This window comes from Streptomyces johnsoniae, from assembly GCF_031845565.1.
Classification (GTDB): Bacteria; Actinomycetota; Actinomycetes; order Streptomycetales; family Streptomycetaceae; genus Streptomyces; species Streptomyces johnsoniae.
Window position 1 is genome coordinate 115,344 of the sequence record NZ_JAVREV010000008.1, and the last position, 115,343, is coordinate 230,686.

53 protein-coding genes and 1 pseudogene (2 of these 54 cut by a window edge) are annotated in these 115,343 nt (G+C 71.6%); 29 read left to right on the forward strand and 25 right to left on the reverse strand.

All coding sequences use genetic code 11. The features are described from left to right. Together RM779_RS16240 and RM779_RS16245 are read right to left on the reverse strand one after the other, a co-directional pair. On the reverse strand, window positions 1–20,908 hold the 5' portion of the coding sequence (locus tag RM779_RS16240) for a type I polyketide synthase (RefSeq protein WP_311618406.1). The gene continues 6,416 nt to the left of window position 1, outside the view; the window shows 20,908 of its 27,324 coding nt (coding positions 1–20,908); the start codon lies at window positions 20,906–20,908; its stop codon lies off the left edge, out of view. A 7-nt stretch (window positions 20,909–20,915) separates the two neighbouring features. Continuing rightward, window positions 20,916–21,851: a proline iminopeptidase-family hydrolase gene (locus RM779_RS16245; protein WP_311618407.1), complete on the reverse strand. Its 936-nt coding sequence runs from the start codon at window positions 21,849–21,851 to the stop codon at window positions 20,916–20,918. Window positions 21,852–24,178: 2,327 nt separating this feature from the next. On the opposite strand from RM779_RS16245, the gene RM779_RS16250 reads away from it, so the two are divergent. The 3 genes from RM779_RS16250 (at window position 24,179) to RM779_RS16260 (ending at window position 54,937) form a co-directional block, all read left to right on the forward strand. Then, window positions 24,179–27,028 (forward strand): ATP-binding protein, encoded by a 2,850-nt coding sequence (locus RM779_RS16250; protein ID WP_311618408.1) that lies wholly within the window; start codon window positions 24,179–24,181, stop codon window positions 27,026–27,028. Window positions 27,029–27,270: 242 nt separating this feature from the next. Further along, window positions 27,271–41,202: a type I polyketide synthase gene (locus tag RM779_RS16255; protein WP_311618409.1), complete on the forward strand. Its 13,932-nt coding sequence runs from the start codon at window positions 27,271–27,273 to the stop codon at window positions 41,200–41,202. 31 nt (window positions 41,203–41,233) lie between these two features. Further along, complete coding sequence (locus RM779_RS16260) at window positions 41,234–54,937, forward strand: SDR family NAD(P)-dependent oxidoreductase (protein WP_311618410.1); 13,704 nt, start codon at window positions 41,234–41,236, stop codon at window positions 54,935–54,937. Here RM779_RS16260 and thiO read toward each other — a convergent pair. Genes thiO through RM779_RS16290 form a run of 5 tightly spaced genes read right to left on the reverse strand, consistent with a single transcriptional unit; the run spans window position 54,900 to window position 71,035 of the window. Continuing rightward, the gene (thiO, locus tag RM779_RS16265; RefSeq protein ID WP_311618411.1) at window positions 54,900–56,093 is read right to left on the reverse strand and encodes a glycine oxidase ThiO; all 1,194 of its coding nucleotides are present in this window, start codon (window positions 56,091–56,093) and stop codon (window positions 54,900–54,902) included. The two genes, RM779_RS16260 and thiO, sit on opposite strands and share 38 nt — an antisense overlap. Then, on the reverse strand, window positions 56,090–58,180 hold the full coding sequence (locus RM779_RS33720; RefSeq protein WP_394813307.1) for a type I polyketide synthase: 2,091 nt from the start codon (window positions 58,178–58,180) through the stop codon (window positions 56,090–56,092). The genes thiO and RM779_RS33720 overlap by 4 nt, the downstream gene beginning before the upstream one ends. Window positions 58,181–58,214: 34 nt before the next feature. Continuing rightward, on the reverse strand, window positions 58,215–58,778 hold the full coding sequence (locus RM779_RS16280; protein WP_311618412.1) for an FcoT family thioesterase: 564 nt from the start codon (window positions 58,776–58,778) through the stop codon (window positions 58,215–58,217). Beyond that, window positions 58,775–69,388, reverse strand: a complete 10,614-nt coding sequence (locus tag RM779_RS16285) for a type I polyketide synthase (protein ID WP_311618413.1) — start codon at window positions 69,386–69,388, stop codon at window positions 58,775–58,777. Before RM779_RS16285 ends, RM779_RS16280 begins: the two co-directional genes overlap by 4 nt. Before the next feature lie 45 nt (window positions 69,389–69,433). Beyond that, the gene (locus tag RM779_RS16290; RefSeq protein ID WP_311618414.1) at window positions 69,434–71,035 is read right to left on the reverse strand and encodes an AMP-binding protein; all 1,602 of its coding nucleotides are present in this window, start codon (window positions 71,033–71,035) and stop codon (window positions 69,434–69,436) included. A gap of 231 nt (window positions 71,036–71,266) precedes the next feature. On the opposite strand from RM779_RS16290, the gene RM779_RS16295 reads away from it, so the two are divergent. Further along, the gene (locus RM779_RS16295; RefSeq protein WP_311618415.1) at window positions 71,267–72,208 is read left to right on the forward strand and encodes an ACP S-malonyltransferase; all 942 of its coding nucleotides are present in this window, start codon (window positions 71,267–71,269) and stop codon (window positions 72,206–72,208) included. A 29-nt stretch (window positions 72,209–72,237) separates the two neighbouring features. On the opposite strand, the gene RM779_RS16300 is transcribed toward RM779_RS16295, so the two are convergent. Continuing rightward, complete coding sequence (locus RM779_RS16300) at window positions 72,238–72,474, reverse strand: acyl carrier protein (RefSeq protein WP_311618416.1); 237 nt, start codon at window positions 72,472–72,474, stop codon at window positions 72,238–72,240. Window positions 72,475–72,594: 120 nt separating this feature from the next. Between RM779_RS16300 and RM779_RS16305 the strand changes: the two genes are divergently transcribed. The 9 genes and pseudogenes from RM779_RS16305 (at window position 72,595) to RM779_RS16340 (ending at window position 80,957) form a co-directional block, all read left to right on the forward strand. Further along, complete coding sequence (locus RM779_RS16305) at window positions 72,595–74,127, forward strand: amino acid adenylation domain-containing protein (RefSeq protein ID WP_311618417.1); 1,533 nt, start codon at window positions 72,595–72,597, stop codon at window positions 74,125–74,127. Window positions 74,128–74,447: 320 nt separating this feature from the next. After that, window positions 74,448–74,762 carry a hypothetical protein gene (locus RM779_RS16310; RefSeq protein ID WP_311618418.1) on the forward strand — a complete coding sequence of 105 codons (315 nt, stop codon included), beginning with the start codon at window positions 74,448–74,450 and terminating at the stop codon, window positions 74,760–74,762. Further along, window positions 74,759–75,580: a class II aldolase/adducin family protein gene (locus RM779_RS16315; protein ID WP_311618419.1), complete on the forward strand. Its 822-nt coding sequence runs from the start codon at window positions 74,759–74,761 to the stop codon at window positions 75,578–75,580. Before RM779_RS16310 ends, RM779_RS16315 begins: the two co-directional genes overlap by 4 nt. A gap of 354 nt (window positions 75,581–75,934) precedes the next feature. Then, window positions 75,935–76,864 (forward strand): ABC transporter ATP-binding protein, encoded by a 930-nt coding sequence (locus RM779_RS16320; protein WP_311618420.1) that lies wholly within the window; start codon window positions 75,935–75,937, stop codon window positions 76,862–76,864. A gap of 53 nt (window positions 76,865–76,917) precedes the next feature. Then, window positions 76,918–77,736 carry an ABC transporter permease gene (locus tag RM779_RS16325; protein WP_311618421.1) on the forward strand — a complete coding sequence of 273 codons (819 nt, stop codon included), beginning with the start codon at window positions 76,918–76,920 and terminating at the stop codon, window positions 77,734–77,736. Between the two features lie 25 nt (window positions 77,737–77,761). After that, window positions 77,762–79,009 carry a sensor histidine kinase gene (locus RM779_RS16330; RefSeq protein WP_311618422.1) on the forward strand — a complete coding sequence of 416 codons (1,248 nt, stop codon included), beginning with the start codon at window positions 77,762–77,764 and terminating at the stop codon, window positions 79,007–79,009. A gap of 278 nt (window positions 79,010–79,287) precedes the next feature. Next, window positions 79,288–79,614, forward strand: a complete 327-nt coding sequence (locus RM779_RS33725; protein ID WP_394813308.1) for an alanine--tRNA ligase-related protein — start codon at window positions 79,288–79,290, stop codon at window positions 79,612–79,614. A 14-nt stretch (window positions 79,615–79,628) separates the two neighbouring features. Beyond that, window positions 79,629–80,018 (forward strand): annotated as a pseudogene (locus RM779_RS33730) (alanine--tRNA ligase-related protein); the annotation flags it as partial. Window positions 80,019–80,129: 111 nt separating this feature from the next. Further along, on the forward strand, window positions 80,130–80,957 hold the full coding sequence (locus RM779_RS16340) for a DUF1206 domain-containing protein (protein WP_311618572.1): 828 nt from the start codon (window positions 80,130–80,132) through the stop codon (window positions 80,955–80,957). A gap of 18 nt (window positions 80,958–80,975) precedes the next feature. Here the strand turns inward: RM779_RS16340 and RM779_RS16345 are convergent, their stop codons facing one another. From RM779_RS16345 to RM779_RS16365, 5 genes are all read right to left on the reverse strand, one after another. Beyond that, a complete protein-coding gene (locus tag RM779_RS16345) occupies window positions 80,976–81,290 on the reverse strand; it encodes a 4a-hydroxytetrahydrobiopterin dehydratase (RefSeq protein ID WP_311618423.1) in 315 nt (104 codons plus the stop codon). A 34-nt stretch (window positions 81,291–81,324) separates the two neighbouring features. Further along, window positions 81,325–81,846 carry a flavoprotein gene (locus tag RM779_RS16350; RefSeq protein ID WP_311618424.1) on the reverse strand — a complete coding sequence of 174 codons (522 nt, stop codon included), beginning with the start codon at window positions 81,844–81,846 and terminating at the stop codon, window positions 81,325–81,327. A 306-nt stretch (window positions 81,847–82,152) separates the two neighbouring features. Next, entirely contained in the window at window positions 82,153–82,638 is a 486-nt protein-coding gene (locus RM779_RS16355; RefSeq protein WP_311618425.1) for a GNAT family N-acetyltransferase, read from the reverse strand. Beyond that, a complete protein-coding gene (locus tag RM779_RS16360) occupies window positions 82,629–83,918 on the reverse strand; it encodes a tetratricopeptide repeat protein (RefSeq protein ID WP_311618426.1) in 1,290 nt (429 codons plus the stop codon). The genes RM779_RS16355 and RM779_RS16360 overlap by 10 nt, the downstream gene beginning before the upstream one ends. A 328-nt stretch (window positions 83,919–84,246) precedes the next feature. Beyond that, the gene (locus RM779_RS16365; protein ID WP_311618427.1) at window positions 84,247–84,402 is read right to left on the reverse strand and encodes a hypothetical protein; all 156 of its coding nucleotides are present in this window, start codon (window positions 84,400–84,402) and stop codon (window positions 84,247–84,249) included. 95 nt (window positions 84,403–84,497) lie between these two features. Here RM779_RS16365 and RM779_RS16370 point away from each other — a divergent pair, with 95 nt between their 5' ends. The 3 genes from RM779_RS16370 (at window position 84,498) to rsgA (ending at window position 86,304) form a co-directional block, all read left to right on the forward strand. Continuing rightward, window positions 84,498–84,698, forward strand: coding sequence for a hypothetical protein (locus RM779_RS16370; RefSeq protein ID WP_311618428.1), 201 nt, complete (start codon window positions 84,498–84,500; stop codon window positions 84,696–84,698). After that, window positions 84,695–84,937, forward strand: a complete 243-nt coding sequence (locus RM779_RS16375; protein WP_311618429.1) for a hypothetical protein — start codon at window positions 84,695–84,697, stop codon at window positions 84,935–84,937. The genes RM779_RS16370 and RM779_RS16375 overlap by 4 nt, the downstream gene beginning before the upstream one ends. A 305-nt stretch (window positions 84,938–85,242) precedes the next feature. Further along, complete coding sequence (gene rsgA / locus RM779_RS16380) at window positions 85,243–86,304, forward strand: ribosome small subunit-dependent GTPase A (protein WP_394813315.1); 1,062 nt, start codon at window positions 85,243–85,245, stop codon at window positions 86,302–86,304. A gap of 80 nt (window positions 86,305–86,384) precedes the next feature. On the opposite strand, the gene RM779_RS16385 is transcribed toward rsgA, so the two are convergent. Further along, window positions 86,385–86,858: an SPW repeat protein gene (locus RM779_RS16385; protein ID WP_311618431.1), complete on the reverse strand. Its 474-nt coding sequence runs from the start codon at window positions 86,856–86,858 to the stop codon at window positions 86,385–86,387. A 324-nt stretch (window positions 86,859–87,182) separates the two neighbouring features. Between RM779_RS16385 and RM779_RS16390 the strand changes: the two genes are divergently transcribed. After that, on the forward strand, window positions 87,183–87,758 hold the full coding sequence (locus RM779_RS16390; RefSeq protein WP_311618432.1) for a TetR/AcrR family transcriptional regulator: 576 nt from the start codon (window positions 87,183–87,185) through the stop codon (window positions 87,756–87,758). 215 nt (window positions 87,759–87,973) lie between these two features. Continuing rightward, complete coding sequence (locus tag RM779_RS16395) at window positions 87,974–88,372, forward strand: DUF2795 domain-containing protein (protein WP_311618433.1); 399 nt, start codon at window positions 87,974–87,976, stop codon at window positions 88,370–88,372. Between the two features lie 66 nt (window positions 88,373–88,438). On the opposite strand, the gene RM779_RS16400 is transcribed toward RM779_RS16395, so the two are convergent. Both RM779_RS16400 and RM779_RS16405 read right to left on the reverse strand, forming a co-directional pair. After that, on the reverse strand, window positions 88,439–89,224 hold the full coding sequence (locus RM779_RS16400; protein WP_311618434.1) for a polysaccharide deacetylase family protein: 786 nt from the start codon (window positions 89,222–89,224) through the stop codon (window positions 88,439–88,441). Window positions 89,225–89,429: 205 nt separating this feature from the next. Beyond that, the gene (locus RM779_RS16405; protein WP_311618435.1) at window positions 89,430–90,323 is read right to left on the reverse strand and encodes a Gfo/Idh/MocA family protein; all 894 of its coding nucleotides are present in this window, start codon (window positions 90,321–90,323) and stop codon (window positions 89,430–89,432) included. A 238-nt stretch (window positions 90,324–90,561) separates the two neighbouring features. Here RM779_RS16405 and glnII point away from each other — a divergent pair, with 238 nt between their 5' ends. From glnII to RM779_RS16425, 4 genes are all read left to right on the forward strand, one after another. After that, window positions 90,562–91,584 (forward strand): glutamine synthetase, encoded by a 1,023-nt coding sequence (gene glnII, locus RM779_RS16410; RefSeq protein WP_077061855.1) that lies wholly within the window; start codon window positions 90,562–90,564, stop codon window positions 91,582–91,584. Between the two features lie 217 nt (window positions 91,585–91,801). Further along, entirely contained in the window at window positions 91,802–93,118 is a 1,317-nt protein-coding gene (locus RM779_RS16415; RefSeq protein ID WP_311618436.1) for a sensor histidine kinase, read from the forward strand. A 136-nt stretch (window positions 93,119–93,254) separates the two neighbouring features. Continuing rightward, window positions 93,255–94,316, forward strand: a complete 1,062-nt coding sequence (locus RM779_RS16420; protein WP_311618437.1) for a phosphatidylinositol-specific phospholipase C domain-containing protein — start codon at window positions 93,255–93,257, stop codon at window positions 94,314–94,316. A 36-nt stretch (window positions 94,317–94,352) separates the two neighbouring features. Then, window positions 94,353–95,000, forward strand: a complete 648-nt coding sequence (locus RM779_RS16425; RefSeq protein ID WP_077061852.1) for a LuxR C-terminal-related transcriptional regulator — start codon at window positions 94,353–94,355, stop codon at window positions 94,998–95,000. A 33-nt stretch (window positions 95,001–95,033) separates the two neighbouring features. On the opposite strand, the gene cutA is transcribed toward RM779_RS16425, so the two are convergent. Continuing rightward, window positions 95,034–95,384 carry a divalent-cation tolerance protein CutA gene (cutA, locus tag RM779_RS16430; protein ID WP_311618438.1) on the reverse strand — a complete coding sequence of 117 codons (351 nt, stop codon included), beginning with the start codon at window positions 95,382–95,384 and terminating at the stop codon, window positions 95,034–95,036. Window positions 95,385–95,514: 130 nt separating this feature from the next. Between cutA and RM779_RS16435 the strand changes: the two genes are divergently transcribed. Next, the gene (locus RM779_RS16435; protein WP_311618439.1) at window positions 95,515–97,416 is read left to right on the forward strand and encodes a hypothetical protein; all 1,902 of its coding nucleotides are present in this window, start codon (window positions 95,515–95,517) and stop codon (window positions 97,414–97,416) included. Window positions 97,417–97,495: 79 nt separating this feature from the next. Next, window positions 97,496–98,119: a hypothetical protein gene (locus RM779_RS16440; RefSeq protein WP_311618440.1), complete on the forward strand. Its 624-nt coding sequence runs from the start codon at window positions 97,496–97,498 to the stop codon at window positions 98,117–98,119. A 39-nt stretch (window positions 98,120–98,158) separates the two neighbouring features. Here RM779_RS16440 and RM779_RS16445 read toward each other — a convergent pair whose 3' ends face one another. The 6 genes from RM779_RS16445 to RM779_RS16470 form a co-directional block, all read right to left on the reverse strand. Continuing rightward, window positions 98,159–99,736 carry an alpha-amylase gene (locus tag RM779_RS16445; RefSeq protein WP_394813309.1) on the reverse strand — a complete coding sequence of 526 codons (1,578 nt, stop codon included), beginning with the start codon at window positions 99,734–99,736 and terminating at the stop codon, window positions 98,159–98,161. 347 nt (window positions 99,737–100,083) lie between these two features. After that, window positions 100,084–101,097, reverse strand: coding sequence for a LacI family DNA-binding transcriptional regulator (locus tag RM779_RS16450; protein ID WP_311618441.1), 1,014 nt, complete (start codon window positions 101,095–101,097; stop codon window positions 100,084–100,086). A gap of 63 nt (window positions 101,098–101,160) precedes the next feature. After that, window positions 101,161–102,831 carry a glycoside hydrolase family 13 protein gene (locus RM779_RS16455; protein ID WP_311618442.1) on the reverse strand — a complete coding sequence of 557 codons (1,671 nt, stop codon included), beginning with the start codon at window positions 102,829–102,831 and terminating at the stop codon, window positions 101,161–101,163. 66 nt (window positions 102,832–102,897) lie between these two features. Continuing rightward, complete coding sequence (locus tag RM779_RS16460; protein ID WP_311618443.1) at window positions 102,898–103,851, reverse strand: sugar ABC transporter permease; 954 nt, start codon at window positions 103,849–103,851, stop codon at window positions 102,898–102,900. Window positions 103,852–103,853: 2 nt separating this feature from the next. Next, complete coding sequence (locus tag RM779_RS16465) at window positions 103,854–104,888, reverse strand: carbohydrate ABC transporter permease (protein ID WP_394813310.1); 1,035 nt, start codon at window positions 104,886–104,888, stop codon at window positions 103,854–103,856. A gap of 96 nt (window positions 104,889–104,984) precedes the next feature. Then, window positions 104,985–106,235 (reverse strand): extracellular solute-binding protein, encoded by a 1,251-nt coding sequence (locus RM779_RS16470; protein ID WP_311618444.1) that lies wholly within the window; start codon window positions 106,233–106,235, stop codon window positions 104,985–104,987. A gap of 248 nt (window positions 106,236–106,483) precedes the next feature. Between RM779_RS16470 and RM779_RS16475 the strand changes: the two genes are divergently transcribed. Then, entirely contained in the window at window positions 106,484–107,512 is a 1,029-nt protein-coding gene (locus RM779_RS16475; RefSeq protein ID WP_311618445.1) for a LacI family DNA-binding transcriptional regulator, read from the forward strand. A gap of 146 nt (window positions 107,513–107,658) precedes the next feature. Next, window positions 107,659–108,510, forward strand: a complete 852-nt coding sequence (locus RM779_RS16480) for a phosphatase PAP2 family protein (RefSeq protein ID WP_394813311.1) — start codon at window positions 107,659–107,661, stop codon at window positions 108,508–108,510. On the opposite strand, the gene RM779_RS16485 is transcribed toward RM779_RS16480, so the two are convergent. Continuing rightward, window positions 108,498–111,488, reverse strand: coding sequence for a bifunctional [glutamine synthetase] adenylyltransferase/[glutamine synthetase]-adenylyl-L-tyrosine phosphorylase (locus RM779_RS16485; protein WP_311618447.1), 2,991 nt, complete (start codon window positions 111,486–111,488; stop codon window positions 108,498–108,500). The genes RM779_RS16480 and RM779_RS16485 overlap by 13 nt on opposite strands. A gap of 482 nt (window positions 111,489–111,970) precedes the next feature. Continuing rightward, window positions 111,971–113,332 carry a type I glutamate--ammonia ligase gene (gene glnA / locus RM779_RS16490; RefSeq protein WP_077061835.1) on the reverse strand — a complete coding sequence of 454 codons (1,362 nt, stop codon included), beginning with the start codon at window positions 113,330–113,332 and terminating at the stop codon, window positions 111,971–111,973. 413 nt (window positions 113,333–113,745) lie between these two features. On the opposite strand from glnA, the gene RM779_RS16495 reads away from it, so the two are divergent. The 3 genes in view from RM779_RS16495 to RM779_RS16505 are tightly spaced (each overlapping or abutting the next) and all read left to right on the forward strand, a layout consistent with a single transcriptional unit that may run on beyond the window. Then, a complete protein-coding gene (locus RM779_RS16495; protein ID WP_311618448.1) occupies window positions 113,746–114,162 on the forward strand; it encodes a DUF742 domain-containing protein in 417 nt (138 codons plus the stop codon). After that, window positions 114,143–114,745: a GTP-binding protein gene (locus tag RM779_RS16500; protein WP_311618449.1), complete on the forward strand. Its 603-nt coding sequence runs from the start codon at window positions 114,143–114,145 to the stop codon at window positions 114,743–114,745. Before RM779_RS16495 ends, RM779_RS16500 begins: the two co-directional genes overlap by 20 nt. Continuing rightward, window positions 114,742–115,343 carry the beginning of a cytochrome P450 family protein gene (locus tag RM779_RS16505; protein WP_311618450.1) on the forward strand. It continues 862 nt past the right edge of the window, so 602 of the gene's 1,464 nt are visible here — the first part of the coding sequence; its start codon is at window positions 114,742–114,744; the stop codon falls past the right edge of the window. Before RM779_RS16500 ends, RM779_RS16505 begins: the two co-directional genes overlap by 4 nt.

Genomic DNA, 115,343 nt, shown 5'->3' on the forward strand with positions numbered 1-115,343 from the left:
GCAACACCTCACCCAGCCTGCCACCGTCGATGTTCAACGCCGCGGCAAGCTCCTCCAAGTCACCCTGCTCAACAGCCGCCCAGAACTCGGCGTCACCCTCGGAAACCACCGCCTTTGCGGCCTGCTCCGTCTCGGGCCAGTAATGACGGTGCTGGAAGGCATAGGTGGGCAGCTCGACGGTCTCGCCACCGCCCAGCACACCGGCCCACTCCACCTCAACACCCCGGACCCAGGCCTCGGCGAACGAGGCCAGCAGACGCTCGGCACCACCGTTATCCCGCCGCAACGTACCGACCGTGACCGGGGAAGCCTCCTCCAGCGCATCACCTATCGCGCCGGTGAGCACCGGGTGCGGGGACGTCTCCACGAACACGCCGTGCCCGGACTCACCCAGCACCTGGATCGCGCGCTCGAACTCCACCGTCTCGCGCAGCGAAGCGAACCAGTAACCCGCGTCCATCTCCGGACCCGACAGCCACTCCCCGCTCATCGCCGACACCATCGGGATACGCGCCTCCCGCGGGGCAACGCCCTCCAGGACGTTGAGGATCTCCTCGCGCAGCTCGTCCACCTGGGGGCCGTGCGAGGCGTAGTCCACCGGAATCATCCGAGTCCGCACCGACTCACCACAGGACTCCTGCAACTCCCGCAGCGCATCCGGCTCACCCGACACCACCGACGCCGACGGCCCGTTCACCGCCGCGAGCGACAACCGCTCCCCGAACGGGGCGATGCGCTCGCGCACCGCGTCGGCCGGCTCCGCAACCGACAGCATCCCGCCACGCCCCGCCAGCGCCGTCAACGTCCGGCTGCGCAACGCCACGACCTTCGCCGCGTCCTCCAGCGACAGAATCCCCGCCACCGCAGCGGCCGCGATCTCACCCTGCGAGTGGCCGACCACGGCCCTGGGAACGACACCGGCCGCCTCCCACACCGCGGCGAGCGACACCATCACCGCCCACAACGCCGGCTGCACCACATCAGCGGCCTCGAAACCATGCCGCCCCGCCAGCACGTCCTCAAGCTCCCAGTCCACAAACGGAGCCAGAGCCACCGCACACTCCGCAAGCCTGGCCGCGAAGACCGGCGAGGACTCGGCCAACTCCCGGCCCATCCCCACCCACTGCGAACCCTGACCCGGGAACACGAACACCGTCTTGCCAAGACCGACCGGAGCGACCTCGCCGGTCACCACACCCGCCGCGGGCTGGTCGGTGGCCACCGCGGCCAGCCCCGCCAGCAGCACCTCACGCTCCGACCCCAGCACCACCGCACGATGCTCAAACACCGACCGCGTCAGGACCAGGGAGCGCGCCACATCACCCACGGCGACCTCCGGCCGCCCCACCACATGCTCCCGCAGCCGGCCCGCCTGACCAGCAAGCGCCGCAGCACTGCGACCCGACACCGCCCACGCCGGAACACCAGGCGACAGCACCGCGACAGGAGCCGCAACCGGCTCCTCCTCAACCAGCGCCACCGGGGCCTCAAGCGGCGCCTCTTCAATAATCACGTGCGCGTTCGTGCCACTGATACCGAACGCCGACACACCCGCCCGCCGCGGCCGGTCACCCGGCTGCCAGTTCCCATCGTCCTGGAGCAGTTGCACGTTCCCGGCCGACCAGTCCACGTGCGACGAGGGCGTTTCGGCGTGCAGCGTCTTCGGCACGACACCGTGCTGGAGCGCCAGCACCATCTTGATGACACCCGCGACACCGGCCGCCTGCTGCGCGTGACCGATGTTCGACTTGATCGAACCGATCCACAACGGGCGGTCCCCTTCGGGACGTTCCTGTCCGTAGGTTTCCAGCAGCGCCTGCGCCTCGATCGGGTCACCCAGCTCCGTGCCCGTACCGTGCGCCTCCACCACGTCAACGTCCGCCGCAGAGACCTGCGCGTTCGCCAGCGCGGCACGGATCACCCGACGCTGGGAAGGACCGTTCGGCGCGGACAAACCGTTCGACGCACCGTCCTGGTTGACCGCGCTGCCACGGATCACCGCAAGCACCTGGTGCCCGTTGCGCCGCGCGTCCGACAGCCGCTCCAGCATCAGCATGCCGACGCCCTCGGCCATGCCCATACCGTCCGCACCATCCGCGAACGCCTTGCACCGCCCGTCCGAGGACAGCGCCCGCAGCCGCGAGAAGGCCACGAACTCGTCCGGGTCGGCCATCAGCATCACGCCGCCGGCCAGCGCCATCGAGCACTCACCGCCGCGAAGGGCAGTCACCGCCTGGTGCATGGCGACCAAGGAGGAGGAGCAGGCCGTGTCGACCGACATGGCCGGGCCTGTCAGACCCAGCGTGTAGGAGATCCGGCCGGACAGGACGCTCAGCGCATTGCCCGTCATCAAGTGGGCCTGGGCATCCGCCTCGCCCGACACCGCGGCGATGTAGCCGGACGTGGCCCCGCCGACGAACACACCGGTGGCCGAACCACGGAGAGACGTCGGAGCCAGCCCGGCCCGTTCAATCGCCTCCCACGACGTCTCCAGCAGCAGCCGCTGCTGCGGGTCCATCGCCAACGCCTCACGCGGACTGATCCCGAAGAACCCGGCATCAAACTCCGCAGCCCCCGAAAGGAAACCACCCTCCACCACATACGTCGAACCCTCAGCATCCGGGTCCGGATCAAACAACGCCTCCGCATCCCAACCGCGATCCACCGGGAACCCCGAAATCGCATCCCCACCCGAAGCCAGCAACTCCCACAGTTCCTCAGGACTCCGCACCCCACCCGGATAACGGCACGCCATCCCCACAATCGCAATCGGCTCCGACGGCGCCTGTACAACAACAGAGACAGCCTTTTCGGAAGCCGTGCCCAGCAGCCGGGACAGAAGCTCCTCGGCCATCGCTGTCGGGTTCGGGTGGTCGAACACGGCCGTGGAAGGCAGTCGCACCCCGGCAGCGGTGTTCAGCTGGTTCCGCAGCTCCACCGCGGTCAGCGAATCGAAACCGACATCCCGGAACGCCCGCTCGGCCGGCATCTCGGCGATCGACTCGTATCCCAGCACGGTGGCCGCGTGGGAACGCACCAGCTCGATAACCGTCCGACGACGGTCAGCTGCGGGCATCCCGGCCAGCCGGGACGCGTACTCCCCACGTTCCGCGGTCTGCGACTCCGCAGAGCCCGCCGGGTCGGTCTCCTCGCGCGCCTCCGGGATCGTGTCCAGCAGCGGACGCGGACGAGCCGCACTGAACACCGGCGCGAACCGGTCCCACTCCACATCCGCAACCGCGATGAACGTCTCGTCATCCGCCAGGACCTGTCCCAAGGCGGACAGTGCGCGTTCGACGTCCAGGAAGTGCATGCCCTGCCGCCGAAGCCGGCTGGGCGTCACCCGGCCAGAGGACTGGTCCAGCACGGCGTCCACTTCGTCCCAGTCCCGGGTGTTCCACACGCCCCAGGCGATGGACGTGGCCGGCAGGCCACGGGCCCGCCGCTCCTCAGCCAACGCGTCCAGGAACGAGTTACCCGCCGCGTAGGCGCCATGGTCGTTACTGCCCCACGTCGCCGAAATCGACGAGAAGAACACGAACTCGTCGAGATCGAGAGCGGCCGTCGCCTCGTCCAGATGCACCGCCCCGAGCGCCTTCGCACCCAGCGCCGCGGACAGACCCTCGCGGTCGGTCTCCTCCACCCGCGCCAGGTAAGGCAGGTTCGCCGAGTGCAGCACGGTCGACAGGCCAGGACCGGACTCCTCGATCCACCTGACCAAGTCCGTCACCTGCCCCTCGACCCCCAGGTCGCAGCTGATGACCTCAACATCCGACCCCGCGTGCGCCACCGACGCGGCAAGCCCGGCCAGGCCCTCCGCGGACGGACCCGAACGCGAGGTGAGAACGACGCGCGGCGCGCCACGCTCAGCCAGCCACACACCGACACTGACACCGATCGAGCCGGTGCCGCCGGTCAGCAGCACCGTCCCCCGCGGCTGCCAGGCCTCACGGCCACCAGACCTCGGCTCGGCCCGCACCAGACGACGGAGGAACACACCCGAAGGCCGCAGCGCGACCTGGTCCTCACGACCGTCCGCCAGCACCGACACCAACCGGGCCGCGCTCTGGGCATCGAACTCCGCGGGCAGGTCGACCAAACCGCCCCAGAACTCCGGGCGTTCCAGGCCGACCGCACGGCCAAGGCCCCACACCTGCGCCTGCGCCGGGCTGGTCGTCGCCTCACCCGCACCCGTCTGCACCGCACCCCGCGTCACCACCCACACCGGAACCGACGCGCCGATCTCGTTGAACAGCCGGACCAAGTCCACCGTCGCCGCCGTGCCACGCGGCACCCACGGATACTCCGCATCCGGCGTCTCGTCCAGCGCCAGCAACGACACCACACCGCTCACGCCCGCCACCACAGACGCGTCCAACTCCTCAGGCCCGGCAACCGCAACCACCTCGGCACCATGCCCCGCCAACGCATCGGAGATCACCGACGCGTCCGGCGCCTCACCCACCAGCAGCCACGTCCCCGACAGCGAAGCAGCAACGCCGTCCCCGCCGGCCTGCTCCCAGGCGATCCGGTAACGCCAGTCATCCGCCGACCACGCCCGCTGCACCTCACGGACCTCCGGCCAGAACCGACGCCGCTGGAAGGCATACGTCGGCAGCTCGACGGACTCGCCCCCACCCAGGACAGCGGCCCACTCCACCTCAACACCGCCGACCCACGCCTCGGCGAACGAGGCCAGCAGACGCTCGGCACCACCGTTATCCCGCCGCAACGTACCGACCGTAACCGAGGCGATTTCCTCCAGCGTGCCGGAGATGGCCTGGATGAGCACCGGGTGCGGGGAGGTCTCCACGAACACGCCGTGCCCCGACTCACCCAACACCTGGACGGCGCGCTCGAACTCCACCGTTTCGCGCAGCGAAGCGAACCAGTAGCCCGCGTCCATCTCCGGACCCGACAGCCACTCCCCGCTCATCGCGGAGACCATCGGGATACGCGTCTCCCGCGGGGCGATGCCCTCCAGGACGTTGAGGATCTCCTCGCGCAGCTCGTCCACCTGGGGACCGTGCGAGGCGTAGTCCACCGGAATCATCCGGGTCCGCACCGACTCACCACAGGACTCCTGCAACTCCCGCAGCGCATCCGGCTCACCCGACACCACCGACGCCGACGGCCCGTTCACCGCCGCAAGCGACAACCGCTCCCCGAACGGGGCAATCCTGCGTCGCACCGCATCGGCCGACTCAGCAACCGACAGCATCCCGCCACGCCCGGCCAGCGCCGTCAACGTCCGGCTGCGCAGCGCCACGACCTTCGCCGCGTCCTCCAGCGACAGAATCCCCGCCACCGCAGCCGCCGCGATCTCACCCTGCGAGTGGCCGACCACGGCCCTGGGAACGACACCGGCCGCCTCCCACACCGCGGCGAGCGACACCATCACCGCCCACAACGCCGGCTGCACCACATCAGCAGCCTCGAAACCATGCCGCCCCGCCAGCACGTCCTCAAGCTCCCAGTCCACAAACGGAGCCAGAGCCACCGCACACTCCGCAAGCCTGGCCGCGAAGACCGGCGAGGACTCGGCCAACTCCCGGCCCATCCCCACCCACTGCGAACCCTGACCCGGGAACACGAACACCGTCGAACCGGTACCGGCCGGGGCGACCTCACCAGTCACCACACCCGCCGCGGGCTGGTCGGTGGCCACCGCGGCCAGCCCCGCCAGCAGCACCTCACGCTCCGACCCCAGCACCACCGCACGATGCTCAAACACCGACCGCGTCACGACCAAAGAGCGCGCCACATCCGACGCCGCCAACTCCGGCCGCCCGATCACATGTTCCCGCAGCCGGCCCGCCTGACCCGCAAGCGCCACCGCACTACGACCCGACACCACCCACGCCGGAACACCAGGCGACAACACCGGCAACCCCGGCTCGCCCTCGCCCTCCGGCGCGGGCTCCGGCGTGGGCTCCGCCGCTGCTTCCTCGTGCGGAGTCTCCTCCAGGATCACGTGCACGTTCGTGCCGCTGATACCGAACGCCGAGACACCTGCCCGGCGGGGCTGGTCGCCCGCGGGCCACTCCTGGTCTTCCCGGAGCAGTTGCACGTTCCCGGCCGACCAGTTCACGTGCGTGGACGGCGTCTCCGCATACAGCGTCTTCGGCAGGAGGCTGTGCTGGAGCGCGAGCACCATCTTGATGACACCCGCGACACCGGCCGCGCACTGCGTGTGGCCGATGTTGGACTTCACCGACCCCAGCCACAACGGGCGGTCCCCGTCGGGCCGTTCCTGCCCGTAGGTGGCCAGCAGGGCACCGGCCTCGATCGGGTCGCCCAGCGAGGTCCCGGTGCCGTGCGCCTCCACCACGTCAACATCCGCCGCGGAGACCTGCGCGTTCGCCAGCGCCGCACGGATCACCCGACGCTGCGAAGGACCATTCGGCGCGGACAAACCGTTCGACGCACCATCCTGGTTGATCGCGCTGCCACGGATCACCGCGAGCACCTGGTGCCCGTTGCGTCGGGCGTCCGACAGACGCTCCAGCATCAGCATGCCCGCGCCCTCGCCCCAGCCGATGCCGTCGGCCTCGTCCGAGAACGCCTTGCACCGGCCGCTGGAGGCCATACCGCCCTGCTCGGAAAACTCCATGAACGCGTCCGGCGAAGTCATGACCGCGACACCGCCGGCCAGCGCCATCGTGCACTCACCAGCCCGCAGCGACTGCACCGCCTGGTGCAAGGCGACCAGGGAGGAGGAGCAGGCCGTGTCCACCGTCATCGCCGGGCCTGTCAGGCCCAGCGTGTAGGAGATCCGGCCCGAGGCCACCGAGGAGATGGCGCCGGTGAGCCGGTAACCGTTCAGGCTCGCATCATCGATGGGCAAGCTGTTGTCGTAACCCGAGTTACTGGCGCCGATGAAGACACCGGTGGCCGAGCCGTGCAGCGAGGAGGGAGCCAGACCGGCCCGTTCGATCGCCTCCCAGGCGGTTTCCAGCAGCAGCCGCTGCTGCGGGTCCATCGCCAATGCCTCACGCGGGCTGATCCCGAAGAAGGCCGCGTCGAAATCGGCCACGTCATAGAGGAACCCGCCCTGCCGGGCATACGCCTGCCCCGCGCGGACCGCTGCGCCGCCGAACTCCTCCTCGAACGCGTCCCAGCCGCGGTCGGTCGGGAACCCGCCCACCGCATCCGTGCCCGCAACCAGCAAGTCCCAGAACTGCTCGGGACCGCGGACATCACCCGGGTAACGGCAGCCCATACCGACGATCGCGATCGGCTCGCCACCGGCCGCGGCCACCACCTGCACCGCGCCCTCGGACCCGGACTCGGCCGAGCCCACGAGTTCACCACGCAGGTATTCGGCGAGCACCGCGGCGTTCGGGTAGTCGAAGACCATCGTCGAAGGCAGCCGCACACCCGCCGCCGCCGCCAAGCGGTTCCGCAACTCGACCGCGCCAACCGAGTCGAAACCCAGATCCTTGAACGCCCGCTGCGGCAGCACATCCGCCGCCGCATCGTGCCCAAGCACGGCCGCCGCGTTACTGCGCACCAGATCCGTCAGTACCTGCCGCTGCTCACCCACCGGCATACCCGACAACCGCGCCACCAGCTCCGACGTGTCCGCCGAGACACTGGGCTCCGCCTCGGCCGCAAGAATCGCGCGGACCTCGGGCAGGGCCGACAGCAACGGGCTGGGGCGATGCAGGGTGTAGGTCGGCACGAACTGCACCCAGTCGAAACCGGCAACCGCGACCGCACCCTCGTCCGCATCCAGCACCTGACCCAGAGCCCGCATCCCGCGCTCCGCGTCAATGCCCGCCATCCCGAAGTCCGCCAAGCGCTCGCCTTCGGCGCTGGCGGCCATGCCGACGCCGGCCCACAGACCCCACGCCACCGAACTGGCCACCAGACCACGGCCCCGCCGACTGTCACACAGCGCATCGAGGTACGCGTTCGCCGCCGCGTAAGCGCTCAGCCCGCCACTGCCCCAGGTGGCAGCGCCGGAGGAATACAGCACGAACGCGTCCAGGTCCCGGTCCGCGGTCAGCTCATCCAGCACCGCCGCACCACCGGCCTTCGCCGACAGCATGGCCGACAGATCAGCCGCCTCAACCTGCTCAATCGGCATACGGTCACTGATTCCGGCGGCGTGCATGACCGACGACAGACCGACACCCGTGGCGTCCATCCAGGTCAGCAGCGCACCCGTCGCCTCACGGTCACCCGCGTCGGAAGCGACCACGTCCACCGCCGCACCCGAAGCAGCGATCGAAGCAGCCAGCCCCGCCACCCCGGCCGCCCCTGGGCCGGACCGGCTGGTCAGCACCACCCGCTCCGCACCACGCTCAGCCACCCAACCCGCCGTAATCGCACCCACACCACTCGTACCACCCGTCACCAGCACCGCACCCCCAGGCCGCCACTCCTCCCCCACCACAGGACGACCCGCACGCTCCAACCGCCGACCCAGTACCCCACCCGAACGCACCGCGACCTGATCCTCACCACCATTCGCGAGCACCCCGACCAGCCGCGCACCCACCCGCCCATCGAACTCCGCAGGCAGATCGATCAAGCCACCCCAGCGCCCGGCCAGCTCCAGCCCTGCCGTCACACCCAGACCCCACACCTGCGCCTGCACCACACTGGTCGGCACCTCACCCGCACCCACCGCGCCCCGCGTCAGCACCCACAACGGAGCCTCCACCCCAGCACCGCCCAGCGCCCGCACCAACTCCACCGTCGCCACCAGACCAGCCGCAACGATCTGATCACCGGCGAACACCGCATCATCCACCGCCAGCGTCGACACCACACCGGCCACACCCGCGACCACCGACGCATCGACCCCATCGGGACCGGCAACGGTGATCACCTCGGCACCACACCCGGACAGCGCCTCCGCAACAGCCTCGGCATCCGCCCCCTCACCCACCACCAGCCACGACCCCGACAACACCACACCCGACTCCACCACCGGAACCGGCACCCACGAAACCCGATAACGCCAATCAGCAACCGCTGAGTTGGCACGCTCACGACTGCGGTAATCGGCCAGCGCAGGCAACACCTCACCCAGCCTGCCACCGTCGATGTTCAACGCCGCGGCAAGCTCCTCCAAGTCACCCTGCTCAACAGCCGCCCAGAACTCGGCGTCACCCTCGGAAACCACCGCCTTTGCGGCCTGCTCCGTCTCGGGCCAGTAATGACGGCGCTGGAAGGCGTAGGTGGGCAGCTCGACGGTCTCGCCACCGCCCAGCACACCGGCCCACTCCACCTCAACACCCCGGACCCAGGCCTCGGCGAACGAGGCCAGCAGACGCTCGGCACCACCGTTATCCCGCCGCAACGTACCGACCGTAACCGGGGCATACTCCTCCAGCGCATCACCGATAGCGCCCGTAAGCACCGGATGCGGGGACGTCTCCACGAACACGCCGTGCCCCGACTCACCCAGCACCCGGATCGCGCGCTCGAACTCCACGGTCTCCCGCAGCGAAGCGAACCAGTAACCCGCGTCCATCTCCGGGCCGGTGATCATGTCACCGCTCATCGCGGAGACCATCGGGATACGCGTCTCCCGCGGGGCAATGCCCTCAAGAACGGTCAGGATCTCCTCGCGCAGCTCGTCCACCTGGGGGCCGTGCGAGGCGTAGTCCACCGGAATCATCCGGGTCCGCACCGACTCACCACAGGACTCCTGCAACTCCCGCAGCGCATCCGGCTCACCCGACACCACCGACGCCGACGGCCCGTTCACCGCCGCAAGCGACAACCGCGCCCCGAACGGGGCAATCCTGCGTCGCACCGCGTCGGCCGGCTCCGCAACCGACAGCATCCCGCCACGCCCCGCCAGCGCCGTCAACGTCCGGCTGCGCAGCGCCACGACCTTCGCCGCGTCCTCCAGCGACAGAATCCCCGCCACCGCAGCCGCCGCGATCTCACCCTGCGAATGCCCCACCACCGCATCCGGCACCACACCGGCCGCCTCCCACACCGCGGCCAGCGACACCATCACCGCCCACAACGCCGGCTGCACCACATCCGCAGCCTCAAACCCATGCCGCCCCGCCAGCACATCCCCCAACTCCCACTCCACAAACGGAGCCAGAGCCACCGCACACTCCGCAAGCCGCGCCGCGAACACCGGCGAGGACTCGGCCAACTCCCGGCCCATCCCCACCCACTGCGAACCCTGACCCGGGAACACAAACACCGTCTTGCCAAGACCGACCGGAGCGACCTCACCAGTGACCACACCCGCCGCGGGCTGGTCGGTGGCCACCGCGGCCAGCCCCGCCAGCAGCACCTCACGCTCCGACCCCAGCACCACCGCACGATGCTCAAACACCGAACGCGCCGCCACCAACGACCACGCCACATCAGACGCCGCCAACCCCGGCCGCCCGACCACATGCTCCCGCAACCGGCCCGCCTGACCAGCAAGCGCCACCGCACTACGACCCGACACCACCCACGCCGGAACACCAGACGACAGCACCGGCAACCCCGGCTCGCCCTCGCCCTCCGGCGCGGGCTCCGCCGCAGCCTCAAGCGGCGCTTCCTCCAGGATCACGTGCACGTTCGTGCCGCTGATACCGAACGCCGACACACCCGCCCGCCGCGGCCGGTCACCCGCCGACCACTCCCGCGCCTCCTGAAGCACCCGGACATCCCCCGAGGCCCAGTCCACATGCGACGAAGGGGTTTCGGCGTGCAGCGTCCTCGGCAGAACGCCGTGCCGCATCGCCAGCACCATCTTGATCACACCCGCGACACCGGCCGCCTGCTGCGCGTGACCGATGTTCGACTTGATCGAACCGATCCACAACGGGCGGTCCCCTTCGGGACGTTCCTGCCCGTAGGTCGCCAGCAGCGCCTGCGCCTCGATCGGGTCACCCAGCTCCGTGCCCGTGCCGTGCGCCTCCACCACGTCAACATCCGCCGCGGAGACCTGCGCGTTCGCCAGCGCCGCACGGATCACCCGACGCTGCGAAGGACCATTCGGCGCCGACAAACCGTTCGACGCACCATCCTGATTCACCGCACTGCCACGGATCACCGCGAGCACCTGATGCCCGTTACGCCGCGCGTCCGACAGACGCTCCAGCATGACCATGCCGACGCCCTCGGCCATGCCCATCCCGTCCGCACCATCCGCGAACGCCCTGCACCGCCCGTCCGAGGACAGCGCCCGCAGCCGCGAAAAGCCCACGAACTCGTCCGCATCGACCATCAGCATCACACCACCGGCCAGCGCCATCGAGCACTCACCGCCACGCAGCGCAGTCACCGCCTGGTGCATGGCGACCAGCGACGACGAACACGCCGTGTCCACGGACACCGCCGGACCCGTCAGGCCCAGCGTGTAGGAGATCCGGCCGGACAGAACGCTCAGCGCGTTACCCGTCACCAAGTGCGCCTGGGCATCCGCCTCGCCCGACACCGCGGCGATGTAGCCGGACGTGGCCGCACCGACGAACACACCGGTGGCCGAACCACGGAGAGACGTCGGAGCCAGCCCGGCCCGTTCAATCGCCTCCCACGACGTCTCCAGCAGCAGCCGCTGCTGCGGGTCCATCGCCAACGCCTCACGCGGACTGATCCCGAAGAACCCGGCATCAAACTCCGCAGCCCCCGAAAGGAAGCCGCCCTCCACCACATACGTCGAACCCTCAGCATCCGGGTCCGGATCAAACAACGCCTCCGCATCCCAACCGCGATCCACCGGGAACCCCGAAATCGCATCCCCACCCGAAGCCAGCAACTCCCACAGTTCCTCAGGACTCCGCACCCCACCCGGATAACGGCACGCCATCCCCACAATCGCAATCGGCTCCGACGGCGCCGCAGCAGCCACCGCCACCGCCGACTGCAGCCCCGCCGACTCAGCCCCGAACAGTTCGAAGAGGATCTCCTCGGCCAGGGCCGTCGGGTTCGGGTGGTCGAACACGGCCGTGGAAGGCAGCCGCACCCCGGCAGCGCTGTTCAGCCGGTTCCGCAGCTCCACCGCGGTCAACGAATCGAAACCGACATCCCGGAACGCCCGCTCGGCCGGTACCTCGACCGCAGCCTCGTGCCCCAGGACAGCAGTGGCGTGGGAACGCACCAGCTCGATGACCGTCCGACGACGCTCGGCCACCGGCATCCCGGCCAGCCGGGACGCGTACTCCCCACGCTCCGCGGCCCGCGACTCCGCCGAGCCCGCCGGGTCGGTCTCCTCGCGCGCCTCCGGGATCGTGTCCAGCAGCGGACGCGGACGAGCCGCGCGGAACACCGGCGCGAACTTCCGCCAATCGACGTCCGCAACCGCGATGAAGGTCTCGTCGTCCGCCAGGACCTGTCCCAAGGCGGTCAATGCCTGATCGGTGGCGAGGAAGTTCATGCCCTGCCGCCGTAGCCGACTGGGCGTCACCCGGCCAGCGCCCTGCTCCATCGTCGCCTCGACCGCGTCCCAGTCCGGGCTGTCCCACACGCCCCAGGCGATGGACGTGGCCGGCAGGCCACGGGCCCGCCGCTCCTCGGCCAGCGCATCAAGGAACGAGTTACCCGCCGCGTAGGCACCATGGTCGTTACTGCCCCACGTCGCCGAAATCGACGAGAAGAACACGAACTCGTCCAGGTCGAGAGCGGCCGTCGCCTCGTCCAAGTGCACCGCCCCGAGCGCCTTCGCACCCAGCGCCGCGGACAGACCCTCGCGCCCGGTCTCCTCCACCCGCGCCAGGTAAGGCAGGTTCGCCGAGTGCAGCACGGTCGACAGGCCAGGACCGGACTCCTCAAGCCAGGTCACCATCCCGGCCACCTGCTCACGCACACCCAGATCGCAGCTGATCACCTCAACATCCGACCCCGCGTTCGCCACCGACGCGGCAAGCTCCGCCACACCTCGCGCGGACGGACCCGAACGCGAGGTGAGAACGACGCGCGGCGCGCCACGCTCAGCCAGCCACACACCGACATGGCGACCGATCGAGCCGGTGCCGCCGGTCAGCAGCACCGTGCCACGCGGCTGCCAGTTCTGTCGGCCGGGCTTCGGCTCGGCCCGCACCAGACGACGGAGGAACACACCCGAGGGCCGCAGCGCGACCTGGTCCTCACGACCGTCCGCCAGCACCGACACCAACCGGGCCGCGCTCTGGGCATCGAACTCCGCCGGCAGGTCGACCAAACCGCCCCAGAACTCCGGGTGCTCCAGGCCGACCGCACGGCCAAGGCCCCATACCTGCGCCTGCGCCGGGCTGGTCGTCGCCTCACCCGCACCCGTCTGCACCGCACCCCGCGTCACCACCCACACCGGAACCGACGCGCCGATCTCGTTGAACAGCCGGACCAGGTCCACCGTCGCCGCCGTGCCACGCGGCACCCACGGATACTCCGCATCCGGCGTCTCGTCCAGCGCCAGCAACGACACCACACCACTCGCACCCGCCACCACGGACGCGTCCAACTCCTCAGGCCCGGCAACCGCAACCACCTCGGCACCATGCCCCGCCAGCACACCGGAGATCACCGACGCATCCGGCGCCTCACCCACCAGCAGCCACGTCCCCGACAGCGAAGCAGCAACGCCGCCTTCACCGGCCTGCTCCCAGGCGATCCGGTAACGCCAGTCATCCGCCGACCAGGCCGCCCGCTGCACCTCACGGACCTCGGGCCAGAACCGACGCCGCTGGAAGGCATACGTCGGCAGCTCGACGGACTCGCCCCCGCCCAGCACACCGGCCCACTCCACCTCAACACCCCGGACCCAGGCCTCGGCGAACGAGGCCAGCAGACGCTCGGCACCACCGTTATCCCGCCGCAACGTACCGACCGTAACCGGGGCATACTCCTCCAGCGCATCACCTATCGCGCCGGTGAGCACCGGATGCGGGGACGTCTCCACGAACACGCCGTGCCCCGACTCACCCAACACCCGGATCGCGCGCTCGAACTCCACCGTCTCGCGCAGCGAAGCGAACCAGTAACCCGCGTCCATCTCCGGACCCGACAGCCACTCCCCGCTCATCGCCGACACCATCGGGATACGCGCCTCCCGCGGGGCAACGCCCTCCAGAACGGTCAGGATCTCGTCACGCAGCTCGTCCACCTGGGGACCGTGCGAGGCGTAGTCCACCGGAATCATCCGAGTCCGCACCGACTCACCACAGGACTCCTGCAACTCCCGCAGCGCATCCGGCTCACCCGACACCACCGTCGCCGAGGGCCCGTTCACCGCCGCGAGCGACAGCCGTTCCCCGAACGGGGCGATGCGCTCGCGCACCGCGTCGGCCGGCTCGGCAACCGACAGCATCCCGCCACGCCCGGCCAGCGCCGTCAACGTCCGACTGCGCAACGCCACAACCTTCGCCGCGTCCTCCAGCGACAGAATCCCCGCCACCGCAGCCGCCGCGATCTCACCCTGCGAATGCCCCACCACCGCATCCGGCACCACACCAGCCGCCTCCCACACCGCGGCCAGCGACACCATCACCGCCCACAACGCCGGCTGCACCACATCAGCAGCCTCAAACCCATGCCGCCCCGCCAGCACATCCCCCAACTCCCACTCCACAAACGGAGCCAGAGCCACCGCACACTCCGCAAGCCGCGCCGCGAACACCGGCGAAACCTCCGCCAACTCCCGACCCATCCCCACCCACTGCGAACCCTGACCCGGGAACACAAACACCGTCTTCCCCACCCCAGCCGGAGCCACCTCACCGGACACGACACCGGCCCCGGGCTGGTCGGTGGCCACCGCGGCCAGCCCCGCCAGCAGCACCTCACGCTCCGACCCCAGCACCACCGCACGATGCTCAAACACCGAACGCGCCGCCACCAACGACCACGCCACATCCGACGCCGCCAACTCCGGCCGCCCGACCACATGCTCCCGCAGCCGGCCCGCCTGACCAGCAAGCGCCACCGCACTACGCCCCGACACCACCCACGCCGGAACACCAGGCGACAACACCGGCAACCCCGGCTCGCCCTCGCCCTCCGGCGCGGGCTCCGCCGCAGCCTCAAGCGGCGCCTCTTCAATAATCACGTGCGCGTTCGTGCCGCTGATACCGAACGCCGACACACCCGCCCGCCGCGGCCGGTCACCCGCCGACCACTCCCGCGCCTCCTGAAGCACCCGGACATCCCCCGAGGCCCAGTCCACATGCGACGAAGGGGTTTCGGCGTGCAGCGTCCTCGGCAGAACGCCGTGCCGCATCGCCAGCACCATCTTGATGACACCCGCCACGCCCGCGGCTTCCTGGGTGTGGCCGATGTTCGACTTCACCGACCCCAGCCACAACGGCTGCCCGTCGCGACGTTCCTGCCCGTAGGTCGCCAGCAGCGCCTGCGCCTCGATCGGGTCACCCAGTGCGGTGCCGGTGCCGTGCGCCTCCACCACATCAACATCCGCCGCGGAGACCTGCGCGTTCGCCAGCGCGGCACGGATCACCCGACGCTGCGAAGGACCATTCGGCGCCGACAAACCGTTCGACGCACCATCCTGGTTGACCGCGCTGCCGCGGATCACCGCAAGCACCTGGTGCCCGTTGCGCCGCGCGTCCGACAGACGCTCCAGCACCACCACACCCGCGCCCTCGCCCCAGCCGATGCCGTCCGCATCGTCCGAGAACGCCTTGCTCCGGCCGCTGGAGGCCATGCCGCCCTGCTGGGAGAAGTCCATGAAGGAATCCGGCAGGGCCATGATGGCGACGCCGCCGGCCAGCGCCATCGTGCACTCACCGCTGCGAAGGGCAGTCACCGCCTGGTGCAACGCGACGAGCGACGAGGAACACGCCGTGTCCACCGTCACCGCCGGGCCCGTCAGACCCAGCGTGTAGGAGATCCGGCCGGAGTGAACGGCCGTCACGTTGCCGGTGAGCCGGTAGCCGTCCAGGCTTTGATCGTCGTTGGGCAGAACGGAGGTATATCCCGAGTGGTTGGCGCCGATGAAGACACCGGTGGCCGAGCCGTGCAGCGAGGACGGCGCGAGGCCCGCTCGTTCGATCGCCTCCCATGAGGTCTCCAGCAGCAGCCGCTGCTGGGGGTCCATGGCCATCGCCTCGCGCGGGTTGATCCCGAAGAACCCGGCATCGAAGTCAGCCACGTCGTAGAGGAACCCGCCCTGCCGGGTGTAAGCCTCCCCGGCGCGGACCGCTGCGCCGCCGAACTCCTCCTCGAACGCGTCCCAGCCACGGTCGGTCGGGAACCCGCCCACCGCATCCGTGCCCGCAACCAGCAAGTCCCAGAACTGCTCGGGCCCGTGAACGTCGCCCGGGAAGCGGCAACCCATGCCGACGATCGCGATCGGCTCGCCCCCGGCCGCGGCCACCACCTGGACCGCGCCCTCGGACCCGACCGAACCGACGAGTTCGCCACGCAGGTATTCGGCGAGCGCGGCGGGGTTCGGGTAGTCGAAGATCATCGTCGAGGGCAGCCGCACCCCGGCCGCCGTCGACAAGCGGTTGCGCAGCTCGACCGCACTTGACGAATCGAAGCCCAGGTCCTTGAACGCCCGCTGCGGCAGCACATCCGCCGCCGCATCGTGCCCAAGCACCGCCGCGGCGTGGCCACGCACGAGGTCCGTCAGCGTCTCCCGCTGGTCGCCCACCGGCATGCCCGACAGCCGCGCGGCCAGTTCAGAGCCATTGGCGGAGGTACCGGGATCGGCTTCGGCCGCGAGGATCTCGCGGACCTCGGGCAGGGCCGACAGCAACGGGCTCGGACGGCGCAGGGTGTAGGTCGGCACGAACTGCGCCCAGTCGAAACCGGCAACCGCGACCGCACCCTCGTCCGCATCCAGCACCTGGCCCAGAGCCCGCATCCCGCGCTCCGCGTCAATGGCCTCCATCCCGAAGTCGGCCATCCGCTCGCCTCCGTCGCTGGCGGCCATGCCCACGCCGGCCCACAGGCCCCACGCCACCGAACTGGCCACCAGACCACGGCCCCGCCGACTGTCACACAGCGCATCGAGGTAGGCATTGGCCGCCGCGTAAGCGCTCAATCCGCCACTGCCCCAGGTGGCAGCGCCGGAAGAGAACAGCATGAACGCGTCCAGGTCCCGGTCCGCGGTCAGCTCATCCAGCACCGCCGCACCACCGGCCTTCGCCGACAGCAGCAACGACAGATCAGCCGCCTCAACCTCCTCCACACCCTTCCCGCTGCTCAGCCCCGCAGCATGCATCACCGACGACAGACCCACACCCGTGGCGTCCATCCACGCCAGCAGCGCACCCGTCGCCTCACGATCAGCCACATCAGAAGCGACCACGTCCACCGCCGCACCTGAAGCAGCGATCGAAGCAGCAAGCCCCGCCACCCCGGCCGCCCCTGGGCCGGACCGGCTGGTCAGCACCACCCGCTCCGCACCACGCTCAGCCACCCAACCCGCCGTAATCGCACCCACACCACTCGTACCACCCGTCACCAGCACCGCACCCCCAGGCCGCCACTCCTCCCCCACCACAGGACGACCCGCACGCTCCAACCGACGACCCAGTACCCCACCCGAACGCACCGCGACCTGATCCTCACCACCATTCGCGAGCACCCCGACCAGCCGCGCACCCACCCGCCCATCGAACTCCGCAGGCAGATCAACCAGACCACCCCAACGACTCCCCAGCTCCAGCCCCGCCGTCACACCCAGACCCCACACCTGCGCCTGCACCGCACTCACCACCGACTCACCCGCGCCCGCGCCCACCGCGCCCCGCGTCAGCACCCACAACGGAGCCTCCACCCCAGCACCGCCCAACGCCCGCACCAACTCCACCGTCGCCACCAGACCAGCCGCAACGATCTGATCACCGGCGAACACCGCATCATCCACCGCCAACGTCGACACCACACCGGCCACGCCCGCGACCACCGAGGCATCGACCCCATCGGGACCGGCGACGGTGATCACCTCGGCACCACACCCGGACAGCGCCTCCGCAACAGCCTCGGCATCCGCACCCTCACCCACCACCAGCCACGACCCCGACAACACCACACCCGACTCCACCACCGGAACCGGCACCCACGAAACCCGATAACGCCAATCAGCAACCTCCGCGTCCACCCGACTCCGCCGCCGGTAATCGGCCAGCGCAGGCAACACCTCTGCCAGGCTGCCACCGTCGACGTTCAGCGTCGCCGCAAGCTCATCCAAGTCACCCTGCTCGATGGCGGCCCAGAACTCCGCGTCGCCACCCTTCCGGGCTGCGTTCCCCGCAACGTGCTCCGCCTGCCGCCAGAAACGGCTCCGCTGGAAGGCGTAGGTGGGCAGCTCGACGGTCTCGCCACCGCCCAGCACACCGGCCCACTCCACCTCAACACCCCGGACCCAGGCTTCGGCGAACGAGGCCAGCAGACGCTCGGCACCACCGTTATCCCGCCGCAACGTGCCGACCGTGACCGGGGCATACTCCTCCAGCGCATCACCTATCGCGCCGGTGAGCACCGGGTGCGGGGAGGTCTCCACGAACACGCCGTGCCCGGACTCACCCAGCACCTGGATCGCGCGCTCGAACTCCACGGTCTCGCGCAGCGAAGCGAACCAGTAACCCGCGTCCATCTCCGGACCCGACAGCCACTCCCCGCTCATCGCGGAGACCATCGGGATACGCGTCTCGCCAGGAACGATCCCGTCCAGGACGTTGAGGATCTCGTCGCGCAGCTCGTCCACCTGGGGGCCGTGCGAGGCGTAGTCCACCGGAATCATCCGAGTCCGCACCGACTCACCACAGGACTCCTGCAACTCCCGCAGCGCATCCGGCTCACCCGACACCACCGTCGCCGAGGGCCCGTTCACCGCCGCGAGCGACAGCCGTTCCCCGAACGGGGCGATGCGCTCGCGCACCGCGTCGGCCGGCTCGGCAACCGACAGCATCCCGCCACGCCCAGCCAGCACCGTCAACGTCCGGCTGCGCAGCGCCACGACCTTCGCCGCATCCTCCAGCGACAGAATCCCCGCCACCGCAGCCGCCGCGATCTCACCCTGCGAATGCCCCACCACCGCATCCGGCACCACACCAGCCGCCTCCCACACCGCGGCCAGCGACACCATCACCGCCCACAACGCCGGCTGCACCACATCAGCAGCCTCGAAACCATGCCGCCCCGCCAGCACGTCCTCAAGCTCCCAGTCCACAAACGGAGCCAGAGCCACCGCACACTCCGCAAGCCTGGCCGCGAACACCGGCGAGGACTCGGCCAACTCCCGGCCCATCCCCACCCACTGCGAACCCTGACCCGGGAACACAAACACCGTCGAACCGGTGCCGACCGGGGCCACCTCACCAGTGACCACACCCGCCGCGGGCTGGTCGGTGGCCACCGCGGCCAGCCCCGCCAGCAGCACCTCACGCTCCGACCCCAGCACCACCGCACGATGCTCAAACACCGACCGCGCCGTCGCCAACGACCACGCCACATCAGACGCCGCCAACTCCGGCCGCCCCGCCACGTGTTCCCGCAGCCGGCCCGCCTGACCCGCAAGCGCCGCGGCACTGCGACCCGACACCGCCCACGCCGGAACACCAGGCGACAGCAACGGCAGAGACTCGGACGCCTCGGTGGCCACGGGCGGCGCGGTCGGCTCGGCGTGGTCCGCCGGGGCAGGCTCCGCCTGTTCGAGGATCACGTGGGCGTTGGTGCCGCTGACCCCGAACGAGGAGACCGCGGCACGGCGCAGACGGCCGGCGTCGGGCCAGGAACGGGCATCGGTGAGCAGGCGGACGTTTCCGGCGTCCCAGTCGACCTGCGGCGTCACTTCGTCCGCGTGCAGTGTCTTGGGCAGCATGCCGTGGTGGATGGCCTTGACCATCTTGATGACGCTGGCGACGCCCGCGGCGGCCTGGGTGTGGCCGATGTTCGACTTGATCGATCCCAGCCACAGCGGCTGGTCGTCGGCGCGGTTCTGACCGTACGTGGCGAGGAGCGCCTGGGCCTCGATCGGGTCGCCGAGGGTGGTGCCGGTGCCGTGGCCTTCCAGGGCGTCGATGTCGGCGGTCGTCAGCCCGGCGGCGTCGAGTGCCTGCTTGATGACGCGGCGCTGGGACGGGCCGCTGGGCGCGGTGAAGCCGTTGGAGGCGCCGTCCTGGTTGACCGCGCTGCCGCGGATCACCGCGAGCACCTGGTGCCCGTTGCGCCGGGCGTCCGACAGGCGCTCCAGCAGCAGGACGCCCGCGCCCTCGCCCCAGCCGGTGCCGTTGGCGTCGGCGGAGTACGAACGGCAGCGGCCGTCGGGCGAGAGGCCGCGCTGCTCGCTGAACTCGATGAACGTCTCGGGGGTGGCCATGATGCTGATGCCGCCGGCCAGCGCCAGCGTGCACTCGCCTGAGCGCAGGGACTGCGACGCCCACTGGAGTGCCACGAGCGATGAGGAGCAGGCGGTGTCGACTGTGACGGCGGGGCCTTCGAGGCCGAGCGTGTAGGCGACGCGTCCGGAGACAAGGCTGCCGTCGCTGCTGGTGATGCCGTAGTCGTGGTACATCGCGCCGGCGAAGACGCCGGTGCGGCTGCCGCGGAGCGTTGCCGGGTCGAGGCCGGCCCGTTCCATCGCCTCCCAGGTGATCTCCAGCAGGAGCCGCTGCTGGGGGTCCATGGTGGTGGCCTCGCGCGGGCTGATCCTGAAGAAGTCGGGGTCGAACAGCGCCGCGTCGTGCAGGAATCCGCCGTCGCGGACGTAGCTCTTGCCGGGCTTACCGGGCTCCGGGTCGTAGATGTCGTCCAGGTCCCAGCCACGGTCGGTGGGGAACGGGGTGATGGCGTCGCGGCCTTCGGTGACCAGGTCCCAGAGGTCCTCCGGGGAGGCGACGCCGCCGGGGTAGCGGCAGGCCATGCCGATAATCGCGATGGGTTCTGTCGTGGCGCTCGCGGTGGCACGCAGGCTCTGGTTGTCCCGCTTCAGCCGCTCGTTCTCGACGAGCGAGCCGCGCAGCGCCTCAATGATCTCCTCGACCTTGGCATCCACCGCCGTCTCAGCCTCCGCTCACTGTCGTGGTCTGCGCGCCGTTCGCGCCGATCGTGTCTAGAAATCCGCCGAGCACCTCGGTGAAGCGCTCGGGCTCCTCAAGGTGCGTGAGGTGGCTGGAGTCTTCGAAGATCTCCCAGCGGGCGTTCGGGATGAGTTCCTCGAAGGGCCGAACGGTCGCCGGGGTGGCCTCGTCGTGACGGCCGGAGATGATGAGCGTCGGCACGCTGATGTCGGGCAGGTAGTCGATCACCGACCAGTCGCGCAGGCTGCCGATGACGTGGAACTCGTTGGGGCCGTTCATGGCGCGGTAGACCGTCGGGTCGGTGAAAGTCTCCATGTAGGTGGCCGCGAGCTCGCGGGGGAGCGGGTCGATGCGGCAGACGTGGCGACTGTAGAAGATGAGCATGGCCTGCAGGTACTCGTCGCTGTCGGTGGTGCCCGCTGCCTCGTGGCGCCGCAACGTTTCGTCCACGCCCGGTGGCAGTTGGGCGCGCAGCACGTCCATCTCCTTGCGCCACAGCGGGTAGGAGGCGGGTGCGTTGGCGACGACCAGCCCGCGGAGTCCGGCGGGGCGGGCGGAGGCGTGCCAGGCGGCCAGCATCCCGCCCCATGACTGCCCGAACAGGACGTAGTTGTCGGCGATGTCGAGCCGGTTGAGGAGGTTGTCGAGCTCGTCGAGGAACAGCTCGGGCGTCCAGAAGCCGGGGTCGGCGTCGGGCAGGCGGGTGGAGCCCCCGTTGCCGAGTTGGTCGTAGTGGACGACGGGCCAGCCGCGTTCGGCGTAGCCGGCCAGGGGGAGCAGGTAGTCGTGGGTGCTGCCGGGGCCTCCGTGCACGACGACGAGCGCCGGGCGGCCCGCTCCCGGCCTTCCGGTGACGCGGTACCAGGTCGCGTACTCGCGGAAGGGAACGGTTCCCTTGGCTGTGGGCGTGGGCGCCATTTCTCCAACCATCTCTCGACCGTGTGCGGTCGGGTCGTTCTCGACTGCGGTTACGCGTCCCTGGCGCGGCATGAAAATGCCCCGGAGCGGCCCGTGGCCGGGCGCGTCCGGAGTCGGGAGCCTCAAGCCGCTCGTCGACGGTGCAGACGGTGCGAGGGGCCGTCTGTACTCGCTCCTTGCCGGGCGGGTGAGGGTACTCGGCCAGGGCGCTGGGCGTGCTCGACGTGCCTCGGCGGAGTTGGCGGCTCTGCCTGGCCGGTGCCGCATGGAGGATCGGGTCCTGGCCCGCCGGGTGGCCTTGCGGCGCTGTCGGGAGCCGCGTGGCGTGGCGGACCCGGAGGGCGGGAGTGGGGCCGCCTCCTCCGGGGCATGGGTCCGGCGGGCGGTGGTACCGGGCGAGGGGCGATGGTGCGGCCGGTGCGGCTGAGGGCCGATCGCTGCCGGAACGGCGGCACCGTGTGTGCGGGCGTGCGCTGCGGGCGCGTCTGCCGCGGGCGCGTCTGCTGTGGCCGGGGAGCGGTGGGCGTCCGCGGCGGCCACGGCGGTTGTCTCCGCGGTGTGCTCGCGGGCCGCGGGCAGCTTCCTGGCACTACTTTCGCGGTAGTCAAGAAGCTTGTCCTGGTTACCCACCAAAGTCACCCCGGGTTGAGAGGGCGCCGACGCGGCGACGCACGATTGCCGGGAACGCTACGCAGGGCCCAAATCCACCCCCAACCCCTGATCGCCCCTAACGTGTGCCGCCGGACCGCTGCGCCCACCGGCCCCCTTGGGCGGTTCGGTGGCGTCGGCTCGGTCGTCGGCTCGGTCGTCGGCTCGGTCGTCACCGCGGCCACGCCCGGTTACGCTACGGGAGCGGCTCGTGGCACCATGCCGGGCACGGCCGGATGCCGGGAGGAGGGCGGCGTCCGCGATGCCGTCGGGTTTGCCGGTTCCGTGTCGGGGCGGTTCCGGTTCTGCCGGCGGTCGTCGTGCGGTCGGGTGCCTGCCACCGGCCGGTGCCCGCGGACCGGTGGCCTCGTCGTGTCGGTCGCGGCGGCGCCGGGTGACGGCATGTTTTGCGGCGTATTCGCTATGCGGTCACCCCCTTACCGAGGGTCTTCGTTTGCAACATCGGCGGCATTCCAGGCGCTCGATGCAATCTCCAACTGCTGCGTGACAGGACGGCAACAATGGGAAACTGCGCTGACATTTAGCCGAGCCCTTCGCCCGTCCGTCCGCCCGGCGAGCAGACCCCGCACCGGCCGCGTTCGCCGGTAGCCCAATGGGCCAGTTCGGCCTGACACATCCGGCGATTCTTTGCAATCCGGTACCGCCCGTGGCGCCCGCCGGGGTACCGGCACATGCGGGCCGCCCGCGGTCACTCTTTCCCTGCGGAACGGTCACGAATATTCCGGCACCCCAGGTCATATCAGCCGGAACAGCGGCACGTGCGGACCGCCCGCAGTCAGTCATTCCCCCAGGGCGGTCACGGGCATTCGGGCTCCAGCCATAGCAGCCGGGACGCCGTTACATGCGGGCCGTCAACGGTCACCCTCCCTGCCGGAACGGTCATGGATATTCCGGCACCTCCGGTCATATCAGCCAGTACACCGGTGGATACGGGCCGAGCACGGTCAGCTTCAGCGGCGAAACGGTCAGTACACGGGCGGGGGTGGCCGTTTCGGGCGCGGCTGTCCGTTCGTTGCGGCGTGCGGGCCGAGCGGCGCGGATTCTGCCTGCACAGCGACGGATTGGGGCGCGGGCGGCGGGGAGCGGGGCGCGATCGACAGGCCGGCCGGGTGCCCGATCGGCCACCGAGCCGCTGTGACCGCGAGTGATCATATAGCGCCAATGAGTTTCCGGTGACCGGCCGTCGGCACGCTCTCGACAAGGCGTCATGTCGCGTATCGATACGGCTATCCGGGCCGTGGAGTGACGGGCACTGTTCGCCTCCGTACGGTCTCAGGCACCCATTATCATCCTCACAGGCGTCCCTCAAAATTGATCAACGACTCGCTTGCTCCAGACAATCGGAGGGCGAACTCTCGACCAACAGTCGCTGACACCCAAGCCGCCCAAGCAGCGCCTGAGGCGGGCTCTCGCCTGGGGTGAGACGACGCTCCAACACGCTCTCCCAGCGGGTGCTGGCCAGAATGCATTTGCCGCAGTAACATCTGGAACTTCCGGGGGGCGGTCCTTGTTTGTCCTGGCTCTGCGGGAATATTCTGCCGCCGAGCACTGCTCAACGACTACGACACCTCGAAGGACTAGGCCGACCTGTTTCCAGCCGCCGCTGGAAACGGCAGCTGCGTGATTGACATGCCGACAGGGGATTCTCAACAGTGTTGGTGGAGCGCACCCAAATACTCGAAAGACTCGATGACCTACTGGTTCAATCTGCTCGGGGCAGGGGCACCGTCGCCGCGGTGAGCGGCTCGACCGCGATGGGCAAGACGAGTGTGCTCGACGCCTTGGCGGACCAGGCCGCTTCGGCGGGCAGCGCAGTGCTCAGTGTGGTGAGTGCGCCGCATGAGCGTGACCTTCCCTTTGGCACGCTCACCCAGCTCCTGCAGGCGCTCGAAGCGCATCTGGCGGACATCGAGCCGCTGGGCGTCGACGTCACGGACGCGGTCCGGCTCATCGAGCCCACGCACGTGGCGGCCGCTCCAGCGCCACCCGTGGCCCACGACGGCCTCGTGGCAGTCGCCAGGCAGACACACCGGCTTGTCGCCAACCTGGCCGCCGCGCGCCCCCTGTTGATCACAGTGGACGACATCCAGCACACCGACGCGGCCACGCTCTTCTGTCTGCGGTACCTGGCACAACGCCTGACCCAGCTGCCCGTCACCCTGGTGTTCACGCGCGGCACCTCGGTCGAGGAGCAGCCGCCGCACATCCTGTACGACCTCCTGTACCAGACGAGCGTGCGCCGCTTCCACCTGGGCCCGCTCTCGCGTGAAGGCATAAGGGCGTTGGCCGCGGGCCGGTCCCCGTGCGTTCCCTCGGACGAGCTGGTCGGGGAGATCCACACGCTGAGTGTGGGGAACCCGCTGCTCGTTCAGGCGCTCATCGAGGAGCACCGGCTGCGTGCCGCGCCCGAAGCGACCGCGGATTCCGTCGTGCCGGCGGGCGACGGCCCTGCCGTCCAGCCCAGTTCGGAGGGAGGGCTGACGACCGGGCACATCTTCCAGCAGGCAGTCCTCGCGTGCCTGCACCGGCTCGGCCCGCGCGCCGTCCTGCTCGCGCAGTGCGTCGCGCTGCTGGACAAGGCGGCCACCCCGCTCCTGTTGAGCCGGTTGAGCGGCATCGACGCGGAGCTGGTCAGACGTTATCTGGGGCTGCTCACCGGCATCGGTGTGCTGGACGGTGTCCACTTCCGCCGCTCGGGCGTTCAGCAGGCGGTTCTCCGTGAGATGCCCCATGACGAGGCAACGGACCTGCGGCACCGCGTCGCTTCGCTGCTCCACCACGGCGGGGCGGCGCCCCAGACCGTGGCCGTGCATCTGCTCGCCGCCGGCCCGCTGCACGACGACTGGATGGTGCCGGTTTTACGAGAGGCCGGCCGTCAGGCTCTGGCCGAGGGCGACGTGGCGCAGGGCATCCGATGTCTGGAGCTGGCGCGCGAATGCTGCTCGGAGGATGCTGCGCGCCTCTCGGTGATGTCGCACTACGCCTTCGGCCAGTGGCAGGCGAGTCCCGCCGACTCCGCCCAGCACTTTCTCGCGCTCAAGGGCCCGGCTCTGGCAGGGATGTTGACGACGAGGGATGCGTTGCAGGTCGCCGAGGGCATGATGTTCCACCTCCACTTCGACGAAGCCCTGGAAGTCGTCGACCATCTCTACGACGGCAACGAGGACATGACGGCCGCGCTGCTCGGTATCCCGCTGCTGATGGCCTCGGAGTTCCCTGGCCTGCTGCACCGGCCGCGCCGCCCGTTCCCGACGACGACCGTCTCGTCGACGTCCACCTCGAAGCTGCGCGCGCGGCACGCGCTGGCCCGCGCCCTCGAACGGGGGGCGGACGAGTACGCCATCGCCCTGGCCGAGCAGGTGCTTCAGGGCACCCAGTCTCCGGCTCCCTGGCGGATGCACGCTCTGCACACGGCTCTGCTGGCCTTGTGCTACGCGGACAAGTTCGACGAAGCCCAGAAGTGGCACGAGGTCCTCGCGGCCGGCTCACGAAGATATGACGCACCGGTCTGGCAAGGAATGCTCGAATCCACCGGTGCGCTCATCTCGCTGCGGCGTGGCCAACTGGCCGACGCCGTGCGCCAGGCGGAGGCGGCATACGCCCTGCTGTCCGGCCTGACGTGGAACGTCAGCAGCACGCTCGCGCTGGCCATACTCGTGGAGGCCCACACCGCCATGGGTAACCATCAGGCCGTGACCAAGCACCTGGCGCACGAGCCGCCACCGGCGCTGTTCCTCACCCGCGCGGGGCTGCACTACCTGTACGCCCGCGGCCGCCACCACCTCGCGACGGGCAACATGTCCATGGCGCTGTCCGACTTCCTGGAGTGCGGCACGCTGATGCAGCGCTGGGACATCGACACGCCCGCCCTGGCGCCCTGGCGGTTGGGGGCGGCCGCGGCGTGGCTTCGGCTGGGCGAGCGGGACCGGGCGGCCCTGCTCGTCGAGAAGCAGGCCGCGACGCCCGACATCGGGCTCACACGGTCGCGTGGGATGGCCCTGCACGGTCTTGCCATGGTCCAGCCGACCGCCAAGCAGCCTCCCCTGCTGCTGGAGGCGTTCCGCCTGCTGGAGGCCAAGGGCGCGTGGTACGACGCCGCCGCCGTCCTGGTCGACCTCAGCCGCGCCTACCAGGAGCTGGGCGAGAAGGGCCGGGCACGGCGCACCGCGCGGAGGGCATGGCGCCTCGCCAAGAGCTGCGGGGCGGAAGCCATGTGCCAGGCACTGCTTCCGACGACCATGCCCCGCAGCGCCGAGACCAAGGAAAGTACCCGGTCCGGCGGCAGCGAACGCGCGGACCGGGGCACGTTCGAAGGGCTCAGTGAGTCGGAGCGGCGCGTCGCCATACTCGCCGCCCAGGGGTACGCCAACCGGGAGATCGCGGACAGGCTGTTCATCACGGTCAGCACCGTCGAACAGCACCTCACCCGCGTCTATCGCAAAATGGGCATCAGGAACCGCGACCAGCTCCTGGAGGGCATGCACGCCGTCAGCCTGGAGAGCGTCTGATCCGCCGCGGCCCGGCAAGGGCCGCCGTGCGCCTGTGCCCGCCGCCCGGCGGGCACAGGCGCACGATGCGTTCCGGGGTGGGCTCCGTTTGCCCACCCCACGGCCGAACCAACCAGGCGAAACACTGCTAGGGGGCTCTACGGGTAGCTGGGGACGGGCGGCGGGGCTGACGATCGTGCCTCAGATGAAACCGCACGCCCCAGGCGGTCTCGGAGCGCGCGATGAGGGAGGCACTCGCCAGCATGCCGAGTGATCGTGTCCAGAAAACTGATCCCATCGCCATCGTCGGTGTGTCGTGTCGCCTGCCCCAGGCGCCCGACGCCGGCGCCTTTTGGGCGTTGCTGCGCCAGGGGCGCAGCGCGATCACCGAGGTGCCGGAAGACCGTTGGAGTCCCGGCGAGGTCCTGCCCGATCTGCCGGAGCCGCAACGTGCCGGGCTGCGGTACGGCGGGTTCCTTGACCACGTGGACGGGTTCGACGCGGCGTTCTTCGGGATCTCGCCGCGCGAGGCCGTGGCGATCGACCCGCAGCAGCGGCTGTTCGCCGAGCTGGCCTGGGAGGCGCTGGAGGACGCGGGCATCGTCCCGGAGACGCTGCGCGGCACCGCGGCGTCCGTCTTCGTCGGCGCGATCGCCGGCGACTACGCGGCGCTGGCGCAGCGCGGCGGCGCCGTAACGCAGCACTCGCTGCCCGGGCTGAACCGCGGCGTCATCGCGAACCGGGTGTCGTACGCGCTTGGCCTGCGCGGCCCCAGCCTCACGGTCGATTCCGCACAGTCGTCGTCGCTGGTGGCGGTGCACCTGGCGCTGGAGAGCCTGCGCAAGGGCGAGACCGGCCTGGCCCTGGCCGGCGGTGTCGCGCTCAACCTCACGCCCGAAAGCGCCGAAGTCGCCGGGCGGTTCGGCGGGCTGTCGCCGGACGGACGCTGCTTCACCTTCGACGCGCGGGCCAACGGTTACGTGCGTGGCGAAGGCGGCGGGGTCGTCGTTCTGAAGCCCCTGGCGCACGCGGTGCGGGACGGGGACGCCGTCTACGGGGTCATCCTCGGCAGCGCGGTCAACAACGACGGTGACACCGAAGGGCTCACCGTGCCCAGCACCGAGGCCCAGGCTGCGGTGCTGCGTCAGGCGTGCGAGGACGCGGGCGTGGACCCGGCGCAGGTGCGCTACGTGGAGCTGCACGGCACGGGCACCCCGACGGGCGACCCGCTGGAGGCGGCGGGGGTGGGCGCCGTCTACGGCAGCGCGCGGCCCGCGGACTCGCCCGTCCTCGTCGGGTCGGCCAAGACGAACGTCGGGCACCTGGAGGGCGCGGCGGGGATCGTCGGGCTGATCAAGACGGCGCTGGGCATCAAGCACCGGGAGATCCCGGCAAGCCTCAACTACGAGACGCCCAACCCGCGCATCGACCCCGAGGCGCTGAACCTGCGCGTGCAGACCACGGCCCGACCGTGGCCGGAGTCCCAGCTGCTCGCCGGGGTCAGCTCCTTCGGTGTGGGCGGAACGAACTGCCACGTCGTCATCGCCGGGGCGCCCGAGCCGAACGAGTCCGGCCAGGACGCCGCGCCGCGGAGCGGGGAGGAGAACGGGGAGGAGAGCAGGGAGGAGATCCCGCTGTCCCCGTGGCCGGTGTCGGGACGCACGGCGGCGGCCCTGCGCGCACAGGCGGAGCGGCTACGCGAGTTGCCGACCGCCGACGCCGACACCGACGCCGACGCGTTGGACGTCGGCTGGTCGCTGGCCGGCACGCGCACGCACTTCGAACACCGCGCCGTCGCCCTCGGCCCCGATCACGCCGCACAGCTGGCGGCGCTGCGCACCGGGGCCGAGGTGCCGGGCCTGGTCACGGGCATCACGGGCGACCACGGGAAGGTCGCGCTGGTGTTCCCCGGGCAGGGTTCGCAGTGGGAGGGGATGGCGCGCGAACTGCTGCGCACCTCCGCGGTCTTCCGCACGTCGATCGAGGCGTGCCACGACGCGTTCGCCCCGTACCTCGACTGGTCGCTGCTGGACACGCTCACCGGCGAGCCCGGGGCACCGTCCCTCGAACGTGCGGACGTCGTCCAGCCCGCGCTGTTCGCGGTGATGGTCTCGCTCGTGCGGGTGTGGGAGTCGCTGGGCGTGCGGCCGGACGCGGTGATCGGGCACTCGCAGGGCGAAGTCGCCGCGGCACACGTCGCGGGAGCGCTCGGTCTTGAGGACGCGGCCCGGATCGTGGCGCTGCGCAGCCGGACGCTGCTGGCGCTGGCGGGCACCGGGGCCATGGTATCGGTGGCGCTGGCTGCCGACCGGGTCGCCGAGTACGTCGCCACCATCGGCGAAGGGCTGAGCGTCGCCGCGGTCAACGGGCCGAGCACCACCATCGTGGCCGGCGCCCCCGACGTCGTCGCGCGGCTGCTGGAACGCTGCGAGGCGGACGGTATCCGCGCGCGTACCGTTCCCGCGGTGGACTGGGCCTCGCACTCGCCGCACGTGGCAGCCATCCGGGATGAGTTGCTTGAGCAGCTCGCCGGGGTGACGCCGCGTTCCTCCGACATCGCGTTCTACTCGACCGTCACCGGGACCGCCATCGACACGGCCGGGCTGGACGCCGACTACTGGTACGCCAACCTGCGCCGACCGGTGCTGTTCGAGCCGACGCTCAGGAGGATGGCGGAAGACGGGTTCGGCACGTTCATCGAGTCGAGCCCGCACCCCGTTCTGACGCTCGGCCTGCGGGAAACCCTGCCGGACCGTCTGGTCGTGGGGTCGCTTCGCCGGAACGAGGCGCCGTGGCCGCTGCTCCTCGGGTCCCTGGCCGAGCTACACGTGCGCGGCGTGCCCGTCGACTGGTCCGCCGTGTTCGCGGGGCGGGCGCCGCGTCGCGTTCCGCTGCCCACCTACGCGTTCCAGCGCGAGCGCTACTGGCCGGAGGCAGCGGCCGGGTCCGTGCCCGGCGTGCAGGCAAGTGGCGCGCGGGCAAGTGGCGTGCGACAGGAGGAGGAACGCGCGGAGGAGACCGCGGACAGCGGGAGCGCGACGTGGCGGCAGCGGTTCGCGGCGCTGCCGGAGGAGGAGCGGAATCGCGAGGCGCTCGAGCTGGTACAGCTGCGGACAGCGATCGTTCTCGGCCACCTGAGCGCGGACTCGGTTGACACCGACCGGGCGTTCCGCGACCTGGGCATGGACTCGACACTGGCGGTTCAGCTCAAGGAGAAGCTGACCGATGTGACCGGGCTGGCCCTGCCGAACTCCGTCGTCTACGACCACCCGAGCCCGGCCCGGCTGGCCCAGCGGCTGTGTGAACTCGCACTGGGCGACGACTTCTTGCCGACCGCGTCCGCGCGGACGGCGGGGATGGCGGGGATGGCGGGGACGGCGCGGATGCCGGCCGCGAACGCCGACGAGCCGATCGCGATCGTCGGGATGGCCTGCCGCTTCCCCGGCGGCGCGAACACCCCGGAAGCCCTGTGGCGGCTGGTCGACGAGGGCACGGACACGATCAGCGCGTTCCCCGAGAACCGGGGCTGGGACCTGGACAGCCTGTACGACCCCGAGCCGGGCGTACGGGGCAAGACGTATACCCGGCACGGTGGTTTCCTGGACGAGGCCGCCGAGTTCGACCCAGAGTTCTTCGGTATCAGCCCCCGCGAAGCCATGGCCATGGACCCTCAGCAGCGGGTCCTGCTCCAGATCGCCTGGGAGACGTTCGAACGCGCCAGAATCAATCCGCAGCGGCTGCGCGGCAGCGACACCGGCGTGTTCGTGGGGGCCATGGCCCAGGAGTACGGCCCGCGCCTGCACGAAGGCGACGACGGGCTGGGCGGCTATCTGCTGACCGGCAGTACCGTCAGTGTCGCCTCGGGGCGTCTGGCGTACACGTTCGGTCTTGAGGGCCCGGCGGTGACGGTCGACACCGCGTGCTCCTCGTCGTTGGTCGCCCTGCATCAGGCGGCGCAGGCGCTGCACAGTGGTGAGTGTTCGCTGGCGCTGGCCGGTGGCGTCACCGTCATGGCGACGCCCGGGATGTTCGTGGAGTTCGGGCAGCAGCGCGGGCTGGCCCCCGATGGCCGGTGCAAGTCCTTCTCCGCCGCGGCCGACGGCGTGGCGTGGGCCGAGGGCGCGGGCATGGTCCTGCTGGAACGACTCTCCGACGCCCAGGCCAACGGGCACACGGTCCTGGCCGTCATCCGCGGCTCGGCCGTCAACCAGGACGGCGCGAGCAACGGCCTCACCGCCCCCAACGGCCCCTCCCAGCAACGCGTCATCAACGCCGCACTCGCCAACGCCGGCCTCGCCCCGGACGAGATCGACGCCGTAGAGGCCCACGGCACCGGCACCACCCTCGGCGACCCCATCGAGGCCCAGGCCCTGCTGGCCACCTACGGCCAGCACCGGCCCGAGGACCAGCCCCTGTGGCTCGGCTCCCTCAAATCCAACATCGGACACGCCCAGGCCGCCGCAGGCATCGGCGGGGTCATCAAAATGATCCAGGCCATGCGCCACGCCACCCTCCCCCAAACCCTCCACGCCGACGAGCCAAGCCCCCACATCGACTGGGACAGCGGCAACGTCCAACTCCTCACCCAGCCCCGCCCCTGGCCGGCCGGCGACCGGCCCCGCCGCGCCGCCGTCTCCTCCTTCGGCATCAGCGGCACCAACAGCCACCTCATCCTCGAACAGGCACCCGTCGGCCCCGAAGAGGCACACGAGCAGGAGATCCCCGGGGGAACGGTCATCCCCTGGATGCTCTCCGCCAGGAACGAACCCGCCCTGCGCGAACAAGCCCGGCAACTCCGCACCCACCTGGAACTGCACCCCGAACTGCGACCGGCCCAGACCGCCCACGCCCTGGCCACCCGCACCCTCTTCGACCACCGCGCCGTCATCGTCACCGACCAGCCCGAGGACATCGACCGCGCCCTCCACGCCCTCATCGAAAACCAGCCCTCCCCAAACCTCGTCCGCGGCACCCCACAACCCGGCAAGACCGCATTCCTCTTCACCGGCCAGGGCGCCCAACGCCCCGGCATGGGCCGCGGTCTGTACGACACCTACCCGGTCTTCCAGGCCGCGTTCGACGAAGTCTGCGCCGCTCTGGACCTCCACCTCGCAGCCGAACAGCCGCTCAAGGACATCGTCTTCAACGACGACCCCACCCTGCTGAACCAGACCCGCTACACCCAGGCCGCACTCTTCGCCCTGGAAACCGCGCTCTACCGCCTCGTCGAATCCTTCGGCATCACACCCGACTACCTCACCGGCCACTCCATCGGCGAACTCACCGCCGCCCACACCGCCGGCATCCTCACCCTCGACCACGCCGCCCAACTCGTCGCCGCCCGCGGCACCCTCATGCAAAACCTCCCCCCAACCGGCGCCATGATCTCCCTCCGCGCCCCCGAACACGATGTCCTGCCTTTGCTGGAGGGGCGCGAAGACCGGGTGGCCATCGCCGCCGTCAACGGGCCGGACTCCACCGTCATCTCCGGCGACGAACACACCGTCACCGACATCGCCACCACCCTGGCCGAACAGGGCGTGAAGACCCGCCGCCTCACCGTCTCCCACGCGTTCCACTCCCCCCACATGGACCCCATGCTGGAAGCCTTCGAACGCGTCGCCACCAGCCTGGACTACCACCCCCCCACCATCCCCATCGTCTCCAACCTCACCGGCGAACTCGCCGACCCCGACCACATCACCACCCCCCACTACTGGACCCGCCACGTCCGCGAAGCCGTCCGCTTCCACCACGGCATCCACACCCTCCACACCCACGGCGTCCGCCACTACCTCGAACTCGGACCCGACACCACCCTCACCACCATGGCCCAGGACACCCTCGACCAAGAGCCCCAGGCCACGTTCATCCCCACCCTCCACCGCGACCGCAACGAACACCACACCCTCCTCACCGCCCTCGCCACCACCCACACCCAGGGCCTGTCCGTCCGTTGGCCCCGTCTCGCGGGCCACGCGCCGCCCCCGCCTTCCGCGCCCGATCTGCCGACCTACCCCTTCCAACGCCAGCACTACTGGCTGGACACGTCGAGAAGCGGTGCGGATGCCGGCCACCTGGGCCTGACGGCGACCGGGCACCCGGTGCTGACCACGCTCGCCGAACTCCCCGACAACGGCGGGCACCTCTTCACCGGCCGCATCAGCGCCACCGACCCCGCCTGGGTAACCGAACACGCCGTCTTTGACGCACTCATCGTGCCCGGCGTCGCCTTCGTCGACCTCCTCCTCCACGCCGCCCACCACATCGGCTGCAACCAGATCGACGAACTCACCCACCACATCTTCCTCGCCGTCCCGGAACACGGAGCACTCCAACTCCGCGTCCTGATCGAAGCCGCGGACGACACCGGACGGCACTCCTTCTCCGTCTACTCCCGCAGCGAGGACGCCCCGGCCGAGGGCGAGTGGACCCTCCACGCCACCGGCGCACTCACCACCGAGGAGCTGACCCCCCCGGCAGCAGATGCCCTGCTTACCGGCGGCGTCTGGCCACCGGCCACGGCACAGCCCATCGACATCCAGGACTTCTACACCCGGATCATCGACGCGGGCTTCGGCTACGGGCCGCTGTTCCGCAGTCTGCGGGCGGCTTGGCAGGACGGCGACACGACGTGGGCGGAGGTGTCCCTCCCCGCCGACGCCGACCCCGGCGCCTACGGGATTCACCCGGGCCTGCTCGACTCCGCGCTTCAGCCGGGCGCTTTGGTCACCGCGCAGGAGGCGGCGCAGGACTCCATCCGTGTCCCGTTCTTCTGGAGCGGCGTGTCCCTGCACACGACAGCGGCAGTGTCCATCCGCGTGCGCCTCACCTGGATTGCGCCCGGGACGGCGTCCCTGGCCATCACCGACCCCACGGGCGCGCCGGTGATGACCATCGACTCCCTCGCCATGCGGGCAGTCGCACCGGAACAGCTCGCTGCCGCGCGCGCCGCCAACACCGGGGACCTCTACCAGATCAGCTGGACCCCCCTTCCGGCCGCCGAGGTCACCACATCCAGCACGATCGGCACCGCCTGGGCCGAACACCTCACGGCTCTGACCGGGACCGATGCGAGGACAGTGAGGCTCCCACTGGCCGAACCGGCCGAACCGGCCGATGGGAACGGCCAGGAGGACACCTCCGGTGCGGAAGTGATCGTCACCTGGTGCGTTTCCCCGGATGAAGCTGACCCGGTCACGGCCACTCACACTCTGACGCAACATGTGCTGCGCCTCGTTCAGTCGGTCGCGGATGAGGAGAACGATTCCCGGCTGGTCGTCCTGACCCGGGGCGCGGTCCCGGCCGGTGCGCAGCAGGAGCGGCCGGATCTCGCAGGCGCGTCGGTGTGGGGACTCATTCGCTCGGCACAGGCGGAACACCCGGACCGGTTCACCCTGATCGACCTCGACGACAACGAGTCCTCGCTCAAGGCCCTGCCCGCCGCCGTGGCCACCGCGCAGCCTCAACTGGCTGTCCGCAACGGCCAGTTCCTCACTCCACGCCTCGCCCCCGTCGATGCGTCCGCTGCCACGGCAGGCGCACCCGTCACGTTCGACCCGGACAAGACGGTCCTGATCACCGGCGGCACCGGCGCCCTGGGCACCCTCCTGGCCCAGCACCTGGTCACCCACCACGGCGTCAAACACCTGCTGCTCACCAGCCGCCGGGGCCCCACCCCCCGCAACAGCAACATTCTCACTGCCCTGGCCCAGCACGACGCCAAGGTCACCATCGCCGCCTGCGACGCCACCGACAGCGCCTCACTGGAATCCCTCCTGGCCTCCCTCCCCCAGGAGCACCCCCTCGGTGCCGTCATCCACTGCGCCGGCATCCTCGACGACGGCATCGCAACAGCTCTTACCCCTGAACGTTTCAGCAACGTCCTGCGTCCCAAGGCCGACGCCGCCTGGAACCTCCACGAACTCACCCGCGGCACCGACTTGGACGCCTTCGTCCTCTTCTCTTCCGCCGTCGGCACCATCGGCGCCCCGGGGCAGGCCAACTACGCCGCCGCGAACGCGTTCCTCGACGCCCTGGCCCACCACCGCCACTCTCAGCAGCTCCCCGCCCAGTCCCTGGCCTGGGGACTGTGGGCAGAGACCACCGGTGGCATGGCCGGCACGCTGGACGAGCAGGACCGCGCCCGCATGAACCGCAACGGGCTCCTGCCGATCTCGGCGGCACACGGGTTCGCCCACTTCGACTCGGCCCTCACCACGGACCATCCGGTGGTGCTCCCGGCCAAGTTCGACCTCGCGGCCCTGCGTACGCAGACCACGCCGCAGAACCCCATGTTCCGGGGACTGGTGCGCGCTCCGCGCCGCACCGTCACCACCCAGGCCGCCGCCCGTGCCGGTCAGGACGGCGACCAGCTGCGACAGTCGCTCGCCGGCCGCCCGGAGCCCGAGCAGCAGCGCGTCCTGCTCGACTTCCTGCGCGGTCACATCGCCACGGTCCTGGGTCACAGTTCCCCCGAGAGCATCGACCACAGCGCGTCGTTCAAGGAGCTGGGCTTCGACTCCCTCAGCTCGGTGGAGTTGCGCAATGCGCTCAACAAGGCGTCCGGGATGCGGCTGCCGTCCACGCTGCTGTTCGACTACCCCACCCCCACCGCGCTCGCGCACCACATCCGCACCGAGCTGGCCGACAGCGGGCAGAGCACCAACGCGCGCAAGACACCATCCGTCACCCGCAGCGCCACCGCAGACGCGAACGAGCCGATTGCGATCGTCGGGATGGCCTGCCGCTTCCCCGGCGGCGCCAACACCCCAGGCGACCTGTGGGACCTGGTGATGGAGGGACGAGACGCGGTAGGGGCGTTCCCGCAAGACCGGGGCTGGGACCTCGACAACCTCTTCGACTCCGACCCCGACGCCGCAGGCAAGAGCTACGCGCGCGAAGGCGGATTCCTCTACAACGCCGCCGAGTTCGACCCCGAATTCTTCGGCATCAGCCCCCGCGAAGCCCTCGCTCTCGACCCGCAGCAGCGCCTCCTCCTCGAAACCACCTGGGAAACAATCGAGAACGCCGGCATCGCACCCGCCACCCTGCGTGGCAGCGACACCGCCGTCTTCACCGGCGTCGTCACCCAGGAATACGCCTCCCTCACCCACCAGGGCAGCGAGCGCGTCGAGGGCTACCTCCTCACCGGCACCACCGCCAGCGTCGCCTCCGGACGACTCGCCTTCACCTTCGGCCTCGAAGGCCCAGCGGTGACGGTCGACACCGCATGCTCCTCGTCGTTGGTCGCCCTGCACATGGCCTGCCAGTCGCTGCGGAACGGCGAGTCCACCATGGCCCTGGCCGGTGGCGCCACGGTCATGGCCAATGCCGGTATGTTCCTGGAGTTCAGCCGCCAGCGCGGGCTGGCACTCGACAGCCGGTGCAAGTCCTTCTCCGCCGCGGCCGACGGCGTGGCGTGGGCCGAGGGCGCGGGCATGGTCCTGCTGGAACGACTCTCCGACGCCCAGGCCAACGGCCACCCCATCCTGGCCGTCATCCGCGGCTCGGCCGTCAACCAGGACGGCGCGAGCAACGGCCTCACCGCCCCCAACGGCCCCTCCCAGCAACGCGTCATCAACGCCGCACTCGCCAACGCCGGCCTCGCCCCGGACGAGATCGACGCCGTAGAGGCCCACGGCACCGGCACCACCCTCGGCGACCCGATCGAGGCCCAGGCTCTGCTGGCCACCTACGGCCAGCACCGGCCCGAGGACCAGCCCCTGTGGCTCGGCTCCCTCAAATCCAACATCGGACACGCCCAGGCCGCCGCAGGCATCGGCGGGGTCATCAAAATGATCCAGGCCATGCGCCACGCCACCCTCCCCCAAACCCTCCACGCCGACGAACCAAGCCCCCACATCGACTGGGACAGCGGCAACGTCCAACTCCTCACCCAGCCCCGCCCCTGGCCGGCCGGCGACCGGCCCCGCCGCGCCGCCGTCTCCTCCTTCGGCATCAGCGGCACCAACAGCCACCTCATCCTCGAACAAGCCCCACCCACCCAAGAAGAAGAGACCGAGGTGCCCGGGGGAACGGTCATCCCCTGGATGCTCTCCGCCAGGAACGAACCCGCCCTGCGCGAACAAGCCCGGCAGCTGCGCACCCACCTGGAACTGCACCCCGCTCTCAGCACCGCAGGCATCGCCCACGCCCTGGCCACCCGCACCCTCTTCGACCACCGCGCCGTCATCGTCACCGACCAGCCCGAGGACATCGACCGCGCCCTCCACGCCCTCATCGAAAACCAGCCCTCCCCAAACCTCGTCCGCGGCACCCCACAACCCGGCAAGACCGCATTCCTCTTCACCGGCCAGGGCGCCCAACGCCCCGGCATGGGCCGCGGTCTGTACGACACCTACCCGGTCTTCCAGGCCGCGTTCGACGAAGTCTGCGCCGCTCTGGACCTCCACCTCGCAGCCGAACAGCCGCTCAAGGACATCGTCTTCAACGACGACCCCACCCTGCTGAACCAGACCCGCTACACCCAGGCCGCACTCTTCGCCCTGGAAACCGCGCTCTACCGCCTCGTCGAATCCTTCGGCATCACACCCGACTACCTCACCGGCCACTCCATCGGCGAACTCACCGCCGCCCACACCGCCGGCATCCTCACCCTCGACCACGCCGCCCAACTCGTCGCCGCCCGCGGCACCCTCATGCAAAACCTCCCCCCAACCGGCGCCATGATCTCCCTCCGCACCCCCGAACACGATGTCCTGCCTTTGCTGGAGGGCAGGGAGGACCGGGTGGCCATCGCCGCCGTCAACGGGCCGGACTCCACCGTCATCTCCGGCGACGAACACACCGTCACCGACATCGCCACCACCCTGGCCGAACAGGGCGTGAAGACCCGCCGCCTCACCGTCTCCCACGCGTTCCACTCCCCCCACATGGACCCCATGCTGGAAGCCTTCGAACGCGTCGCCACCAGCCTGGACTACCACCCCCCCACCATCCCCATCGTCTCCAACCTCACCGGCGAACTCGCCGACCCCGACCACATCACCACCCCCCACTACTGGACCCGCCACGTCCGCGAAGCCGTCCGCTTCCACCACGGCATCCACACCCTCCACACCCACGGCGTCCGCCACTACCTCGAACTCGGACCCGACACCACCCTCACCACCATGGCCCAGGACACCCTCGACCAAGAGCCCCAGGCCACGTTCATCCCCACCCTCCACCGCGACCGCAACGAACACCACACCCTCCTCACCGCCCTCGCCACCACCCACACCCACGGCATCACCACCAACTGGCAAAACCTCACCACCGGACACCAGGCCCGGAAGACCGACCTCCCCACCTACCCCTTCCAACGCCAGCACTACTGGCTCCAGACAGCAAAAACCGTTGTCAAAGCCGCCAAGTCCGCCACCCATCCACTTCTCACGGCAGCCATCACGCTTCCCGGCGGGGAAGGCGCTGTGTTCACCGGCCAGGTCTCGTTCAAGGACCAGCCGTGGCTGAGTGATCACCTCGTCCACGGTACGGCCGTGCTGCCCGGCGTCGCCTTCGTCGATCTCCTCCTCCACGCGGGCGGCCATGTCGGTTGCCGGCAGATCGAAGAGCTGACGCACCACGCGTTCCTGGCAGTGCCGGAACAAGGTGCCCGTCAGCTCCGAATCACCGTGGGCGCCGCGGACGAGGCCGGACGGCGGCCGTTCTCCGTGTACTCGTCACCGACGAGTGAAGCGGGCGAGGAGACGGCCGAGTGGACCCGCCATGCCAGCGGATTCCTCACCGATGCCGCGCCGGAGACGGAGCCGTACGACCTGACGGCGTGGCCGCCCGTGGGAGGGGAACCCGTCGATGTCGAGGAGTTCTACCGCGGGTTCGTCGAGCGCGGATACGAGTACGGGCCGCTGTTCCGGGGCTTCCGGGCGGGCTGGCGGGTCGGCGACGCCATCTACGCCGAGATCGCGCTACCGGACGGCACGGACCCCGAGGCCTACGGGGTTCACCCCGCCCTCCTGGATTCGGCTCTGCACCCGCTGATGCTTTGGTACGGCTCGGGCCCCGTGCGGCTCCCCTTCTCCTGGAGCGGTGCCGCACTGCACGCTGTCGGACCGTCCCGGTTGCGGGTGCGGCTGACCCGCTCGGACCGGGATGTGCTGTCGCTGTCGGTGGCCGACCCCACAGGCGCTCCCGTCGTCACCATCACCGGGCTCGCCATGCGCGAGGTGGCGCCGGAGCACCTCACCGCTGCCCGCGCCCGGCAGAGCGACGACCTGTACGAGCTGAGCTGGATTTCCGTCCCCGCGCCCGCGCCTCAGGACACCGGCCGGTGGGCAGGACTCGGCGTGCCCGACGTGACCGCCGCCCTGCGCGAGGCCGGGGTCGACGCCGTGGATCACCCGGCCCACGCCAATGCAGGTGCGACGAGCGCAGCGGGGGCCGCCGCGCCACGAGTCGTGATGGCCGGTCCCGTGCTGTCCGATGACGGGGACCTGGTGGCGGACGCGCATACCGCAGCCACCGAGATATTGACGCTGGTTCAGGACTTCCTCGCCGACGGCGCCCTCACGGAGGCCCGGCTGCTGGTGCTGACCCGGGGCGCGGTGGCCGCGGAGGACGGCGAGCAGGTGCCGGACCCGGCCGCGGCCACGGCCTGGGGCCTGATCCGAACGGCGGAGTCGGAGCATCCCGGCCGGTTCGTGCTCATCGATGTCGACGGGTCGGACGCCTCCTACCGTGCGCTACCGGCGGCACTCGCGACAGGAGAGCCGCAGCTCGCGGTCCGCGCCGGTGAGCTGCGCGTTCCCCGGCTGGTGCGAGCGGCTCTGCACGCGCCGGAAGAGGGCGGCAGCGGGCACGCCGACGGCGCGAGCGCCGGGCTCGACCCCGACGGAACCGTGCTCATCACCGGTGGCACCGGCACCCTGGGCGGGCTGGTCGCCCGGCGCCTGGTGGAGCGGCACGGAACGCGGCACCTGCTGCTTGCCAGCCGGCGCGGCGCGGACGCGGACGGTGCCATCGAACTGGCCGCCGACCTCAAGGAACTCGGCGCTGACGTCACTATCGCGGTCTGTGACACCACGGACGCCGAGTCCGTGTCCGGCCTCCTGAAGTCGATCCCCGACGAGCATCCGCTGACGGGGGTCTTCCACACGGCAGGAGTGCTGGACGACACCACTGTCTCCTCGCTGACGCCGGAACGGCTGTCAGCAGTGCTGCGGCCCAAGGTCGACGCCGCATCTCACTTGCACACGCTGACGCAGGAACGGAACCTGGCAGCGTTCGTCCTCTTCTCCTCCGTGGCCGGAATTGTGGGCAACGCCGGGCAGGCCAACTACGCGGCGGCGAACACCTTCCTGGACGCGCTCGCCTGCCACCGCCGGGCGCAGGGGCTGCCGGCTCTCTCGCTGGCCTGGGGCTTGTGGCAGCAGACCAGCGGGATCACCGCGGCCCTCGACCCGGTCGGGCGTGCGCGGCTCGGCCGCGGAGGCATCGCCGCGCTGCCGACGGCACAGGCGCTCGATCTGCTCGACCTCGCGCTCGGCTCGGGTCAATCGGAACAACCGGCTCAAGGGGTCCTGGTGCCCGCCAGGCTCGATCTCGCACGGCTGGGCGACGGCGGCGCCCCGGTTCCCGCGGTCCTGCACAGGCTGGTCCGCCCCCGTACCCGGCAAGCCGCCCAGAGCGGCGGCGCATCCCCGGACTCGCTGCGGCAGCGGCTCGCCTCCGGCGACGAGGCCAAGCAGTTGGAGATACTTCTCTCCTACCTTCGCGGCCAGGTCGCAGCCATCCTCGGCCACGGCTCACCAGACGCCATCGACGCCGACCGCGGGTTCCTTGAGATGGGACTCGACTCGCTCACCTCTGTCGAGTTCCGTAACAGTCTCAACGAAGCCACCGGCCTCAGGCTGCCGCCCACCACGCTGTTCGATTACCCGACACCGACGCAGCTGGCGTCCATGCTGCGTTCCACGCTGGCTCCCGAACCCGCGCCTGCCGAGCTTCCACAGGCGCTGGCCGCCGAGTTGGACCGGTTGGAGAGCAATCTGGCCACCGTCGGCCCGGACGTCCGGGCCACGCTCACCACCCGCATCCAGGGGCTCCTGTCGAAGCTGAACGGCGCGGAAGGCGCTGAAGGAGAGCAGGGGCAGGGATCGGCCGTGAAGATCGACGCCGCAACGGACGACGAGATCTTCGACTTCATCGACAACGAGCTCGGGCTCTCATAACTCGGCAACCGAGGAAGGGCGTCGTCCTGATATGAACGAGGACAAGCTTCGCGACTACCTGAAGCGCGTGACCGCTGACCTTCAGCGAACCCGGCAGCGGCTCGCCGAAGTCGAGTCGCGGGATCACGAGCCGATCGCAGTCGTGGGCATGGCCTGCCGCTTCCCCGGTGGGGCCACGACGCCCGGGAAACTCTGGGAACTGGTCGCGGAGGGACGTGACGCGGTTGGGGCGTTCCCCGAGGACCGGGGCTGGGACCTCGACAACCTCTTCGATCCCGACCCCGACACCCCGGGGAAGAGCTACGCGCGCGAAGGCGGATTCCTCTACGACGCCGCCGAGTTCGACCCGGAGTTCTTCGGCATCAGCCCCCGCGAAGCCCTCGCTCTCGACCCACAGCAGCGCCTCCTCCTCGAAACCACCTGGGAAAGCATTGAAAGCGCCGGCCTGTCCCCGGGCGAGCTGCGCGGTAGCCGCACCGGTGTGTTCAGCGGAGTGTCGGGGCACGAGTACGCCTCGCTCATTCACCAGGGCGCGGACGATGTCGAGGGTTACCTGCTGACCGGCAACACCCTCAGTGTCGCCTCCGGGCGGGTCGCGTACACGCTGGGGCTCGAAGGCCCGGCGGTGACGGTCGACACCGCGTGCTCCTCGTCGTTGGTCGCCCTGCACATGGCCTGCCAGTCGCTGCGGAACGGTGAGTCCACCATGGCCCTGGCCGGTGGCGCCGCGGTGATGGCGACGCCCGGGATGTTCGTGGAGTTCAGCCGCCAGCGCGGGCTGGCACTCGATGGCCGGTGCAAGTCGTTCTCCGCGGCGGCGGACGGCGTGGCGTGGGCCGAGGGCGCGGGCATGGTCCTGCTGGAACGGCTGTCGGACGCCCAGGCCAACGGGCACACGATCCTGGCCGTCATCCGCGGCACCGCAGTCAACCAGGACGGCAAGAGCAGTCAACTGACCGCGCCCAACGGGCCTTCCCAACAGCGTGTCATCAACGCGGCGCTCGCCAACGCACGCCTGACGGCCGACCAGATCGACGCGGTCGAGGCGCATGGCACCGGCACCGCCTTGGGTGACCCGGTCGAGGCCCAGGCTCTGCTGGCCACCTACGGCCAGCACCGGCCCGAGGACCAGCCCCTGTGGCTCGGCTCCCTCAAATCCAACATCGGACACGCCCAGGCCGCCGCAGGCATCGGCGGGGTCATCAAAATGATCCAGGCCATGCGCCACGCCACCCTCCCCCAAACCCTGCACGCCGACGAACCAAGCCCCCACATCGACTGGGACAGCGGCAACGTCCAACTCCTCACCCAGCCCCGCCCCTGGCCGGCCGGCGACCGGCCCCGCCGCGCCGCCGTCTCCTCCTTCGGCATCAGCGGCACCAACAGCCACCTCATCCTCGAACAAGCCCCACCCACCCAAGAAGAAGAGACCGAGGTGCCCGGGGGAACGGTCATCCCCTGGATGCTCTCCGCCAGGAACGAACCCGCCCTGCGCGAACAAGCCCGGCAGCTGCGCACCCACCTGGAACTGCACCCCGAACTGCGACCGGCCCAGACCGCCCACGCCCTGGCCACCCGCACCCTCTTCGACCACCGCGCCGTCATCGTCACCGACCAGCCCGAGGACATCGACCGCGCCCTCCACGCCCTCATCGAAAACCAGCCCTCCCCAAACCTCGTCCGCGGCACCCCACAACCCGGCAAGACCGCATTCCTCTTCACCGGCCAGGGCGCCCAACGCCCCGGCATGGGCCGCGGTCTGTACGACACCTACCCGGTCTTCCAGGCCGCGTTCGACGAGGTCTGCACCGCCCTGGACCTCCACCTCGCAGCCGAACAGCCGCTCAAGGACATCGTCTTCAACGACGACCCCACCCTGCTGAACCAGACCCGCTACACCCAGGCCGCACTCTTCGCCCTGGAAACCGCGCTCTACCGCCTCGTCGAATCCTTCGGCATCACACCCGACTACCTCACCGGCCACTCCATCGGCGAACTCACCGCCGCCCACACCGCCGGCATCCTCACCCTCGACCACGCCGCCCAACTCGTCGCCGCCCGCGGCACCCTCATGCAAAACCTCCCCCCAACCGGCGCCATGATCTCCCTCCGCACCCCCGAACACGACATCCTCCCCCTGCTGGAGGGCAGGGAGGACCAGGTCGCCATCGCCGCCGTCAACGGCCCCACCTCCACCGTCATCTCCGGCGACGAACACACCGTCACCGACATCGCCACCACCCTGGCCGAACAGGGCGTGAAGACCCGCCGCCTCACCGTCTCCCACGCGTTCCACTCCCCCCACATGGACCCCATGCTGGAAGCCTTCGAACGCGTCGCCACCAGCCTGGACTACCACCCCCCCACCATCCCCATCGTCTCCAACCTCACCGGCGAACTCGCCGACCCCGACCACATCACCACCCCCCACTACTGGACCCGCCACGTCCGCGAAGCCGTCCGCTTCCACCACGGCATCCACACCCTCCACACCCACGGCGTCCGCCACTACCTCGAACTCGGACCCGACACCACCCTCACCACCATGGCCCAGGACACCCTCGACCAAGAGCCCCAGGCCACGTTCATCCCCACCCTCCACCGCGACCGCAACGAACACCACACCCTCCTCACCGCCCTCGCCACCACCCACACCCACGGCATCACCACCAACTGGCAAAACCTCACCACCGGACACCAGGCCCGGAAGACCGACCTCCCCACCTACCCCTTCCAACGCCAGCACTACTGGCTGGAAACCTCCAGAACGAGAAGCGGTGCGGACGCTGGCCACCTCGGTCTGACCGCCACCGGGCACCCGGTACTGACCACGCTCGCCGAACTCCCCGACAACGGCGGACACCTCTTCACCGGCCGCATCACCGCCACCGACCCCGCCTGGGTAACCGAACACGCCGTACACGACGCGCTCATCGTCCCCGGCGTCGCCTTCGTCGACCTCCTCCTCCACGCCGCCCACCACATCGGCTGCGACCACATCGACGAACTCACCCACCACATCTTCCTCGCCGTCCCGGAACACGGAGCACTCCAACTGCGCGTCCTGATCGAACCGGCGGACGAGTCAGGGCGGCGTGCGTTCACGGTCCACTCCCGCAGCGAGGACGCCCCGGCCGAGGGCGAGTGGACCCTCCATGCCGCCGGAGCACTCGCCACCCGGACACCGGACGCGCCGGACACGGACCCCATGCGCACCGGCGGCACCTGGCCGCCGCCCGCCGCGCAACCCATCGGCATCGAGGACTTCTACACCCGCATCACCAGCGCGGGCCTCGGCTACGGGCCGCAGTTCCGCAGGTTGAGCGCTGCGTGGCAGGACGGCGACACCATCTGGACCGAGGTGTCCCTCCCCACCGACGCCGACCCCGGCACCTACGGCATTCACCCAGGACTGCTCGACTCCGCCATCCAGCCGGGCGCACTGGTCACCGATCACGAAGCGGCGCGGGACTCCATTCGCATTCCCTTCGCCTGGAACGGCGCCTCCCTGCACGCGACTGGCGCCACCTCCCTGCGTGTCCGCCTCACCTGGACCACACCGGACACGGTGTCCGTGACCATCACCGATCCCGCGGGCGCACCGGTGATGACGATCGACTCCATCGCCATGCGGGCCGTCGCACCCGAACAACTCGCCACCGCGCGCGCCGCCGACACCGGGGAGCTGTACGAGGTCAACTGGGCCTCCCTCCCCGCGCCCAAGGACATCGCCCCGGGCACGACCAACGCCGCGTGGGTCGGCGTCACCGCCCCGGAGAACGAACACCTCGTCGCGGCGCTCCCCACCGACTACCTGCCGCTCGGTACCAGTGGGCAGGGTTCGACCGAGCCGGGGACGTTCGTCACGTGGTGTGTGTCGCGGGACGACGCCGACCCGGTGGAGGCCACGCACGCGCTGACGCAGGGCGTGCTGCGGCTGGTCCAGACGATCGTGGCGGACGAGGAGGCCGACTCCCGGCTGGTCGTCCTGACCCGGCACGCCGTCTCGACCAGCGCCGATGAGGAACGGGTCGACATGCCCGCCGCCTCGGCCTGGGGGCTGATCCGTTCCGTCCAGGCGGAGTACCCGGACCGGTTCACCCTCATCGACCTCGACGACAGCGATACCTCGCTACAGGCCCTGCCCGCCGCGATGGCCAGCGCGCGACCCCAACTCGCCATCCGCGACGGCCGGCTCCATACCCCCCGCCTCGCCCGCACCCAGCCGCCCTCGACGGCCGAACCGACGGCGTTCGACCCCGAGAAAACGGTGCTGATCAGCGGCGGCACCGGCGCCCTGGGCACCCTCCTGGCCCGCCACCTGGTCACCCACCACGGCGTCAAACACCTGCTGCTCACCGGTCGGCAGGGGCCCACCGCCCGCACCGGCAGCGTCGCCACCGACCTGGCCGCGCTCGGCGCCAACGTCACCATCGCCGTCTGCGACGCCACCGACAGCGCCTCACTGGGGTCTCTGCTCGCCGGCCTGCCACAAGAGCGCCCCCTCGGCGCCGTCGTGCACTGTGCCGGTGTCCTCCACGACGGCATCGCCGCCACTCTCGCCCCTCAGCACCTCACCGACGTTCTGCGTCCGAAGGCCGACGCCGCGTGGAATCTGCACAAACTCACCCGCGGCACCGACCTCGACGCGTTCGTTCTCTTCTCTTCCGCCGTCGGCACCATCGGCGCCCCGGGGCAGGCCAACTACGCCGCCGCGAACGCGTTCCTCGACGCCCTGGCCCACCACCGCCGCGCTCAGGGGCTGCCCGCGCACTCCCTGGCCTGGGGACTGTGGGACCAGGCGACGGGCGGTATGGCCGGCACGCTGGAGGAGCAGGACCGCGCCCGCATGAACCGCAACGGGCTCCTGCCGATCTCGGCGGCACACGGGTTCGCCCACTTCGACTCGGCCCTCGCCACGGACCATCCGGTGGTGCTCCCGGCCAAGTTCGACCTCGCGGCCCTGCGCACCCGGGCGACGCACACGCCGATGTTCCAGGGGCTCGTGCGCGCTCCGCGCCGCACCGTCGCCGCCCAGGCTGCCCGTGCCGGTCAGGGCGGCGACCAGCTGCGCCAATTGCTCGCCGACCACCCGGAACCCGAGCACCAGCGCATTCTGCTCGACTTCCTGCGCGGTCACATCGCGACCGTCCTCGGACACAGCTCCCCCGACAGCATCGCTGACACCACGTCCTTCAAGGAGCTGGGCTTCGACTCCCTCAGCTCCGTGGAGCTGCGGAACGCGCTCAACAAGGCGTCCGGGATGCGGCTGCCGTCCACGCTGCTGTTCGACTACCCCACCCCCACCACACTCGCCGATCACCTCCGCACCGAGCTGGCCGACGCCGGTCAGGCGCCTGCCACTCGTGGACCGGCCACCACCCTCCGCACGGCATCCGCGGTCGGCGCGAACGAGCCGATTGCGATCGTCGGGATGGCCTGCCGCTTCCCCGGCGGCGCGAACACCCCAGGCGACCTGTGGGACCTGGTGATGGAGGGACGCGACGCGGTAGGGGCGTTCCCGCAAGACCGGGGCTGGGACCTCGACAACCTCTTCGACTCCGACCCCGACGCCGCAGGCAAGAGCTACGCCCGCGAAGGCGGATTCCTCTACAACGCCGCCGAGTTCGACCCCGAATTCTTCGGCATCAGCCCCCGCGAAGCCCTCGCTCTCGACCCACAGCAACGCCTCCTCCTCGAAACCACCTGGGAAACAATCGAGAACGCCGGCATCGCACCCGCCACCCTGCGCGGCAGCGACACCGCCGTCTTCACCGGCGTCGTCACCCAGGAATACGCCTCCCTCACCCACCAGGGCAGCGAGCGCGTCGAGGGCTACCTCCTCACCGGCACCACCGCCAGCGTCGCCTCCGGACGACTCGCCTTCACCTTCGGCCTCGAAGGCCCAGCGGTGACGGTCGACACCGCATGCTCCTCCTCACTGGTGGCGATGCACCAGGCGACGCAGGCCCTCCGCAGTGGTGAGTGTTCGCTGGCGCTGGCCGGTGGCGCCACGGTCATGGCCAATGCCGGTATGTTCCTGGAGTTCAGCCGCCAGCGCGGGCTGGCACTCGACAGCCGGTGCAAGTCCTTCTCCGCGGCGGCCGACGGCGTGGCGTGGGCCGAGGGCGCGGGCATGGTCCTGCTGGAACGACTCTCCGACGCCCAGGCCAACGGCCACCCCATCCTGGCCGTCATCCGCGGCTCGGCCGTCAACCAGGACGGCGCGAGCAACGGCCTCACCGCCCCCAACGGCCCCTCCCAGCAACGCGTCATCAACGCCGCACTCGCCAACGCCGGCCTCGCCCCGGACGAGATCGACGCCGTAGAGGCCCACGGCACCGGCACCACCCTCGGCGACCCCATCGAGGCCCAGGCCCTGCTGGCCACCTACGGCCAGCACCGGCCCGAGGACCAGCCCCTGTGGCTCGGCTCCCTCAAATCCAACATCGGACACGCCCAGGCCGCCGCAGGCATCGGCGGGGTCATCAAAATGATCCAGGCCATGCGCCACGCCACCCTCCCCCAAACCCTCCACGCCGACGAACCAAGCCCCCACATCGACTGGGACAGCGGCAACGTCCAACTCCTCACCCAGCCCCGCCCCTGGCCGGCCGGCGACCGGCCCCGCCGCGCCGCCGTCTCCTCCTTCGGCATCAGCGGCACCAACAGCCACCTCATCCTCGAACAAGCCCCACCCACCCAAGAAGAAGAGACCGAGGTGCCCGGGGGAACGGTCATCCCCTGGATACTCTCCGCCAGGAACGAACCCGCCCTGCGCGAACAAGCCCGGCAGCTGCGCACCCACCTGGAACTGCACCCCGAACTGCGACCGGCCCAGACCGCCCACGCCCTGGCCACCCGCACCCTCTTCGACCACCGCGCCGTCATCGTCACCGACCAGCCCGAGGACATCGACCGCGCCCTCCACGCCCTCATCGAAAACCAGCCCTCCCCAAACCTCGTCCGCGGCACCCCACAACCCGGCAAGACCGCATTCCTCTTCACCGGCCAGGGCGCCCAACGCCCCGGCATGGGCCGCGGTCTGTACGACACCTACCCGGTCTTCCAGGCCGCGTTCGACGAAGTCTGCACCGCCCTGGACCTCCACCTCGCAGCCGAACAGCCGCTCAAGGACATCGTCTTCAACGACGACCCCACCCTGCTGAACCAGACCCGCTACACCCAGGCCGCACTCTTCGCCCTGGAAACCGCGCTCTACCGCCTCGTCGAATCCTTCGGCATCACACCCGACTACCTCACCGGCCACTCCATCGGCGAACTCACCGCCGCCCACACCGCCGGCATCCTCACCCTCGACCACGCCGCCCAACTCGTCGCCGCCCGCGGCACCCTCATGCAAAACCTCCCCCCAACCGGCGCCATGATCTCCCTCCGCACCCCCGAACACGACATCCTCCCCCTGCTGGAGGGGCGCGAAGACCAGGTCGCCATCGCCGCCGTCAACGGCCCCACCTCCACCGTCATCTCCGGCGACGAACACACCGTCACCGACATCGCCACCACCCTGGCCGAACAGGGCGTGAAGACCCGCCGCCTCACCGTCTCCCACGCGTTCCACTCCCCCCACATGGACCCCATGCTGGAAGCCTTCGAACGCGTCGCCACCAGCCTGGACTACCACCCCCCCACCATCCCCATCGTCTCCAACCTCACCGGCGAACTCGCCGACCCCGACCACATCACCACCCCCCACTACTGGACCCGCCACGTCCGCGAAGCCGTCCGCTTCCACCACGGCATCCACACCCTCCACACCCACGGCGTCCGCCACTACCTCGAACTCGGACCCGACACCACCCTCACCACCATGGCCCAGGACACCCTCGACCAAGAGCCCCAGGCCACGTTCATCCCCACCCTCCACCGCGACCGCAACGAACACCACACCCTCCTCAGCGCTGTGGCCAGCGCCCACACCCACGGCCTGCCCGTCCGCTGGGAACCTCTCCTCACAAAAGCCGGGGCCCGGAAGGCCGACCTCCCCACCTACCCCTTCCAACGCCAGCACTACTGGCTGGAAACCTCCAGAACGAGAAGCGGTGCGGACGCTGGCCACCTCGGCCAGACGGCGACCGGACACCCGGTACTGACCACGCTCGCCGAACTCCCCGACAACGGCGGACACCTCTTCACCGGCCGCATCACCGCCACCGACCCCGCCTGGGTAACCGAACACGCCGTACACGACGCGCTCATCGTCCCCGGCGTCGCCTTCGTCGACCTCCTCCTCCACGCCGCCCACCACATCGGCTGCAACCACATCGACGAACTCACCCACCACATCTTCCTCGCCGTCCCCGAGCAGGGCGCACTCCAACTCCGCGTCCTGGTCGAAACCGCGGACGACACCGGACGGCACTCCTTCACCGTGCACTCCCGCAGCGAGGACGCCCCGGCCGGAACCGAGTGGACCCTCCATGCCGCCGGAGCACTCGCCACCCGGGCACCGGACGCGCCGGACACGGACCCCATGCGCACCGGCGGCACCTGGCCGCCGCCCGCCGCGCAACCCATCGGCATCGAGGACTTCTACACCCGCATCACCAGCGCGGGCCTCGGCTACGGGCCGCAGTTCCGCAGGTTGAGCGCTGCCTGGCAGGACGGCGACACCATCTGGACCGAGGTGTCCCTCCCCACCGACGCCGACCCCGGCACCTACGGCATTCACCCAGGACTGCTCGACTCCGCCATCCAGCCGGGCGCACTGGTCACCGATCACGAAGCGGCACAGGAGACCATCCGTATCCCCTTCGCCTGGAACGGCATCTCCCTCCACACAGCCGGTGCCACCTCCCTGCGTGTCCGCCTCACCTGGACCACACCGGGAACAGCCTCCATAGTCATCACCGACCACACAGGCGCGCCGGTGATGACCGTCGACTCCATCGCCATGCGGGCCGTCGCACCCGAACAACTCGCCACCGCACGCGCCGCCGACACCGGGGACCTCTACCAGATCAGCTGGACGCCCCTTCCCGCGCCCGAGGACACCGCCCCCAGCACGATCGATGCCACTTGGGTGGACATCGCCGCCCCCCAGACCCAACGCCTCCTCCAAGCCCTCCCCCTCGGAGACCTGCCCCTCAGGCCAAGCGGACAGGACCCCACCCACCAGAAACTGCTGATCACCTGGTGCGTCTCGGAGGACCACGCCGACCCGGTCGCGGCCACTCACGCCCTGACACAACAGGTGCTGCACCTGGTGCAGTCGGTCGTCACCGACGAGGAAACCGACTCCCGGCTGATCATCCTGACCCGCGGCGCAGTCTCGACCGGAACGCAGCACGAGGAGCAGGACCTGGCAGGGGCCTCCCTCTGGGGACTCATCCGGGCCGTCCAGGCCGAGCACCCCGACCGGTTCACTCTCATCGACCTCGACGGCACCGAGTCCTCGCTCAAGGCCCTCCCCATCGCCGCGGCCACCCGGCACCCCCAACTGGCCATCCGCGACGGCCAGCTCCTCACCCCACGCCTCACCCGCTCCGAAGCTCCAGCTCCGGCCCCGGCCGCGGGCACGCCCTCGCCCTTCGATCCCGACAAGACCGTTCTCATCACCGGCGGCACCGGTGCCCTGGGTGCCCTCCTGGCCCAGCATCTGGTCAGCGTGCACGGCGCCAAGCACCTGCTCCTCACCAGCCGCCAGGGCCCCGGGGCGCAGGGCAGCCACCTCGCCGGCCTCACCGCGCTCGGTGCCAGCGTCACCGTCGCTGCCTGCGACGCCACCGACAGGGCCGCGCTGGAATCCCTCCTCGCCTCGCTACCGCGGGAACACCCGCTCGGCACCGTCATTCACTGCGCGGGAGTGCTCGACGACGGCATCACCACCGCCCTCACTCCCCAGCGTCTCGGTGACGTCCTGCGTCCCAAAGCCGACGCCGCCTGGCACCTCCACCAGCTCACCCGCGGCACCGACCTCGACGCGTTCGTCCTCTTCTCTTCCGCCGTCGGCACCGTGGGCGCCCCGGGGCAGGCCAACTACGCCGCCGCGAACGCGTTCCTCGACGCCCTCGCCCACCACCGCCGCGCCCAGGGGCTGCCCGCGCACTCCCTCGCCTGGGGGCTGTGGGAACACGCCGCCGGTGGCATGGCCGGCACCCTGGACGAGCGGAACCGCGCCCGCATGAACCGCAACGGGCTCCTGCCGATCTCGGCCGCACACGGGCTGACCTCCTTCGACACCGCGCTCAGCACGACCCACCCGGTGCTCATCCCGGCCAAGCTCGACCTCACCACCCTCCGGACGCACACCCCCACGCACACCCCCATGTTCGAGGGGCTTGTGCGCGCTCCGCGCCGCACCGTCGCCGCCCAGGCTGCCCGTGCCGGTCAGGACGGTGACCAGCTGCGCCAATTGCTCGCCGACCACCCGGAACCCGAACAGCAGCGCATCCTGCTGAACTTCCTCCGCAGCCACATCGCCACCGTGCTCGGACACAGTTCCCACGAAAGCATCAAGCCGAGTACCCCTTTCAAGGAGCTGGGCTTCGACTCCCTCAGCTCCGTAGAGCTGCGGAACGCGCTCAACAAGGCGTCCGGGATGCGGCTGCCGTCCACGCTGCTGTTCGACTACCCCACCCCCACCGCGCTCGCCGACCACCTCCGCGCCACGCTTGCCGAGACCACCGCCGCACCGAAGCCGCGCATTTCTCGCAGCACAACGGCCGCCGCGAACGAGCCGATCGCCGTCGTCGGGATGGCCTGCCGTTTCCCCGGCGGCGCCAACACCCCCGAGGAGCTGTGGAACCTGGTCGCCGAAGCACGCGACGCGGTGGGGGCGTTCCCGGAGGACCGGGGCTGGGACCTGGACAACCTCTTCGACTCCGTCCCGGGCGCGCCGGGGAAGACCTATACCCGCGAGGGCGGCTTCCTCTACGACGCTGCGGAGTTCGACCCGGAGTTCTTCGGTATCAGCCCCCGCGAAGCGGCGGCGATGGACCCCCAGCAGCGTGTTCTCCTCGAAATGGCCTGGGAGGCGATTCAGCGCGCCCGGGTCAACCCGGAGCGGCTGCGCGGCAGCGACACCGGCGTGTTCGTGGGGGCCATTGCTCAGGAGTACGGCCCGCGCCTGCACGAAGGCGATGACGGGCTGGGCGGCTATCTGCTGACCGGCAACGGCTTGAGTATCGCTTCCGGGCGTCTGGCGTACACGTTCGGTCTTGAGGGCCCGGCGGTGACGGTCGACACCGCATGCTCCTCCTCACTGGTGGCGATGCATCAGGCGGCGCAGGCGCTGCACAGTGGTGAGTGTTCGCTGGCGCTGGCCGGTGGCGTCACCGTCATGGCGACGCCCGGTATGTTCGTGGAGTTCGGGCAGCAGCGCGGGCTGGCCCCCGATGGCCGGTGCAAGTCGTTCTCCGCGGCGGCGGACGGCGTGGCGTGGGCCGAGGGCGCGGGCATGGTCCTGCTGGAACGTCTCTCGGACGCCCAGGCCAACGGCCACCCCATCCTGGCCGTCATCCGCGGCTCGGCCGTCAACCAGGACGGTGCGAGCAACGGCCTCACCGCCCCCAACGGCCCCTCCCAGCAACGCGTCATCAACGCCGCACTCGCCAACGCCGGCCTCGCCCCGGAGGAGATCGACGCCGTCGAAGCCCACGGCACCGGCACCACCCTCGGCGACCCGATTGAGGCCCAGGCCCTGCTGGCCACCTACGGCCAGCACCGGCCCGAGGACCAGCCCCTGTGGCTCGGCTCCCTCAAATCCAACATCGGACACGCCCAGGCCGCCGCAGGCATCGGCGGGGTCATCAAAATGATCCAGGCCATGCGCCACGCCACCCTCCCCCAAACCCTCCACGCCGACGAGCCAAGCCCGCACATCGACTGGGACAGCGGCAACGTCCAACTCCTCACCCAGCCCCGCCCCTGGCCGGCCGGCGACCGGCCCCGCCGCGCCGCCGTCTCCTCCTTCGGCATCAGCGGCACCAACAGCCACCTCATCCTCGAACAAGCCCCACCTACGCAGGAGGAGGCGCGCACGGAGTCGGCTCTCCGGGGTGGCCCGCTTCCCTGGTTCTTGTCCGCCAGAACTGAGGAGGCGCTGCGCGAGCAGGTTCAGCGTCTGCTCGACCATGTTGCTGCGCATCCGGACCTGCGCCCGGTTGATATCGCCTCTTCCCTGGCGGGTGCTGGCACCACGGCGTTCGAGCACCACGCCGTCGCCGTAGGCTCGACCCGCGACGAACTTCTCGCCGGCCTGCGTGCCGGTGAGTACCAGCAGGCCCTTCAGGAGCCGGGGAAGGTCGCGTTCCTGTTCACCGGCCAGGGTGCGCAGCGCGCCGGGATGGGCCGCGGTCTGTATGACACCTACCCGGTCTTCCGGGCCGCGTTCGACGAGGTCTGCGCCGCTCTGGACCTCCACCTCGCAGCCGAACAGCCGCTCAAGGACATCGTCTTCAACGACGACCCCACCCTGCTGAACCAGACCCGCTACACCCAGGCCGCACTCTTCGCCCTGGAAACCGCGCTCTACCGCCTCGTCGAATCCTTCGGGATCACACCCGACTACCTCACCGGCCACTCCATCGGCGAACTCACCGCCGCCCACACCGCCGGCATCCTCACCCTCGACCACGCCGCTCGCCTGGTCGCCGCCCGCGGCACCCTCATGCAAAACCTCCCCCCAACCGGCGCCATGATCTCCCTCCGCGCCCCCGAACACGACGTCCTGCCTTTGCTGGAGGGCAGGGAGGACCGGGTGGCCATCGCCGCCGTCAACGGCCCCGCCTCCACCGTCATCTCCGGCGACGAACACACCGTCACCGATATCGCCGCGGCTCTGGCCGAACGGGGCGTGAAGACCCGCCGCCTCACCGTCTCCCACGCGTTCCACTCCCCCCACATGGACCCCATGCTGGAAGCCTTCGAACGCGTCGCCACCAGCCTGGACTACCACCCCCCCACCATCCCCATCGTCTCCAACCTCACCGGCGAACTCGCCGACCCCGACCACATCACCACCCCCCACTACTGGACCCGCCACGTCCGCGAAGCCGTCCGCTTCCACCACGGCATCCACACCCTCCACACCCACGGCGTCCGCCACTACCTCGAACTCGGACCCGACACCACCCTCACCACCATGGCCCGCGAGGCGCTGTCCGACACGGACGCGCACGCGGTGGGGCTTCTCACCGCCGGCCGTGACGAGCCGACCAGCCTGATGGACGGGCTGGCGCGGGCACATGTGTGTGGTGCCCCTGTCGGCTGGGAGGAGTTTTTCGCGCGGCTCGGAGCCCGGGGCGTCGATCTTCCGACGTATGCCTTCCAGCGTCGCCGCTACTGGGTCGAGACGTCTGCGCCCGTCGGCTCCGCGTCCGGTCTCGGTCTGGAGTCCGCTTCGCATCCCTTGCTGGCCACGGCCACCGAACTGCCGGATGGAAGTCATCTGTTCACGGGCCGGTTGACGCTGGCCGACCATGCCTGGCTCCGCGATCACGTCGTCATGGGGACCGTGATTCTCCCGGGCACCGGTTTCATCGAGCTGGCGCTGCACGCGGCTGCGACGGTCGGCGCCGAGGAGATAGCCGAGCTGGTGTTGAACGCCCCCATCACCTTCAGTTCCCAGAAGGCCGCCTTGGTGCAGGTGATCGTCGGGGCCGAGGAACGGAGCGGAAGTCGTTCCCTCACGATCAGGTCGCGTTCGGAGGAGGATCATTCCTGGACTGAGAACGTCACCGGGGCCCTGGGCGCCTCCGTGGCGGTCTCCTGACCCTCGCCGGGGGGGTGGGGCCGGGCGGCGGTGGCTCGTCGCCGGTCCGAGTCCCACCCCTCGGGGGGTCAACGGGGGTTCCCGGAAGGCCAGAAGCCCGGACGGCGGGCGGGGCGGTGTCGGTGAGGAGCGCGGTGATGATCTCCGCGGTCACCGGGGCGAGTTGGACGCCCATGCGGTAGTGGCCGGAGGCCAGGTAGACGTCCGGGACGGCGGTGGCGCCGATGAGGGGCAGGCCGTCCGGCGAGCCGGGGCGGAGCCCCACGCTGATCTCGCGGAAGCGGAGGGCGCCGACGCCGGGGATGACCTCGGCGGCGCGGGTGAGGAGTTCGCGGGTGCCTTCGGCGGTGGGGGCCTCGTCGTAGCCGCCGTCCTCGTAGGTGCCGCCGATGGCCAGCTCGCCGTCCAGGCGGGGCACCAGGTAGAGGGACGTCCCCCTGATGTTGGCGCGGGCGGTCAGGTTGAGGAGCGGTGTATCGGACTGAAGGCGGACGATCTGACCGCGGACGGGACGGATTTCGGGAACGGTGCCGGGCGGCAGGCCCTCGATGCGGTGCGTCCAGCAGCCGGCGGCCAGGACGACGCGGTCGAAGGCGGCGGTGTCGCCGTTGTCGAGGGTGACCTCGTGGTCCGTGATGCGGGTGACGCGCCGGCGGATGAGGGTGCCGCCCAGGGCCTGGAAGGCCGTTGACAGCGCCGCGGTGAAGGTCCGCGGGTCGACGGAGCCGTCGTCGGGCGACAGCAGGCCGCCGAGGACGGGAGCGAAGGCCGGCTGGAGTTTGCGGCACTCCTCGGGCGTGAGGCGTTCGGTGCGGACGCCCACCGACTCCTGGAGTGACTGCTGACGGTCGAGAGCCTGGAAGGCGTCCTCGTCGAACGCTGCGTCCAGGACGCCGTCGCGCCGGTAGCCGGCGGAGGCGAACTCTTCCAGTTCTGCGACGAAGGACGGGATGAGGTTGCGGGAGTCCGCGCACAGGCTCAGCAGGTCCGGCTGACCGTAGAGCTGTGCGCTGCCGCCCGGGAGCATGCCCGCCGAGGCGTGGGAAGCCTTGCTCGCCGGCTCCGGATCGATCAGGGTGACGGTGAGACCGGAGCGCTGGGCACGCCAGGCGACGGCCAGACCGATCACGCCACCACCGACGACAAATGTGTTCACTTCTCGTTCTCCCGGAGGAGTTGCCGCAGCTGAGAGGCCAGGTCTGCGGGAGTCGGGTAGTCAAAGGCGAGGGTCGCGGGAAGCCGTATGCCGGTCGCGGAGGACAGGCGTCGGCTGAGTTCCAGATTGCCGAGGGAGTCCAGGCCGACGGTGCTGAACTCCCGATCGGCCGCTACCTCCTCCGGGCCGGCGAAGCCGAGGACGTCGGCGGCCGTGGCGAGGACGAAGTCGAGGGCGGCCTGGTCGCGTTCGCCCTCCGGGAGGGCGGCGAGGCGACTGCGCAGCGATTCGCCCGTGCCGGTGCCGCTGGGGGCGGATACGAGGTCGGCGAGGATCGGCGGAACGTCCGTGCTGAGGGCCGACTCGTTCAGCCGGACGGGGGCGAGGAGCGCCTCGTCGCCGGCGAGTGCCGCGTCGAAGAGGGCAAGGCCCTGATCGGGGGTGAGCGGGGCGAAGCCGGACTTCTTGATGCGGCCGAGTTCGGTGGGGGACAGGCCGGAGCCCATGCCGTCCTCCCACAGTCCCCAGGCGAGGGAGGTGCCGCGCAGGCCGAGCGTGCGGCGGCGGTGGGCCAGTGCGTCGAGGGCGGCGTTGGCGGCGGCGTAGTTTCCCTGCCCCCGGTTGCCGGTCAGCCCGGCGATGGACGAGAACAGGACGAACGCGCAGTCGGGGTCCTGGATCAGGTCGTGCAGGTGGAGCGCGGCGTCGACCTTGGGGCCGAGAACCTCGTCGAGCCTGCGTGGTGTCAGAGTGACGGCGGTGGCGTCGGATACCAGGCCGGCGGTGTGGATGACGGCGGACGGGGCGGGGATGGTCCCGAGGGCGCGTTCCAGGGCGGCGCGGTCGGTCGCGTCGCAGGCGATGATGTCCACGCGGGCGCCGAGTGCGGTGAGTTCGTCGTTCAGTTCGGTGGCGCCCAGGGCCTGGGGGCCGCGGCGGCTGAGCAGCACGAGGTGGGTGACCTCGTGCTGGGTGACCAGGTGCCGGGCGACGAGGCGGCCGAGTGCTCCGGTGCCGCCGGTGACGAGGACGGTGCCGGCCAGGGCGGCGCGCCGGGGCGGCGCGCGGCGGACGAGTCGTGGCCGGTGAAGGGTGCCGCGGCGCACGGCGAGTTGGGGTTCTCCGGAGGCGACGGCGGCGGCGAGGGCGCGGCCGGACTCCTCCGGGTTGTCGATGTCTACCAGGACGAAGCGGCCGGGGTGTTCGGACTGGGCGCTGCGCAGGAGTCCCCACACGGCCGCGCCGGGCACGTCGGGCAGGTCTTCCTGGGGGCGGGTCGCGACGGCGCCGCTGGTGAGGAGGACGAGGCGGGTCGCGTTCAGGCGTTCGTCGCCCAGCCATTCCTGGACGAGCATGAGAGCGCGCTGTGCCGCGGAGCGCACGGGTGAGTCCGCGTCGGTGCAGGAGACGGCGACCACGTCGGGTGCGGGTGTGCCGCCGGTGAGAGCGGAGTCGAGGGACGGCAGCGACGGATAGGAGTCGAACGCGTGGCCGATTGACTTCAGCGCGCCGGTGAAACCGACGTGGTCGGTGCCGAGGAACGCCCAGCGCTGCCGGCCCGGGGAGGCCGGGGGCGGTGGGACGGCCTTCCAGACGGGGCGGAGCAGCCGCGGGCGCTGGGCGGCGGCATCGAGTTGCCCCGGGGTGACGGACCGCCTGAGGACGGTGCCGACCGTTGCGACGGGTTCGCCGTCGTCGCCGGTGAGCGCGAGGGTGACTCCGCCGCCGGCCGGGGCGGTGTGGACGCGGACGGCGCGGGCGCCCGGCTTGTGAACGCGGACCCCCCGCAGCACGAAGGGCAGGAACGTGCCTTCGTCACTGCCGAGGTCCGACACCAGCGCGGCCTGGAGCGCGGCATCGAACAGGGCGGGGTGCAGGAGGTAGTCATCGCTACTACCGGCCGTGTCGTCGAGTGCGGCGTCGGCGTAGACCTCGTCGCCGTGCGACCATACCGCGCGCAGGCCGCGGAATGCGGGGCCGTACTCCAGGCCGTGCTTCGCGAGACGGCCGTAGAGACTTTCGATGTCGACCTGCTCGGCTCCCTCGGGGAGCCGCGACCGCTGTGCCGGCCGTTCTGTGTTGCTCATGGTCGCTTCCTTCGCGGGGGCGGGCCGAGCCGTGTCAGTTGGCGTGCGGGTTGGTGACGGCTGCGGCCACCTCGCCGGTGCTCATTCCGCCGTGCTCATCCCAGAAGCGGCACCGGGTCCGCATGAGGATGAGGGCGTCGCGCAGGTCGTTGGCGTCCCATTCGGCGACGTCGACGATGTCGATCTCTCCCCGGAAGTTGCGACCGCTCATGGCCTTGCGGAAGGCGCTTTTGAAGTCGGTGATGTAGACGTCCGCGAGCTGCCGGGCCCAGAACTGGTCCAGCGTCCAGCCGGAGAAGGGGTCGAGCAGCGACTCCTTCACCATCTTGGCCATGATGTAGTAGGCCATCTGGTTGTAGCAGATGTTGAACTCGACGGCGTTGAAGTGCCCGGTGTCGTCGATGTAGCAGGACTCGGGGATGTGGAAGGTGCAGGCGGCGGTGAGCCGTCCGCCCTCGCGGGGGTCGCCCTGCGCGGTGACCGTGGCCGAGGTGAGGTACTCGCACCGCTTGCCCCGGTAGGGGGTCAGCACCTGGCGCAGCAATTCCTCGTCGGTGGTGAAGACGCGCTCGTCGGTGCCGTCGAGCAGCTGGGTCATGTCGGGTCTCCTGATCGTTGCGCCGTGCGGAGGAGGTCGGCCAGGCTCATGCCCTGGATCTCCGCCGCGCGGCTTTCGAAGTCCTCGGTGGCTTCGGCGCCCGCGCCGTCCTGGTCCTCTTCGGCCGGCTTCGGCTCGCTGAGTCCGAGCTCCTCCAGGAGGTACCGCGCGAGGGCGGACGCGCTCGGGTGGTCGAAGACCAGTGTCGCGGGGAGGCGTTCGCCGACGGCCTCGCCGAGGCTGTTGCGCAGCCGCACGGCGGCGAGGGAGTCGAAGCCCATGTCGCGGAAGGAGCGTTCGGCGTCGACTGCGGCGGGACCGGCGTATCCGAGGGTGGCGGCGGCCTGGGTGCGGACGATGTCGAGCAGCGCCTGTTCGCGGCGGGCCGGCTTGAGGCGCGTCAGCCGGTCGCGCAGGCTTTCCGCGGATTCGGTGGCGGGCGCGGCGGCTTCGACGCTGCGGCGGGCCGGGCCGCGCGTCACCAGATCGCGCATCAGGTGGGGCACGTCGTCGCGGCGCTTCCCGGTGAGGTCGATGCGGACGGGCACCACGAACGGCAGGTCGAGTGTTCCGGCGGCGTCCAGCAGTTCCAGGGCCTCGCCGGTGGGCAGCGGCAGGGCACCGTCGCGTTCCATGCCGGACCGGGCGGTGGCGTCGAGCGTGCCGGTCATGCCGCTGCTCTCCTCCCACAGTCCCCAGGCCAGCGACTGGGCGGGGAGCCCGCCGGCGCGCCGGTGGGCGGCGAGGCCGTCCAGGAACGTGTTGGCCGCGGCGTAGTTGGCCTGTCCCGCACCTCCGGTGACACCCGACGCGGAGGAGAACAGCACGAAGGCCGTGAGGTCCTGGCCCGCGGTGAGTTCGTGGAGGTTCAGTGCGGCGTCGACCTTGGGACGCATCACCGCGGCGGTCCGCTCCTCGGTCAGGGAGGAGAAGATCCCGTCGTCGAGGATGCCCGCGGTGTGCACGACTCCGGCAAGTGTGCGGCCGGCCAGCGCGGCGGCCAGCGCGTCGCGGTCGGCGGCGTCGCAGGAGATGACCTCGACGCGGGCGCCGAGTCCGGCCAGTTCGCCGGCCAGCGCGGCGGCTTTGGCGGCGCCGGGACCGCGGCGGCTGGTGAGCAGCAGGTCGGTGACCTTGTGGGCGGTGACCAGGTGCCGGGCGACCAGGCCGCCCAGGGTGCCGGTGCCGCCGGTGATCAGCACGGTGCCCGGCCGGCTCCCGAAGACGGTGGCGGGGGCCCCGGGCCTGGCCCCGGCCACGCGGGCGATGCGGGCCCGGTGGGCGGCGCCGGAGCGGATCGCGATCTGGGGCTCCGCGGTCGCCATGGCCTGGGCCAGGTGCGCTTCTTCGGTTTCCGCGCCGGCTTCGGCGGGGTCCAGGTCGACGAGGACGATCTGGCCGGGGTTTTCCGTCTGTGCGCTGCGGACCAGTCCCCACACGGCGGCCCCGGCGAGGTCGGTGACGTCCTCGCCGTTCACGGACACGGCACCGCGGGTGACCACGGCCAGGGTGGCTCCGTCGGTCCTGTCCTCCGCCAGCCAGGACTGGACGGCGCCCAGTGCCGCGGCCGTCTCGGCGTGCACGGCCAGGGCTGTGCTGCCGCCCGCGCAGCGGTGGACGACCGTTTCCCGGGCCGGTCCTTCCGGCTGGGCGGGCGTCCAGACGAGTTCGAAAAGCGACTGGTGGGAGGCCGTGGCGGGAGCCGGCAGGCCGGGGGCCGGGGGGCGCAGGACGAGCGACTCGACGGATGCGATGGGGCGTCCGGCGGTGTCGGTGAGGCGCACGGCGACTTCGCCGTCTCCCAGGCGGGTCATCCGCATCCTGAGCGCGGCGGCGCCGGAGGCGTGCAGGTCGATGCCCGTCCAGACGAACGGGACGGTGACTCGCTCGGCGTCGGTGCCGAGCAGTGCGGTGGCGTGCAGCGCCGCGTCGAGCGCCGCCGGGTGAAGCCCGTACCGCGGGGCTTCGGCGGCGGTGGGCTCCGGGAGCACGATCTCGGCGAACACCTCGTCGCCGCCGGAGCGCCAGGCGGAGCGCATGCCCTGGAAGGCCGGCCCGTACGTCAGGCCGGCGTCCTCCGGGGCCCGTTCGTAGAAGCCGGTGAGGTCGATGGGTTCGGCGTCGGGCGGCAGCCAGGGCGCGGGGGCCGGTTCCTGGCGGGTGTCGGCGAGGGTGCCGTGGGCGTGCCGGGTCCAGGGGACGTCGACGGGGGCGCCCTCGGGCCGCGAGTGGATCGCGACGGTGCGCAGGTCGGGGCCGACGACGACCTGGACGGCGACGCCGCCGCGCTCGGGGAGGGCGAGGGGTGCTTCCAGGGTCAGCTCCTCCACGCGTCCCCGGCCGACCTCGTCGCCGGCGCGGACGGCCAGTTCCACGAGGCCGGCCCCGGGGAACACGGCGGTGCCGGCGATGACGTGGTCGGCGAGCCACGGCTGGGAGGCGGCGGACAGGCGTCCGGTGAGGAGCACACCGCCGTCGCCGGCGACCGGCACCGCCGCGCCGAGCAGCGGGTGGCCGGTGGCGACCTGGCCCATGTCGGAGGCGTCGCCCGTGCGCGCGGGGGCCCGCAGCCAGTACGACTGGCGCTGGAAGGGGTAGGTGGGCAGGTCGACGTGGTTCGCCCCGGTTCCGGCGAAGAAGGTCTGCCAGTCGACGGCCGCGCCGCGCACGTACGCCTCGGCGAGCGAGGTGAGGTAGTCGCGCGGGCCGCCGCTGCCGCGGCGCAGGGTGCCGACGAGCGCGGCGGGCACCCCGGCCTGTTCCGCGGTCTCGCTGATGCCGATGAGCATGCCGGGGTGCGGGCTGGTCTCGACGAACGTTCCGAAGCCGTCGGCCAGCAGCGCGCGCGTGGTCTCCTCGAACCGGACGGTGCGCCGCAGGTTGGTGTACCAGTACTCGGCGTCGAGCCCGGCGGTGTCCAGCTGCGCCGCGGTGACGGTGGAGTAGAACGGGACGGGCGACGTCTGCGGTGTCAGTCCGGCCAGTTCGGTGAGCAGCCGGTCGCGGATGTCTTCCACGATGGCGGAGTGGGAGGCGTAGTCGATGGGGACGCGGCGGGTCTGGACGCCCTCGGCCTCCAGCCGGGCCCGCAGCTCGGCGAGGGCGTCGAGGTCCCCGCAGGCGACGACGGAGCGGGGGCTGTTGACGGCGCCGAGCTGGAGGCGGCCGCCGAAGTCGGCCAGATGCTTTTCGGCGCGTTCGGCGGACAGGGCGACCGACAGCATGCCGCCGCGGCCCCGTAGTTCCTGTCGGACGATCTGGCCGCGGAGGGCGACGACGCGCGCGCCGTCCTCCAGGGAGAGGGCGCCGGCGACGCAGGCAGCGGCCATTTCGCCCTGGGAGTGGCCGACGACGGCGGCCGGTTCGACACCCGCGGCACGCCAGGCTTCGGCCAGCGAGATGTTGACGGCCCACAGCGCCGGTTGCACGGTGTCGTCGGAGTCCAGGGGCGGTGCGCCGGGCGTGCCGCGAAGGACGTCGAGGAGGTCCCATTCGACGTACGGTTCGAGTGCCTTGGCGCATTCGCCGAGGCGCGTCGCGAAGGCGGGTGAGTGTTCCAGCAGTTCCACGCCCATGCCCGGCCACTGGGAGCCCTGCCCGGGGAAGGCGAACACGGCGCGTGTGTCGCCACGGGCCTCGCCCGTGACGACGGAGGCGAACGTTTCGCCGGCGGCCAGGGCATCGAGTCCGGTGAGCAGGTCGTCGCGGTCGGTGTGCACGACCACGGCGCGGTGCTCGAGGGCGGCGCGGCCCCGGACGAGCGAGGCGGCGACATCGAGTGAGTCGGCGTCGTCGTGGTCGCGCAGGTGGGCGGCGATCCGCGCCGCCTGGGCCCGCAGCGCCTCGGGGGTCGCCGCGGACACGGTCAGCGGAACGGCCGGGGGCCGCGTGCCGCGCGGTTGCCGCGGGGCGGCGGCCGGTGCCTCTTCGACGATCACGTGCGCGTTGGTGCCGCTGACGCCGAAGGAGGAGACGCCCGCGCGGCGCGGGCGGCCGTCGGGTGCCCATGGCCTCGACGCGGTGAGCAGTTCGACGGCGCCTTCCGTCCAGTCGATGTGCGGGGAGGGCGTGTCGGCGTGCAGCGTGGCCGGCAGTACGCCGTTGCGCATCGCCATCACCATTTTGATCACCCCGGCGACTCCGGCTGCTGCCTGGGTGTGTCCGAGGTTGGACTTGATCGACCCGAGCCACAGCGGCTCGCCGTCGGGGCGGTCCTGCCCGTACGTCGCCATCAGTGCCTGGGCCTCGATCGGGTCGCCGAGGGTGGTGCCCGTGCCGTGTCCCTCGACCGCGTCGACATCGGCGGGAGTGAGCCCGGCTACGGCCAGTGCCTGCTGCATCACCCGCTGCTGGGAAGGGCCGTTGGGGGCGGTCAGGCCGTTCGACGCGCCGTCCTGGTTGATGGCGGAGCCGCGGACCACGGCGAGCACGGGGTGTCCGGCGCGGCGCGCGTCGGAGAGCCGTTCCAGCAGCAGCAGGCCCGCGCCCTCGGCCCAGCCGGTGCCGTCGGCGGCGGCACCGTACGGCTTGCAGCGGCCGTCGGCGGCCATGCCCCGCTGGAGGCTCATCTCGATGAACGTCTCGGGTGTGGACATCACGGTGACGCCGCCCGCGAGGGCGAGGGTGCACTCGCCCTGCCGCAGGGCCTGTGCCGCCCAGTGCAGCGCCACCAGGGAGGAGGAGCAGGCGGTGTCGACGGTGACGGCGGGGCCTTCGAGTCCCAGGGTGTAGGAGACGCGGCCGGAGGCGACGCTGCCCATGCCGCCGCTGGCGGCGTAGCCCGCGAGGTCTTCGGAGACCTCGCCGGAACGAGGCGCCCAGTCGTGGTACATGACGCCGGCGAACACGCCGGTGGGGCTGCCCTTCAGGGACAGCGGGTCGATGCCGCCGCGTTCGATGGCCTCCCAGGCGACTTCGAGGAGGAGGCGCTGCTGCGGGTCCATGATCTGGGCTTCGTTCGGGCTGATGCCGAAGAAGGTGGGGTCGAAGTCGGCGGCGTCGTGCAGGAAGCCGCCTTCGCGGGTGTATGTGGTGCCGTGTTTGCCGGGTTCGGGGTCGTAGATCTCGTCGGTGGGCCAGCCCCGGTTGTCGGGGAAGGGGGTGATGCTGTCGGTGCCGTCGGCGACCAACCGCCAGAGTTCTTCCGGAGTGGTCACCCCGCCGGGGAAGCGGCAGGCCATCGCGACGACCGCGATGGGCTCGTCCGCGGTGGCCCGCACGGTGGCCGGCCGCGGGGCGGCGGCGGGGGCCGCGCCGCCGGCCTTGTCGAGGATGTGGGCGGCCAGGGCCTGCGGTGTCGGGTGGTCGAAGATCAGGGTGGAGGTGAGCCGCAGCCCGGTGGCGGAGCCGAGCGCGTTGCGCAGTTCGACGGCGGCCAGGGAGTCGAAGCCCAGCTCGGTGAAGGCGCGGCGGGGGTCGACCGCGGTGGGGCTGTCGTGGCCGAGGACGCCTGCGATCTGGGCGCGGACGAGGTCGAGGACGATCCGTTCGCGTTCGGCTTCGGGTTTCCCGGCCAGTTGGGCGGACAGCGCGCCGCCGGTGCCGCCCGCCGCCGCCGCGGCGGCGGGCCGGCGGGCGGGGGCGCGGACGAGGCCGCGCAGGAGGGGCGGTATGCCCTCGGGGCGGGCCCGCAGCGCGGGCGCGTCGATGTGCAGCGGCAGCAGGGCGGGTGCGTCGGTGGTGAGGGCCTGGTCGAAGAGGGCGAGGTTGTCCTCGGCGCTCAGGGCGGGCAGTCCGGAGCGTGCGGTGCGGCGGAGGGTGACCTCGTCGAGGCGGCCGCCCATGCCGGTGTCGCCGGCCCACAGGTTCCAGGCCAGGGAGGTCGCGGGCAGGCCCTGGCCGGCGCGGTGTTCGGCGAGCGCGTCGAGGAAGGCGTTGGCGGCGGCGTAGTTGCCCTGTCCCGCGGCCCCCAGGGTGCCGGCCGCCGAGGAGAACAGCACGAACGCCGCGAGGGGCAGGTCGCGGGTGAGTTCGTGCAGGTGCCAGGCGCCGTTCGCCTTGCCGTGGAAGACGGTGCGGACCTGTTCCGCGGTGAGGGTCGCGGTGAGCCCGTCGTCGACGACGCCGGCGGCGTGGACGACGGCGGTCAGCGGGTGCGCACCGGGGATGCCGTCCAGCAGCGCGGCCAGGGCGGCGCGGTCGGTGACGTCGCAGGCGGCGACGGTCGCCTTGGCGCCCAGTCCGGTCAGCTCGGCGACGAGTTCGGCCGCGCCGGGCCCGTCGGGGCCGCGCCTGCCCGTGAGCAGCAGGTGTCTCACGCCGTGGCGGCGGACGAGGTGGCGGGCGAGGTGGCCGCCGAGTCCGCCGGTGCCGCCGGTGATCAGCACGGTGCCGTCCGGGTTCCACGCGGCGGCCTGTGGTTCGTCCGCCCGGCCGGGTGTGCGGGCCAGGCGCGGTACGCGCACCGCGCCGTCGCCCAGTGCCAGTTGCGGTTCGTGGGTGGCCAGCGCGGCGCGCAGTTCGTCTTCAGGAACGTCGCGGTCGGTGTCGACGAGGGCGAAGCGGCCCGGGTGCTCGGCCTGGGCGGCGCGCACCAGCGCCCCGACGGGCGCGAGCGCCAGGTCGCGCGCCGCGCCGCGGGTGATGAAGGCCAGCCGGGTCTCGTCGCGCAGCGCGTTCTGGATCAGTTCCAGAACGTGGAGTGTCGCGGCCCGCGCGGCGTCGGCGGGGGCACCGGGGAAGGTGGCCGGGACGAAGGCCAGGTCGAACTCGCCTGCCGCGGTGTCCGGCCGCGGCGGGGGCTGGATCGCGGTCCACTCGACGCGCAGCAGCGCCCCGTCCCGCCGGGACGACGGCAGGCCATCCAGTGGCACGGGCCGCTGGACGAGTGACCGGACGTCCGCGACGGGTGCCCCGGTGGCGTCGGCCAGGTGGATCGCGACCGCCTCCTGGCCGGCCGGGGTGATGCGGGCGCGTACGGCGGTGGCGCCGGCGGCGTGCAGTTCGACGCCGAGCCAGGCGAACGGCAGCCGCACCTGCCCGTCGTCCTCGTCGGATTCGACGGCGTGCAGGGAGGCGTCGAGCAGCGCCGGGTGCAGCCCGAACCGGTCGGCGCCGGCCTCGTCCGTGGCGACCTCGGCGAACACCTCGTTCCCGCGGCGCCAGGCGGCGCGCACGCGCCGGAACGCGGGCCCGTAGGCGTAGCCCTGGGCGGCCTGGCGTTCGTAGAGGGCGTCGACGTCGATGGCCTCGGCGCCTGCGGGCGGCCACTCGGTGAGCGGGGTCGTGGCGGGGTCCTGGCCGTCCGCGCGTTCGGCGAGGAAGCCGCCGGCGTGGTGGTTCCAGCCGCCGTCGCTCCTGGCGGGGCGCGAGTGGATGTCGACGGTGCGGCGGCCGGCCGCGTCGGGTGCCCCGACGGCGACCTGGACCTCCACCTCTTCGCCCTCCGCCAGCGGCAGCGGTGCCTGGAGGGTCAGCTCCTCCAGAACGCCGCAGCCCGCCTGGTCGCCGGCGCGGACGGCCAGTTCGACCATGGCGGTGCCGGGGACGAGGACGGTGCCCGCGATGACGTGGTCGGCCAGCCAGGGCTGCGCGCGGGTCGAGAGCCGGCCGGTCATCACAAGACCGTCGGCTCCGGCGAGGCTGACGGCCGTGTCGAACAGCGGGTGGCCGATGGTGCCGGGGCCGGACCCGGCGTCCAGCCAGTACCGCTTGCGCTGGAACGCGTAGGTGGGCAGGTCGATGCGGCGGGCGCCGCGCACGGCGAAGAAGCGTTCCCAGTCGGCGGCGGTGCCGCGGGCGTGCGCCAGGCCGAGCGCGGTGAGGGTCTGGCGTTCCTCGCCGTGCCCGTCGCGCAGCAGCGGGACGAAGGCGACGTCGGCGTCCTGATCGGTGAGGCAGTCGCGTCCGGCCGCCGACAGGACGGCGTCGGGCCCCAGTTCGAGGAAGGTGGTGGCGCCCTGGGCCTCCAGCCAGCGCACGCCGTCCGCGAACCGGACCGGCCGGCGCACGTGCTGCACCCAGTACTCGGCGTCGAACGCGGTGACGGGCTCCCCGGTCAGGTTGGACACGACCGGGATGCGGGGCGGCGCGTAGGTCAGGGACTCGGCGACGCGGCGGAACTCGTCGAGCATCGGCTCCATCAGTGGCGAGTGGAACGCGTGGGAGACGCGCAGCCGGCGCGTCTTGCGGCCCTGCCCGGCGAAGTGGGCGGCGAGGTCCGAGACGGCGTCGGCCTCGCCGGAGAGCACGACCGCGGACGGCCCGTTGACGGCGGCGACGCTGACCCGTTCGGCCAGCTGTCCCGTCAGCCGCGCCGCGACCTCCGCCTCCTCGGCCTGGACGGCGATCATGGCGCCGCCGGCGGGGAGTTCGTGCATGAGCCTGCCGCGCGCGCCGACCAGCAGCGCCGCGTCCGCCAGGCTCATGGCCCCGGCGGCGTGCGCGGCGGCGATTTCGCCGATGGAGTGTCCGGCGAGCAGGTCGGGGGTGACGCCCCAGGAGGCGAGGAGCCGGAACAGGGCGGTCTCGATCGCGAAGAGGGCGGCCTGCGCGTACTGGGTCTGGTGGAGCAGTTCGGCCGCCGGCGAGCCGGGGTCGGCGAACAGCACGTCGCCGAGTGGTTCTTCGAGGTGGAGGTCGAGGTGGTCGGCGGCCTCCTGGAGCGCCTCGGCGAACACCGGGAACGCGCCGACGAGTTCACGGCCCATGCCGGGGCGCTGGCTGCCCTGGCCGGTGAACAGGAACGCGGTGCGGCCCGTCGCCGATGCCGTTCCCGTGAGCAGTCCCGGTGCGGTGGCACCGTCGGCGAGAGCGGTCAGGGCGCGGTGCAGTTCCGCGTGGTCGGCGGCGACGACGGTGACGCGTTCGCGCATGGCCGCACGGGTGGTGGCGGCCGAGTACGCGAGGTCCAGCGGTGACGCGTCGGCCGCGGTCCGCAGGAGCCGTCCGGCCTGGGCGCGCAGGGCGTCCGGGGTCTGGGCGGACAGGACCACCGGGACCGGGCGGTCGTCCGCGGGGACTTGCGGGGCGCCGGAGGGGAGGGCGGGCGGCTCCTCGACGATGACGTGCGCGTTGGTGCCGCTCGCTCCGAAGGAGGAGATCCCGGCGCGGCGCGGCCGGTCCCCGGCCTCCCACGGCACCGGCTCGGTGACGAGCCGCACGGTGCCCTGCGACCAGTCGACGTGCGGCGTCGGCTCGTCGACGTGCAGGGTGCGCGGCAGCATGCGGTGGCGCATCGCCATCACCATCTTGATGACGCCGGCCGCGCCGGCCGCCGCGCCGGTGTGCCCGATGTTGGACTTCACCGAGCCGAGCCACAGGGGCTTTTCCGGTGAACGTTCGCGCCCGTAGGCGGCGACCAGTGCCTGGCCTTCGATGGGGTCGCCGAGCGTGGTGCCGGTGCCGTGCGCGTCGACGGCGTCGACCTCGTCGGGGGTGAGCCCGGCGTCGGCGAGCGCCCGGCGGATGACGCGCTGCTGCGCGAGGCCGTTGGGTGCGGTGAGGCCGTTGCTCGCGCCGTCCTGGTTGATGGCTGAGCCGCGGACCACGGCAAGCACCGGGTGGCCTTCGCGCAGCGCGTCCGACAGGCGGGCCAGGACGAACACGCCCGCGCCTTCGGCGAAGCTGGTGCCGTCGGCCGCCGCGGCGAACGCCTTGACCCGTCCGTCGGGGGCCAGGCCCCGCTGCTGGGCGAACGCGGTGAACGTTCCCGGGCTGGAGATCACGGTGACGCCGCCGGCCAGCGCCAGGCCGCACTCGCCGCGCTGGAGCGACCGCACCGCCAGGTGCAGGGCGGTGAGGGAGCCGGAGCAGGCGGTGTCGACAGTGAGCGTGGGCCCTTCGAGACCGAGGGTGTAGGCGACGCGTCCGGACAGGACGCTGGGCAGATTGCCCAGCAGGACGTAGGCGTCGAGGCCGTCGGGAGCCTCGTGCGTGCGGGGCCCGTACTCGTGCGGCTCCACTCCGATGAACACGCCGGACGACGTGCCGTGCAGGCGGCCCGGGTCGATGCCCGCCCGTTCGAGCGCTTCCCAGCAGGTTTCCAGCAGCAGCCGCTGCTGCGGGTCCATGGCCAGGGCTTCCCTGGGGCTGATGTGGAAGAAGTCGGCGTCGAAGTCGGCCGCGTCCGGCAGGAATCCGCCGTGGCGCGCGTAGGTGGTGCCTGCGGCGGACTGGTCCTGGCCGAAGAGGCGGTCGAGGTCCCAGCCGCGGTCGGTGGGGAAGTCGGTGATCTCGTGGGTGCCGTCGGCCAGGATGCGCCACAGGTCCTCGGGCGAGGTCACTCCGCCGGGGAAGCGGCAGCCGATGCCGACGATCGCGATCGGCTCGTCCTGCGCCGCGGGCGCGGCGGGCGCGGCGGGCGCGGCGGGCGCGGCATCATCCCCGGGCCGGCCGGTGCCGTGCAGCACGTCCACCAGGTGCCGGGCCAGGGCCGCGGGCGTGGGGTGGTCGAACGCGGCCGTGACGGGCAGGTCCACGCCCAGTTCGGCGCTGAGCCGCCGGTGCAGCTGTACCAGACCCAGCGAGTCCAGGCCCACCGTGAGGAACGGGCGGTCGGCCGCCACGTCGGTGGCCCCGTCCGCGTGGGCCTCGGGATCTATGCTGCGCAGCACGGCGGCGGCCTGCGTGAGGACCAGTTCCAGCATCGCGGCCCTGGACTGCTCGGACATGGGCGTACTCCCTAGTGAAGGGCGGAGCGGCGTCGGGGAGGGTGGTCAGGGCCCGGTCACGAGGGCGGTCAGGGCGGAGCGGTCGACCTTCCCGTTGACGGTCAGCGGGAACTCGTCCACCACGTGCAGGCCGTGCGGAGCCATGTAGGCGGGCAGCGCGGCACGGCAGAACGCGACGACCTCCTTGGCGTCCGGCCTGGGGCCGCCCGGAGCGTGGGTGACGAACGCGAACAGCCGCGGTTCGCCGTCCGCACCCGGCAGGAGCATCGCGACCGCGCCGGTGATGCCGGGGAATTCGCCGATGCGGCGCTCCACCTCGCCCAGTTCGACCCGGTTGCCGCGAATCTGCACCTGGGAGTCGACGCGGCCGTGGAAGTACAGCTCGCCGCCGACCCCCATGGACGCCAGGTCGCCGGACTTGAGCACGAGCTGCCCCGACCTGGGGTCGACCGGGTCGGGGACGAGGACGGCGCGGGTGGCTTCCGGGTCGCCCCAGTAGCCGGAGAACAGCGACGGGGCGCGCAGGTAGATCTCGCCGAGCACGCCTGGCTCCTCGACGGGCCGGCCGTCGGGGCCGATGAGCGTCATCTCCGCGCCCGCGACCGCGTGGCCGATGGAGAGGCGTTCGACATCGGGCGGCAGCGGGTTGGGCACGGTGGTGATCGAGGCGGCCATCGACTCGGTGGCGCCGTAGGCGTTGGAGAACTCGGCCTCGGGCAGCAGCTTTTGGAGGCTGCGCAGTTCGTCCAGCGGGAAGTTCTCGCCGGAGAACGCGACGCGACGCAGAACGCCTTCCTTGCCCAGCTCGGCCAGCAGTTCGTGCTCGTGGCGCAGCACCGGGCGCCAGAGGGACGGCACGCCGTGGACCTCGGTCACGCCGGCATCGCGCAGGAACGTCAGGAAGCGGCGGGGCCAGTTGAGGACGCCGCGCGGCACGGGCACCAGGGCGGCGCCGTGGCCGAGGGCATAACCGATGTCGAACAGCGCGAAGTCGAACTGGAGCGGCGCGGTGCCCGCCACCCGGTCCTCGGCCGTGATGAGTTCCGCGGCCTGCACACCGCGCAGGAACGCGATGACCCCGCGGTGGCTCATGACGACGCCCTTGGGCCGGCCCGTCGTGCCGGAGGTGAAGGTGATGTAGGCGGTGTCGACGGGGGTCACCGTGCGGCGGCGGCGCGGGGGGCGGGGCGCCGGTGGCCGTTCGACGGTGAGGCCGTCGGGGCCGAACCTGGCGGTGCCGACCGTTTCCGGGATGCCGGTGCGTTTCCCGTCCGTGGGCTGGAGGTGGAGGGCGGGCTCGGCACTGTCGATGACCGCCAGGAGCCGCTCGTCGGGGACCTCGGGGCTGGCCGGGACGAACGGCAGACCCAGCGTGGCGCAGGCCAGGAGCACCGCCACGGCGTCGGCGTCGGTGTCGGACTCCACGATGACGCGCTCGCCGACATCGAGTCCGAGCGCGGCCAGGGCCTCGACGATGCGGTCGGTGCGCCGTTCCAGCTCGCCGTAGGTGACCGTGTCCAGGGCACCGCCCGCCGCCTGGATCACCGCGGGACGCTCGGGGGTCCTCCCGGCGGCGGCCAGCAGATACGTGCGCAGGTTGTCCATCGAGGCGTGCGCGCGCGCCGGACGCCGTCCATTCGAGGTCATGCGCCACCCTTCCGATTCGAAACTACCCGGCGAATACCGCACCGTTTCTAACAGGGCGCTTTTGCTCGCCACAAGAACCTCCCGCCACCGCTCTAGGGGTTAGGGGGCGTTAGGGGTTATGCCCATACGTAGGGCCAACAAGACTGGCGGCAAATGGTGATGCCGTAGGGATCGACCGGTCGGACTTCCGGAATGCACGCGGCGAGTGCAACGAATGGGAGAGTCAAGAATATGTCCGCGATCGTCTTCCCAGGAATCGGCCCGGCACAGCTCGCCGACTCGGCCCGGTTCCTGACGGGCCAGCCGGTGGCGCGTCGGCTGGTGGCGAAGGCGGACGAGGCGCTCGGCTATTCCCTGGTCGACCGGTACCGGGAGGCCGAGGCCCGCGGCGACCAGGGACCTTTCCCCGAGCCGGCGCGGATCTCGTTTCTGGTGACCTGCCTGGCGCTGGCCGAGTGGGCGGTCGCCGAGCACGGCCTGGAGCCGGTCGCGTGCGCGGGCGCCAGCTTCGGCGGAACGGCGGCGGCGGTGCGGGCCGGGGCACTGCCCTTCGCCGAGGCGGTGGTCATGACCGCGGAGTGGGGCCGCCGGGCGGACGCCTACTTCGCCCGCGAGCACCGCGACATCGTCACCCAGTCCTTCGCCCGGGTCCCGCTGGACCGGCTCGCCGAGATCCGCGGCGAGCTGGACGCGCGCGGCGAGTGGAACGCCGTGGCCTGCCACGTCGACCGGGACTTCCACATGCTGTCGGTGCGCGAAGGCGTACTGGAGTGGCTGCAGAAGCGCCTGCGGGCCGCGGGCGGCCTGCCGCTGTACAGCATGCGTCCGCCGATGCATTCGGAGGTGTTCGGCGCGCTGCGCGCGGAGATCGAGTCGGAGGTGGTGGCGGGTACCGCGTTCTCCGACCCCGTGATCCCCATCGTGTCCGACCACGACGGCTCGCTGGTGAGGACCGCGGCCGGGGTGCGGACGATGCTGCTCGACGCGGTGACCAGGCCGGTGCGGTGGCCCCTGGTCGTCGACGCGCTCAAGGGACTTGGAGTCGAGCGGGTGCACGTCACCGGTCAGGACGCGCTGTGGGGCCGGGTGGAGGTCATGACCGACGCCTTCGAGGTGGTGGCGGTGCGGCCGGAGACAGCCATGCGTCCGCGCCGACGCAGTGTGATCGCGTAGCGCGGACGGCAGTTGGATCAGCAATTGGATCAGCGCATGGCGGCCAAGGTGTTCCACAGAGTCTCGGGTGTGGCGAAGTTCTCCACCTGGAGGGCGTCGTCGACGAAACGGACGCCGTACGCCTCCTCCAGCGAGGACATCAGCGCGACCATTCCCATGGAATCGAGACCGAAGTCGCGCAGGTTGATATCGGCAGTGAGTTCATCCTCCGCCTCCATCAAGGAGAGGTGTTTGCGGAGCAGTTGCTCGAATGTTTCGTCCCACATGTGGGCTCCCGTGATTCCTCGGATGTTCACCGAACGGCCGGTGTCGCGGCCAACCTAAGCGCTCCGGCCCGCGGGTCGGCACCCCTACCCACCCTTCCCTTACTGCCTCGGAGGAAGGAAATGACCGAGACATCCGCACCCGGACACGGGCTGCACGAGCGGTTCCTGCGCGGCCTGGCCCTGTCGCCCGGGCGGACCGCGATCCGTGTGGGCTCCGAGAGCCTGACGTACGAGGAGCTGCACGAGCGCGCGCTGCGACGGGCGGGGGAACTCAGAGCCAGTGCACCGCAGGGGCCGCACCGGGTCGCCGTGCTGGCGGACAAGGGCCTGACCGCGTACGTCGGGATTCTGGCGGCGCTGTACGCGGGGGCGGCCGTGGTGCCGCTCAACCCCCGCTTCCCGGCGGAGCGTACCCGCCGCATGCTGACGACCGCGGGGGTCGGCACGGTCGTCGCCGACGCGGTCGGCAGGGCAGCGCTCGCGGAGACCGAGCTGGACCTGCCCGTGCTGGGCGAGTCCGAATCCGCAGCCGCGTCCGCGTCCGCAGCTGCCCTGGACGCACCGGCGGCCGTCGGGCCGTCCGACATCGCGTACATCCTGTTCACGTCGGGTTCGACCGGCCGCCCCAAGGGCGTGCCGCTGACGCACGGCGGCAACAGGCACTATTTCGATCTGCTGGACCGGCGCTACGACTTCGGCCCCGGGGATGTGTTCTCGCAGAACGTCGGCATCAATTTCGACTGCGCGATCTTCGAGCTGTTCTGTGCCTGGGGCGCGGGAGCCGCCGTGGACGTGCTCCCCGCCGCGGCGCACCGGGAGCTGGCCGCGTTCATCGCCGAGCGGCGCATGACCGTGTGGTTCTCCGTTCCGAGTCATATCTCGTTCATCCGGGGGATCGGGGGCCTGCGGCCGGGCACGATGCCGACGCTGCGCTGGAGCTTCTTCGCGGGCGAGGCCCTGCTGTGTGACGACGTCGCCGACTGGCAGGCCGCCGCGCCGGACTCGCGGATCGAGAACCTGTACGGGCCGACCGAGCTGACCGTGACGATCACCGGGCACCGCTGGTCGCCGGAGGCGTCCAGGAGCCGGGCGGTGAACGGCGTGGTCCCGATCGGTCCTGTGCACCCCGGCCACGACCACCTGCTGCTCGACGGGGAAGGCGAGTCGGCGGTGGAGGGCGAACTGTGCGTCACCGGACCGCAGATGGCGGCCGGCTACCTCGACCCCGCGGACAACGAGGGCCGCTTCCTCGAACGTCACGGCCGCCGCTGGTACCGGACGGGCGACCGGGTCAGGCGCCTCGCGGACGGCGAGCTGCTCTACCTGGGCCGGCTGGACGCGCAGGTGCAGATCCAGGGCCACCGCGTCGAACTAGCCGAGGTCGACCACGCCGCCCGCCAGTGCACGGGCGTGCAGAACGCGGTCTCCGTGACCCGCCCCGCTCCCGCGGGCGGGCTCGAACTCGTCGTCTACTACACCGGCGAACGCGTCCCCCCGGCGACGCTGCGCCGCGAACTGTCCGCCCACCTGCCCGAAGGGATGATGCCCAAGGCTTTCCGGCACGTGCCGGAATTTCCGTTGAACGCCAACCGCAAGGTGGACCGGCAGCGGCTGGCCCGCGAGGCGGCCGGGACACCGGAGGGCCCGCCCTGATCGCGCGCCCTTCGCCAGCGGCGGCCTACCACGTCGTCGCGCCACTCGAAACGTTCCCCGATCCGTTCGCCTATCCGCTCCATATTCCGTAATAAAGGTCATCGCCGTTCCGCCGTCGCGGTACGGCATATTAGGGCTGACCGCGAACAGGAATTAGTGCGGCTGCCCCCGGTTCATGTCCCCGAGTCGGCAGGCGAGTTTACCCGGAATTTGCATAGATTGGCCCTTGAGACGCCGATCGGAGCGCTGCTAGACTCACCGCCATTCGGCCAGCGATTTGACCGGATTCCCTTCCGTGCCCATCAGAGGAGCAGCCGACCGTGGGACACAGATATTCTCTTATCCTGGATCGGGAAATTACCGAGCAGGAAGCAGTCACCCTGAAGGAGAAGAGCCAGGCGGACATATCCCTCGCCAGCGACACTCTCCCGACGAATGCCGAAGTCCCGGTTACTCGCATTAGCTTCGAGGACGAGGTCACGCCGACCCTCGCGGAGGCCATTGAGGCCGGCTTCGAGGCCGTGAAGGCGATTCCGGGCCTCGCCGTTCCGGGCCTGCGTGTGCCGGCCCAGCCGGCTGCCGCCGAGGGCGGCGAAGAAGAAACCGCCGAGGAGAAGGTCGAGGTGACCTCATGACCACGCGGGAGTCCCTGTCCATCGAAGGGCTGGAGCCGCTCCCGGAGGATCAGCTCTGGCTGAACTACCCTCCGCAGGTCCCCGGGGGCTACGAGGACCCCGAGGAGGAGCGCCGCTACCGCAAGGAGCGCGTCGCCGGTGCTCTGCGCCTGTTCGCCCGGCTCGGCTACGACGAGGGCCTGGCGGGTCACATCAGCGCGCGTGACCCCGAGTACCCGGACCTCTTCTGGGTCAACCCGTTCATGATCCCGTTCGGGCACATCACGGCGAGCGAACTGGTGCTGGTCGACGAGCACGGCAACGTCCTCAAGGGCAAGTACCCGGTGGCCAAGGCCGCGTTCGTCATCCACTCGTCCGTCCACAAGGCCCGTCCCGACGCCGTCGCGGCGGTCCACTGCCACTCGATGTACGGCAAGGCCCTCTCGGCCACCGACCAGATCATCGAGCCGCTGACCCAGGACGCCTGCGTGTTCTACGGTGACCACGCGACGTTCGACGGTTACGCCGGCCTGGTGGACGACCTGGACGAGGGCAAGCGCCTGGCGGCGGCCCTCGGTGACTGCAAGGCCATCATCCTGCGCAACCACGGGCTGCTGACCGTCGGTGAGAGCGTGGACTCGGCGGTCTTCTGGTACTACGCGATGGAGAAGGCCGCCCAGGCCCAGCTGATCGCGAAGGCTGCCGGGGGCGTCACCCCGATCAGCCCGGAGGTCGCCCAGCTCACCTACGAGCAGTCCGGGGCCGAGCTGTCCGGCTGGCTCCAGTTCCAGACGCTGTTCGGGCAGATCGTCCGCGACGAGCCGGACCTGCTCGACTGAGCGCCACCGGGCGCCACCCCGCCGGACCGGCCCGGAGCCCGGGCTTCGCGAGCCGAAGCCGGGGCGGGACGGCCGTGCGGCCGTCGTCCCCTGGAAGGAAACGTGGCCTCCGTCGGCCCGTTCCGCACCCCAGGGGTGGTCCCCCGATCCTCCGCGGAGGGCAGACCCGGCTCCGGACTTCGTGGCCGGGGGCACAGCCGCCCCCGGCCACGGTTCGGCTGTCCCACCACGGACGGCGGCGACATGACTCCATGGTCGCGGAGCACAGGCGTACCGCACATCAACCGATCGGCTGATCATGCCGCGAGCCTGATGGGCGATGTGGCCGGGCCCTCCGCACGCGAACCTCGTGCCATGACCACAATGACGATGCACAGGGCGACTCGCGAACCGATCATCGAAGTCAGCGATCTGCGCAAGACCTATGACGGCCGGGCCGTCGTCGACGGCGTCTCGTTCACCGTCGAGGAGGGGGAGATCTTCGGATTCCTCGGCCTGAACGGTGCCGGCAAGACCACCACCGTCGAGTGTGTCGAGGGTCTGCGCGTCCCCGATTCGGGCCGGGTCCGTGTCGCGGGGCTCGACCCCGTCGCCGACCACGAGGCCGTCACCGGCATCCTGGGCGTCCAGCTCCAGGAGAGCGCCCTCCAGTCCAAACTCACCGTGCAGGAGGCGCTGGAGCTGTGCTCCGCCTTCTACCCGCGCCCGCTCGACTGGAAGCCCCTCGCCGAACGCCTGGGCCTGACCGCCAAACTCACCACTCGTTTCGGGAAACTCTCCGGCGGCCAGAAGCAGCGGCTGTTCATCGCCCTCGCCCTGATCGGCAGTCCCCGGATCGTCGTCCTCGACGAGCTGACCACCGGCCTGGACCCGCGCGCCCGCCGCGACACCTGGGAACTGATCGAGGACGTCCGCAACAGCGGTGTCACCGTCATCCTCGTCACGCACTTCATGGAGGAGGCGCAGCGGCTGTGCGACCGCATCGCCCTGATCGACAAGGGGCGGATCACCGCACTCGACTCACCTCACGGGCTGGTCGACCGTTCGCCGGGGTCCACGGTGATCTCCTTCACGCCCTCGGCCCCCCTGGACAACGAGGATCTGGCCGCGCTGCCGGCGCTCAGGTCCGTCGAGCACAAGGAGGAGCGCATCACGCTCAGCGGAACGGATGAGACCGTCAACGCGGTGATCTCGCTCCTCGTCAGCAAGCGCATCACGGCCCATCAGCTGCGCGTGAGTGACGCGACGCTGGATGACGCCTTCCTGGACCTGACGGAAGTCTGACCGTCGGCGCCCGACCATCCGCCCTACCGGCCCCGCAAGACTGGAGCTGCGTCATGACCGATACCTCGACCACCGAAGCACCGACCCTCCCGACAACGACCGCCCTGGCCCCGGCGTCTTCCGATCGCCGCCCCACGCCCCGGGCCGCCGTGCTGCGGGCCGAGACCCGGCTGTTCCTGCGGGAACCGGCCAATCTCTTCTGGATATGCGCCTTCCCGACACTGCTGATGGCCATCCTGGGCTGCATCCCGGCGTTCCGGGAGTCGGACCCGGACCTCGGCGGCCAGCGCCTCATCGACACCTACGTGCCCGTGTCGGTGCTGATCGCTGTGATCGTGGCCAGCATCCAGGCGATGCCGCCGGTCCTGACGAGCTACCGCGAGACCGGCATCCTGCGACGCATGTCGACGACCCCGGTACGCCCTTCCAGTCTGCTGTCCGCGCAGATGGGGCTCAACGGCGTCACGGCCCTGCTGTCGGCGCTTCTCGTCCTGGTGGTGGGCCGGCTCGCTTTCGACGTGGCGCTGCCCGGCGAGCTGGCCGCCTATGTGCTGACGCTGCTGCTGGCTGCGGCCGCCTGCCTGGCCATCGGGGCCCTGGTGTCCGCCCTGGCCGGCAACTCCAAGCACGCGACGGGCATCGGCTCGGTGGTCTTCTTCCCGGCCCTGTTCTGCATCGGCGTCTGGATTCCCGTGCAGACCATGCCGGAAGTCCTGCGGAACATCGTCGAGTTCACGCCCTTCGGCGCCGCCTCGATCGCCCTGGACCAGGCCGCGACCGGCGACTGGCCCGACTGGTCCCACCTGGGCACACTGGCCGCGTGGGCAGCAGTGCTGACCGCTGCCGCCATCCGCTGGTTCCGCTGGAAGTAGGAGAACAACGGTGCAAAGTGGGGGCATGACGCAGGCCGACCGGGAACTCGAACGCCGCCAGGAGACCATGCGCAGGTGGCGGCCGTACGCGCTGCTCGGCGCCGGCACACTCCTCGCGGCGACGGTGGCGCCCGAGCTGACGCCGACCGCGGCCGGACGGGTCACGGCCCTCGCGTTGGTAGCCGCGGCTGCCCTGCTCCAGCTGTGGTGGGAGCGGACGGGCCGCGCCGACCGGGACCCCGACATGATCTCGACGGGGTACTACGCCGTGCGCTGGGCGCTGAGTTTCGCGCTCACCTGGGTGAACCCGTTCTTCGCGTTCTACGCGGCCGCCGGCTACTTCGACGTCAACGATCTGATCCCCGCGAAACGCTGGCGGTGGCTCGGCCCCTTCGCCTGCTCCATCCCCCTGGCGGCGTCCCAGGCCGGCGGCATGCCGTTCCACGAAGCGGAACAGTGGACCATGTTCGCCGGGCTGCTGCTGGTCAACAACGTACTGCTGACCATCGTCGGCTACTTCACCGAGCACGAGGAGGTGCGTTCCCGGGCCCGTGCGGCCACCATCGCCGAGCTGGAACGCACCAACACCGCCCTCCAGCAGGCCCTCGACGAGAACGCCGCCCTTCAGGCCCAACTGCTCGTCCAGGCGCGGGAGGCGGGCATCGCCGACGAGCGCAGGCGGCTGGCCGCGGAGATCCACGACACCATCGCGCAGGGGCTGACCGGCATCATCGCCCAGCTCCGGGTCGTCGCGGGCCAGCCCGACCCGGCGGCGGCGCACGAGCATCTCGACCGCGCCTCCGACCTGGCCCGCCACAGTCTGAGCGAGGCCCGGCGCTCCGTGCAGAACCTCGCCCCCATGGGCCTGGCCAACGACGGGCTCCTCCCCGCCCTGCGCAAGACGATCACCCGGTGGGCCGAGCAGTACGGCACCCGCGCCGAATTCACCCTCACCGGCAAGGCACAGCAGCTGCACGGCGAGGTCTCGGCGACGCTCCTGCGGATCACGCAGGAGGCGCTGTCGAACGCGGCCAAGCACGCGGCCGCCTCCCGCGTCGGTGTCACGCTCAGCTTCATGGACGGCGAGGTGGCCCTGGACATCCGCGACGACGGGCGCGGCTTCGACCCGCGGGCGCTGCCGGAACGTTCCGGTACCGGCGGCTTCGGACTCGACGGCATGCGGGCCCGCGCCGAACGCATCGCGGGCTCGCTCACCGTCGAGTCCCAGCCGGGATACGGCACGGCGGTGTCGTCCCGCCTGCCGCTGGTATGACGCACGCCGGCAGGGCCCGCCCCGGCCCTGCCGGAGAATTGGCGCGCGGGGGCGGCGGCGGGCGGTTACAGTCGAGCGGGTGCCGGTGCGTGCGACACCGGCGTGACCGGCCCAGCGAGAAGTGAGAATCACGGAGTCATGGCCTTCACCGTGGGGACGCGAGCTATCCGCGTCGAGCCGGAGAACTGAGAGCGCCTCTCAGTCCCGTTCTCGGCCCGGCTCGGCGTGTGCACCACTCCCCCGCTCTCTCACCGCGACTTCCGTGAGGCCGATCCGCCATGCGCTCGACGCAGATCCGTGACACTTTCCTCGACTTCTTCGCCGCCCGCGGGCACCACCGGCTCCCCGCCGCGCCGCTCGTGCCCGACGATCCCACCCTGCTGCTGGCCAACGCCGGGATGGCCCAGTTCAAGCCGTGGTTCCTCGGCGAGAGCGAACCCGCCGTCCGCCGGGCCACCACCGTGCAGAAGTGCGTGCGCACCGTCGACGTGGAGAACGTGGGCCGCACCGCCCGGCACGCCACGTTCTTCGAGATGCTGGGCAACTTCTCCTTCGGCGACTACTTCACAGCGCCGAGGCGGTCGCCTACGCCTGGGAGCTGCTGACCGAGGGCTACGGCCTGGACCCCGGCCGGCTGTGGGTGACCGTGCTCGACGGGGACGAGGAGACGGAACGGCTGTGGCGCCGCACGGGCGTGCCCGCCGCCCGCATCCAGCGGCTCGGGCCGGCCGACAACTACTGGTCGATGGGGGTGCCGGGGCCCTGCGGCCCGTGCACGGACGTGACGTACGACCGCGGGCCCGCGTTCGGCCGTGCGGGCGGCCCGGCCGTCGACGGCGAGCGCTATGTCGAGCTGTGGAGCATCGTGTTCATGCGGTCGCGGCGCGGCGAGGACGACGGGCACGGCGGCTTCCCGGTGCTGGGCGACCTGGCCGCGCGTAGCGTCGACACGGGTCTCGGCCTCGACCGGCTGGCCGCGGTGCTCCAGGACGCGGAGAACGTCTGCACCACCGACCTGCTGCGGCCGACGCTGGCCGCCGTGGAGGAGCTGGCGGGGCGGCCGTTTCCCCGCCGCCGCGAAGGGGCATCCGGTTCCGGGTCGTCAGTCTGGAGGCCGGACATGGGAACGTTCGCCATCACTCGGAGCAGAAGGGCCGCCCGGCGGGCCGCGCGCAGTTCGCCCATGGCGGCGGCGGCCCGCTGGGGCCTGGCCGCGCGGGGCGCGCTCTACCTGCTGATCGGCGCGCTCGCACTGCGCATCGCGTTCGGCGGCGAGGAACAGGCCGATCGCGGCGGGGCGTTGCGCGAGCTGGCGGGACGCCCGTTCGGCGGGTTCCTGATCTGGGCGGTCGGCATCGGGCTGGCCGGCATGGCGCTGTGGCGCCTGTCGGAGGCGGTGTTCGGGGCGGCGGGACCGGCGGGGCACAAGAAGCGGCAGCGTGCGCTGTCCGGCGCGCGGTGCGTGTTCTACGCCGTGATCGCCTTCTCGGTGCTCTCGTTCGCGGTCGGGGAGGCGGGCAGCGGGTCGAGCGACGAGCAGTCGCAGGACGTGACTGCGGACGCGCTCGGCCTGCCGGGCGGGCGGTTGCTGGTGGCGGGCGCGGGCCTGGCCATCGCGGGCGCGGGCGTGTTGATCGGCGTGCGGGCGGCCCTGCGCAAATACCACAAGCACCTGAAGCGTTCCGAGATGCCGCGCGGCGCCCGCCGCACGGTCGACGTACTGGGAGTGTCGGGCGGCGTCGCGCGGGGCGCGTTCTTCGCCGTGGCCGGGGGTTTCGCCGTGCAGGCGGCGGCCGACTACGACCCGGACCAGGCCAAGGGCATGGACGACACGCTGCGCACGTTCGCCCAGACCCCGGCCGGGCCCTGGCTGCTGGTCGCGATGGCCACGGGTCTGGTGCTGTTCGGCCTCTTCTCCTTCGCCCTGGCCCGCTGGCGGCGGGTCTGAGACGGGCCGTTGCTGTGCTCAGGCCGGGACGGCTCCGTGCGCGGCGGCGATGTCGTCGACACGGGCGGCAAGGTCGAAGTCGGCGGCGGTGAGCTTGTTTCCGGCGTCGTGGGTGGTGATGGAGAACCGGACATGATCCCACCGCAGGTCGATGTCCGCGTGGTGACCGATCAGCCGTTCCACGTCCGCGACATGCACGATGAGCGCGACACCACCGTGGTACCGGATGCCGAACGTCCGGGTGATCGCATCACCATCGCGACACCACCCCGGCACCCCGGCCAGCCGCTCCCCGATCTCGCCCTCGCCCAACGGTTGCGCTGTCTCTGCCACATCATCCCTTCCCGTTCAGGGGCCCCAGCGTTCGTCACGCCCTGGTGAGGGCGTCCAGCCCGGCTCTCCACGGGAAGCCGCCATCATCGCCGCGCTTCGGCGGGTGCGGCTCCCCAGGGGCGAAGACCACCCGGACTCCTTGCCCGCGCAGCGTCTCGACCGCGTGGCCAACGGCCGGCTGTGCGCCGAGCGCCGTGGACCAGAACGGCATCGCGACCACCGGCAGCCCGAGGTGCACGCCCTCGGCGGGCAGCCCGAGCGCGACCGTGTCGGTGATGCCTGCGGCCCACTTGCACGCACTGGTCGTCGTGAGCGGCGCGACCAGCATCGCGTCCGCGCGCGGCAGGGCGTCGGTCTGGTGCGGCAACTTGTACTGATCGCGCACCGGATGCCCGGACAGCTCGGACAGCTCGGACAGCCGGGGCTCCCACCAACGCGCAGCGGACGGCGTGAGGATAAGGCACACCTCCCATCCGGCATCCTGCGCCACGCGAACTCCGGCATCGACGTGCCGGGCCGGGCCCGCGGCACACGCGATGAAGTACAGAACACTCATGCGCGGAGTCCACACCGCCCGGCCAGACCGCGCAACTCCCCGCCGGGTGACGGCACCAGCAGCAGCAGTTCCTTTATGACCGCGCTGCGCGGCGGCGCGAAACGGGTCCTGTTCACCGGCGGCGAGCTTGTTCCCGGCGTCACCCGACGACAAGGGAAACGGTGCTCGCCCTGCTCCGGGGACGCGGCGGCCCGTCGCGCGAAGTGGCGGACCATGCCCGCTGGTCAGGTATTCGACGAGGAGGTAGGTCGCCCGGCTGTTCCACGTGAGAGGCCACGGGGAAAGGCCCACGGGCTGAAGGGGCGTTCAGCGCAGGGGCAGGAGCATGACGTCGTACAGGGGCGCGTCCGGGAACGGCAGCAGCTCGCCCGCCCGCCGGTATCCCCACCTCTCGTACAGGGCCCGCAGGCGCGGGCGTTCCCGGCGTACCAGCAGGTGTGACCGTTCCTCCCGCCGGTGGCTCATCAGTTCGTCGTGCATCGCACGCGAGATGCCGTGCCCGCGGTACGCCGCGCGCAGCATGTTCTCGCAGAGCTTGAACGTGACCCCGTCCCTGCCGGTGAAGCCGTACGTGAACCCGGCGACGGAACCGCCGACTTCGGCCACCACGCACGCCCAGCCCGGCGCCGCGGTATGCCCGTCCAGGCGCTCCTCGAACCGCTCAACGGAGAAGAACGGGTCGCCGGCGATGTCGGCCGCGTACACCTCGGAGTACACCTCCAGAATGGTGCCGCGGATCTCCGGCAGCCGTTCACGGGTGTAGTAGGTGGTCGTCGGCAGGTCTACGGACATGAGGCCGTCATCCCCCGGTACCGGTCGAAGAATTCCGCGGCCCCGGCGGGGCCGCGGCCGAGTAGATCGTCGCCGAGCTGCCGCAGGCGATCCTCGATGCGAGGACTGCGGACGCCGGGCAGTACGGCAAGCGCGTTGTTGCCTGCGGCAAGGGCTTCGTCCAGTTCGCCGGCTGCGGCCAGGATGCGTCCCAGGCGCACGTGAGCTGCCAGCTTGTTCCGCTGCAGCGATGTCTCCTGCAGCACGGCAAGGGAGCGCCTGGCTGCCTTGACCGCTGCCGGGTACTGGCGAAGGTCCCTGTGGCACAGTGCGGCAGCGCCCGAGATCTCGCCCGGGTTGAAGAACGCGAGCCACCGTTGCGGTGCCATCGCCGGGCCACGGTCGTGGGCCTGCTCGGCCTGCAGCAGCGATCGGGCGCAAGGACCGCGGTCGCCTTGTACCGAGTGCCCGCGGGCGACCCGGGTGTGCAGCAGGGCGGAGAGGCGTGACTCCCGTCGCCCTCGCGTGGCATCGAGCGCGGCGCGGGCGATCATCACTGCTTCACCGCCATGGCCGAGCTCGCTCGCCTGATGGGACATCGACGACCAGATCCGCGTCTGAAGTTGCTTGTCACTGGCCAGTAGGGCGTACCGGAGCGCGGTGTCCCACCAGCGCCGTGCAGTTCGCTGCCGTCCGGCGTCGAAGTTGAGCCACCCCGCGGTGGTGGCTACCTCGCCGAGCGCCCGGTACAGCCCGGTCTGTACGCGGTCCCCGTAGGTGCAACGCCGCGCTGCCTGTTCGACGTACTCGATGTATTGAGCCGCGATGTCGGCAAGCGTTCCGCCTCCGTACTGGTCGTCCAACTGATGAAGCTTCGTGGCTGCGGCGCGGACTCGCTCGACATCGGCCACGCCGAGTCGTCCCGCCATGGGCAGAGCCGGGAGCGGGAGGAGGCTGCCGGTGAGACCGAGGACGAACTGGCGGCGGTGCACAGGCGGTTCCTGGGGAGGGTCTGGTGCCCCGACAGTAACCCCGGGCATGCTGTGCCCGCGAGAGGGGGCGCGAAAGCCCAGCTTTTCGGCGGGCCACCCAAACACTTCCTCCAGCGCGCGCCGACTGTGTGCGCGAGGCCATGCCACCTCGCCAGACAGCCAGCGGCGGACCACACGCGCGGAGGCGCTGCCGCGTCTGCCGGTGAGTCGCTCGGTCGCGTCGTTGACCGATTCGGCCAGCCCTTCATGGGTGTAGCCGCCGTCCACCACCAGCTGCCGGAGCGTGTGATTGGGCTGAAGTCTTGCCATTCGCCGATCCCTTGCGTCGATGAGATCAGCGTAGCCAGAGTGACGACTCGGTGACCCGTTGTGAGCTGAAACGTCCTCCTGGCGTGAAGTGGCCCAGCAGTCCACCGTCCTTTCCCTGTCGGCCTGATGGGCGCACGGTAAGTACGTCTTTTCCCCTCAACGATCAGGAAGGCGTTGTGATGACCACTGACATGCCCGGGTGGATTCCGGATGAGGGGGTGGAGTCGTTGCCGTGCGGGCGGTGGTTCGACGGGGTGCAGTTGCCGGCGTTTGTCGGGTTGCGGGTTGTCTCGCGGTTGCGGGAGCGGTCGGGGCCGGTCGTTCAGGATCAGGTCGCGGATGTGCTGACGTGGCTGGTGCGGCCGGGTGCGGCGGTGGGGTGGGAGGAACGGGCGCCGGGGGTGGACATCATGCGCGGGCCGCGGGTGGTGGCGGTGCCGCCCGCGTCGTGGTGTGAGGGGCCGTGGACCGGTGGCGCGGCCATCCGGTGGTTGATCCGCCCGACTCCGACGTGCCTGACCGATCCGCCGGTGCTGCTTGAGGCACTTCGGCACGTGCTCCCACCGCGGGGAGGCCGCCGTGCGTGACGCGCCGCTGCCCGTTCTGCTGATGGGGCTTGATCTGGAACGGGACCTCTCGCCGCGGCAGGGGTCCGGGACTGCTTGTGTGCTGTGCCGGGCCTGGCTCGGGCAGCGCCCCGGCGAGCGTTCCCGCGTCCTGGCCACCGTGAACGGCCGCCCGCTGCGTGCCTGTTCCCCGGCCTGCGGGGGGCGGCCGTGAACGCGGGTGTGCTGGTATCGGTCGAGGTGGACGCCGCCACCATCGCCCGCGGGGATCAGGTCATGATCGGCGGCCAGCAGTTCACCGTTACGGATATGACCGCGCTGCGCGGCGGCGCGAAACGGGTCGTGTTCACCGGCGGCGAATCGCTCGTGATGACGCGTGCCACCGTGCTGTGGGCCGCCCGCCACCACCCCCGCCGCCACCGCCCACGACACCCACCGGCAGGCACGCCCTGAGACCGGGCCGCCACCCGCGACCACCGAGGGGTAGCGCTTCCGGCCGGGCGGGCACGTTCGCCCTCCCGCGGAACGGAAGCGGCGCCCGGCGGCGGGCTGTTGGGGGTGGGGCGCGGGTGGGTGTGCTGTGTTACCGTGGCCGGGTTCGCGCGGACTGCAGGTGCCGCGCCACGAGATCCCGGAGGTGAGTGTGATGGCTGTCGCAAAGACCGCTGCCCTGCGCAGCGCCCGGACCATCCTCACCTCCCGGGCCCCGGTCTGACCCCCGCGTCCTTCCTCGGGGCCCCTTCCCCAAGGGTTCTCTCATCGTGCATTCCTCACCATCCCCCTACGGCGGGCTGTCCGCCTACGGCTGGGACGATTCACTCGAACTCTCCTTCGCGGCGCACCGCGCCGCCGGACACGAGCCGGTCCGCGTGATCGCCGTCGACCGCGGCCGGTGCGACGTCGCCGCCGCCGCGGGGCCCCTCAGGGCCGTCACCGGTCGCGGTCTCGACCCGTGCACCGGCGACTGGGCGGCTCTCACGCCCGGCGCGGAGCCGCGGCTGGCCGCCCTGCTCCCGCGGCGCACGGCCATCGTGCGGGCCTCGGCCGCCCGCGACTCCCACGGTCAGGTGCTGGCCGCCAACGTGGACACGGTCGTGGTGGCCGTGTCGCTGACCACCGCGCTGGACGCGGGCCGGTTGGAGCGGCTGCTCGCCCTGGCCTGGGAGTCGGGCGCCAGGCCGGTGGTGGCCCTGACCAAGGCGGACGGCACGGAGGACGTCTCCGACGTGCTCGCCGGGGCGGCGGCCGCCGCGCCCGGGGTGGACGTCGTGGCGACCAGTGCGGTCTCCGGGGAGGGGCTGCCGGAGCTGACGGCGCTGCTGACCGGGACGGTGGTGCTGCTCGGCCCGTCCGGCGCCGGCAAGTCCACGCTGGGGAACGCGCTGCTCGGCGCGGACCGCCTGGCCACCGGGGCGGTGCGCGAACGGGACGACAAGGGCCGGCACACCACGGTGCGCAGGGAGCTGGTCCCGCTGCCGGGCGGTGGCGTGCTGATCGACACCCCGGGGCTGCGCGGCGTCGGCCTGCACGACGCGGCGGAGGGCCTGGATCAGGTCTTCCCCGAGATGGAACGGCTCGCCGCGGACTGCCGGTTCGCCGACTGCGCGCACGAGACGGAGCCGGACTGCGCCGTGCTGGCGGCCGTCGAATCGGGTGAGCTGCCGCCGCGCCGGCTGGCCAGCTACCGCAAGCTGCTGCGGGAGAACGCGTGGGCCGCCGCCCGCACCGACGCCCGGCTGGCGGCCGAGCAGGCGGACCGGTGGAAGACGCTCAAGCGGCACCAGCGGGCGATGTACCGGTTCCGCGACCGGCAGCGGTAGACCCCGTTCCCGCGTCGCCGCATTGACCGCGCGAACGGGGGCGCCCGGCCCGGGCCGGGCGCCCCCGTCGTGATGCGCCGCTATCCGCGCGGGGCGTGTCCTGCGCCTCGGGAAGAGCTGCGGTGCGCCTTCAGCGCCGCCGCGGCACACACCAGGCCGAGCAGGCAGATGATGCCTCCCGTGATGACGTTGCTGAGGATGATGCCGGCATCGGGCCCATCACCGACCAGCCAGGGCGAGACGATGAGCCAGGCGCCGATCACGACGATGGCGTGGCTCATGCCGTACATCCGCTCAGGGGCCCGGCTGAACCCCAGGGCCAGCAGCGCCACCGCGATCCCCGCGATCAGGTTGGTGGTAGCCAGCTCGGGCTGGCTGTCGTTGAAGTGCACCGCCCATGCCGAGACGGCTGCGTACAGTCCGGCCAGGAACACCGGGCCGTCGGCGAACACCACGTCGCGCCCGCCCATGACACGGGAGTAGCGCTCCCGCATCTCCCTTTCGTCGGGGTGTCCCGCGAGATCGCCCCGCTGGCGGTGTGAGACGTCGGACATGCGACCGGCCTCCTTCGATCTGTTCACAGGCACTTTCGATATGCCCGCAATGGGCCATTTGAGTAATTCAGGACCTTGAGTACCCCCATCACGGCCGGATATGTGATGGGACCGTTACCACCGAGCGAACACCCCCTCCGCGCGGACAGCGGGCGGCGGCAGGGCGGACGCGGGGGCGGGACATCACCGCTGGCCAGCGGCACCCCGACGGAGCGCGACGGCCGGGCGCGGAGCGGGAGCACCCCCTTGCGGGGGGTCACCGGCGAGGGGGGCAAACGGTTCCATACGACGCCGTATGGGTATACGGTACGTTACCGTTCAGTCATGCCACGACCAGCAGGACGAAGCCGTCTGTCGGCCGCGGACTGGGCGGAGGCGGCCCTGGCCGCGCTCCGCGAGGGGGGCGGGCTCGCCGCCATCGCCATCGAGCCGCTGGCGGCCGGGCTCGGCGCCACGAAGGGCAGTTTCTACTGGCACTTCGCCAACCGCGAGGCGCTGATCGAAGCCGCGCTCGCCCGCTGGGAGACCTCACAGACCGAAGAGGTCATCGCCGCCCTCGGCCAGGAGCGGGACCCGCTGGCGCGCATTCGCGAACTCTTCTCCACCGCAACGGAGATGGCGACGCGGGACGCCACCGAGCTGGTGCTGCTCGCCGAGGCGGCGCACCCGCAGGTCGCGGCCGTCCTCCGACGGGTCGTCACCAGGCGGCTCGACTACCTCACCGGGCTGTTCGTGGAGCTGGGCCTCGACGCGGCCGAGGCGCGCATCCGCAGCGTTCAGACGTACTCCGGCTACCTCGGCCGGGCCCAGCTGGCCCGCGCCGTTCCCGACGTCATGTCCCACGGCGAGGACAACCGCCGCTATCTGGACGCGGTCCTGGAATCGCTGCTCGGCCGCTGAACGCGGCGGGCACGGCGGGCACGGCGGGCATCGCGGACGAAGCTCCGGGGCGGGCCCCTGAATTCCCGCGCCCGGAGCTACTCGCTCCCCCATGAGGCCGCTCGCTCGGCCGGTTGCACGGGTTCCCGTGCGCCCCGGGGGCAAACCCCGCCGTGTCGGCCGCGCCGCGGCGGGTACCCGGGGGCTCCCCAGCAAGCCACGGCGAGGAGGAAGCCATGCAGCAACGGGGAAGCGATCGTCTCAGCCCCCACCGGGACGACGAGATGAAGCACGAACTCCAGGGCATGCTGCGCGGTGATCACCCCAACAGGGCCGAGGACTGGCGGGACCCGGAGCCGGGCGCGGACGACGATCCTGCGCTGGCCGACGGCCCGGTCCCGCCCCGCGGCGCGACGACGACCGAGGAGGCGGAGCGCGAGGCGTTCCGCTTCGAACTGGCCCGCCACCTGCGCCGCACCGCCTTCCCGGCCGACCGCGAGGAGTTGCTGCGCACGCTGGCCGCCGAATACGCGCCGGACGACCTGGTCGAGACGGTCCGCGGCCTGCCGGACGGCCGTTCCTTCGCGAACGTGCAGGAGGTGGTCGACGCCCTCGGCCGCAAGCCGGAGGCGTGACAACTCCCGTACGGGCCACGGGCCACGGGCCCTGCCGCGTCAGGCCCGTCAGGCCCGTCTGGCCCGTCAGGCCGGCTGGACCAGGTCGTAGCCGCGGTCGGCCAGGCGGGGCAGGCAGTGCCGCAGGGCGGCGACCGTCTGCGCGCGGTCGCCGCCGCCGTCGTGGGCGAGCACGATGCCGCCCGGATGGGCCCTGCCCAGCAGGGTGTCGGCGATGCGGTCGCTGCCGGGACGGGACCAGTCGGCGGTGTCGACGGACCAGTCCAGCGGCCGCATGGCCAACTCGGCGCAGATCTCCAGGCTCGCCGGATGCCAGACCCCGTAGGGCGCGCGGGCCCACCGCGGCGGTTCGCCGAGAACGTCCCCGATCACCTCGCTGGTGCGTGCCAGCTCCTCGCGGACACTCTCGCGCGGGATGCGGTCGAACCGCGGATGGCTCCAGGAGTGGTTGGCGACCAGGTGCCCGTCCGCCGCGATGGCCCGCAGCAGGTCGGGCTGCCAGACGGCGTTCTCGCCGATGACGAAGAACGTGGCGGGCGCGCCGTGTTGCCGCAGCAGGCCGAGGACCTGCGGGGTCCACGTGGGGTGCGGGCCGTCGTCGAAGGTGAGCGCGAGCTTGCGGCCGGTACCGGGCAGGATGCGGACCGGCGTGAGCCGCCCGGCGGCGGGGGCGGCGCGCGCGCCGCCGCCCGCGGCCTGCCGCTGTCCCGGTGCCCCGGCGTCGGCGCCGCCGGAGCCCAGCGGCCTGCCCGCGGTGGTGGAGTCGACCAGCAGCCGGTTGAGCGCGAGCAGGCCGACTCCCGCGGCGGCGGCGAGCAGCGTGCGGCGGGTCACTCGGGGGCGACGCGGCACACTCGGCTTGTACGACTTACCAGAAGAGTCGGATGAGTCGGACGAGTCGGACGAGTCATATGACATGAACGGCATGCCTCACTGTGCTCACGCCGCCCCGCCGCGACCGTCCGCCGACACCGGCCCCCGGCCCACTGCACCCGTTCGGCGCACGCGGCACCGGCAGGCGCGAACCGTATACGGGAGCCCCGCGGCCTCCGGGGACTCACGCCGGGGGCCCGGCCGCCAGGGCTCGTTCCGCTCGGGCCAGGACCTCCGTCACGCGCAGGCCGAAGTGCGCGTCACACGCGTGCGCCTCACCCGTGCGGGCCGACGCGAGCAGCGCGTCGAACGCTCGCATGAACGGCCGGACCGCGCCGCCGTCCGCACGTTCCGGCAGGGTCGATATGCCCGCGCTGCCCCGCAGCTCAGCCGTCACCGACGACGCCTGCGGCGGCATCGTGTGCGTCAGCGTCAGCGCGCTCGACGCGCCCGAGGCGTGCCGCAGCGCCAGGTGCACCAGGTCCCCAGGACCGCTCGCCGCGGTCACGCCGGTCACCTCGCCCAGCGGCGGCAGCAGCAGCGACAGCGCGTGCGGGCCCACATCCCACAGCGCGCCCCGTTCCTTGCGCCACTGGGAGGTCGAGTACGGGGTGTCCGCCCCGCCGAAGACCGGCGAGAACCAGTCCGCGCGGCCCGCGAGCCAGCCGTCGGTCGCGCTCTGCGCCGCGACCCACGCCGACGTCTCCGGGGCGAACCGCAGCGTGAAGAAGACCACCGAGGCCACGCCCGACGCCGTCACCGCGTCCGCGACCGCCCGTGCCGCGGGCACCGCCGTCGCCACCGGCTTGTCCAGCAGCAGGTGGCAGCCCGCCGCGGCGGCCCGCGCGGCCAGCGGCGCCTGCACGTCGGGCGGCAGCGCGAACGCGACCGCCTCGCAGTCCGCGAACAGCGCGTCCGCGTCCGGGTAGGCCCGGGTGTCCAGCCGCCCGGCCAGCTCCTGGGCGGCCTCGGCCCTGCGGCCCCAGACGCCGACCAGCTCGGCCTCCGGATGCTCCATGAGGGCGGGGCCCTGGGTCAGCCGCGCCCACGGGCCGGTACCGAGCAGACCGATTCTCATCTCTTCCGGGCCTCACTTCTGATCACTTTTTCTGATCTCTGACGTCCGCGCCCACCCTAAGGCCGCCGCCGCGGCATGGTTCACGCCCCCTTAACAGCCGGGCAACGGATGGGAAATCGCAGGTCGCGAAGCTACGAGCAAGCTACGGGCAGCGCATGCCGCGCGCCCGCGGACCCCGCGCACGCCCGCGCACACCCGCACACGCCCGCACACCAGCCCGCCCCCGAGGAGCACGACCGTGAGCTACAAGGCCGAGTACATCTGGATCGACGGCACCGAGCCGACCGCCAAGCTGCGCTCCAAGACCAAGATCCTCGCGGACGGCGCCGCGCCGCCGGAGTGGGGCTTCGACGGATCGAGCACCAACCAGGCCGAGGGCCACGCGTCGGACTGCATCCTCAAGCCGGTCGCCTCCTACCCCGACCCGATCCGCGGCGGCGACCACCGGCTCGTGCTGTGCGAGGTCTACAACGTCGCCGACGGCGCCCCGCACGCGTCCAACACCAGGGCCAGGCTCCGCCCGGTCGCCGAGCGCTTCGCCGCCCAGGAGCCGATCTTCGGCATCGAGCAGGAGTACACGTTCTTCCAGGGCTCCCGGCCGCTCGGCTTCCCGGAGAACGGCTTCCCCGCCCCGCAGGGCGGCTACTACTGCGGCGTCGGCGCCGACGAGATCTACGGCCGCGAGATCGTCGAGGCGCACCTGGAGAACTGTCTGAAGGCCGGGCTCGGCCTCTCCGGCATCAACGCCGAGGTCATGCCGGGCCAGTGGGAGTTCCAGGTCGGGCCGCTCTCCCCGCTCGAGGTCTCCGACCAGCTGTGGATCGCCCGCTGGCTGCTCTACCGCACCGCCGAGGACTTCGGCGTGTCCGCCACCCTCGACCCCAAGCCCGCCAAGGGCGACTGGAACGGGGCTGGCGCCCACACCAACTTCTCGACCAAGGCCATGCGCGAGGGCTACGACGCGATCATCGCCGCCTGCGACGCCCTCGGCCAGGAGGGCAAGCCGCTGGAGCACGTGCGCAACTACGGCGTCGGCGTCGAGGACCGCCTCACCGGCGCCCACGAGACCGCGCCGTGGGACCAGTACAGCTACGGCGTGTCCAACCGCGGCGCCTCCGTCCGCATCCCCTGGCAGGTCGAGCGGGACAAGAAGGGCTACATCGAGGACCGCCGCCCGAACGCCAACTGCGACCCGTACGTCGTGACCCGCCTCATGGTGGACACCGTCTGCACCGAGCTGGAGAAGGCCGACCTGGCCTGACCGCTCCCTCACACGTCTCCCCGGCCGTGGCCGGCAGCTCGGGCGCGGTTCCGGGGAGACATCAGGTTCCGGGGGAACATCAGGGGCGCCCGCCCGCGGCGGGCGCCTTTGGTGTATCTGAGTACACCCACGGCCAGGGCTGCCGCCCCCCGTGACGGCCGCCCGCGGCAGGCAGCAGACTTGGGGGAGCACTCACGGGACAGGAAGGCACGCGCACATGAACGGGCAACGGGTACGGAGCGCGCTGCTGGCCGCCGCACAGGGACTGCTGCTGTCGCTGCTCTCGCTCGGCGTCTCGCTCCTGCTGTTCATCCTCTTCGTCCTCTCCCTGGTGTTCGTCGGCCTCGGCATCGGCCTCTTCACGACCCCCGTGATCGTCGACGCCATCCGGGCCCACGCCAACCAGCGCAGGACGTTCGCGAAGGACTGGTACGGCATCAGCATCCACGCCGGCTACCGCCCGCTGCCCGGCGGGCCGCTGCCCGGCGGCCCGCGGCCGGGCCTCGCCGGGCAGGTCGAGCGCACGGTGCACATGCTGAAGGACCCGGCGACCTGGCGTGACGTCGGCTGGCTGTTCGTCGACGCCGTCGCGGGCTTCGTCACCTCCATGCTGCCGTGGGCGCTGTTCGGGTACGCCCTCTACGGCCTGGTCCTGCTGTGCGGGGTCTGGCAGCCGATCGTGGACGCGGGCGGCACGTACTGGTTCACGTTCGTGCCGATCTCCTCCTGGTTCACCGCGGTGCTCGCCGCCCTCACCGGCCTCGCCCTCGCCGGCATCGCGCTCCGCTGGAACCCGCTGCTCCTCACCGGCCACTTCCAGATGACCCGCGCCCTCATCGGCGCCTCCGAGAAGCGGCTGCTCGCGCAGCGCGTCGCCCGGCTGACCGAGACCAGGCACGACGCGCTGGACAACTCCGCGGCCGAGCTGCGCCGCATCGAACGTGATCTGCACGACGGCGCACAGGCCAGGCTGGTCGCCATGGGCATGAGCCTCGGCACGATCGAGGCGCTGATCGAGAAGGACCCCGAGCAGGCCAAGCACCTCCTCGCCCAGGCCAGGGAAAACTCGGCGGAGGCCCTGTCCGAGCTGCGGGACCTCGTCCGCGGCATCCACCCGCCCGTCCTCGCGGAACGCGGCCTCGGCGACGCCGCCCGCGCGCTCGCGCTGCGCATGCAGCTGCCCGTCGAGGTCGACGTCGAGCTGCCGGGACGCCTGGAGGAGCCCGTCGAATCGGCCGCCTACTTCGCGATCAGCGAGATCCTGACGAACGCGGCCAAGCACGCCGAGGCCGAGCGCGCCTGGCTGGACATCTACTACAACGGCACGGCCAGGACGCTGCGCATCGCCATCACCGACAACGGCCGCGGCGGCGCCAGCCTGGAGGCCGGCAGCGGGCTGCGCGGCCTGGAGCGCAGGCTCGGCGCGTTCGACGGGGTCCTCGCCATCAGCAGCCCGGCGGGCGGGCCGACCCTCGTCACCATCGAGATCCCCTGCTCCCTGGCCGAGCCGGGCCACCGCACCGCGCTGCGCTGACCCCGGGGCGGCGGGGGCCCGTTGCCGGAACTCCGCCGCCGCTCCGCCCCCACGTCACCTGAACGCAGTCGAACTGCCGTACGCTACCCCCTCGTTGAGAGTCCACGACCCCACGACTCAACGAAGGCGGCACTGCATGCCACGCTCGTTCACGGCCGCGGCGGCCCCGGCGGTCCTCGCCGCGGCGGCCCTCCTCCTCACCGCGTCCCTCCCGGCCCAGGCGGGCGCCCCCGCCGCCACGGTCGCCCCCGCCTACTCCGCGACCACCTCCGTCGGCGTGCACAACGCCTACGAGACCGGCACCTTCCCCTACTTCGCCGACGCCCTCGACTCCGGCGCGGGCCTCCTCGAACTCGACGTCTGGACCAACTTCTCCGGCAGCGGCTGGCGGGTCTCCCACAGCAACCCGATCGGCAACGACAACAACTGCGAGAACGCCGCCACCGCCGCCGACCTGCGCACCGGTCCCGTCAACCAGAGCCTGGCCGGCTGCCTGGCGGACATCCGCGCCTGGCACGAGGCGAACCCGGGACACCCGCCGATCCAGCTCAAGATCGAGCTGAAGGACGGCTTCGCCGACAACCTCGGCCGCGGCCCCGACGAGCTGGACGCGCTGATCAACGACATCCTCGGCGACGCCGTCTACGGCCCTGGCGACCTCACCGCCGCCGGCGGCCACGCCACGCTGGACGAGGCCGTGCGAGCGGGCGGCTTCCCCGGCCGCGCGGAGCTGGCCGGCCGGTTCCTGGTGCACCTCATCCCCGGCACCGTCGAACAGGGCAACCCGTTCGACCAGTTGTGGACCGACGAGGAGTACGGCACGCACCTGCGCGACCTGGCCGCGGCCGGTACCCTCGACCGGGCCGCCGCGTTCCCCGCCGTGCTCGGCGCCGAGGCGGGCGACCCGCGCACCAGCCGTTACGAGGACGCCGCGATACGCCCGTGGTTCGTCGTCTTCGACGGCGACGCCACCGCCTATACCCAGGGCGGCATCGACACCACCTGGTACACCGACCGCGACTACCTGCTTATCATGACCTCCGCCCACAGCGTCCCGCCCGCCATCGACCCCGTCAGCCCCGGCGAGGCCGAGGCGCTGGCCCGCGTGCACGAACTGGCCGCGGCCGGCGCCAGCATCGTCACCTCCGACTGGTCCGGCCTGCCCACCGTGCTGTCGACCGTCGTACCGCGCGGATAGGCTGAGGCCCTGCCCCACCGAGATACGGAGAGCCCCGTGCGCGTTGTCCTCGCCGAAGATCTGTTCCTGCTCCGGGACGGTCTGGTCCGGCTCCTGGAGGCGCACGACTTCCAGATCGCCGCCGCGGTGGACAACGGCCCGGGGCTCACCCGCGCCCTCGCCGACCTGCGGCCCGACGTCGCCATCGTCGACGTCCGGCTCCCGCCGTCGTTCACCGACGAGGGCCTGCAATGCGCCCTCCAGGCCCGCAGCGAGCAGCCCGGCCTGCCCGTTCTCGTCCTCTCCCAGCACGTCGAACGTCTGTACGCGCGCGAGCTGCTCGCGGACGGCAACGGCGGCGTCGGCTACCTGCTGAAGGACCGCGTCTTCGACGCCGACCAGTTCATCGACGCCGTCCGCCGCGTCGCCGCGGGCGGCACGGCCATGGACCCGCAGGTCATCCAGCAGCTCCTGGCCCAGCGCGGCGGCCACAACACCCCGTTGGAACGGCTGACTCCGCGGGAGCGCGAAGTCATCGAGCTGATGGCACAGGGCCGTTCCAACGCGGCCATCGCCGAGCGGCTCGTCGTCACCGAACGGGCCGTCGCCAAGCACACGTCCAACATCTTCACCAAGCTCGGCCTCCCCCCGTCCGACGACGACAACCGCCGCGTCCTGGCCGTCCTCACCTACCTCGAACGCTGAGCCCTGCCCTCAAGGCTCCCTCAGAGCCCCTCCTCAAGGCGCGGCGTCCCAGGGCGTGTTCGGGGCCTGAGTGGTCTCCTCCTCCAGCCACCCGAGGTACTCCGCGCTGCCGTGGGTGATCCCGGTGGCGATGATCTCCGGGGTGTCGTACGGGTGGGTGGCACGGATGTGGGACTCCAGGGCCGGGTACCGGGAGGTCGTGGTCTTGTACAGGACGCGCCACTCCTCGTCCGTCTGGATCTCGCCGTTCCAGCGGTAGACGCTGGTGACCGGGCCCTCGATCTGGGCACAGGCGGCCAGGCGGTCCGCCACGGCAGAGCGGGCCAGGGCTTCCGCCGCGGGCCTGCTGCCGGTGGTGGTGAGGACGGTCAGGTGGCCGGACATGTGCGTCTCCTTCGTCGGTGCGCCGCCAGGACCCAGGACCCTACCGCCGTCCGGGGGTCCGGCTCGTACCGGTGTGCGTTCGTAACCGGGGCCGGGGAGGCTCGTTCTGCCGGATGTGTCTCCCACCGATGTGTCTTCTCCTCATGTGCGGCCCGCGCCGGGGCTGAGCCAGGCCGAGGCGGCGCTGGTCGAGCACTACCCGCGGCTCGTCCGGCTCGCCTATCTCGTGCTGCCGTCCGATTCCGGACGGCACCGGCGGGTGCTCGCGGCGCATTCCGTGGCGCAGCGGGCGCTCCCCCGCGGCAAGGCAGGTGAGGGGGGTGCCGGGGTGCCGCCGCAGCGCGCGGAGGCGGACGCGGGGTACGCGTTCCTGCGGATGCGGGTTTTGCGGGCGGCGCTGGAGCAGGGCCGTCCCGGATGGCTGCGGCACGTGCCGCGGGCGCTGCCGCAGGTGGTGGGGCTGCGGCTGTTCCCGCGCGGCGGGGAGCCGGACGAGCTGGAGCAGGAGTTGTCGGAGCTGCCCGCGGCGGCCCGCGCCGCGTACGCGCTGCGGCGCCTCGACGGGCTCGGCGCGGCGGCGGTCACGGAGTTGCTGCGGGCCGCGGGCGTTCCGGAGGAGCGGGCCGGGGCCGCGGTGGCGGCGGCCGAGGAGCTTGCCGACGCGGCCGAGCCGGCCGATCCCTGCGCGCTCCAGGCGCGGCCGCCGGATCTGCTGCGCCGCCGCCGTCACGCGCGCACGGCCCTGTTCTGCGGGATCGCGCTGGCGGTGGCCGCGGGCACGGTGGCGTTCCTGCCGGACGGCTGGGGCCCTGACGGGGCCGCGGCGCCGCCGTACAGCGAGAACGCCGCGGCCGAGGCGGCGCTCGACCCGCAGGGTTTGCGGCGCATTCCGGAGGACGTGTGGCAGCGCGCCTCGCGCAGCGATTTCTCGGTGTGGCCGGCGCGCGGTTCCGCGCTGGAGGACACGGGGCTGCTGCGCCGCGCGCTCGCGGTGTGGGCGCGGCCAGGCGACGGCGTCTCGGTGTCCGCGACGCCCGGTACGCAGACCGGGCCGGCGCCGGGCCCCGCGCAGTTGCTGTTCGCGGGGGAGGCCGGCGGGGCGTCGGTGGTGCTGCTGTACGACGGGCTGCGGCTGGTGCGGTACGCGGAGCCGGTGGGGGCCGAGTCGGGCGGTGCGGCGCTGGACTTCGCGCGGGTGGACGGGGCGGATCTGCTCGGGGCGTCCGCGGTGGTGGTCGGCCGCAGCGACGGCAACACCCGTTATCTCACGGCCCCGTGGGTGACGAAGACGGAGCTGCGCGATCTGGCGGCCGGCGGCGGGGGAACGGCGCCGGTCGACGTGGACGAGCACGGGGTGACGGACGCGGTGCGCACCCCGGTGGCCGGGGCGGCGGCGGGCGGGGGCGCGGCGCCGTGCACGGAGGTGCCGGTGCTGGAGATCACGGCGCAGGGCGCTGATGTGCCGTTCATGCTGGCCGATCTGGGTGAGCTGGCGCCTGCGCTGCTCACGCACGGCGCGCCGGGCGAGGGGCGGCAGGTCGCGGCGGACGCGGAGGCGCGGCAGCGGTGGGCGCGGCTCGCCTGCAATCTGTCGACCGCGAACGGGAACGGGGTGCGGGCGGTCAACGCCTGGCAGTTCGCCGAGCAGCGGCTGCCGGACGGCGGGGGCGCCGCGCAGTGGGTGTGCACGAGGGCCGAGACGTGGCGCGGGGCGGGCAGCAGGTCGCTCGCGCAGTTCGTCGCGCCGGAGCGGCGGCCGGGTGAGCCGGCGTCGGTGACGGCGAGCGCGGAGGACAATCCGGCGTGCGGGCCGCGCGAGACGCGGGTGCTCAGCGGTGTGCTGTGGCAGTCCCCCGAGAAAGCCTGGTACCTGGTGGCGGCGGGCAGCGAGCAGGTGTCGGCGATCGTCGCGGAGGGCGGCGTGACGGGGCGCGCGGAGGGCAGGACGGCGGCGTTGCCGGCCGAGGAGGGCGCGCAGGCCGAGCTGAAGGCGGAGCTGGCGGACGGCGGCGAGCTGTCGATGCTGAGCTGAGGTGCGGCGCGGCGCTGCGCGCGAACGGGAACCCGGGGGCGCCGGGCCGCGTCACATCACCATGAGGAAACGAGCGATTGTGGGCATACTGCCCGTTGTTCTGCTGCTCGGTGCCTGTGGGGAGGAGTCCGCCGATTCCGGCGCACCGCCGGCCGGCGGCTCCTCTCCTGAGCCGCCCGCGGACAGGGGCGGTCAGGACGGTGCGCAGTATCAGGTGTCAGGCGCCGTGCTCCAGAACGGGGATGGCGAACCGATGCTCTGCTCGGGGCTGGCGTATTCGATGCCGCCACAGTGCGGCAACGGTCTGCCCGTTGAGGGCTGGGACTGGGACGCGGTGGCGTCGGAGTCCGCCGCGGACACCACGTGGGGGCACTATGTGCTGACCGGCACGTGGGACGGCGAGCGGTTCACGTTGACGGAGCGGCCGGAGACCGAGGCGCCGGACGAGGTCGCGCCCGCGCCGGAGGAGCCGGAGGTGCCGCCGGCCGACCGCAGCGCCGAGGAGCTGTCACAGGCCCGGCAGGAGCTGATGGCGGAGTACCCCGACGATGTCCTGTCGGCGCACGTCGACGAGGAGAGCCGCGTGGTCCGGGCCGATGTGGTGGCGGACACGCCCGAGTTGAGACAGTCGCTGGCCGAGGACTTCGGCGAGGGCACCGTCGTTCCCGAGGGCTGGCTGCGGCCGGTGACCGACGGGGGCTGACGGCGGTCACCGGCCGCGGGGCGGTGCGGCACCGGAACGTCAGATGTGCCGGACGCCGTTCAGTACGGCACGGCCGGCCACGTGGCCGCTCTCGCCCCGCTGCGTCCGCGCGTCGACGCTGAACGAGGCTCCGGCCGCCGGTACGGCGCCGGGTCCCGGGGCGCCGCCGCCGTCGCAGGTGCGGGCGCCGGTGTGGAGGGCAACGGCGGTGTTGCCGCCGAGGGTCGCGGTGAACCGGCCGGAGCCGTCGACCGTGAGGGACCGGCCGCTCTGTACGTCGCAGTAGGTGCCGGCGGCGAGCGAGGTCTGGAAGGTGTGGGTGAGGGAGCCGGATTCGTGGTTGATGGCCACGTAGGCCCGGCTGCCGCGCCCGAAGGCGATGGCGTCGTTCCCGTTGTCCCACCAGTTGGTGACGGCCTGGCCGCGGCTGACGTTGCGGAACTCGACCATGGACTCGATCTCGGGCCAGGCGTGCTGGCACTTCCAGCCGTCCTGCCAGCAGGCGTTCACGTTTCCGTTGTTGGGCGGGCCCGCGTCGTGATTGCTGAACTCGTAGCCGGAGTGGACGTCGGGCGCGCCGTAGGGCCAGGCCAGCATGAAGACGTTGGCCAGGGTGTAGTTGGCGCCGCTGTTGTAGTTGAGGGTGGAGCCGTTGCGTTCGGTGTCGTGGTTGTCGACGAACACGGCGGTGCCGTTGCTGGGCATGTAGCCCCAGCCCTCGCCGTAGTTGCGCAGGTAGGCGAGGCTCTCGTTCTCGAAGACCCGCTTGAGGTCGCGGCCGTAGCGGAACTCCTGGACGTCGCCGGTCGCCCGGTACTCGTCGGGACTGATCGCCTCGCCCGCGCCGAAGATCGCCTCCTGCTTCCAGTAGACGCCCGGGTCTGACAGGCGGGAGCGGATGTTGGCCAGGTCGGCGGCCGGGATGTGCTTGACGGCGTCGATGCGGAAGCCGGCCACGCCGAGGGACAGCAGGTCGTTGAGGTAGTCGGCGATGCGCCCGCGGACGTAGTCCTTGCCGGTGTCGAGGTCGGCGAGGCCGACCAGTTCGCAGTTCTGCACGTTGTAGCGGTCGCCGTAGTTGTCGCCGATGTCGCGGCGGCAGGAGTGGAAGTCCCAGTCGCTGTACGGCGCGGCCGGGTAGTCGTACTTGGTGTAGGACGAGCCGCCGGTGCCGGTGCCGGAGCCGGCCGTCATGTGGTTGATGACCGCGTCGACGACGACGCCGACGCCCGCGTTCCGGCAGGTGGAGACCATGTTCTCGAACTGGGCGCGGTTGCCGAGGCGGCTGTTGATCTGGTAGCTGACCGGCTGGTAGTTGGTCCACCACTGGTTGCCCTGGATCTGCTCCTGGGGCGGGGAGACCTGCACGTATCCGTACCCGGCAGGACCGAGCCGCTGGGTGCACTCGCGGGCGATGGAGTCGAAGTTCCAGTTGAAGAGGACGGCGGTCACGTCCTTGGCCCCGGGGGGTGCGGCCTGGGCCGCGGGGGCGGTGGCGGTCAGTGAGACGACGGCGGCCGGTACGGCGACGAGACCGGCGAGGACGGCACTGGCGAGGCGCCGGAGCCGGGCGCCCGGCCCTCGGCGGCGCGGTCCTACCTGGCGACGAGCGGACAAGATGCCTCCTGGAGAGGTGAGGTGCGGCCGTGGGAGGCAACGCGCCGTGCCCGCGAGGCCGACTGGCATGAGACGGCACTTGCTGCAAGAAGTTGCATGGATGAACGTAAAGGCGGCCCGTTGAACGGTCAAGGGACAGGACAGGAACGAGAAATGTTCGCGTCATCTGCCCGCAACACCTTTCGCAAGAACTTGCGCGCTGCTACCTTTCAGGCAGCCCCCCGGTCGGCCGAGGGCCCAGCGGCCCCACGCGCCCGGCCGGCCGGGGGATGCGGGGCCGCGGTGGCGGCGCACGAAGGCGGTGGCCGGTCCGCCGCGCCGGCGTTCAGGACCGAACGGGCGGCCGTTCAGAGGGCCTTGGCCGTTGAGCCTCTGACCACCAGTTCCGGTTGGAAGACGAACTCGGTGTGCTGGACCAGGTTGCCGTTGATCTCTTCGAGCAGCGCGTTCACCGCGGCGCTCGCCATCGCCCGTACCGGCTGGCGCAGCGTCGTGAGCGGCGGGTCGGTGAACGCGAACAGGTCGGAGTCGTCGTAGCCGACGACCGACACGTCCCGCGGCACGTCGAGGCCGCGCTGCCGGACGGCGCGGATCGCGCCGAGCGCCATCATGTCGCTGCCGCAGACGATGCCCGTGCAGCCCGCTTCGAGCAGCGCCGCGGCGGCCGCCTGGCCGCCCTCGACGCTGAACAGCGAGTGCCGCACGACGCCTTCGTCCGCGGTCTCCTCCCGGAAGCCGGCGACCTTGCGCCGCACCGGCACGAAGCGGTGCGGGCCGACGGCAAGGCCGACGCGGCGGTGGCCGAGCGCCCGCAGGTGCTGCACCGCGATGCGGGTGGCGGCGGCGTCGTCGGGCGAGACGAACGGGGCTTTCACCCGCGGATTGAACCCGTTGATCAGCACGAACGGCACCCCGCGCCCGCTCAGCCGCGCGTACCTGGCCGGGTCGGCCGTGGTGTCGGCGTGCAGTCCCGACATGAACACAATGCCGGTGACGCCGCGTTCGACGAGCTGGTCGACCAGCTCGTCCTCCGTCGCGCCGCCCGGGCTCTGCGTGCACAGCACGGGCGTGTAGCCGTGCCCGGCCAGCACCTGCTCGATGACCTGCGCGAACGCGGGGAAGATCGGGTTGGTCAGCTCGGGGATGACCAGCCCGACGAGGCCGGCGCTGCGCTGCCGCAGCCGCACCGGCCGTTCGTAGCCGAGCACGTCGAGCGCCGCGAGCACCCGCTGTCTGGTGGCCGCCGCCACGCCCGTCTTGCCGTTGAGCACCCGGCTGACCGTGGCCTCGCTGACCCGGGCCTGCTCGGCGATGTCGGCCAGCCGGGCGGGCTGCGGCAGCGCCGCGCCCGGCTCAGCCACGGCGGCCTCCCGGGCTGACGTGCCCGCGACGGCCCGGCCGCGCGGCGCGCCGTTCGGCAGCGCTCACGCCTGCCACCACACGGTGGTGTCCGGCGGCAGCGTGCTGCCCGCCGGGCGGTGGCCGCTGGCCAGCAGCGCGTGGCCGGACTCCGTCAGCAGCTCGGGCAGCGGCACGGGCGCTTCTGTGGTGTTCACGGCGCAGACCAGGACGGAGCCGTCCGCGCCGCGGCGGCGGAACGCGAGCACGCCCGCGGGCGCGGCCAGCCACTCGACGGCGTCGCCCGCGCCGAGCGCCGGGTGGTCCCTGCGGATGGCGAGGGCCGCCCGGTACAGCTCCAGGGTCGACTCGGGGTCGCCGGTCTGCTCGGCGACGGCCAGCTTGCCCCAGTCGGCGGGCTGCGGCAGCCAGCTGCCGCCGCTGCCGAAGCCGTAGGACTCGCCCTGCGCAGTCCACGGTATCGGCACGCGGCAGCCGTCCCGCAGACCGTCCTGCCCGTCGGATTCGGCGCGGGCGCCGCGGCGGAAGAACGCGGGGTCCTGCCGCACCTCGTCGGGCAGGTCGGTGACCTCGGGCAGCCCCAGTTCCTCGCCCTGGTAGATGTACGCGGAGCCGGGCAGCGCGAGCATCAGCAGGGTCGCGGCGCGGGCCCGCGCAGGGCCGCCGCCGAGCCGGGTCAGGTGGCGCACCACGTCGTGGTTGGACAGCACCCACGTGGTGGGGGCGCCGACGGGCCGCATCGAGTCGAGCGAGGAGTCGATGACGCGGCGCAGCCCTGCCGCGTCCCACGGGGTGTTGAGGTAGTGGAAGTTGAACGCCTGGTGCAGCTCGTCGGGGCGCACGTACAGGGCGGTGCGGTCGGCGGTGGGGGTCCACGCCTCGGCGACGCCGATGCGCGGCTGCGGGTACTCGTCGAGGATCTGGCGCCACGAGCGGTAGATGTCGTGCACGCCGTCCTGGTCGAAGAACGGCAGGACCTGCGTGCCGAGCATCTTCAGCTGCTCGGCACGGCCCATGTCGGGCAGCCCCGCGGCCTTGACCAGGCCGTGGGCCACGTCGATGCGGAAGCCGTCGACGCCCATGTCGAGCCAGAAGCGCAGCAGGGAGCGGAACTCGTCCCGCACCGCCCGGTTCTCCCAGTTGAAGTCGGGCTGCTGCGGGGCGAAGAGGTGCAGGTACCACTCGCCGGGCGTGCCGTCGGGGTTGTCCGTGCGGGTCCAGGCCGGGCCGCCGAAGATGGACTCCCAGTCGTTTGGCGGCCGTTCGCCCGCCTCGCCCTGGCCCGGCCTGAAGTGGTAGCGGGCGCGCAGCGGGGAGCCAGGGCCTTCGCGCAGCGCGCGCTGGAACCATTCGTGCCGGTCGGAGGAGTGGTTGGGCACGAGGTCGACGATGATCCGCAGGCCCAGGTCGTGGGCGTCGCGGATGAGGGCGTCGGCGTCGTGCAGGTCGCCGAACATGGGGTCGATGGCACGGTAGTCGGCGACGTCGTAGCCCGCGTCGGCCTGCGGCGAGGCGTAGAACGGGCTGAGCCAGACGGCGTCGACGCCGAGCCCCGCGAGGTACGGCAGCCGGCTGCGGATGCCTGGCAGATCGCCCATGCCGTCGCCGTTTCCGTCGGCGAAGGACCGCGGGTAGACCTGGTAGATGACCGCGTCGCGCCACCAGTCGGGCCGGCTGCCGGTGACGCCTGCGGGGTCGCTGGTCGGCTGGGTGCGGTCGGCGAGGTGCTGGGTCATGTCATCCCTGGGAGTGTCGCGTGCGGGGGCGGGCGGAGGGCCGGGGCCGGTCTCGGTCCGGTCCGGTCAGGACTTGGTGGCGCCTGCGGTGAGGCCGGACTGGAGGTGGCGCTGTGCGTACCCGAAGACCAGCGTGGCGGGCACCGCGATGAGCACCGCGGCGGCCGTCATCAGGTGCCAGTCCTGGGTGTGCTGGTTGACGAAGGTCTGGAGGCCGCCGGCCAGCGTCAGGTTCTGCTCGCCGGTCATGAACGCCGTGGCGTAGGCGACTTCCGCCCAGGCGGTGACGAACGTGTAGAAGCCGGTGACGGCCAGCCCTGGCCTGGCCAGCGGCATGATCAGCCGCCAGAACGTGCCGAACGGGGTGAGGCCGTCGACCCGCCCCGACTCGTCGATGGAGACGGGCACCGTGTCGAAGAAGCCCTTCATCATCCAGGCGCAGAACGGCACCGCGATGGTCAGGTAGGTGACGATGAGGCCGGTCGGCTGGTTGAGCAGGCCGTAGCGCGCCATCAGGTTGTACAGCGGCACGATCAGCACGGCCATGGGGAACATCTGCGTGATCAGCAGGGTCCACAGCAGCGGCCGCATGCCGGGGAAGCGGAAGCGGCTGAGCGCGTAGCCGGTGGTGGACGAGATGAACACGCCGATGACGGTGGTGACCACCACGATGAGCACCGAGTTGCCGAACCACGTGAGGAACTCGGTGTCGTTGATCACGTGGTCGTAGTTGTCCAGCGTGAAGTTGGAGACGAGCGACCTGGTGAACGTGTCGGCCTTCGGCTTGAAGGAGGTGACCAGCAGCCAGAACGGCGGGAACACGGCGATCAGCGCGGCGACGAGCAGCGTCGCGTGCAGGCCGATGGACGCCGCGCGGCTGCGTTCGCCGCGCCTGCGGACGCGCCGGGCGCGCGCGGTGCCCACCAGGCCGCCGCCCGGGACGGCCTCGGGGGTGGGGCGCGCGGGCGGCGCGGTGCCCTCGGGCTCGTGGCCGTTTCTCGGTGTCGTATGGGTCGCCATCGTCACCACACCTCTCCCTGCCTGCGGAGTGCCCTGCGGTAGGAGATCGCGAAGAGGACCAGGAGCAGCAGGATGAGCACGCCCCAGGCCGCGGAGTTCGCGAAGTCCCGCGGGCTGGCGACGAAGGCCAGCCGGAACGCCTCGGTCACGAGGATGTCGGTGGAGCCCGCCGGACCGCCGCGGGTCAGCAGGTAGATCACCGGGAACATGTTGAACGTCCAGATGGTGCTGAGCAGCACCACCGTCATGGACACGGAGGAGATGCCGGGCAGCGTGATGTTCCGGAACCGCTGCCAGGCGTTCGCCCCGTCCATCTCGGCCGCCTCGTACTGTTCGCCGGGGATGGACTGGAGCGCGCCGAGGATGGCGATGAGCATGAACGGCACGCCGAGCCACACGTTCGTGGCGATGACGGCGATCTTGGCCCAGGTCGGGTCGGACAGCCAGGCGATGCCGTCGATGCCGCGGCCTTCGAGGAGGCTGTTGAGGATGCCGTTGCGCTCGTTGTAGAGCATGCGCCAGGCGAAGACGGAGACGAACGCCGGGATGGCCCACGGCAGGATCAGGGCCATGCGGTAGGCGGCGCGCCCGCGGAAGTTGCGGTTGAGCATGTTGGCCAGGCCGAGGCCGATGAGGAACGTGATGCTCACGCAGGCAACGGTCCACACGACGGTCCAGCCGAGCCGGTCCCAGAAGGTGTTGTCGCGCAGGATGTCGGCGTAGTTCTCCAGGCCGACGAAGTCGTAGGTCGCGGGGATCGTGTTGACGCCGATGGTGCGTTCGACGTTGGCCTCGTCGGCGTCGGTGAGGGAGAGGTAGATCCCGCGGACCAGTGGCCAGCCGATGATGACGGCGATCACCAGGACCACCGGCGCGATCATCGCCCAGGCGTACCAGTAGTCGGCCAGCTTCCGGCGCAGGCGGCCGGGCGCGCGGCGGGGGCCGCGGGCGCGTGGCGCGCCCGCGGCCTCGGCCGGCCGGCCGTCCCGCGGGGCGGCAGTGGCGGCCGTCGCGCGGGGGTTCACAGCGTCAGCCATGGTTGTCGGCCCTTCGTGCCCGCGGCGCGGGGTGCGCCGCTCGCTTCCGTGCTCCGCGGGGTGACCGCGCGGACGCGGCTGCCGGTGCCACCTCGTTCAGCTCCAGTCCTCAAGGAGGTCGCGGTAGGCGTCCCCGGTGTCGGAGGCGGCCTCCTCGGGTGCGGCGGAACCGGTCAGCATGGCCTCGATGGAGACGCGCAGCGGCTCGAAGAGGGACTGCGCCTCGGGAATCCAGGGGCGCTCGTGCGCGACGTCCACGGCCGGCTTGAAGAACTGCACCATCTCGTTGCCCTGGACGGCCGGGTCCTCGTAGACGGAGGCGCGGGTGGGCAGCAGGCTCAGCTCCTCGGTGATGCGCGTCTGCGTTTCCGCGGCGGCCATGTACTTGACGAACTCGAAGGACGCGTCGGCGTCCGGGGTGCCGGCGTAGACGCCGTAGTTCCAGCCGCCGAGGGGCGAGCCCTGCGCCTCGCCGCCGGCCGGGACGGGCGCGACGCCCAGGTCCTCGCCGAGGGCGGCGGTGGCGTCGGCGATGGCCCAGGGGCCGTTGATCATCATGGCGACGTCGCCGTTCGCGAAGGACGACATCATGTTCTCCCAGCCCTCGCTGGTGTCCGTGATGGCGGCCCCGGAGTCGATCAGGCCCTGCATCTGCTCGAACGCGGCGACCCCGGCCGCGTCGTCGACGGTGACCTGCTGCGCCTCGGCGTCCACCAAGTCGCCGCCCTCGCCGTAGAGGAACGGCAGGAACCAGTACGGGTCGTCGCCGCGGACGTACAGCGGGGTGGTGCCCGCCTCCTCGAAGGCGGCGGTGGCGTCCTCGACCTCGGCGAGGGACGTGGGCGGCTCGACGCCCGCCTCGTCCAGCAGCGCCTGGTTGTAGAACAGCGCGAGGGTGTCGGTGACCTGCGGGACGGCCCAGGTCTGGCCGTCGTACTGGGTGCTGGCCCAGGCTTCGTCCAGGAAATCGTCCTGGTCGTCGAGCGCGGCGGTGTCGTCCAGCGGGTAGAGGTAGCCGAGGCTGGCGAAGTCGGCCACCCAGGCGACCTCGGTGCGCATGACGTCGGGCGCCTCGTTGGCGCCCGCGGCGTTCTTGAAGCGGTTCTGCGCGTCGTCGAAGCCTATGTTCACGTAGTCGACGGTGACGCCGGGGTGCAGCTCCTCGAAGTCCTCGGCCACGGCCTGGAAGACCTCGGCCTCCGTCTCGTTGGAGGTGTCCCAGTAGGTGACGGTGCCGGAAAGCTCACCGTCGGCGCCCCCGCCCCCCTCGTCGCCGTCGCTTCCGCAAGCTGTTGCCGCAAGAGCCAGTGCCGCGACGACGGCCGTCGTCCCTATGCTGCGCCGCATGTGAACTCCTTCAAACGTTACGCCCGTTTCAAGGGGATGTGTCCACCTTATGCGCCGCGCCACTGCCGCGCCGGGCCGGTCAGGAAAGTAACAGCGGCCGCCACTTTTGGAAAGACCTTGCGGCAATTTGCTGCAAGACCGCTTCGGGGGTGCTCGAACGCCGGGCAAGCGCCTAAATTCATACATTCCGGTACAGTTTCCCCTCCCCCGGTGGGCACGGCGATCCACGACCGGTACAGTCCCGAACTGTGACCGCACGGCTAGCTGACATCGCAGCCCAGGCGGGGGTCAGCGAAGCGACCGTCAGCCGTGTGCTCAACGGCAAACCGGGAGTCGCCTCCGCCACCCGCGAATCCGTCCTGACGGCGCTCGACCTGCTGGGATACGAGCGGCCCGCGCGACTGCAGAAGCGGAGCGCCGGGCTCGTCGGACTGATCACCCCGGAGCTGGAAAACCCGATCTTTCCCGCCTTTGCGCAAGTCATCTGCCAGGCACTCACCCGTCAGGGCTACACGCCCGTGCTGGCCACCCAGACGCCGGGCGGCTCCACCGAGGACGAGCTGACCGGCATGCTGGTGGAGCGCGGCGTCGCCGGGATCATCTTCATCTCCGGCCTGCACGCGGACACCAGCGCCGACATGGAGCGCTACGAGCGGCTGCGCGGGCACGGCGTGCCGTTCGTGCTGATCAACGGGTTCTCGCCGAAGGTGCGGGCGCCGTTCGTCTCCCCGGACGACCGGGCCGCGATGCGGCTCGCCGTCACCCACCTCGGCTCGCTCGGCCACCGCAGGATCGGCCTCGCGCTCGGCCCGGCCAGGTTCGTGCCGGTACAGCGCAAGATCGAGGGCTTCGTGCGCGGGATGGAGGAGGAGCTGCAGGTGCCCGCGGCCGAGGCCGGACGGCTGATCGAGCACTCCTTGTACACGCTGGAGGGCGGCCAGGCCGCCACCCTCGCGCTGCTGTCCCGGGAGTGCACGGCGGTGATCTGCGCCAGCGACATGATGGCCCTCGGCGCGATCCGTGCCGCGCGGCAGCAGGGTCTTTCCGTGCCGGAGCACTGCTCGGTCATCGGCTTCGACGACTCGCCGCTGATCGCGTTCACCGATCCGCCGCTCACCACGATCCGCCAGCCGGTGCCCGCGATGGGGCAGGCCGCGGTCCGCGCGCTGCTCGAAGAGGTCGGCGGGACGCCGGCCCCGCACAGCGAATTCGTGTTCATGCCGGAGCTGGTCGTCCGCGGCTCCACCGCCACCGCGCCGGTCATACAGCGCGCCTGACCGGCGCGGGACCCGGCGGGGATTATTCCACCGCCCGGATGAGGGGGCAGGTCTAAGACCAGACCGGAGGATGATCGGGCGAGCGCCGACCTCTGGCAGACTGTTGGCCCATGGGGGCAACCAGTGTCAGTTCGAAAGTTGAGCGAGTGGACCCGGCAGGACCCGGACCCGCGACCGAGGGAAGTGAGGACACGGCCGCCGCCCCCGCCCCCGGGCGCCTGAGCGCGCTGCGGACCCCCAAACGCCCCCGGCTCTGGTTCGAGCTGCTGCTGATCGCGCTCAGTTACGGCGTCTACTCGGTCATCCGCAATGCCGCGCCCACCCGCGTGGAGCAGGCGCAGGACCACGCCCGCTGGATCTGGGACGTGCAGGACGCCATGGGCCTGGCCTTCGAGCGGTCGGTCAACCACGCGATAGAGAGCGTGACCTGGCTCATCGTGTCGATGAACTATTACTACGCCACCCTGCACTTCGTCGTGACGATCGCCGTGCTCGTCTGGCTGTTCCGCAGCCACCCCGGCCGGTACGGCGCCACGCGTCTGGTGCTGTTCGCCACCACGGGCGTCGCGCTGCTCGGCTACTACTTCTACCCGCTGGCCCCGCCGCGGCTGATGGAGGGCATGGACTTCATCGACACCGCCAGCGTCCACCACACGTGGGGCTCGCTCTCGGCCGAGGGCAGCGCCATGGCGTCGGTGTCCAATCAGTACGCGGCGATGCCGTCCATGCACATCGGCTGGTCCCTGTGGTGCGGCGTCACGATCTTCGTGCTCGCCCGGCCGCTGTGGGTGAAGGTCCTCGGCCTGCTCTACCCGGCCGTCACGCTGCTGGTGATCGTCGCGACCGCGAACCACTTCTGGCTGGACGCGGTCGGCGGCCTGATCTGCCTCGCCTTCGGCTACGCCGTCGCCCGCCTGTGGTACGGCGCGTCCTGCTACCGGCTGCCGCGGCGCGTCGGCGCTCCCGGCCAGGAGGAACCGCGCGTTCAGCCCTCGTAGAACAGCCGCTCCACCACGGCCCGCGCGCGGCGGGTGGTGCGCCGGTAGTCGTCCAGCATCCGGCCGACCTCGCCCGGCTCGTACCCCAGGTAACGGGCCACGGCCGCCGATTCGCGGGTGTCGGCGGGGAAGGTGTCCTGCGGCCTGCCGCGGACCAGCATCACCGCGTTCCGCACCCGGGAGGCCAGCAGCCACGCCTCGTCCAGCACCTCCGCGTCCGCCGCGTCGAGCAGCCCGGCCGCCGCGGCAGCGGCCAGCGCGCGGCGGGTGCGGGTGGTGCGCAGCGCGGGCAGCTCGTGCCCGTACCGCAGCTGGAGCAGCTGAACGGTCCACTCGATGTCGGAGAGCCCGCCCCTGCCCAGCTTGGTGTGGGTCGTCGGGTCGGCGCCGCGCGGCATCCGTTCCGCCTCCATCCGTGCCTTCAGCCGTCTGATCTCGCGGACCGCTTCCTCGGCGGGCCCGCCCGGCGGGTGGCGCAGCGGGTCGATCAGCCCGATGAACCGCTCCCCCAGATCCGCGTCGCCCGCGACCGGCTCGGCGCGCAGCAGCGCCTGGCTCTCCCAGGTCAGGGACCAGCGGCGGTAGTAGGCGGCGAAGCTGGCGAGCGAGCGGACCAGCGGGCCGCTCCTGCCCTCGGGACGCAGATCGGCGTCGACGAGCAGCGGCGGGTCGACGCTCGGCAGTTGCAGCAGCCGGATCATCTCGTTCACGATGGCGAACGCGGCCTCGGCGGCTCGCTGTTCGGGAACGCCGGGCAGCGGATCGTGCACGAAGATCACGTCGGCGTCCGAACCGTAGCTCAGCTCGTGGCCGCCGAAGCGGCCCATGGCGATGACGGCGATGCGCGTCAGGGGCTCGGGCTCCGCGCGGGCGGCGAAGGCCGCGGTGAGCGCCCCGGCCACGGTGGCCGCGTTGATGTCGGTGAGGGCGTCGCCGACGCGGTCGAGCACGGGCCCGGGCGCCTCGTCCGCGGACGCCCCGCCCGTGGCGTAGGCGCCGACGATGTCGGCCGCCGCGGTGCGGAACAGCTCGCGGCGGCGCACCCCGCGCGCGGCGGCGACCGCGCCCTCGGGGGTGTCCGCCCGGCGCACGGCGGCCTGGATCTCCTGGCCGAGGGCGGGCAGCGGGCGCGGGGCGAGACCGGCCGGGTCGCCGAGCAGGGCCACGGCCTCGGGGGCGCGCAGCAGCAGGTCGGGGGCGAGGCGCCCGGCGGAGAGCACCCGGGCCAGGTTCTCCGCGGCGGCGCCCTCGTCCCGCAGCAGCCGCAGGTACCAGGGGCTGGTGCCGAGCGCGTCGGAGACCTTGCGGAAGCCGAGGAGACCCGCGTCGGGGTCGGCGGAGTCCGCGAAGCGGTCGAGGAGCACGGGCAGCAGGGTGCGTTGGATGGCGGCCTTGCGGGAGACGCCCGAGGCGAGCGCGCCCAGGTGGCGCAGGGCGGCGACGGGGTCGGCGTAGCCGAGGGCCACCAGGCGCTCGCGGGCGGCGTCCTGGCCGAGGCCGACCTGCCCCGCGTCCAGCCGCGCGACGGCGTCGAGCAGCGGCCGGTAGAACAGCTTCTCGTGCAGGCGGCGGACCACCGCGGTGTGGCGGCGCCAGGCCGCGGTCAGCTCGTGGACCGGCTCGCCGGAGAAGCCGAGGGAACGGCCGAGGCGGCGCAGGTCCGCGTCGTCCGTCGGCATCAGGTGGGTGCGGCGCAGACGGTACAGCTGGATGCGGTGCTCGGCGGTGCGCAGGAAGCGGTAGGAGGCGTCGAGGGAGCCGGCGTCCTGGCGGCCGACGTAGCCGCCGGCGGCGAGCGCGCCCAGCGCGTCCAGGGTGGTGGCGGCGCGCAGCGAGGTGTCGGTGCGGCCGTGGACGAGCTGGAGCAGTTGCACGGCGAACTCGACGTCGCGCAGCCCGCCGGGGCCGAGCTTCAGCTCGCGCTCGGCCTGGCCCGCGGGGATGGACTCCTCGACGCGGCGGCGCATCTGCTGCACGTCGGGCACGAAGTTCTCGCGCTCGACGGCCTGCCAGACCAGGGGGGCCACGGCCGCGCGGTAGTCGTCGCCCAGGGCGGCGTCGCCCGCGACCGGGCGGGCCTTGAGCAGGGCCTGGAACTCCCACGTCTTCGCCCAGCGGCGGTAGTAGGCGAGATGACTGCTGAGGGTACGCACCAGCGGGCCGTTGCGCCCCTCGGGGCGGAGGTTCGCGTCGACCGGCCAGATGGTGCCCTCGGCGGTGGTCTCGGAACACAGGCGCATCATGTGCGCGGCGAGCCGGGTGGCGGCCTGGAGGGCGGGCCCCTCGGCGCCCTCGGTGCCTTCGGCGGGCTCGGCGACGAAGATGACGTCGACGTCGGAGACGTAGTTCAGCTCCCGGCCCCCGCACTTGCCCATGCCGATGACGGCGAGCCGGCAGCGCGCGGCGTCCTCGGGGGCCGCGTCGGACGCGATGCGCAGCGCGGTGCGCAGGGTGGCGGTGGCGAGGTCGGCCAGCTCGGCGGCGGTCTCGGCGAAGCCGGTGGTGCCCGTGATGTCGCGGGCGGCGATGGTGAGGAGGGCCCGGCGGTAGTGGACGCGCAGCGCGTCGGCGTCGGCGGCCGGGGCGAGCGCCGCCTCGAACTCCTGGGTGCCCGGGTGCAGGTCGGCCGTTTCGAAGGCGACGAGGGACTGCCAGTCGTCCGGGTGGCGGGCGAGGTGGTCGGCGAGCCCTTCGGAGGCGCCGAGCACGGCGAGCAGCCGGTCGCGCAGGGGCTTGGCGGCGGCGAGGGTGTCCAGCAGCAGGGCAGGACCCCGGCTCTGGGCCTCGGCGAGCCGGGCCAGTCCGCGCAGCGCGAGGTCGGGGTCCGCGGTGGCGCCGAGGGCGTCCAGCAGCACGCCGTCGGCCGCGGCCGCGCGCAGCACGGGGTCGTCGAGCAGCCGCCCGGCGGCCGTGGGGTCGGTGAACCCCCGGCGCAGAAGCTGCCCGAAACGGCTGTCCTTTCGCCCACCCACCGGCACGTCGTTCGTCCCCTCTGTGGCGGAGTTCCGCTGGTCAGCGGGGCCGGCCGACGCCGGCCCCGCATAGAGCGTAGCCACCGGCGGCACGACGCGGGCACGGCGCGACCGCGGGCCGCGGACGAGAGCCCGGCCGCCGTCGGTGGCAGGACCGCCCCGGCGCGGGCGCGTTTCCGCGACCGCGAGGCCACGGGATCGTTCCCGCCCAAGAAGGTCGTCGCCGGCGAAGTCCGGCGCGGGATCGCTTCCCGGACGGGGCTCGCGGCGGGGACGTTGCCCCGCCGAAGTGCGCGGTGCGGGCCCGGCCGCCGGACCGAGTCCTGGCTGCTTCGGGGACGATACGGGCAGGCGGTCTCCCGGGCGGCAAGCCCGACGTTGCACCGCCGAAGGGCGCGACGCGCACACGCCTGCCGGAACGAAGCCCGGCGCGACGCTCCGGACCGAGTCCGGACCGAGTCCGGGCTGGTGCTCCCGGGCGGCAAGCCCTACAGCACCGGCAGGTTTTTGCGCAGCTCGAACGCGGTCACCTCGGAGCGGTATTCCTCCCACTCCTGGCGCTTGTTGCGCAAGAAGAAATCGAAGACGTGCTCGCCGAGCGTCTCCGCGACCAGTTCGCTGCGCTGCATCAGCTGGATCGCCTCGCCCAGGTTCTGCGGCAGCGGCTCGATGCCCAGGGCGCGGCGTTCGCCGTCGGACAGGGCCCACACGTCGTCCTCGGCGCCGGGCGGCAGCTCGTATCCTCCCTCGACGCCCTTGAGACCCGCGGCGAGCAGGACGGCGTAGGAGAGGTAGGGGTTGGCGCCGGAGTCGAGCGAGCGGACCTCGACGCGGGTGGAGCCGGTCTTGCCGGGCTTGTACATGGGCACGCGGATCAGCGCGGAGCGGTTGTTGTGGCCCCAGCAGATGTAGGACGGTGCCTCGCCGCCCGCGCCCGCGGTGCGCTGCGTGCCGCCCCAGATGCGCTTGTAGGAGTTGACCCACTGGTTGGTGACGGCGGAGATCTCCCCGGCGTGCCGGAGCAGACCGGCGATGAAGGAGCGGCCGATCTTCGACAGCTGGTATTCGGCGCCGGTCTCGTGGAAGGCGTTGCGGTCGCCTTCGAACAGCGAGAGGTGCGTGTGCATGCCGGAGCCGGGGTATTCGGAGAACGGCTTGGGCATGAACGTGGCCTGCACGCCCTGCTCCAGCGCGACCTGCTTCATCACCAGGCGGAACGTCATGATGTTGTCGGCGGTCGACAGGGCGTCCGCGTACCGCAGATCGATCTCCTGCTGGCCGGGAGCGCCCTCGTGGTGCGAGAACTCGACCGAGATGCCCATGGATTCGAGCATGGTGATGGCCTGCCGGCGGAAGTCCATGCCGATGTTCTGCGGGGTGTGGTCGAAGTAGCCGGAGGTGTCGGCCGGGGTGGGGCGCGAGCCGTCGACCGGCTTGTCGTTCAGCAGGAAGAACTCGATCTCCGGGTGGATGTAGAAGGTGAAGCCGAGGTCGGAGCTCTTGGCGAGGGCGCGCTTGAGGACGTAGCGCGGGTCCGCGTACGAGGGGGAGCCGTCGGGCATGAGGATGTCGCAGAACATCCGGGCGGTGCCCGGGGACTCGGCCCGCCAGGGCAGGATCTGGAACGTGCTGGGCGCGGGCTTCGCGATCATGTCGGACTCGTGCACGCGCGCGAATCCCTCGATGGCGGAGCCGTCGAAGCCGATGCCCTCTTCGAACGCCTGCTCAAGCTCGGCGGGGGCGACGGCGACGGACTTGAGAAAGCCGAGCACGTCGGTGAACCACAGGCGCACGAAACGGATGTCCCGCTCCTCCAGCGTGCGGAGTACAAACTCCTGCTGCTTCTCCATTTCCACCCATCCTCGCTGGTCAGACGGCTCTGTCCCCGGCCGCGGGGTCCTGCGGGGGTCCCGAGCATCCCATCACAGGATTTCGGCGGCGTTGCGCATGCGCGACCGGGACGGCCCGCGTCCATTGTGGGGCACGGAAGAGGGCACGACCGAACCAACCTTTGGCCATAGATGTACCCAGCGAATTGCGCCCGGCCGCACCCGTCCAACCGCAGGTCAGCGGGGGCGCGGCCGCCGGATTCACCCACCGGGGGACCCGTCCGGCCGCCCGTCCGGGGGACGTTTCCCCAAGCTGCTGCGGCCCGCGCAGGCCGCCCCCTACTCTCCCAGTCACCGGGCGAGTTGACACCGCTACCCCACGTGCCCGCCCGCCGTTCCCGCCCCCGCCGCCCGCGAGTCCGACGAGGATGCCCATGCAGCACGCCGACGCACGAGCCGCCCGCCCCGGGCCGGAAGAGAAAACGGCCCGCGCCGCCACCGCGGGCGACGCGGACCCCCGCGGCGGCCAGGGGCCGCCCGCACCGCTGCGCCTCGTCGGCGCCCGCCCCGCGTTCGACCTGGCCACGCTCGTCTTCGCGACATCCGCGCCCCCCGCGGACCTGCCGCCCGAGCAGGCGGCGCTGCTGCGCGCCTGCGCCCGCCCGCTGTCCGTCGCGGAGCTGTCGGCCCACCTCGGCCTGCCGCTGCGCACCGTCGTCACCCTGCTCGGGGAGCTGCACGCCCGCGGGCATGTCGAGCTGCGGGGGACCCGCGAGGAGCAGTGCCGCGCCGCCTCGTACCCCGACCCCACGATCCTGAAGGCACTGATCGATGGATTACAGCGTTTATGAGCTGCCCCCACCGTCCTCGCCGGCCCCGCATCCCTCGCCGCCCGACCCGCTGCCCGACTCGGCCGAGCGGTCGGTGAAGGTGCTGGTCGTCGGCGGTTTCGGGGTCGGCAAGACGACGCTGGTCGACTCCGTCAGCGAGATCCGCCCGCTCCGCGCCGCGGCGGGGACCGGCCCGCGAGTGGCCGTGGACGTGGGCCGTGTCACGTGCGGCGGGCGCCTGGTGCTCTACCTGTTCGGCCCGCCGGGCCAGCAGCATCTGTGGTTCCTGCTGGACGGCGTGCTCGACGGCGCGATCGGCGCGGTGGTGCTGGTCGACACCCGCCGCCTCCACGACAGCTTCCCGGCCGTGGACCGGCTCGAACGGGGCGGCGTGCCCTTCGTCGTCGCCGCCAATCTCTTCCCCGACGCCCCGCTGTGCCCCGCCGGCGACCTGCGGGCCACGCTCGACCTGCCGGGTTCCGTGCCGGTCGTCACCTGCGACGCCCGCAGGACCGGCTCGTCCCGCGGCGTGCTCCTGACGCTGCTGCGCCACCTGCACACCACCGCGCCCCGGCGCGACACGCCCCCGAGGAGGGCCATGTGACCGCGACCTCGCCCGACCCCTACCGCACCGGGCCGCACGGCGCGCCGCCCCCCGGGTGCCCCGCCCACCGCGAAGGACCGGGCGGGGCGCAGCGGCTGTACGGCCGGGCGGCCGCCGCCGATCCCGCGGCCCTGTACGAAGGGCTGCGCGCCCGCCACGGGGCCGTGGCCCCCGTGCTGCTCGAAGGCGACGTGCCGGCCTGGCTCGTGCTCGGCTACGACGAGATCCTGCACGTGACCCGCAGCCCGCGCCGCTTCAGCCGGGACGGGCGCAACTGGTCCCGGTGGATCGAGGGGCGCATCGGCCCGGACGCCCCCATCGCGCCGGTCCTGCTGTGGGGCCCGGACTGCGCGCACCAGGACGGCGCCGCCCACCAGCGGCTGCGCGGCGCGGTCCACGAAAGCCTGCGGCGCTTCGACCGCCGCGGGCTGCGGCGCCTCGCGCAGCACAACGCGCACGGGCTGATCGACCGGTTCGCCGCGGACGGGCGGGCGGACCTGGTCGCCCAGTACGCGCGGCAGCTGCCGGTCCTGACGCTGACGCAGCTCCTGGGCCTGCCGGAGCCGGAGGGGCCGCGGCTCGCCGAGGCGAGCCGCCA

Bases quoted from the DNA above. Each gene is read 5' to 3' on its own strand.
- RM779_RS16385 (WP_311618431.1), bottom strand. From the start codon at position 86,858: ATGTCCGACGTCTCACACCGCCAGCGGGGCGATCTCGCGGGACACCCC.
- RM779_RS16325 (WP_311618421.1), top strand. From the start codon at position 76,918: ATGACCGATACCTCGACCACCGAAGCACCGACCCTCCCGACAACGACC.
- RM779_RS16285 (WP_311618413.1), bottom strand. From the start codon at position 69,388: ATGTCCGAGCAGTCCAGGGCCGCGATGCTGGAACTGGTCCTCACGCAG.
- RM779_RS16390 (WP_311618432.1), top strand. From the start codon at position 87,183: ATGCCACGACCAGCAGGACGAAGCCGTCTGTCGGCCGCGGACTGGGCG.
- RM779_RS16245 (WP_311618407.1), bottom strand. From the start codon at position 21,851: ATGGCGCCCACGCCCACAGCCAAGGGAACCGTTCCCTTCCGCGAGTAC.
- RM779_RS33725 (WP_394813308.1), top strand. From the start codon at position 79,288: ATGCGCTCGACGCAGATCCGTGACACTTTCCTCGACTTCTTCGCCGCC.
- RM779_RS16330 (WP_311618422.1), top strand. From the start codon at position 77,762: ATGACGCAGGCCGACCGGGAACTCGAACGCCGCCAGGAGACCATGCGC.
- RM779_RS16300 (WP_311618416.1), bottom strand. From the start codon at position 72,474: ATGTGGGACGAAACATTCGAGCAACTGCTCCGCAAACACCTCTCCTTG.
- RM779_RS16350 (WP_311618424.1), bottom strand. From the start codon at position 81,846: ATGAGTGTTCTGTACTTCATCGCGTGTGCCGCGGGCCCGGCCCGGCAC.
- RM779_RS16260 (WP_311618410.1), top strand. From the start codon at position 41,234: ATGAACGAGGACAAGCTTCGCGACTACCTGAAGCGCGTGACCGCTGAC.
- glnA (WP_077061835.1), bottom strand. From the start codon at position 113,332: ATGGAGAAGCAGCAGGAGTTTGTACTCCGCACGCTGGAGGAGCGGGAC.
- RM779_RS16355 (WP_311618425.1), bottom strand. From the start codon at position 82,638: ATGTCCGTAGACCTGCCGACGACCACCTACTACACCCGTGAACGGCTG.
- RM779_RS16255 (WP_311618409.1), top strand. From the start codon at position 27,271: ATGCCGAGTGATCGTGTCCAGAAAACTGATCCCATCGCCATCGTCGGT.
- cutA (WP_311618438.1), bottom strand. From the start codon at position 95,384: ATGTCCGGCCACCTGACCGTCCTCACCACCACCGGCAGCAGGCCCGCG.
- RM779_RS16290 (WP_311618414.1), bottom strand. From the start codon at position 71,035: ATGACCTCGAATGGACGGCGTCCGGCGCGCGCGCACGCCTCGATGGAC.
- RM779_RS33720 (WP_394813307.1), bottom strand. From the start codon at position 58,180: ATGAGCAACACAGAACGGCCGGCACAGCGGTCGCGGCTCCCCGAGGGA.
- RM779_RS16455 (WP_311618442.1), bottom strand. From the start codon at position 102,831: ATGACCCAGCACCTCGCCGACCGCACCCAGCCGACCAGCGACCCCGCA.
- RM779_RS16305 (WP_311618417.1), top strand. From the start codon at position 72,595: ATGACCGAGACATCCGCACCCGGACACGGGCTGCACGAGCGGTTCCTG.
- RM779_RS16315 (WP_311618419.1), top strand. From the start codon at position 74,759: ATGACCACGCGGGAGTCCCTGTCCATCGAAGGGCTGGAGCCGCTCCCG.
- RM779_RS16415 (WP_311618436.1), top strand. From the start codon at position 91,802: ATGAACGGGCAACGGGTACGGAGCGCGCTGCTGGCCGCCGCACAGGGA.
- RM779_RS16320 (WP_311618420.1), top strand. From the start codon at position 75,935: ATGACCACAATGACGATGCACAGGGCGACTCGCGAACCGATCATCGAA.
- RM779_RS16470 (WP_311618444.1), bottom strand. From the start codon at position 106,235: ATGCGGCGCAGCATAGGGACGACGGCCGTCGTCGCGGCACTGGCTCTT.
- RM779_RS16500 (WP_311618449.1), top strand. From the start codon at position 114,143: ATGGATTACAGCGTTTATGAGCTGCCCCCACCGTCCTCGCCGGCCCCG.
- RM779_RS16360 (WP_311618426.1), bottom strand. From the start codon at position 83,918: ATGGCAAGACTTCAGCCCAATCACACGCTCCGGCAGCTGGTGGTGGAC.
- RM779_RS16365 (WP_311618427.1), bottom strand. From the start codon at position 84,402: ATGGCCGCGCCACCGGTCCACGGCCCCTCACACCACGACGCGGGCGGC.
- RM779_RS16395 (WP_311618433.1), top strand. From the start codon at position 87,974: ATGCAGCAACGGGGAAGCGATCGTCTCAGCCCCCACCGGGACGACGAG.
- RM779_RS16495 (WP_311618448.1), top strand. From the start codon at position 113,746: ATGCAGCACGCCGACGCACGAGCCGCCCGCCCCGGGCCGGAAGAGAAA.
- RM779_RS16405 (WP_311618435.1), bottom strand. From the start codon at position 90,323: ATGAGAATCGGTCTGCTCGGTACCGGCCCGTGGGCGCGGCTGACCCAG.
- RM779_RS16460 (WP_311618443.1), bottom strand. From the start codon at position 103,851: ATGGCGACCCATACGACACCGAGAAACGGCCACGAGCCCGAGGGCACC.
- RM779_RS16420 (WP_311618437.1), top strand. From the start codon at position 93,255: ATGCCACGCTCGTTCACGGCCGCGGCGGCCCCGGCGGTCCTCGCCGCG.
- RM779_RS16295 (WP_311618415.1), top strand. From the start codon at position 71,267: ATGTCCGCGATCGTCTTCCCAGGAATCGGCCCGGCACAGCTCGCCGAC.
- RM779_RS16280 (WP_311618412.1), bottom strand. From the start codon at position 58,778: ATGACCCAGCTGCTCGACGGCACCGACGAGCGCGTCTTCACCACCGAC.
- RM779_RS16340 (WP_311618572.1), top strand. From the start codon at position 80,130: ATGGGAACGTTCGCCATCACTCGGAGCAGAAGGGCCGCCCGGCGGGCC.
- RM779_RS16465 (WP_394813310.1), bottom strand. From the start codon at position 104,888: ATGGCTGACGCTGTGAACCCCCGCGCGACGGCCGCCACTGCCGCCCCG.